Annotated in this window: 103 protein-coding genes and 1 tRNA gene (1 of these 104 only partly in view); 32 read left to right on the forward strand and 72 right to left on the reverse strand. The window is 58.3% G+C overall.

The window, feature by feature from the left end; translation table 11 throughout:
* From HZB23_03615 to HZB23_03675, 13 genes are all read right to left on the reverse strand, one after another.
* Nucleotides 1-317, reverse strand: the 5' end (the start) of a protein-coding gene (locus tag HZB23_03615; GenBank protein ID MBI5843739.1) for a N4-gp56 family major capsid protein. The gene continues 646 nt to the left of window position 1, outside the view; the window shows 317 of its 963 coding nt (coding positions 1-317); it begins with the start codon at nucleotides 315-317; its stop codon lies beyond the left edge, outside the window.
* A 15-nt stretch (nucleotides 318-332) separates the two neighbouring features.
* The gene (locus HZB23_03620; protein MBI5843740.1) at nucleotides 333-1256 is read right to left on the reverse strand and encodes a hypothetical protein; all 924 of its coding nucleotides are present in this window, start codon (nucleotides 1254-1256) and stop codon (nucleotides 333-335) included.
* 249 nt (nucleotides 1257-1505) lie between these two features.
* Nucleotides 1506-1811, reverse strand: coding sequence for a hypothetical protein (locus HZB23_03625; GenBank protein MBI5843741.1), 306 nt, complete (start codon nucleotides 1809-1811; stop codon nucleotides 1506-1508).
* Nucleotides 1783-2904, reverse strand: a complete 1122-nt coding sequence (locus HZB23_03630; protein MBI5843742.1) for a hypothetical protein — start codon at nucleotides 2902-2904, stop codon at nucleotides 1783-1785. Before HZB23_03630 ends, HZB23_03625 begins: the two co-directional genes overlap by 29 nt.
* Complete coding sequence (locus tag HZB23_03635) at nucleotides 2901-3611, reverse strand: hypothetical protein (GenBank protein MBI5843743.1); 711 nt, start codon at nucleotides 3609-3611, stop codon at nucleotides 2901-2903. Before HZB23_03635 ends, HZB23_03630 begins: the two co-directional genes overlap by 4 nt.
* Nucleotides 3608-3841 (reverse strand): hypothetical protein, encoded by a 234-nt coding sequence (locus tag HZB23_03640; GenBank protein ID MBI5843744.1) that lies wholly within the window; start codon nucleotides 3839-3841, stop codon nucleotides 3608-3610. The genes HZB23_03635 and HZB23_03640 overlap by 4 nt, the downstream gene beginning before the upstream one ends.
* Nucleotides 3838-5283, reverse strand: a complete 1446-nt coding sequence (locus HZB23_03645) for a hypothetical protein (GenBank protein MBI5843745.1) — start codon at nucleotides 5281-5283, stop codon at nucleotides 3838-3840. The genes HZB23_03640 and HZB23_03645 overlap by 4 nt, the downstream gene beginning before the upstream one ends.
* A 146-nt stretch (nucleotides 5284-5429) precedes the next feature.
* Nucleotides 5430-5861, reverse strand: a complete 432-nt coding sequence (locus HZB23_03650) for a hypothetical protein (protein ID MBI5843746.1) — start codon at nucleotides 5859-5861, stop codon at nucleotides 5430-5432.
* Nucleotides 5862-6144: 283 nt separating this feature from the next.
* Nucleotides 6145-6351 (reverse strand): type II toxin-antitoxin system HicA family toxin, encoded by a 207-nt coding sequence (locus tag HZB23_03655; GenBank protein MBI5843747.1) that lies wholly within the window; start codon nucleotides 6349-6351, stop codon nucleotides 6145-6147.
* Nucleotides 6344-6562: a type II toxin-antitoxin system HicB family antitoxin gene (locus HZB23_03660; GenBank protein ID MBI5843748.1), complete on the reverse strand. Its 219-nt coding sequence runs from the start codon at nucleotides 6560-6562 to the stop codon at nucleotides 6344-6346. Before HZB23_03660 ends, HZB23_03655 begins: the two co-directional genes overlap by 8 nt.
* A 336-nt stretch (nucleotides 6563-6898) precedes the next feature.
* Nucleotides 6899-7216, reverse strand: a complete 318-nt coding sequence (locus tag HZB23_03665; protein MBI5843749.1) for a hypothetical protein — start codon at nucleotides 7214-7216, stop codon at nucleotides 6899-6901.
* Nucleotides 7217-8403: 1187 nt separating this feature from the next.
* A complete protein-coding gene (locus HZB23_03670; GenBank protein MBI5843750.1) occupies nucleotides 8404-8979 on the reverse strand; it encodes a hypothetical protein in 576 nt (191 codons plus the stop codon).
* 554 nt (nucleotides 8980-9533) lie between these two features.
* Nucleotides 9534-9626 (reverse strand) — tRNA-Ser (locus HZB23_03675).
* 138 nt (nucleotides 9627-9764) lie between these two features.
* Here HZB23_03675 and HZB23_03680 point away from each other — a divergent pair.
* The 5 genes from HZB23_03680 to HZB23_03700 all read left to right on the forward strand — a co-directional run bounded on the left by HZB23_03680 (nucleotide 9765) and on the right by HZB23_03700 (nucleotide 14159).
* Complete coding sequence (locus HZB23_03680) at nucleotides 9765-10610, forward strand: class I SAM-dependent methyltransferase (GenBank protein MBI5843751.1); 846 nt, start codon at nucleotides 9765-9767, stop codon at nucleotides 10608-10610.
* A 278-nt stretch (nucleotides 10611-10888) separates the two neighbouring features.
* Nucleotides 10889-11731, forward strand: a complete 843-nt coding sequence (locus tag HZB23_03685; protein ID MBI5843752.1) for an MBL fold metallo-hydrolase — start codon at nucleotides 10889-10891, stop codon at nucleotides 11729-11731.
* Nucleotides 11732-11959: 228 nt separating this feature from the next.
* On the forward strand, nucleotides 11960-12442 hold the full coding sequence (locus tag HZB23_03690) for an adenosine-specific kinase (protein MBI5843753.1): 483 nt from the start codon (nucleotides 11960-11962) through the stop codon (nucleotides 12440-12442).
* 3 nt (nucleotides 12443-12445) lie between these two features.
* The gene (locus HZB23_03695) at nucleotides 12446-13180 is read left to right on the forward strand and encodes an NAD-dependent deacylase (GenBank protein MBI5843754.1); all 735 of its coding nucleotides are present in this window, start codon (nucleotides 12446-12448) and stop codon (nucleotides 13178-13180) included.
* Between the two features lies 1 nt (nucleotide 13181).
* Complete coding sequence (locus HZB23_03700) at nucleotides 13182-14159, forward strand: glycosyltransferase family 9 protein (GenBank protein ID MBI5843755.1); 978 nt, start codon at nucleotides 13182-13184, stop codon at nucleotides 14157-14159.
* A gap of 123 nt (nucleotides 14160-14282) precedes the next feature.
* On the opposite strand, the gene HZB23_03705 is transcribed toward HZB23_03700, so the two are convergent.
* Entirely contained in the window at nucleotides 14283-15071 is a 789-nt protein-coding gene (locus HZB23_03705; GenBank protein MBI5843756.1) for a glutamate racemase, read from the reverse strand.
* 258 nt (nucleotides 15072-15329) lie between these two features.
* Here HZB23_03705 and HZB23_03710 point away from each other — a divergent pair, with 258 nt between their 5' ends.
* From HZB23_03710 to amrS, 3 genes are read left to right on the forward strand one after another with little or no spacing between them, the layout of a single operon-like run.
* Nucleotides 15330-16085: an AAA family ATPase gene (locus HZB23_03710; GenBank protein MBI5843757.1), complete on the forward strand. Its 756-nt coding sequence runs from the start codon at nucleotides 15330-15332 to the stop codon at nucleotides 16083-16085.
* Nucleotides 16082-16933 carry a 50S ribosomal protein L11 methyltransferase gene (locus tag HZB23_03715; GenBank protein ID MBI5843758.1) on the forward strand — a complete coding sequence of 284 codons (852 nt, stop codon included), beginning with the start codon at nucleotides 16082-16084 and terminating at the stop codon, nucleotides 16931-16933. The genes HZB23_03710 and HZB23_03715 overlap by 4 nt, the downstream gene beginning before the upstream one ends.
* Nucleotides 16903-18039, forward strand: coding sequence for an AmmeMemoRadiSam system radical SAM enzyme (amrS, locus tag HZB23_03720; protein MBI5843759.1), 1137 nt, complete (start codon nucleotides 16903-16905; stop codon nucleotides 18037-18039). The genes HZB23_03715 and amrS overlap by 31 nt, the downstream gene beginning before the upstream one ends.
* A gap of 228 nt (nucleotides 18040-18267) precedes the next feature.
* Here the strand turns inward: amrS and thiD are convergent, their stop codons facing one another.
* The 10 genes from thiD to gatB all read right to left on the reverse strand — a co-directional run bounded on the left by thiD (nucleotide 18268) and on the right by gatB (nucleotide 33723).
* Nucleotides 18268-19107, reverse strand: coding sequence for a bifunctional hydroxymethylpyrimidine kinase/phosphomethylpyrimidine kinase (gene thiD, locus HZB23_03725; GenBank protein MBI5843760.1), 840 nt, complete (start codon nucleotides 19105-19107; stop codon nucleotides 18268-18270).
* Complete coding sequence (gene thiL, locus HZB23_03730) at nucleotides 19067-20086, reverse strand: thiamine-phosphate kinase (GenBank protein ID MBI5843761.1); 1020 nt, start codon at nucleotides 20084-20086, stop codon at nucleotides 19067-19069. Before thiL ends, thiD begins: the two co-directional genes overlap by 41 nt.
* Nucleotides 20087-20484: 398 nt before the next feature.
* Nucleotides 20485-21105 carry a DUF3786 domain-containing protein gene (locus tag HZB23_03735; protein MBI5843762.1) on the reverse strand — a complete coding sequence of 207 codons (621 nt, stop codon included), beginning with the start codon at nucleotides 21103-21105 and terminating at the stop codon, nucleotides 20485-20487.
* A gap of 69 nt (nucleotides 21106-21174) precedes the next feature.
* Nucleotides 21175-22056, reverse strand: a complete 882-nt coding sequence (locus HZB23_03740; GenBank protein ID MBI5843763.1) for a dihydropteroate synthase — start codon at nucleotides 22054-22056, stop codon at nucleotides 21175-21177.
* Nucleotides 22057-22328: 272 nt separating this feature from the next.
* Nucleotides 22329-23672: an acetyl-CoA decarbonylase/synthase complex subunit gamma gene (locus tag HZB23_03745; protein ID MBI5843764.1), complete on the reverse strand. Its 1344-nt coding sequence runs from the start codon at nucleotides 23670-23672 to the stop codon at nucleotides 22329-22331.
* 91 nt (nucleotides 23673-23763) lie between these two features.
* Entirely contained in the window at nucleotides 23764-25983 is a 2220-nt protein-coding gene (cdhC, locus tag HZB23_03750; protein MBI5843765.1) for a CO dehydrogenase/CO-methylating acetyl-CoA synthase complex subunit beta, read from the reverse strand.
* A 98-nt stretch (nucleotides 25984-26081) separates the two neighbouring features.
* A complete protein-coding gene (gene cooS, locus HZB23_03755; GenBank protein MBI5843766.1) occupies nucleotides 26082-28100 on the reverse strand; it encodes an anaerobic carbon-monoxide dehydrogenase catalytic subunit in 2019 nt (672 codons plus the stop codon).
* 97 nt (nucleotides 28101-28197) lie between these two features.
* Nucleotides 28198-29745, reverse strand: coding sequence for an acetyl-CoA decarbonylase/synthase complex subunit delta (locus tag HZB23_03760; GenBank protein ID MBI5843767.1), 1548 nt, complete (start codon nucleotides 29743-29745; stop codon nucleotides 28198-28200).
* A 382-nt stretch (nucleotides 29746-30127) separates the two neighbouring features.
* Entirely contained in the window at nucleotides 30128-32080 is a 1953-nt protein-coding gene (locus tag HZB23_03765; protein ID MBI5843768.1) for a DUF4445 domain-containing protein, read from the reverse strand.
* 209 nt (nucleotides 32081-32289) lie between these two features.
* Entirely contained in the window at nucleotides 32290-33723 is a 1434-nt protein-coding gene (gene gatB, locus HZB23_03770; protein MBI5843769.1) for an Asp-tRNA(Asn)/Glu-tRNA(Gln) amidotransferase subunit GatB, read from the reverse strand.
* 166 nt (nucleotides 33724-33889) lie between these two features.
* On the opposite strand from gatB, the gene HZB23_03775 reads away from it, so the two are divergent.
* From HZB23_03775 to HZB23_03785, 3 genes are all read left to right on the forward strand, one after another.
* Nucleotides 33890-34075 carry a DUF2065 domain-containing protein gene (locus tag HZB23_03775; GenBank protein MBI5843770.1) on the forward strand — a complete coding sequence of 62 codons (186 nt, stop codon included), beginning with the start codon at nucleotides 33890-33892 and terminating at the stop codon, nucleotides 34073-34075.
* Nucleotides 34076-34092: 17 nt separating this feature from the next.
* Complete coding sequence (gene queA / locus HZB23_03780) at nucleotides 34093-35151, forward strand: tRNA preQ1(34) S-adenosylmethionine ribosyltransferase-isomerase QueA (protein MBI5843771.1); 1059 nt, start codon at nucleotides 34093-34095, stop codon at nucleotides 35149-35151.
* Between the two features lie 182 nt (nucleotides 35152-35333).
* Complete coding sequence (locus HZB23_03785) at nucleotides 35334-36659, forward strand: ammonium transporter (protein MBI5843772.1); 1326 nt, start codon at nucleotides 35334-35336, stop codon at nucleotides 36657-36659.
* A gap of 225 nt (nucleotides 36660-36884) precedes the next feature.
* On the opposite strand, the gene HZB23_03790 is transcribed toward HZB23_03785, so the two are convergent.
* Nucleotides 36885-40193 carry a methylmalonyl-CoA mutase family protein gene (locus tag HZB23_03790; GenBank protein MBI5843773.1) on the reverse strand — a complete coding sequence of 1103 codons (3309 nt, stop codon included), beginning with the start codon at nucleotides 40191-40193 and terminating at the stop codon, nucleotides 36885-36887.
* Between the two features lie 376 nt (nucleotides 40194-40569).
* On the opposite strand from HZB23_03790, the gene HZB23_03795 reads away from it, so the two are divergent.
* Nucleotides 40570-40809: a type II toxin-antitoxin system prevent-host-death family antitoxin gene (locus tag HZB23_03795; protein MBI5843774.1), complete on the forward strand. Its 240-nt coding sequence runs from the start codon at nucleotides 40570-40572 to the stop codon at nucleotides 40807-40809.
* Nucleotides 40809-41249 (forward strand): type II toxin-antitoxin system VapC family toxin, encoded by a 441-nt coding sequence (locus HZB23_03800; protein MBI5843775.1) that lies wholly within the window; start codon nucleotides 40809-40811, stop codon nucleotides 41247-41249. The genes HZB23_03795 and HZB23_03800 overlap by 1 nt, the downstream gene beginning before the upstream one ends.
* 13 nt (nucleotides 41250-41262) lie before the next feature.
* Here the strand turns inward: HZB23_03800 and HZB23_03805 are convergent, their stop codons facing one another.
* From HZB23_03805 to HZB23_03870, 14 genes are all read right to left on the reverse strand, one after another.
* Nucleotides 41263-41901 carry a hypothetical protein gene (locus HZB23_03805; protein MBI5843776.1) on the reverse strand — a complete coding sequence of 213 codons (639 nt, stop codon included), beginning with the start codon at nucleotides 41899-41901 and terminating at the stop codon, nucleotides 41263-41265.
* A gap of 213 nt (nucleotides 41902-42114) precedes the next feature.
* A complete protein-coding gene (locus tag HZB23_03810; GenBank protein ID MBI5843777.1) occupies nucleotides 42115-43338 on the reverse strand; it encodes a saccharopine dehydrogenase NADP-binding domain-containing protein in 1224 nt (407 codons plus the stop codon).
* Nucleotides 43339-43454: 116 nt separating this feature from the next.
* Nucleotides 43455-44105, reverse strand: coding sequence for a TetR/AcrR family transcriptional regulator (locus HZB23_03815; protein ID MBI5843778.1), 651 nt, complete (start codon nucleotides 44103-44105; stop codon nucleotides 43455-43457).
* Nucleotides 44102-45283 (reverse strand): alpha/beta fold hydrolase, encoded by a 1182-nt coding sequence (locus HZB23_03820; protein ID MBI5843779.1) that lies wholly within the window; start codon nucleotides 45281-45283, stop codon nucleotides 44102-44104. The genes HZB23_03815 and HZB23_03820 overlap by 4 nt, the downstream gene beginning before the upstream one ends.
* 10 nt (nucleotides 45284-45293) lie before the next feature.
* Nucleotides 45294-46097: an enoyl-CoA hydratase/isomerase family protein gene (locus HZB23_03825; GenBank protein ID MBI5843780.1), complete on the reverse strand. Its 804-nt coding sequence runs from the start codon at nucleotides 46095-46097 to the stop codon at nucleotides 45294-45296.
* A gap of 61 nt (nucleotides 46098-46158) precedes the next feature.
* Nucleotides 46159-46818 carry a hypothetical protein gene (locus tag HZB23_03830; protein MBI5843781.1) on the reverse strand — a complete coding sequence of 220 codons (660 nt, stop codon included), beginning with the start codon at nucleotides 46816-46818 and terminating at the stop codon, nucleotides 46159-46161.
* A gap of 174 nt (nucleotides 46819-46992) precedes the next feature.
* On the reverse strand, nucleotides 46993-47904 hold the full coding sequence (locus HZB23_03835) for a DUF2156 domain-containing protein (protein MBI5843782.1): 912 nt from the start codon (nucleotides 47902-47904) through the stop codon (nucleotides 46993-46995).
* 247 nt (nucleotides 47905-48151) lie between these two features.
* Nucleotides 48152-48595 (reverse strand): GNAT family N-acetyltransferase, encoded by a 444-nt coding sequence (locus tag HZB23_03840; protein ID MBI5843783.1) that lies wholly within the window; start codon nucleotides 48593-48595, stop codon nucleotides 48152-48154.
* 237 nt (nucleotides 48596-48832) lie between these two features.
* Nucleotides 48833-49390, reverse strand: a complete 558-nt coding sequence (locus tag HZB23_03845) for a hypothetical protein (GenBank protein MBI5843784.1) — start codon at nucleotides 49388-49390, stop codon at nucleotides 48833-48835.
* Nucleotides 49391-49480: 90 nt separating this feature from the next.
* Nucleotides 49481-50830 (reverse strand): 2-hydroxyacyl-CoA dehydratase, encoded by a 1350-nt coding sequence (locus tag HZB23_03850; GenBank protein MBI5843785.1) that lies wholly within the window; start codon nucleotides 50828-50830, stop codon nucleotides 49481-49483.
* Nucleotides 50831-50950: 120 nt separating this feature from the next.
* Nucleotides 50951-51859 (reverse strand): LysM peptidoglycan-binding domain-containing protein, encoded by a 909-nt coding sequence (locus HZB23_03855; protein MBI5843786.1) that lies wholly within the window; start codon nucleotides 51857-51859, stop codon nucleotides 50951-50953.
* Between the two features lie 104 nt (nucleotides 51860-51963).
* Entirely contained in the window at nucleotides 51964-53739 is a 1776-nt protein-coding gene (locus HZB23_03860) for a DUF89 family protein (GenBank protein MBI5843787.1), read from the reverse strand.
* Between the two features lie 220 nt (nucleotides 53740-53959).
* On the reverse strand, nucleotides 53960-54868 hold the full coding sequence (locus HZB23_03865; GenBank protein ID MBI5843788.1) for a slipin family protein: 909 nt from the start codon (nucleotides 54866-54868) through the stop codon (nucleotides 53960-53962).
* Nucleotides 54869-55098: 230 nt separating this feature from the next.
* Nucleotides 55099-55929: an adenylate/guanylate cyclase domain-containing protein gene (locus tag HZB23_03870; GenBank protein MBI5843789.1), complete on the reverse strand. Its 831-nt coding sequence runs from the start codon at nucleotides 55927-55929 to the stop codon at nucleotides 55099-55101.
* A 175-nt stretch (nucleotides 55930-56104) separates the two neighbouring features.
* Here HZB23_03870 and selD point away from each other — a divergent pair, with 175 nt between their 5' ends.
* Nucleotides 56105-57154 carry a selenide, water dikinase SelD gene (selD, locus tag HZB23_03875; protein MBI5843790.1) on the forward strand — a complete coding sequence of 350 codons (1050 nt, stop codon included), beginning with the start codon at nucleotides 56105-56107 and terminating at the stop codon, nucleotides 57152-57154.
* A 162-nt stretch (nucleotides 57155-57316) separates the two neighbouring features.
* Here selD and rsmA read toward each other — a convergent pair whose 3' ends face one another.
* Nucleotides 57317-58225, reverse strand: coding sequence for a 16S rRNA (adenine(1518)-N(6)/adenine(1519)-N(6))-dimethyltransferase RsmA (gene rsmA / locus HZB23_03880; GenBank protein ID MBI5843791.1), 909 nt, complete (start codon nucleotides 58223-58225; stop codon nucleotides 57317-57319).
* Between the two features lie 232 nt (nucleotides 58226-58457).
* Here rsmA and HZB23_03885 point away from each other — a divergent pair, with 232 nt between their 5' ends.
* Together HZB23_03885 and HZB23_03890 are read left to right on the forward strand one after the other, a co-directional pair.
* Nucleotides 58458-58844: a hypothetical protein gene (locus HZB23_03885; protein MBI5843792.1), complete on the forward strand. Its 387-nt coding sequence runs from the start codon at nucleotides 58458-58460 to the stop codon at nucleotides 58842-58844.
* 248 nt (nucleotides 58845-59092) lie between these two features.
* Nucleotides 59093-62056 (forward strand): insulinase family protein, encoded by a 2964-nt coding sequence (locus HZB23_03890; protein ID MBI5843793.1) that lies wholly within the window; start codon nucleotides 59093-59095, stop codon nucleotides 62054-62056.
* A 293-nt stretch (nucleotides 62057-62349) separates the two neighbouring features.
* Here HZB23_03890 and HZB23_03895 read toward each other — a convergent pair whose 3' ends face one another.
* The 4 genes from HZB23_03895 to glgP all read right to left on the reverse strand — a co-directional run bounded on the left by HZB23_03895 (nucleotide 62350) and on the right by glgP (nucleotide 69309).
* Nucleotides 62350-64374 (reverse strand): alpha amylase C-terminal domain-containing protein, encoded by a 2025-nt coding sequence (locus HZB23_03895; protein MBI5843794.1) that lies wholly within the window; start codon nucleotides 64372-64374, stop codon nucleotides 62350-62352.
* 13 nt (nucleotides 64375-64387) lie between these two features.
* Nucleotides 64388-65902 (reverse strand): glycogen/starch synthase, encoded by a 1515-nt coding sequence (locus HZB23_03900; protein MBI5843795.1) that lies wholly within the window; start codon nucleotides 65900-65902, stop codon nucleotides 64388-64390.
* 124 nt (nucleotides 65903-66026) lie between these two features.
* A complete protein-coding gene (locus HZB23_03905; protein MBI5843796.1) occupies nucleotides 66027-66380 on the reverse strand; it encodes a DsrE family protein in 354 nt (117 codons plus the stop codon).
* 379 nt (nucleotides 66381-66759) lie between these two features.
* A complete protein-coding gene (gene glgP / locus HZB23_03910) occupies nucleotides 66760-69309 on the reverse strand; it encodes an alpha-glucan family phosphorylase (protein ID MBI5843797.1) in 2550 nt (849 codons plus the stop codon).
* 218 nt (nucleotides 69310-69527) lie between these two features.
* On the opposite strand from glgP, the gene HZB23_03915 reads away from it, so the two are divergent.
* The 3 genes from HZB23_03915 (at nucleotide 69528) to HZB23_03925 (ending at nucleotide 71779) form a co-directional block, all read left to right on the forward strand.
* Nucleotides 69528-70349 carry an MBL fold metallo-hydrolase gene (locus HZB23_03915; GenBank protein ID MBI5843798.1) on the forward strand — a complete coding sequence of 274 codons (822 nt, stop codon included), beginning with the start codon at nucleotides 69528-69530 and terminating at the stop codon, nucleotides 70347-70349.
* A gap of 196 nt (nucleotides 70350-70545) precedes the next feature.
* On the forward strand, nucleotides 70546-71502 hold the full coding sequence (locus tag HZB23_03920; protein MBI5843799.1) for an outer membrane beta-barrel protein: 957 nt from the start codon (nucleotides 70546-70548) through the stop codon (nucleotides 71500-71502).
* A gap of 97 nt (nucleotides 71503-71599) precedes the next feature.
* The gene (locus HZB23_03925; protein MBI5843800.1) at nucleotides 71600-71779 is read left to right on the forward strand and encodes a hypothetical protein; all 180 of its coding nucleotides are present in this window, start codon (nucleotides 71600-71602) and stop codon (nucleotides 71777-71779) included.
* A gap of 103 nt (nucleotides 71780-71882) precedes the next feature.
* On the opposite strand, the gene HZB23_03930 is transcribed toward HZB23_03925, so the two are convergent.
* From HZB23_03930 to HZB23_03975, 10 genes are all read right to left on the reverse strand, one after another.
* Entirely contained in the window at nucleotides 71883-72323 is a 441-nt protein-coding gene (locus tag HZB23_03930; GenBank protein MBI5843801.1) for a pyridoxamine 5'-phosphate oxidase family protein, read from the reverse strand.
* 50 nt (nucleotides 72324-72373) lie between these two features.
* Complete coding sequence (locus HZB23_03935; GenBank protein ID MBI5843802.1) at nucleotides 72374-73519, reverse strand: acyl-CoA/acyl-ACP dehydrogenase; 1146 nt, start codon at nucleotides 73517-73519, stop codon at nucleotides 72374-72376.
* Nucleotides 73520-73602: 83 nt separating this feature from the next.
* Nucleotides 73603-74559, reverse strand: coding sequence for an HD domain-containing protein (locus tag HZB23_03940; protein ID MBI5843803.1), 957 nt, complete (start codon nucleotides 74557-74559; stop codon nucleotides 73603-73605).
* Nucleotides 74560-74782: 223 nt separating this feature from the next.
* Nucleotides 74783-75727, reverse strand: a complete 945-nt coding sequence (locus HZB23_03945; GenBank protein MBI5843804.1) for a sulfite exporter TauE/SafE family protein — start codon at nucleotides 75725-75727, stop codon at nucleotides 74783-74785.
* Between the two features lie 143 nt (nucleotides 75728-75870).
* The gene (locus HZB23_03950; protein ID MBI5843805.1) at nucleotides 75871-77991 is read right to left on the reverse strand and encodes a glycosyltransferase; all 2121 of its coding nucleotides are present in this window, start codon (nucleotides 77989-77991) and stop codon (nucleotides 75871-75873) included.
* Nucleotides 77972-78898 carry a glycosyltransferase gene (locus tag HZB23_03955; GenBank protein MBI5843806.1) on the reverse strand — a complete coding sequence of 309 codons (927 nt, stop codon included), beginning with the start codon at nucleotides 78896-78898 and terminating at the stop codon, nucleotides 77972-77974. Before HZB23_03955 ends, HZB23_03950 begins: the two co-directional genes overlap by 20 nt.
* A complete protein-coding gene (locus HZB23_03960) occupies nucleotides 78895-80052 on the reverse strand; it encodes a glycosyltransferase family 4 protein (protein ID MBI5843807.1) in 1158 nt (385 codons plus the stop codon). The genes HZB23_03955 and HZB23_03960 overlap by 4 nt, the downstream gene beginning before the upstream one ends.
* A gap of 28 nt (nucleotides 80053-80080) precedes the next feature.
* Nucleotides 80081-81154, reverse strand: a complete 1074-nt coding sequence (locus HZB23_03965) for a glycosyltransferase family 4 protein (GenBank protein ID MBI5843808.1) — start codon at nucleotides 81152-81154, stop codon at nucleotides 80081-80083.
* A 20-nt stretch (nucleotides 81155-81174) separates the two neighbouring features.
* Nucleotides 81175-82299, reverse strand: coding sequence for a serine hydrolase (locus HZB23_03970; GenBank protein MBI5843809.1), 1125 nt, complete (start codon nucleotides 82297-82299; stop codon nucleotides 81175-81177).
* The gene (locus tag HZB23_03975; GenBank protein ID MBI5843810.1) at nucleotides 82296-83234 is read right to left on the reverse strand and encodes an LD-carboxypeptidase; all 939 of its coding nucleotides are present in this window, start codon (nucleotides 83232-83234) and stop codon (nucleotides 82296-82298) included. Before HZB23_03975 ends, HZB23_03970 begins: the two co-directional genes overlap by 4 nt.
* 252 nt (nucleotides 83235-83486) lie before the next feature.
* Between HZB23_03975 and HZB23_03980 the strand changes: the two genes are divergently transcribed.
* The 5 genes from HZB23_03980 (at nucleotide 83487) to HZB23_04000 (ending at nucleotide 87277) form a co-directional block, all read left to right on the forward strand.
* The gene (locus HZB23_03980) at nucleotides 83487-83990 is read left to right on the forward strand and encodes a DoxX family membrane protein (GenBank protein ID MBI5843811.1); all 504 of its coding nucleotides are present in this window, start codon (nucleotides 83487-83489) and stop codon (nucleotides 83988-83990) included.
* Nucleotides 83991-84017: 27 nt separating this feature from the next.
* Nucleotides 84018-84512 (forward strand): rhodanese-like domain-containing protein, encoded by a 495-nt coding sequence (locus tag HZB23_03985; protein MBI5843812.1) that lies wholly within the window; start codon nucleotides 84018-84020, stop codon nucleotides 84510-84512.
* A gap of 152 nt (nucleotides 84513-84664) precedes the next feature.
* On the forward strand, nucleotides 84665-85672 hold the full coding sequence (locus tag HZB23_03990) for a (Fe-S)-binding protein (protein ID MBI5843813.1): 1008 nt from the start codon (nucleotides 84665-84667) through the stop codon (nucleotides 85670-85672).
* A gap of 226 nt (nucleotides 85673-85898) precedes the next feature.
* Nucleotides 85899-86252, forward strand: coding sequence for a hypothetical protein (locus HZB23_03995; protein ID MBI5843814.1), 354 nt, complete (start codon nucleotides 85899-85901; stop codon nucleotides 86250-86252).
* On the forward strand, nucleotides 86252-87277 hold the full coding sequence (locus HZB23_04000; GenBank protein ID MBI5843815.1) for a 3-oxoacyl-ACP synthase III: 1026 nt from the start codon (nucleotides 86252-86254) through the stop codon (nucleotides 87275-87277). Before HZB23_03995 ends, HZB23_04000 begins: the two co-directional genes overlap by 1 nt.
* Nucleotides 87278-87327: 50 nt before the next feature.
* Here HZB23_04000 and HZB23_04005 read toward each other — a convergent pair whose 3' ends face one another.
* On the reverse strand, nucleotides 87328-88263 hold the full coding sequence (locus tag HZB23_04005; protein MBI5843816.1) for a HAMP domain-containing histidine kinase: 936 nt from the start codon (nucleotides 88261-88263) through the stop codon (nucleotides 87328-87330).
* A 251-nt stretch (nucleotides 88264-88514) separates the two neighbouring features.
* The gene (locus HZB23_04010; protein MBI5843817.1) at nucleotides 88515-88988 is read right to left on the reverse strand and encodes a hypothetical protein; all 474 of its coding nucleotides are present in this window, start codon (nucleotides 88986-88988) and stop codon (nucleotides 88515-88517) included.
* 521 nt (nucleotides 88989-89509) lie between these two features.
* Here HZB23_04010 and HZB23_04015 point away from each other — a divergent pair.
* From HZB23_04015 to HZB23_04040, 6 genes are all read left to right on the forward strand, one after another.
* The gene (locus tag HZB23_04015) at nucleotides 89510-89653 is read left to right on the forward strand and encodes a hypothetical protein (protein ID MBI5843818.1); all 144 of its coding nucleotides are present in this window, start codon (nucleotides 89510-89512) and stop codon (nucleotides 89651-89653) included.
* Between the two features lie 81 nt (nucleotides 89654-89734).
* Nucleotides 89735-89878 carry a hypothetical protein gene (locus tag HZB23_04020; protein ID MBI5843819.1) on the forward strand — a complete coding sequence of 48 codons (144 nt, stop codon included), beginning with the start codon at nucleotides 89735-89737 and terminating at the stop codon, nucleotides 89876-89878.
* Nucleotides 89879-89911: 33 nt separating this feature from the next.
* On the forward strand, nucleotides 89912-90127 hold the full coding sequence (locus HZB23_04025) for a hypothetical protein (GenBank protein MBI5843820.1): 216 nt from the start codon (nucleotides 89912-89914) through the stop codon (nucleotides 90125-90127).
* Nucleotides 90128-90321: 194 nt separating this feature from the next.
* Nucleotides 90322-90978, forward strand: coding sequence for a TetR family transcriptional regulator (locus HZB23_04030; protein MBI5843821.1), 657 nt, complete (start codon nucleotides 90322-90324; stop codon nucleotides 90976-90978).
* Between the two features lie 3 nt (nucleotides 90979-90981).
* Nucleotides 90982-92055 carry a hypothetical protein gene (locus tag HZB23_04035; protein MBI5843822.1) on the forward strand — a complete coding sequence of 358 codons (1074 nt, stop codon included), beginning with the start codon at nucleotides 90982-90984 and terminating at the stop codon, nucleotides 92053-92055.
* A 138-nt stretch (nucleotides 92056-92193) separates the two neighbouring features.
* On the forward strand, nucleotides 92194-92619 hold the full coding sequence (locus HZB23_04040) for a DUF4234 domain-containing protein (GenBank protein MBI5843823.1): 426 nt from the start codon (nucleotides 92194-92196) through the stop codon (nucleotides 92617-92619).
* 233 nt (nucleotides 92620-92852) lie between these two features.
* On the opposite strand, the gene HZB23_04045 is transcribed toward HZB23_04040, so the two are convergent.
* The 11 genes from HZB23_04045 to HZB23_04095 form a co-directional block, all read right to left on the reverse strand.
* Nucleotides 92853-93146 carry a hypothetical protein gene (locus HZB23_04045; GenBank protein MBI5843824.1) on the reverse strand — a complete coding sequence of 98 codons (294 nt, stop codon included), beginning with the start codon at nucleotides 93144-93146 and terminating at the stop codon, nucleotides 92853-92855.
* Between the two features lie 99 nt (nucleotides 93147-93245).
* Nucleotides 93246-93509, reverse strand: coding sequence for a Txe/YoeB family addiction module toxin (locus HZB23_04050; protein MBI5843825.1), 264 nt, complete (start codon nucleotides 93507-93509; stop codon nucleotides 93246-93248).
* On the reverse strand, nucleotides 93506-93748 hold the full coding sequence (locus tag HZB23_04055) for a type II toxin-antitoxin system Phd/YefM family antitoxin (protein MBI5843826.1): 243 nt from the start codon (nucleotides 93746-93748) through the stop codon (nucleotides 93506-93508). Before HZB23_04055 ends, HZB23_04050 begins: the two co-directional genes overlap by 4 nt.
* Before the next feature lie 117 nt (nucleotides 93749-93865).
* A complete protein-coding gene (locus HZB23_04060) occupies nucleotides 93866-94504 on the reverse strand; it encodes an MBL fold metallo-hydrolase (protein ID MBI5843827.1) in 639 nt (212 codons plus the stop codon).
* Between the two features lie 89 nt (nucleotides 94505-94593).
* On the reverse strand, nucleotides 94594-95604 hold the full coding sequence (locus HZB23_04065; GenBank protein ID MBI5843828.1) for a hypothetical protein: 1011 nt from the start codon (nucleotides 95602-95604) through the stop codon (nucleotides 94594-94596).
* Nucleotides 95605-95892: 288 nt separating this feature from the next.
* Nucleotides 95893-96621 (reverse strand): enoyl-CoA hydratase, encoded by a 729-nt coding sequence (locus HZB23_04070; GenBank protein ID MBI5843829.1) that lies wholly within the window; start codon nucleotides 96619-96621, stop codon nucleotides 95893-95895.
* Nucleotides 96622-96638: 17 nt separating this feature from the next.
* The gene (mnmA, locus tag HZB23_04075) at nucleotides 96639-97715 is read right to left on the reverse strand and encodes a tRNA 2-thiouridine(34) synthase MnmA (protein ID MBI5843830.1); all 1077 of its coding nucleotides are present in this window, start codon (nucleotides 97713-97715) and stop codon (nucleotides 96639-96641) included.
* Complete coding sequence (locus HZB23_04080) at nucleotides 97712-98146, reverse strand: 4Fe-4S dicluster domain-containing protein (protein ID MBI5843831.1); 435 nt, start codon at nucleotides 98144-98146, stop codon at nucleotides 97712-97714. The genes mnmA and HZB23_04080 overlap by 4 nt, the downstream gene beginning before the upstream one ends.
* Nucleotides 98147-98231: 85 nt before the next feature.
* Nucleotides 98232-98921: a tetratricopeptide repeat protein gene (locus tag HZB23_04085; GenBank protein ID MBI5843832.1), complete on the reverse strand. Its 690-nt coding sequence runs from the start codon at nucleotides 98919-98921 to the stop codon at nucleotides 98232-98234.
* 22 nt (nucleotides 98922-98943) lie between these two features.
* Nucleotides 98944-100266 carry a hypothetical protein gene (locus HZB23_04090; GenBank protein ID MBI5843833.1) on the reverse strand — a complete coding sequence of 441 codons (1323 nt, stop codon included), beginning with the start codon at nucleotides 100264-100266 and terminating at the stop codon, nucleotides 98944-98946.
* A 7-nt stretch (nucleotides 100267-100273) separates the two neighbouring features.
* The gene (locus tag HZB23_04095; protein MBI5843834.1) at nucleotides 100274-102481 is read right to left on the reverse strand and encodes a tetratricopeptide repeat protein; all 2208 of its coding nucleotides are present in this window, start codon (nucleotides 102479-102481) and stop codon (nucleotides 100274-100276) included.
* Nucleotides 102482-102608: 127 nt separating this feature from the next.
* Between HZB23_04095 and HZB23_04100 the strand changes: the two genes are divergently transcribed.
* Nucleotides 102609-105038: a cache domain-containing protein gene (locus HZB23_04100; GenBank protein ID MBI5843835.1), complete on the forward strand. Its 2430-nt coding sequence runs from the start codon at nucleotides 102609-102611 to the stop codon at nucleotides 105036-105038.
* Between the two features lie 66 nt (nucleotides 105039-105104).
* Here the strand turns inward: HZB23_04100 and HZB23_04105 are convergent, their stop codons facing one another.
* From HZB23_04105 to HZB23_04125, 5 genes are all read right to left on the reverse strand, one after another.
* Nucleotides 105105-105845: an rRNA pseudouridine synthase gene (locus HZB23_04105; GenBank protein MBI5843836.1), complete on the reverse strand. Its 741-nt coding sequence runs from the start codon at nucleotides 105843-105845 to the stop codon at nucleotides 105105-105107.
* Nucleotides 105846-106031: 186 nt separating this feature from the next.
* The gene (gene argJ / locus HZB23_04110; GenBank protein ID MBI5843837.1) at nucleotides 106032-107222 is read right to left on the reverse strand and encodes a bifunctional glutamate N-acetyltransferase/amino-acid acetyltransferase ArgJ; all 1191 of its coding nucleotides are present in this window, start codon (nucleotides 107220-107222) and stop codon (nucleotides 106032-106034) included.
* A gap of 193 nt (nucleotides 107223-107415) precedes the next feature.
* Complete coding sequence (gene secA / locus HZB23_04115) at nucleotides 107416-109941, reverse strand: preprotein translocase subunit SecA (GenBank protein MBI5843838.1); 2526 nt, start codon at nucleotides 109939-109941, stop codon at nucleotides 107416-107418.
* Between the two features lie 403 nt (nucleotides 109942-110344).
* The gene (locus tag HZB23_04120; protein MBI5843839.1) at nucleotides 110345-111319 is read right to left on the reverse strand and encodes a peptidoglycan DD-metalloendopeptidase family protein; all 975 of its coding nucleotides are present in this window, start codon (nucleotides 111317-111319) and stop codon (nucleotides 110345-110347) included.
* Between the two features lie 690 nt (nucleotides 111320-112009).
* Nucleotides 112010-113515 carry a B12-binding domain-containing radical SAM protein gene (locus HZB23_04125; GenBank protein ID MBI5843840.1) on the reverse strand — a complete coding sequence of 502 codons (1506 nt, stop codon included), beginning with the start codon at nucleotides 113513-113515 and terminating at the stop codon, nucleotides 112010-112012.
* Nucleotides 113516-113767: 252 nt separating this feature from the next.
* Between HZB23_04125 and guaB the strand changes: the two genes are divergently transcribed.
* On the forward strand, nucleotides 113768-115231 hold the full coding sequence (gene guaB, locus HZB23_04130; protein ID MBI5843841.1) for an IMP dehydrogenase: 1464 nt from the start codon (nucleotides 113768-113770) through the stop codon (nucleotides 115229-115231).
* The last annotated feature ends 112 nt before the right edge of the window (nucleotides 115232-115343 follow it).

Consider the following 115343-nt stretch of genomic DNA (forward strand, 5'->3'; position numbering starts at 1 on the left):
AGGTCCTGGGCAAGGCTGGTGAACTCCACGCCGCGCCCGAACTCCTTTATGGAGAGCGTGCGGGAGCCCATGACCAAAGTGTCAATGGGGATGCGCACATCTTCGGTAAGCTCGCCGTTGTTGGCGGGTACGGCCATGGCCTTGTAGTGAGGGATGGTGATGGACTCTCCCATTCCCTTGCCGTACTCGCTTACGTTTTTCGAAAACTGCGCGATGATGAACTCACCCGCCGCCACCTTCATCATTTTGGCGGAGAGCTTGTGATTCTTGTAAACGCCCGTCAGGGCGTCGTACGCCCAGGTGAAAACTTTCGCCATTGCTGCCCCCTTTCATCACAGGCGGCGGCGGGCGGCCTTTATGGCGTCGTTCAGCGTGAAGGGCTTTCCGTCGTCGGGCTCATCCGCCCCGGACGCTGGAAGGCCCATCCCACCCCGGCCCATCGGGCCGAACGATCGCCGCACAGGCCGCGCCTTTGCCGCCAAGTAGCTGTTGGTTTTTTCGATTGCCCAATCGGTCTGGGCGTCAATGGAAAGCGGCTTGCCGCCTTCGTCCGTGGCCGGAGCCGTGGCCGCAAAGCCGTAGAAGACCGGCATGTCCTCATCGGCAATTTTGCCCCGGCTTTTGGCGCGGGTCTCGATGTAGGCCCGGATTTCGCGCGGGTCCGCCTGCTGGCTCCCGGCGGGCTCGCTTTGCTCCGGCGCTTGTTCGGGCGGCTCCCGCCTTTCGGGCTGCGCGGGCGGAACATTCCTCGCAGCCGCGATCTTTCGATGGGCTTTCGCCCAAATGCGTGCGGCCTGCTCTTCGTGATCGGGCGCGTCTTCGGGAAGCGCGTTCACGGCCCGGACAGCCTCAAGGTAATACCCGGTTGCTTCGTCCTCATCCCTGGCCTCATCCACCTCACGCCGTGCCGATTCCTCGGCTGCCCTTTCCGCCGCCTCGCGTTCTTCCTTGAGGCGCTTGTTCTCCTGTTCGGCGCGGGTGGTGCGGGCCAGAAGCGACTTGTACCCGTTTTCGGCCTCGGCCTGGCTCTTGAACCGGAAACCGGCAGGCTCATCCTGCCTTGATTCGGGCGGATCGGCATGGCCAGGGTCGTCCCGTTCCGGGGCCTCGCCTTCCTCTCCGTCGTCGTCCTGTTCGATGGGGCCTGCGCCTGATTCGGCAGGATGCCCCACAATCACGCGCTGGTTTCTCATCACCTCGTCCAGGCTTGCGCCCGCCGTGCTTTCTTCCTCAACTTCAATTCCAGGTACGTCCATTTGTTTCTCCTTCGGCGTGGTCCGCTTTCGCGGGGCCTTTCGGTATCTCCCGGCGTTGTCCGCAGTGGCGGGGCCGGGAAAAGTGTGTTAAATCCTAAAAATTCGATGGGAGCCGCCTGATGGACATTCCTGGCCTCCCCGCCGCTTTTGTCTTATCTTGCGGCTCCCACCGAAACTTGATCCCCCGGCCCGATCCATTAAGGCAACGCGCCCGCTGGAAAAGGCTTGACCGAACCGAGGGAAATCGAATCATGATTTTTTCGGGAACCGCCTTCCGGCAAGTTCCAGGGCCGCGCTTTCCGCCTGACGCTCCTTCAGACCCAATTCATTCATGAGGGAAAGAAGGGCATTGGCCTCCGGGTCGGCCAAAACCAAAGCCGCCACGCGGGCATTGAACTTATCCTGCACAAGATTCAGAAAGACCCTGCCTTCGGGCGTTTCGGTGATGCCCTGGAAGGCGGCCTGCTCTGTAAGACGCCTGACGCGCTCCGCCTCTGCCTCCTCTGCGTTTCGTCCGCGCTTTTCCTCATTGGGCCTGCCCGTTACCGGGTCCACTTCCGTTCCCCTCAACGTTTCCCTCCATGGCTGCCGTTGCCTGAGCCGCAAGCGGCGCTAAAATGGACGCCAGTTGGGCGTCGTCAATTTCTTTCGCCGTTTCGGGCGAAACGAACACGTCCTCGTCCGAAAGGTTCGTCCTCACCTCGATGCTCTTCAAAACCTGTCCGGGCCTGATGAACGGCGCGAATCGCGGGTTGCCCGAAAGCGGGATCACGATCTCGGTTAAAGTCCGCAGGGTTTCGGCGTCCTTCATCAGGCTGCCCATGCCCGAAACGTGGAATGCCCCCGAAAGCTCCGGCAGATTTTCGGGCCTGCCGTCCGCGCCCTCGACCACACCGGCCTTTGCCAAAAATGCGTCACCCATCAGGTCGGCCAGATCGGCGTAGTCCGCGAAGGCGAGCAGGGTTTCGTATGCCGCAACGATGCAATGGCCCGCTCCTTCCTCGAAATTCTGGCCCACCATGCTGTAGGGGGCGATACTCTGGTCCAGGCTTTGGCTTGCCTCGCGGGCCGTAACCTCCTTGCGTAGGCCCGGAAGCCCGCGCACCACGTCCGGCACAAGGCTGCCTTCCTGAAAAAGCCCGTTGTAGAACTGCATGTTGGCGAGCACGGAGCCCGTCACGTCCGGGCGCTTGGTCACCCTTACCGCCTGCTGACCGTTCACGGTATCGCGGGTGATGATTTTCTTTCCCGGCCAGTCCTCCACGTCGGCGGGGTCGTCCAGGGCGTCAATGTTGACTTCCCGCGTCGGGTTCACCTGCCACTTCAAGGCGTCCTCGTGCAGGCACATGAGATTGTTCATGGACTCCCAGACGGAGGTGATGCCCTGCAAGAATCCGCGCCCGCCGTAGCGCAACAGATGAGGCAGGGGCGAAAACGACACGCCCGGCCAGCGGATGGTTGCGTATGGCGAGGACTCCACTTCCGAAATCAGCCGCCCGCCAGCGATGGAGTAGCAGGCGTTTTCAAGAAGCAGTTCGCCCCTGGGGCTCAAAACCTGCCCCCAGTATTCGTCAACCTGGACCATTTTGCGGAACGCGCTACGCTCCCAGACCTGATCCTTGCGCTGCCGTACAGCCTCTTCGCTCATGAAAGGGTCCAGGCTGTCGGCGGAACTCCGGCTCGTGTCCCAGGACGCCTCAACGTTGAAGTAACGGCCCCGCGCCTGCTCGCGGAGCAAAACAAAGTTGTCCACCCATTCCCGGCATCCGGGTCCCGCAAAATCTTCCAGGGCTCCACAAGCTCAAACGACAAGCCCTGGCGCGGGGTCCACACCGGGATCATCTCCATTGAGACCCCCACGGCGAGCGCCATCATGCAGGCGTCGGTGAAACGCAGCACGAACTTGGCCCTTGATGCCGACAAACTCCGGGTCATGAGGGGCCGCCAGAAGGCTTCGGCCCTGGTGTCGCTTTCATCCGCTATGCTCAAAAAATCCGGCGAGAAGGCTTTCCTAACCGTGCTTGCGCCGAAAAGCACGGTGTTGAAAGGCTTGGGGACCACCACCCGGCTTTGCCAGGACTCCTTGTCCTTGTAGAAAACCGGCTCTTCCTCCTGGAAAACCCGGTAAAGGTCGTGTTGGGCGCGCCGGATGTCCTCGTTTGCCTTTAAACTCGATGCGATCATGTCGGTGGCGAAGGCCACGAAATGCCGCTCGTTCTCCGCGCTGTAGGCGCTGGCCGCTTCCTCGCGTTCGGCAAGCTCCTTGGGATCGGCATTCAAAAGCCGTTCGCCGCGCGCCTTTATGTCGGCTACGAGTTTCGCGCCGGGCGGCAGTATGAAATCGTCTCCGCTCACAGTCCGGCCCCCGGCGAATTCGGGAAAATTGCGTCAAAGTTGGCGCGAAACGAGACGCTTCCGGCCTTCACCCGGCATGAATTGCACTGGCAGCCGTTTCGGCACTGATGCGCGTCGGGCTCCCCGTTGTGGCCGTTTGCCGGGTGGGTCTCGCCGCCGCACTCGGTGCACTTGTAAAACTCCGCGCCGTTTGGCCGCCTCATGGCCCACACGTTTTCGTATCGCTTCACTGCAAATATCCTCCGGATGTGTGCCGGGAATGGCCGTAGCTTTCGGCAAGGCTTTTGGCCCTCACGTTCCGGGCCGAAGTTTCGCTTTTCGTGGCCCGCTCGCGCCGGAACGGGAACACCTGGGCAACGAGGTACGAGAAGGCGTCGCCAACGTGGCTGTGCGCGTCCTTTTCAGGCTGTGTGCCTATGATGTTGCCGCTGTTATCCTTCTTGAAGTGCCAGCCGCCATTTAGCGCCCGGTGCAGCGGATACGCCGAACGCGACACCACCACCAGGGGGTTGCCGTCCGGCGCAAGGCGAAGAAGCGCACTTTTGAGAGGATTCAAACGCGCTGCGAGTTTGACCGGCCCCGGCTCGAACCGGGTTTTGAGCTTGTCTTCCAATAGCCGCGCCGTTGTGCGCTGAACGCTGGACTGGTCCGGGGTCCTCATGGAGGGGTCGCCAATGTCCCGCCAATCGCCGATTTTCGGCTTTCCGACCGCGCAATATTTGGGAGTCGAAAGAAGCGTCAGAAGGGGACCATCAATCATCTCCTCGATGGCGCAGCCGTCGCCGCAAAGAACATCGTGAACGATAAGGCGGCCCGGATTGATGTACTGCGATACTATGATGCAGGGGTGATGCCACGCGTCGTAGCCCCGCACTCCCAGGGCTCCCGGAACCACGGGCAGGATGGACTCGGTGAAGTGGATTTTGGCGTTGTACTCCGGCGTCACCGCGCAACCGCGATTCACCGGCGCTGCCCTGCCTTCCACGTAACGCGCAAATTTCCCCGGATCGTTGGCAAAGGCCACCTTGTTGGCGTCGCGGGCGTGCTGGTTTAAGTACTTGTTGTCCTTGTACGGAATCCTGAAGCAATCCTTCAGAATCCGCCCGCCGGTCTCAAGGTTTTCGATCATCACCGCCGGAGCCATGAACAAGTCCTCGGTCCAGTGGTTCTCGTCCGCCGGGTTCTGGGTTATCTGCACCCTCATGGCTGTCCCGGCCTGCCTTGCGGCGCGGGCCATGGCAAGGTCGAACACGTCACGGGGAAGGCCCGCGTTGGCCTTTTCCACGATGGGCGCGGGCTCTTCCAGCCAGATCATGGCGTACTGCGGGCCTTGGAGTTTCGAGAGTGAGGCCGGGTCGTCAATGCCGAAGAGGTCGCACTCAACGCGCGGCACGCAGTCAATGACCATGCGCTTGAAATCGTCGTGAAAATGCACGAACCTGCCGAACATCCTTTGCAGGTCCGGTACCGTCGAGAGTTTGAGGTTCTGGTGGGTGTCTCTTATGATGGCCGCGCGGATGGGCACCCAGCACCGGGCCGCGTGGCGCACGATAGCCACCCCGCCCGCGTAGGTTTTGCCCTCGCCCATGCTGCCCATCAACATCACCACCTGGGCGTCGGAGTGAACAAAAGCGCTTTGGATGGGGGAGAGGTCGAAGAAAAGGTCACCCATGCCTGCCTCCGGTGAGCATGGTGAAAACCTTGCGCTCGCCGCCGTTTTCATCCATCAGGCTGCGGGCTTCGTCGCTCTTGCTGTCCAAAATGAAAATCCGGCCCTTGCCGTCATCCTCCAGCATGGCGGCCTTGGTGAGCTTGAGGTCAATGATCTGCGTCCTCCTCGGTTTTGGGGTCTTTGGCGGCGTCCAGCATGACCCGCCACCGGGCCGCCTCGTTCTTGATCTTCACCGCAGCCTCAGCCAGCCGCGCATGCCTGTTCTCCACGGTCTCCCGGAACATCGCAAGGCAACTCGCCTCGATCTCCTCCAGGGCTTTTAAATCCGCTGGCACCACGGCGTTGACGTGCTCTGTGAAAATCTCCGTGGCGGCTTTCTTGATTTCGGGCTTTTTGGCTTCGATAAAGCGGGTGACGGCGGTGCGGGTGACGGAGCGGCCCTTGTGCTCATCCCGGCCAAGCATGAACTCGTTCAGGGCCTCCGCGATGGAGGACGGGGAGGTGATCCCCTGCTTCAGCAGTTCGAGAACCTTGGGAGCCAGCCCCCACTTCTCGATTTTCGTTTGCGTGTTCGCCATAAGCCCTGCCTCGTGTAAATTGGCGTGATGGGATTCTGGCGCGACATATACCACGGGTTTTAAAGTGGGAATTTTAGCTAAGGAAGGGGGTCCAAAAAACTGCCCAACTTTTACTAATATACCGATAAAACTTGGGAAGTCACTCCCCAACTTTTACCCGTATTCCGTTAATAGTTGGGGAGTTTTTTTCGAGAATTTTGATGATTTTTTCTTGACAGGCTTTTTATGACAGGTCGAATATCAAAAACACTGATATTGTAAATGGGGACAACCGGCGGTTTTTTTAAGGCTTGAAATCTTCCCTGGTCAGTCCGGCCTGCCGCACGATGGAAAAGAACGTTCCCGCCGGAATCTCCTTTTTGGGGTGTGGCACGATGACTATGCGGCTTTCTTTACGGAACTTGACGTGACTTCCCTTTTGGGAGACCTCCAAAAATCCGTGTGCAAGGAGCACGGCAATTATGCGCCGGGAAGAATAAAGTTCAGACATTTATGGAAATATCCCCGCACAGGGCGTCTTCCACAGGGCGGAAGAGGTTTGCCGCGCCATCTTCCTCGAAATAGAGTTCGAGCGCCTCGCGCAGATTTTCCACAGCTTCCTCCCTGGTGTCGCCGAAGCTGGAAACTTCCACGTTAAGACACTGGGAAACGAAATAATCCCCATCCCGGTAAACCACGTATCGAATATTTCTTTGAGACATTCGGAAACCCTCCTGTGTTTGCAGCTTGTCATAAAGATATCCTCTTGACGCCGGATTTTCAAGGCCATTTCCATTCGATCCAGATATCAAGCATAGAGAACTTTGAATATGCCGCCTTGACGCCGGGCCTATCCAACCCTCCACCCGCCCATGCCAGGGCGGAACTTCAACCCCGCGCCCCCCCAGGTCCTGGAGGATCGTCAGACAACAACCTGGAAACCTTCAAAAATCCCATGCGGGCCAATGATACCAGGGGGGGGGAGTCCCGGCCTCCCCGGTTTTCGGATTTTTGCTTTTCCATTTTGCTCACATTTTATGCTCAATATTCATGCTCATTCACAGCGCCTGGAAAATGTGCCGACATTCAAGGCCAGGAACAAGACCAAAGTTAATGATTATTATTAATGACACAATATATAAGCATCGGACAGGGCATTTCGGAAAACGGGAAAACTGCCCAACTTTTACATAAAAGTTGGGCAGTTGAGTTTTACGGAAAGGCGCGTCAATCAAGGCTTTCCAGGTTTTCGGCCAAAATCCGACTCCCGTTTCAGCCTGATTTTGGCCCCCGAACACAACATCTTGTGGGTCAAACTCCTGGCCGTGTTCGTTTTCAAGGCTTTCACGCCCCCAAAAAACCTGCCAGAATTCCAACAGGTTTGAGCCCCGACTCCCCCCTGTCCCAAGCTCAGAGCCCGCGAAGGAATCAGGCCGCCGTCGCCCTGGGCGCTTTCCTGGCCAAAAACACGCATCGAAACTGTCTCAAACCTCCACCCCCGCATGTTTTTCAGGCCAATCCGCGCAACCTTGGCCCCCAGGCACACCCGGCCCCATGCCGGGCGAGATCTCCGCCGCTTGACAGGGAATCGGAGGCGTGAGAGGAAAACCCCGGCCCCTGGCCGATCGTTCCAAGCTCCCCAAAATGCCGCTGACCGGTTTTGCCCGGTTTCTGACCGTTTTGTGACCGCGAAGATGCCCGGTTCCGTAGGCTCCGCCCGAAAATACCGGAAATCCCGGCACATCTTTTTTTTATATATAAATTTCCATCAAATGGGTTTTAAGCCGGTCTTTGCTGTTCGCTAAAATCTTTTTTGGTCAAAATCCGAAAGTTTTTTACGCGATAGTTGTGAAAAAAACCGGGATTCCCGGTCCGGCCCTACAGCCATGCGGTTCTTCGCGGTCCAAAACCGGTCAGAAACCGGGATTTTCCCCTTCCATTCCGGTCACCAGTCCGGGACCATCATCGGTAAGGGTAAGGGGAGGGATGCGGGAGAAAAGTCAAAAACGGCTGGAGAATGACCGAAAAAGGGTCAGGCAGGCAGGGCGAAGGAGGGAGCGCGAGGGGTGGTCAAACGAGGACGACGTCCTTCAAGGCGGCTTGCGGCCACGAGACCGCCCGTAGCGCCTTAGAACAGCCTAAAGGCAAGCGGATGAAGAAAAGCCATTTGATGACGGCCGCCGGGCGCGGCCACACGCCCTTCCTGGGTGCATCTGCTGGGTGCAGATGTGGGAGCAAAAGGGGAGAGGAGGCCGAGGGGCGTCTGCGAAGGATGTCCTTCTGGAAGGCTTGCGGCTGCAAGCGGCCAAGTGACCTCCCGTAGCAACCCAGAACGGCTTAAAAGCAATCGGAAGGAATTAATTTTAAAGGCACAACGTTAAGCTGAAGGTCGGAGCAGTGTGCAGGTTGTCAGGATGCAGATAGACAAGAAATAGATGGAATTGGCGTTACGAGAGCCTGAAATACGTTTTCCTCCAATTTTCTCTAAGCCTATAGTCGCTAAAAATGGAGGCGCTACTTCATAAGTTCAGAGCCAGCCCAGTTCAACAACTTATCAAAAGGCTTAGTTCCCTTTCGCCACTTCACGCCACAACTCAACATAACGTGGCAAATCTATAGTGACAACGCGCCTCCACTGGTAATGCGGATATATAATAAATAAACTTGGGACTAACGGCACCATTAAGTGAAAAGACGCCGCACCGCATTTCAAAATCACATAATCAAACAAAGACATTGACGAAAAGAAGATCGCCCAAAAGATTAATGGCACAGGATCATTCGATTCTTTTATTTCTATTATTCGTAATCGTCCTAAACGAGTCTCCCATCCATCAAACTTGTATTGCTCCTCAAAAAAAACTCTCCGATAAGCCCCTAACCGCATCATATCAATGCGTTGCGAAAGCATGAGGTAAAAGGATGGGATAATAAGCAGATTCGGTGTAAGCGCTGCATATGCGTGAATTATGGAGACGTTTACCCCTTCTTTACCGATAGCGAGCCCCCCAATAGCTGAAAGCAACGTAACGGCAACAGTCATGCTTGCAATAAGGATTTGTAAAATATGCTTGTCAATCTCAATGATTGCGTTGTCTATATGCTTTGATTCTTCCAACTGGCGAGTTACATTGTCCATTTTATTCTCCTATACTCATGTCAGTGATAATACAATCGGTATTTAGCTGCAATATTAAGCGTTTCCATAAAGAGAATTGGCAACTTTCTTTATAATTATAGAGAAGGACTAAAAATTTTTGGGGAAATGTTTTAGATTCGGGTATCAAAAATTGGATGAACTTATACATTTATTACTCGGGCCATAAAATATTTCCATTTTCCAATCGATCCAACATCGAAGGAACCACAAATTTTTGCTTCACAAGTTGGATAGCGATAGAAAAGGGAAAAGACTTATGCGCCACGTAATAATTGTTGGGCTCCAAAAGCGGAGAAATGAAGAAGATTCCGGCTTAACAACCTGAATCCCCTTGTTTTATCTGGTGATGGCTGAAGGAAAGCAACATTCAACAAGCTGATTTTGATTATAATTTTGACTCAGATAAACAATGAATGATTACAACTTCACTCATAACAAGATGTAATCATCCATCATTTCATGGCGTTGTAGGCATGTCATGCTTGCCTGTCAATTGCCTGTCGCCAATTTTGGAGCTAACTACTTGATTTTATTGGCGGAGAGGGTGGGATTTGAACCCACGATCCCGCTTCTGGCAGGATTCTGCTTTTCGAGAGCAGCGCCTTCAGCCGCTCGGCCACCTCTCCGGTATCCGCACATACATCCCGGACGGATAGGGCTCTTACCCCAAATACCACCGGCTTGTCAATGCACTTTACCGTACTTTCGGATGGGAAAGCCTCTTTACGCTTGTAAATTAACACCTTTTGGCGTAAACAGCCGCCATGGGTTACGTGTTCACACAAGAAGACGCCGAAAGCCTTTCGGCATGGTTCTCCAATCTGGAAAACCGCCGCGTGGCCGATCTCGAAACCGCCCTTCTGGAGCGGCTTTACGATTTCAGGCCAGGCGCGCGACTTCTGGACGTGGGCTGCGGAACCGGCTGGTTTCTGAAATATTTCCGCGACAAGGGCCTTTCGGTCACCGGGGTCGATCCCTCGATGGCCATGCTTGCCGCCGCCCGCGACCTTCTGGGGCCAGGGGCCGACCTTGAGAAGGCCTACGGCGAGGAGCTGCCCTTTGAGGACAACTCCTTTGACGTAGCAAGCCTCATCACCTGCCTGGAATTCGCCGACGATCCCGAAAAGGTGATCGCCGAAGCCACCCGCGTTGCGCGGGGCCACATAATCATAGGTTTTCTCAACCGCTACGCCGTAAAAAACATCGAGCGCCGCATCCGTTCATATCTTTCTCCCACGGTTTACAGCAGGGCGCGGTTTTTTTCCGTGTGGGAAATCAAAAGGTTCGTTACGGGCATTTTGGGGGATGTTCCCATGCAATGGGGGAGCGTCTGGCAACTGCCCCTGGCCCTAAGCCCCCGGACCCTGGTTTTCGAGCGCATGGCGGCTGTTCAGGCCCTGCCGTTCGGCGCATTCGCGGCGGTGGTGGTGGAATGCCGCCCAAGGTATCGTTTAAGGCCCCTTTTTCTGGACCGTTCGGAAAAAAAAGCCGAGAAGCTGGCCGGCAGCGAAGTCTTTTTCAAGGCCGCACCGGGCAAACCGGATGACGGGCGCTTTTCGGGAACGGGCCTCATCCGCAGATCATGCGGGGTGTCAGCGGCTGGCCGGTGAACGTCGCCCCAAGAATAAAACTTGCCGTCCCCCCTCGTTTTTTCGTATTGTTTCGGAAGCTGTGGAAGCCCTGTTTTTTTCAGAAATGCACCGGGGGGCTTTCCCTTTATTCCTGAAAATATCCCTAAGCCATATTACGGAGAGCAGGGTTAAATTCCATTTTTCGGACTCCCAAAAACGTTGGAGGAGCTGGCTTCCAGTATTTCTCCCCTCGGCCAGATTCCTTTAAAAACGGAAAAGAACCATGCTCCGCTTAATAACCTGCCCTGGAGGCGGCGATGCTCATCAAGTGCTGGGGTTCCCGTGGGTCGCTGGCGGTATCGGGCCCGGAGTTTCTGAAATACGGCGGAGACACCACCTGTCTTGAGATACGGTCCAAAAACGACGCGGTCATCATTGTTGACGCGGGCACCGGCATCAGGCGCCTGGGGAACCTCCTGGTGGCCGAGGGCAGGCGCGAGATGGACTTCATCTTCACCCACGCCCATTGGGATCATCTGATGGGCTTTCCCTTTTTCAAGCCCCTTTTCAACAGTAACGTAAAGGTTCGGATGCAGGGCTGCCCCTTTGCCAAGCAATACGTGGAGCACCTCATTTCCCGCGTCATGGCCCCGCCCAATTTTCCCATAAGGCCCTCAGACATAAAGGCCGAAATTCGTTACGAGCCGTCCTGCCCCACTGCGATAATCATAGATTCCATAACCGTAACCCCCATACCCATGAATCATCCCAACATGGGCAGCGGCTACCGATTTACCGAAGACGGCAAAAGCTTCGTGTTTCTTACCGATAACGAGCTCGATTACCACCATCCCGGAGGCCCGGCCTTTGACGAGTTCGCCCGCTTCGTGGAAGGGACGGATCTATTGATCCACGACGCAGAGTTCACGCCCGAAGAATACGAGGCCTACACAAGGGGATGGGGCCACAGCACCTACACCAGGGCGGTGGACCTGGCCCTTGCCGGAAACGTGGGAAGCCTTGGGCTTTTTCACCTGAACCAGGACAGGACGGACGACCAGCAGGACCGCATCGTCGAAAGGGCCATGGAGCTTTTGAGGGACAGGGGCTCGGACATTCAGTGCTGCGCGGTGGCCAGGGACCAGGAATTTATCCTGTAACCGCCTGTCTAAAAACGCGAATCGCTGTGTTGTGCATCAAAGCCAATTCCGTCACGTAAATAATCCGGGGTCCCCAAGAAATCGAAGATTTCTTGGGGTGGAATTACGCTTGGCTCTTATGGCTTCCCGCCAACCCTAGCGCTTCATCGCCCAAGTTCAAATTGATATCCAGGCTTCATTTCCAGCCTTTTTTTAAGGACTGAAAACATCCTTCAGTTGGAGGGAAATATGGAATTGACCGCCGTCAGGCTCGACATCCCCGAAGGGGCCAACATAATCGTGGGCCAGACCCACTTCATCAAAACCGTGGAAGACCTCTACGAAATCCTCGTGGGCGCGGTTCCCGGAATCGAGTTCGGTATTGCCTTTTGCGAGGCATCAGGCGACTGCCTCATACGCACGGACGGTAATTCCGACGAGCTGGTTTCCGCTGCGGTGCGAAACGCCGGGGCGGTGGCCGCCGGGCACAGCTTTTTCGTGGTGATGAAAAAGGCCTATCCCATAAACGTGTTGAACGCGGTGAAAGCCTGCCAGGAGGTCTGCTCCATCTACTGCGCCACGGCGAACCCGGTTGAGGTCATCGTGGCCAGGACTGAGCAGGGCGCGGGCATAATGGGCGTCATCGACGGCTCGTCCCCCAAAGGGATTGAGACGGAAAGCGACCAGGCGTGGCGCTTGGACCTTCTGCAAAAGATCGGTTACAAGAGGTAGACCATGCAGGAGGCCGTCAAACAGGCCGCGAAGCTCATCCGCGAGGCAAGGCTCGTGGTGGCCCTGACCGGCGCGGGAATCTCCGTGGAAAGCGGCATCCCGCCCTTTCGGGGCAAGGGCGGCCTGTGGGAAAAGATGGACCCCATGGAGTTCGCCCACATCGATTCGTTCCTTCGCAACCCGGCCAGGGTCTGGGACATCCTGGTGCGCGAGATGAAGGGCGTGGTGGACCGCGCCATGCCCAACGCCGGGCACATCAACCTCGCACGGCTGGAAGAGGCCGGGCGGCTTTCGGCAATAATAACCCAGAACGTGGACGGCCTGCACCAGAGGGCCGGAAGCACTGAGGTCATAGAGTTTCACGGCACCTTTGCCCTCCAGCGGTGCATGAGATGCGGGAAAACCATCCCCACCGAACAGGTGAGCCTTAACGTTCTTCCGCCTTTGTGCGAATGCGGCGGAATACTTCGGCCCGACTGCGTTTTTTTCGGCGAGGCGATTCCGGCGGACGCCCTGGACAGGAGCTACGATCTCAGCTCGGCCTGCGACGTCATGCTGGTCATCGGCACCTCGGCGGTGGTCATGCCAGCCGCCTCCATGCCGCGAGTGGCCAAGAAGGCCGGGGCCAAAATCATCGAGATCAACACCGACGTGACGCCGCTTTCCACAAGCCTCACGGACCTTCTGCTCAAGGGCTCGGCAGGTGAAGTGCTGGAGAAAATTTTGAAGGCCTTGTGAGATGGGCCGGGGCGTCTCAAATATCCTGGTCATCCACCAGGGCGCTCTTGGCGATCTCGTTCTCTCCTTTCCGGCGCTTTCCGCCCTTGCCGGGAAAACGGGCAGCTTTCTCGATCTCGTCTGCCTGCCCCAATGGGAAAAGGCGGCCCTTGCCGTAAAGGCCGCCCGCAGAACCATTTCATCCGAACAGCCTTTGATCACCGGCCTTTTCGCCGATCCGCCCGATTTAAAAAGCCTCTATTTTCTACGAAGCTATCAGCGCGTCATACTGTTCTCGTTTTCCGAAAGCCTGGAAAAAGCCTGCGCAACATCCGGCGTTCCAATCACGAGAATCGCCCCAAGGCCAGGCCCCGGCGTCACCATCCACGCTGCCCGCCACATATGGGAGGGGTTGACGGGAGCGGGCCTGTTGCCGGAGCCTCCCGTTGATTTCCCCGATTCGTGGATTCCCGCAGGAAAAGCCGGGCGTGAATCGGCGGCGACCGGTGGCCCGGTGCTGCTTCACCCCGGAGCCGGAAGCCCCCGCAAGCGCTGGCCCCTTGAAAGATTCGCGGAGCTTGCCGGGGGCTTGAGGAAAATGGGGATAGGCTCGCGGTATCTGATCGGCCCTGCGGAGGAGGGGCTTTTGCGGGAACTTGCAGGGCTTGGAGCGGAACCTGCGGACATCGTGCAATCGAAGGATATGGCCACCCTTCTCCACCACCTGAAAAACTGCCGCGCCCTTGTGGGGAACGACTCCGGGGTCTCTCATCTTTCGGCCTTCATGGGGATTCCCACCCTTGCCGTATTCGGGCCGAGCGACCCTTTACGGTGGAGGCCGGTTGGCCGGAGCGTGAAAGTTTTAAGGCCTGGTAATCTCACATGCGGGCCGTGCTTTGAATCGTGCGAGAAAAACTGCGACGCTCCCAAATGCCTTGCGGATACCGGCGTGGAGGACGTCCTGGGCGTTTTGGCCGGAATGTTGGCGGGGGTTATTTGAAGTGAATTGTAGGTTGGGTGGTTCTGCCCGTAGGGCAGGTTCACCCAACATCTTGGCGCGATTCCGCAATTGTTGGGTGAACCCGTGCCTTCGGCCCGGAACCACCCAACCTACCGGACTCCATCAAGCGCTGACGGCATGTGAAAGCGGCACGGAGCGATGCAGTATCATCTTGGCGATCTTGGAAAACTGGGGAGTGATGTCCGAAACGTAGGCTTGCAGTTTGCCGGAATTGCCAAGTTCCTTCCTCACATCCGGGTGCGCGGTCAGGTAATCCTTCATGGCCGCAACCACCGCTATTGACGAATCGATGATCCTCACCCTTTTTCCGATTTTTTCGTGGATGATGTCCTTTATCACCGGGTAATGGGTGCAGCCCAGGATCAGGGTGTCCACCTGCCGGGTTTTCAGGGGATGAAGGTAGTCCTTCACTATCATCCTGGTTTCCGGCTTGGTGAGCCAGCCTTCTTCAACCAGCGGAACCAGAAGCGGGCAGGGTTCGCTGAAAACCGAAAGACCGGGGCGGGCCTCCTTTATTTTTCTCTCGTAGATGCCGCTTCCTATGGTGCCCCTGGTGCCGATCACGCCGATACTCCTGGTTTTCGGGTGGCTGACTGCCATTTTTACCGCAGGGCTTACAACCTCGAAAATGGGTATGGGAAACTCGGCCCTTAGGCGCTCGGTGGCGAAAGACGATGCTGTGTTGCAGGCGATCACTATCATGGAAGCGCCGCGCTCAATGAGAAAGCGGGTGTTTTCCAGGGAGTAGCGCACGATGGTTTCGGGGCTTTTGGTGCCGTAGGGCGTGCGGGCCGTGTCGCCGAAGTAGAGGACGTCGCAGTCCGGGAATTCCCCTATGATGGCCGACGCCACCGTGAGCCCGCCTATGCCTGAGTCGAATATGCCGATCATAAGGTTTTGCGCATTTCGTAAAGGAGGAAATCCCCACGGGCCGCTTCGATATCCCGCACTGGTGAACTATCCGATGGATGCCCTAAAGTCAAGGGACGCCCTGGGCCTCCCATGAAAAGTGTTGACTGAAATGGCTCGCTGCAATAATTTTGAATCGATATCCGGGCCGATTGTTCCTGAATCACCAGCCCATAAAAAAGACACAATTTCAACAGGCGGATCGCGTTTGTGATTAGCCTGTCAGGAAGGAAAATTTAAGTGAATCAGTTCTCAATAGCCCTTGCCGGAAAAGGTGGCGTGGGCAAAACAACCCTTTGCGGGACCCTCGTGCGCTACCTTGTGGCAAAGGGCAAAAAGCCCGTGCTGGCAGTTGACGCAGACCCCAACTCCAACTTGAACGAGGTCCTGGGCCTCACGGTGGAAGTCACCCTTGGCGGGGCCAGGGAGGAAATGAAAAAGGGCAAGGTGCCGCCCGGAATGACCAAGGACGTTTTCATCGAGATGAAAATGGAAGAGGCCATAGCCGAGGCCGACGGCTACGACCTGGTGGTCATGGGCCAGCCCGAAGGAAGCGGCTGCTACTGCGCGGCCAACTCGCTCCTGTCACGGTTCCTGGAAAAACTCACCGAAAACTACGCTTATCTTGTCATCGACAACGAGGCCGGCATGGAGCACATCAGCCGCCTTGTGACCAAAAACGTGGACGTCCTGCTCATAGTGTCCGACCCGTCCCGAAGGGCCATTCAGGCGGCAGGGCGCATAGCCCGGCTCGCAAGCGAATTGAACATCGGGGCGCTCAAAACCCTTTTGGTGGTAAATCAGGTGAAGGGGCCTCTTTCGGATGCGGCCCTGGCGGTGATCAAGGAGGAGGGCCTGGAACTGGCCGGAACCGTGCCCGAAGACCCGCTCATCTACCAGTATGATTTTGAAGGCAGGCCCACCCTCACCCTGCCCGCCGAAAGCAAGGCAGTGCAGGCGGCCTTCGAGATTTTCGACAGGATCATCACAGGATGAGCGAAAAGGGGCGAAATATCGATTCCGGAGGCGATTGCCCGTACAAAGACCTTCACATCTATTACATCGAAGGCTGCCTGATGCCGGGCTCGGACGACCGGTTCGGCGACTCCTACCTTGGGGACTGGGAGGAGGAGGGAACCAGCTTCCTGTTTTTTTCCAGGCCGGAAGATGATATCATAAGCCGTCTGCTTTCGGATCAGCCGGGGCTTGTTTTGCACGATTCCTACCAGATGGCCTGGAAGGACTGGCAGGCCCGGTTTCCCGACATGGTCGAAATAGGCGGGTTCGCCTTTGCCGCTCCCTGGTTCGGGGGCGAAACCCCCCGGGGCAAAATTCGGCTCACACTGGACCCCGGCGTTGTTTTCGGAACCGGGACCCATCCCACCACGGCCCATTGCATAGAGGCCCTGGAAGAGGTTTTTGCGGGGGACCCGCCGGAAAAGGTGCTCGATCTCGGCTGCGGAACCGGAATCCTGGCCCTTGCCGCCAAAAGCCTTGGGGCCAAAACGGTGACCGCCGTGGACTTGAACCCCCTGGCCGCCCGCACCACTAAGGCCAATGTGGCCTTAAACGGCATGGAGGAATCGGTCGCGGTGGTTCACGGCAGAGCCGAAAACTGGGTGGACCGCCCCGCAGATCTCCTTATGGCCAACATCCACGCGGCGGTTTTGAAGGAACTCGTGTCGCATCCTGGTTTCGCCCGCAAAAAAACGGTGATACTGTCCGGCCTTTTGCGGAGCCAGGTGGGGGAGATAAGGGACGCGGTAAAGAGTCTTCCATTTAAAATAAAACGCGAATGGAGCTGCGACGGAACATGGTTTACACTCCTGTGCCAGAAGACTTGACCGACCCGGATAAGGGCCAGGGCCGAGACGAGGACGCTCCCGCCGGAGAGGAGAACCCAACCTACGAAGCCCCGCCCGAGAAAAAAGAGGGCTTCGAAGCGGTTCTCTACGAAAGGCTTCCGGGAGATTCGGTGCGATGCTTCCTATGCCGCCACGGCTGCACTATTCCGCCCGGAAAGCGCGGCATCTGCGGGGTGCGGGAAAACCGGGAGGGAATCCTCATCAGCCTCGTCTATGAAAGGTGCGTGGCGAAAAACATAGACCCCATAGAGAAAAAGCCGCTCTTTCACGTGCTTCCGGGCAGCCGTTCCTTTTCCATCGCCACCGTGGGCTGCAACTTCAAGTGCCGTTTCTGCCAGAACTCGGGAATCGCCCAGATGCCTTCGGATCAGAACGGGCTCATCGTGGGCGATTATTATCCGCCGGGCGACGTGGTCGCCGACGCCCTTGACGCAGGCTGCCAGAGCATCTCCTACACCTACACCGAGCCCACGGTCTATTTCGAATACGCCTACGCCACAGCCCGCATCGCAAAGGAAAAGGGGCTCAAGAACATATTCGTCACCAACGGCTTTCAGTCGCCCGAATGCATCAAGATGATAGCGCCCTTTCTGGACGCGGCCAACGTGGATCTCAAATCCTTCAACCGCAAGTTCTACACTGGCCTTGTGGGGGCACAGCTTGACGGCGTGCTTGAAAACCTGAAACTTTTCAGGAAGGAGGGCGTATTCCTGGAAATCACCACCCTCCTCATCCCCCGCGCCAACGACGACCCACGGGAAATAAAGGCCCTGGCCGAATTCATCGTAAGGGAACTGGGGCCGGACACGCCCTGGCACGTTTCCCGCTTCCACCCGACTTACAGGCTCATGGACAGGCCCCCCACCGACCCGTCCGCCCTTTTCATGGCCCGCAACATTGGCCGCGACGCGGGGCTTCGCTACGTTTACACCGGCAACATCCCCGGCCAGGGCGGCGAAAACACCCTGTGCCACAAGTGCAAGGCGCTTCTGATAGAAAGATCGGGTTTCACGGTGAGGCAAAACCGCATGAAGGACGGCGTCTGCCCGGACTGCTTTACCTCGGTGAGCGGGATATGGGATTGATGGGGTGGAGGCGGGGCATAAGCCCTAACCTAAGAGGATAGTGGTTTGGTTCGTCACCCCGGCGAAGGCCGGGGTCCAGAAAAACGAGGTGATATCCAAAAAATTACAGCTAAAAATGATGAAAAAGTGAGACTAAGATCATCGCATCCCCAAGAAAAGACTGGGCCCCGGCCTTCGCCGGGGTGACGGCTATGCAAGGTTAGCGCTGATGGAGAGGGGGGCCGAGGCTTAAAACCAGCCGGTATTTGCCTTCCTGTAAAGCTCCGCGAAATGATGGGTGGGGCCGTGGCCGTGGCCGATGCCCAGCGAATTTTTGATGGCGAAGGTTACGTACTCCTTGGCTCTTTCAACGGCTTCCGGCGCGGTCATGCCCCTGGCGAGGCAGGCGGCGATGGCGGCTGACAATGTGCATCCGGTTCCGTGGGTGTTTTGGGTGTTGATGCGCTCCGACTCAAAATTGTAAAAATTCTGCCCGTCGAAGAGAATGTCGCTGGCTTTTCCTTCTAGATGCCCGCCCTTCACCAGAACCCATTTTGGCCCCATGCCGAAAATCGCCCTGGCCGCCTCTTTCATGCTCTCGGTCCCCGTGACCGATTTTCCGGTCAATGCCGCTGCTTCCGGTATATTGGGCGTGACGGCGAAGGCAAGGGGCAGGAGGCGTTTAATCACGGCCTCTTTCGCCTCATCCGCCAGAAGCGGGGCCCCGCCCTTGGCAACCATCACCGGATCGACCACCGGAAAGGGCAGGGAAAAGCGGCTTATGCATTTCGCCACGGCATCCACTATGGCCGGGCTCGAAAGCATCCCGGTCTTTACCGCGTCCACGCCTATGTCGGTGGTCACCGCCTCCACCTGGAGCGCCACGAAGGCGGGCGAAAGCTCCTCCACCCCAAGGACTCCGCAGGTGTTCTGGGCCGTCACCGCTGTTATGGCGCTCATCCCGTAAACCCCAAGGGCCGCAAAGGTCTTGAGATCAGCCTGGATGCCCGCGCCGCCGCCCGAATCGGAGCCTGCAATGGTGAGGGCTTTAGGAATCCTTACGCCTGAAATGGTCCCATCCCCGGTCATTTTCCGCCGCCTTTATGATGCCGTGTGAATCGATCAGCCGTATTTCGTCCCTTTGCCCGGTTATCCTGCCTATGGCGCTTATGGGGGCAAGTGACGAGCCTGAAAATTTTTCCCGCAAAAGCTGAAATTCCGTCTCCGGCAGGGTGAAGCAGAGCTCGTAGTCCTCGCCGCCGTAAAGGGCCAGATTTACCGGGTCTTTTCCGAGCGCTTGGGCTGCCTGTACAAGCTCATGGCTTATGGGCAGCCTGTCAATAAAGATGTCCGCACCCCGGCCCGATTGCTCAAGGATATGCCCCAGATCGGCCACGAGCCCGTCAGAAACGTCTATAGAAGAGCTTACCATTCCGGATGCTGAAAGAAACCGGCCTTCCTCAACCCTCGGCGCTGGTGTCGCGTGGGCCGCCGCCAGCCGAAGGCGGATGTTTTCGTCAATTTTAAAATCAGGATTCTTCAAAAGAAGAAGCCCGGCAGCCGAATCCCCAAGGGTTCCTGTGACCGCCACGAGGTCGCCCTCCCTGGCTCCCCTGCGATACAGGGCCTTGCCCTTTTCGATGCGGCCAAGGCAGGTGATGTCGATGATGACGCCTTGGGGCGATTTCGCCATGTTGCCGCCGATGATGGCCGCCCCGTAACGTTGGGCCTCGAAGGCCATGCCCCGGCTGAGGCTTTCCATGAAGGCGACGGGGGTTTTCTCCGGAAGAGCGAGGCTCACCAGCAGAAAGGCCGGTATGGCCCCCATTGCCGCCACGTCGCTGATATTGACAGCCACGGCCTTCCTGCCCACGAGAAAGGGGTCGGAGTCGGAAAGGAAGTGGACTCCTTCCACTAGGCTGTCGCAGGTGGCCACCACGGAAAAGCCTTCGGGAAGGTCGAAGACGGCGCAGTCGTCGCCGCTGCCTTTAACCAGCCCCTCGCCCTTTTGGGGTAAGAGCGCCAGCATCCTCTTTATCAGCTCGAATTCCCCCGGATATTCCGTCATGAGGCTAATCCTTTACGATGGCCACCGTATAGGAAAAATTAGGCCGTCAAGGTAATTGCACGTTCTTTCAATCCTTCGTTTTTTAAACGCTCTGGTGGTCTCGACGAAAAATATGAAATGGCATTATTAGGGGGAGCAGGGGTTAGTTCCATTTTTCGAACTCCCAAAAACGTTGGAGGAGGAAGATTGTAGTATTTCTTCCCTCACCCAGAGTTCTCTAAAGAATGGAAAAGAACCATGCTCCGCTTAATAACATCGCCAACATAAACTGCGGCGATTTTGCGCAGCAAAAGCGACGTTTGATAAAAGGGGGCCTGGGGGAACTTGAGTTCCCCCAGCCGCCGGAGGCGCTTTTCATCTTTTGCTTTTCAAATGCGGTGGCCCTTATCCTTACGGCGTCACCTGGGCTTTAGGGCGGCCATGCGGTAGACTATCATCCCGGCAAGCCAGGCCATGTCTTCGGGCGAGATGATCCTGCCTACGCTGCGGTCGAAGAGGATGGAGGCTTCAGGCGGAAACTCCTCGTCCCCGGCGTAGAGGATGATCCGAACCGGAACCCTGGGAAAGGGCGAGAACTCGAAACAGGCGTCCCCGGGCCCGGCGAACGGAACCCCGCCCACCAGGGGGGCGATCTTTTTCAATGATTCCGGGTCTTCGCCGAAGATTTTTTTAAGGGGGTCTATGGCGCGCTTTGTGAAGGCCGAAGTGTAAAAGGACGCGCCGGGAATTTCCCGGTAAGCGGCCCAGTCTTCGGAAGGATCGGCCAAGGGGTCGCCCAGAAGATAGTGAAGGATCAGAACCTGTTCCTGGATGGGCGCGGGCTTTTCCGGCTCATCTGCATCGGTGAAGGTGAAATCCGGGGGCAAAGCGTGAAACACGCGGTTCAAAAAGGGGATCACCAGGACTCCGCCCTCCGTAACCTCGTAACCGCCGTCGCTTCCCAGGGCTGTGGCGTCCCTCTTGGACAGGGCCTCAACCGCGATTTTTTTCGCGTTTTCGTAATCGTCAACTCTTGCCAAAATTGCCCCCTTGAAACTACAAAGCCCCTTTCCCGGAGGAAAGGGGCTTTGCAACGGAAAGCCGCGCCTTTAAATTTCCAGCCAGGAGTCGGAATAAAGGGTGTGGCCCAAAATGACCTTGGCGGTCTTGACGTAGTCGCCAAGTTCCTTGGAAAGGCTGCCCATGTCGATGGCGTCACCGTCCATGACCTTATGGACGACTTCCACGATGTCCGGCCTTCTGCCCTTGGCCACGTCTGTGAGGACCGTGTCGCGGGGGTCGGAAATGACGGAATACATACCATTGCGCTCAAGCATGATCATGTAGGCGGTGTTGAGTATCGGGCGAAGATGTGAGGGAGGCCCGTTACTGATGTTGGAAAGCCCGCAGGTGGACTTGCAGCCCGGGGCGATGTCCTGGAGCATGGCGGTGAAATTCATGAGGCTCATGAGCTGGGGCTGCTGAATGTTCACCGGGGTCACGATGCCGTCCACCCAGATCTTCTCGTTGGCGATTCCGGCCTCGTTGGCGAAATAGAGAAGCTCGACAGCCAGGGCGGCCCGCTCGTTCTCGTCCCGGGGAAGACCCTGGGGGCCCCACATGAGGGCGATGAAATCGGCTCCGCTCTCGGCTGCCATGGGCACCATCTTTTCATAGCGCTCCGGGCGGCACATGATGGAGTTGATGAGGGGGGGCATCTTGCAGACCTTGAGCCCCGCAGCAATGGCGTCAATGTTGGAAGTGTCGAGGGCCAGGGGAACGTCGGGAACGACTTCCTGGACCATTTCCACCACCCAGGGCATAAGCTCGTGGCCGTCCTTCTTGGCCGGACCTAAGTTGATGTCGATGTAGTCCATTCCGGCTTCCTTCTGGAAAACGGCTTCGGCCTGGATGGGGCCTTTGTCGCGTTCCTTGAAGGCTTTGCCGATGACTTTGGAGATAACGTTGAGGCTTTCGCCGATCAGAATCATGTAAAATTCCTCCGTTTAATGTGATGAACCCGTAATAAGTCTCGTGCAACCCTATTCCGCCGAGTATATGCCTGCGACCGGGACTTGTTGCGAGTCTGTCACGAGTCCGTTAAAAAAGCCGCGTGAAAACGTGGGTCACGTCCCCTGTCGCGGGTTGAATATTTTTTCTTACCATCTGCGGGGCCGTGCCGCCAAGCTCTTTTGGACGGGCTTTGCAGACCGGAAACCGGTTTTCGCGTTTCGGCAAAAAACGGTTTCCGGCTTATGTCCTTCTATTTCCGTGCCTTCAAAAACGCAGGGATGTGGGCTGCTTCGCGGGGGCCGACGGTGATGGACCAGCCCGGAAGCTCCTCTTCCATGTCGCCTGCGATGGCGGCGGCATAGCCGGGGATGATGATCTGCTTGTGATTGACCTTGTCGGCTATGCCGCATTTTTTCACGAACGCGCCCACGTCGTCGCCGGAGAACTTTCCTGCGGCCCAGGCCGTCATGACGCTAAGGCCCTCGGAATCCTTGATGAGGAGCCATGCGGGCATCTTGGAGCCTTCCACTTCGCCGGAGACGATGAAGTAGGTGAGGGCGAAGTTGGTGGTGACCAGGACCGGGGAATTGGCGTCCGGGTTGTTGATCTCGTAGATGCCCTGGGTGACCGTCATGGGCCTCTGGGGATCGGTGAAGATGTTCAGGCGCTCAAGAAGCAGCGGGAAGATGTTTTCACCGGCAAAGTCGCTCATCACAACCACGGAGCCGTACTTGGCTACGAAGGTTGCGGCCACCAGGGTTTCCATGTCGAGGTTGGCGGCCATTTCGTTGGCGAAAACGATGGTGGGGAAGCCCAGAGCGCGGTTGCCCTGCTTGAGGGCGGCGCGGCGGATGCCCACCATGTCGGCGAAAAGGGCCTTCATTTCACGGGAGCCCGGATCGAGAATCAGGTCCTTTAAGCCCATTGCCGTGAATTTTTCGGTAAGGGCAATGAGGCCGTCGATGGAATCGCTCTTCACGCCCAGGGGCAGCCCGGTTTCCTTGGCCATCGCACCCATAGCATCTGCGTTTTTTGCAGTTGCGCCGAAAAGAACGGGCTTCTTGAATCCGCAGGCGAGAACGCCAGCCTTCATCACGTCCGGGTTTTCGGTCATGAGGATGACATTAAACTCGGAGGACTCGGCCACTGCCTTGGCCACCTTGGCGAAGGCGTCGGCATTGCCGTTGACGTCTTTCACCGCAACCAGTTCGGGCCTGAGGTTCAAACCCACGCGCTCGAACTGGAAGACGTTCCACAGCTTGAGCTTCTTTTCCAGGTCAGCCGGGGAGATATCGGAATTGATCTGTGCGGCCAATCCGGTGGGGTTGAAAAAGGTCTTCTCGTGGCGGGAAAGAACCGTCTCGCCGCCGATGGTGAGATTACGGACGCCTGCGCCGATCTTCACCGGGCGGATGGGGGGAGCGGACGCCTCGGCCAGCTGCTCCCGCGCCTCGGCTGAGACGTAGGGGCATTGGTCCAGTTCCGCCTTGCCGCTTGCCAGGTTCATGGCAAAGGCGAGGCAGGTGGGCACACCGCACTCCTTGCAGTTGGTCTTGGGCAGAAGTTTGAAAATCTGAATACCGGTCAAAGCCATTTTGGGGTTCTCCTTGTCTGTGGCGTCCCTCTCGGACGTCCCCGATTCCATAAGCGCGGGACGGCGTCAACCGCCCCGCGCGTGTTTTTCATCAACCGGCGATGATGGGATCCATGGAAAGGGCAGGGTGCCCGACCTTCTGGAGGAAGGCGTACACTTCGTCCTCGGTCACGCCCACGGTCTCATCGGCGATCATGTCGTAGAAGTTGGGAATACCCATTTCCTGGCCGCGCTTGATGAGGCGGTCCTTGATCTCTTCCTTGAATATTTTGGGCATCCACACCATGCGCTTCAGGCCGCCGTCGCCCGACACGAACTTACGCTGGGTGACGTTGTACTTGGAGTGTCCCACGAAGCCGGGGGAGGAAGCGCCGCCGCCCATGACGCCTGCCAGGGTGGTGAACTTCATGCCGCAGGGGGTTTCACCGGTGTAGTCGCGGTTGACGGTCATGATGCCGTTGCACATGGGCAGCATTGCGGCGATGGCCTCGCAGCAGCCGCATGTGGTCATGGGGTCTATGGTCATGGAGTAAAAATTGTACTTGCTGACAGCGCCGCGTGAGGCCTTGAACACGAAGTCGTTGACGCCCTTCCACTGGCCAAGTACCGGATCGAGGCACTCGCCCTTTTCGATGGGCTGGTTGGGGCCGGTGGGGTTGATTTCAAAGGAGGCCTTGCAGTCCATCCAGTTGTACGCGCCGCAGAGGCCGGTGCGCTCAGGGGAGACCGTGCACACGTGGTTGGGCGCGAAGCTCTGGCACAGGGTGCAGGAGTAGAAGGTTTCCACGCCCTCGTCGGTCATGGTCTCCACGCGCTCGTCACGCAGCCTGTATTCGGCGCGCGCGCGGGTGGTGAGCTTGTCCACGTCTTCCTTGTTGGTGTAGAAAGTCACCTGGACCTTGTCTGCGATCTTGGTGAATTCCTGATGGAACTTGGCGTGAAGAACCACGCCGATGTGCTTCAGGGAGAAGCCCTTTTCCACAGCCTGCTTGGACACGCGCACCCACGCGATGTCGCGCTGGCCTATGTGCATGACGCCCTGGATGTAGTTGGTGAGATGGTGGATCTGGCGCTCCAGGATGGGCTCGAAATCGGCCTGGAACTCGCGTCCGGCGATCTGGACGTAGATGCCAAGAGGATTGGAGGAGCCGACCTTGATGTCCGGGATGTCGGGTCCGACAACGATGACCTTGCCGTCTTCGATCTCGTTAAGCTCGGCCATTTTGACGAGCTCGGTGCACTGGGCCTTGCCGCCGCCGAACTGGCTGTGGAGGTCGTCCTTGCGTACGCGCTCGCCCTCGAAGGCCGGGCCGTAGGAAAGGGGAATGTCCACATGGGAGACCGTGACCTTCAAGCCCCGGACTTCGATGGACTTCTGGACCATTTCCTTGTGGGGAATGTTGGCCACGACGTGTTCGTAGGTGCAGATACCGGTGGGCAGAATCTCCGGGATGTCGGTGTCGGAAATGGTGGGGAAGCCCCAGTTGACGCAGCCCGCAGCCGCAGCGGCCCACTCGGCGTTCACGTCGCCAAGGGCGTTGACGAACGCGAATATGCGGTTCTTGTTGTACATAAGCATTTTCTTGTGGTCGCCGGGCTGGATGCCGCCGAAGGCCATTGCGGCGCGGTTGGCGAAGCCAAGGGCGAAGATGGCGCTGGAGATGTCCGGGCCAAAGGGAACGATACGGGTGTTCCAGCCGATCTGGATGCCTGCCTGGATGAGCTGCTCGGCTACGGTGGTGCCGTTCTGGTTGGCTGCCAGGAAGATGTAGAGGTTCTTCTTCTGGTAGTCTTCCACGATGAGCTTGGCGGTTTCCGGGTCCGGAGCCGCGCCCACGATGGCCGCGAAGCCGGGGGCGGAGCCGTCCACGAACTCAACGCCGCGCTTGCGGAAAACGGTGTCGTCCGCAGGGCCCAACCAGATTTTCCCGCCTTCCTCGTCGATCTCTTCGCTTCCCAGATTGTAGAAACCCGGGTCTTCCAGAATGCGGATGGCTTCCTGGATTTCAAAGGCGAAAAGGGCGGCCATGCCTGCGTCAAGCAGGGGGCCGAGGTAGGGCAGATGGTTCACGCGCTTGACGTGGGGCGGAAGGAGCTTCCGGGCGATTGCCAGAGGCCGCTTCATGTCTTCAAGGGTTTCGACCTTGATTCCCAGAAGGGAGTAAATCACCGGCAGGTAATAGGCCGTGTTGGGAAATTCCACCTTGGTGGATGCGTCGCGGCTGGCAAGGGACTTTTTGAGCGCGCCCTCTGCCTTGGAAACGATATTGTAAGCGCCCTGGATGGCGGCAAAAGCGACAAGCTTCGACATATTACGTCCTCCTTCGTTGAGGATTTTTTAGTGCAATGTGGTTTTCTGCAAATCCGCCAGCCGGAACCTTTTGTTCCGGCTGGCGAAAACGGACCAGTCTATGCCGCATCCAGCTTCTGCCGTGCAGCCATATCCATGAGAACGCGCTCGCGGCCCTTGTCAATGCCAAGCGCCTTGCGCTTCTTGTCTATGTGGGCGATCATCTTCCATGCGTGCTTGATGGGATCCGGCTCGAAATCCCACATGCCGCCGTAGAGTTTTTCGTGTCCGTTGAAGAGGTAATCCTGGAAAACAGGTGCGCCGCTGGTGGGGAATACGCCGCCGAAAACGGTATAGATACCCGATGCAACCACGTACTGTCCGATTGCAATGGCTTTTTCACTCATCCATTCCGGAGCGGAACCGCAGGCGGGCACCTCGGAGAGGTCTTTGCCCAGGCCGCCGGCCTTGACGACTTCGTTGGCGGCCAGAAGGATGCGGCTGTTGTCCACGCAGCTTCCCATGTGGAGAACCGGCGGGATGCCGACGGTTTCGCAGACTTCCGCGAGTCCGGGGCCGCAGAAGACCTGGGCGGTTTCAGGCGTGAGAAGCCCGGCCATTCCGCAGGCTATGCCGTTGCAGCCGGTGGTGAGAACGATGACGTCGTTCTTGATGAGTTCCTTGACCACCGTGAGATGGGCTTCATTGTGGCGGGTGCGCACGTTGTTGCAGCCGACCACCGCGCCGATGCCCCGGATGCGTCCGTTGATGATGTTGTCGTTTAACGTGTAGTAATTGCCACGGAAGCTGCCGCCCAGGTGATACTCGATGGATTCCACGGAAAAGCCCGCGATGAGCGGGTTCTTGTGGCCAGGGATGCAGACGTCTTCGCCGCGATTCAGGAAATTGTCGCAGGCGATCATGACGATTTTCTTGGCGTCGGAAATGGCGTGATGCTCGTCGAACTCGATGTGCAGAACGTTGTCCTGCTCCATCTTGGCGATGGGATGCGTGGTGATGACCTTGGTGTGGAAGCACTTGGCCACGTTGGCCAGGTTCTGGAACACGCACTGCACGTCGACCACCATGGCGTCACATGCGCCGGTTACAATGGCCAGTTCCTGCTGCAGGAAGGTGCCTGCAAGGGGAACGCCGTGGCGCTGGAGGATTTCGTTGGCGGTGCAGCAGATGCCGCCCAGCTGTATGCCCTTGGCGCCCTTGGACTTGGCGTAGTCAAGCATCTCCTGGCTCTGGGACACCTGGACGATGATTTCCGAGAGAACGGGCTCATGGCCGTGGATGATGATGTTGACATGATCCTTCTTCATGATGCCGAGGTTGGCCTCGCTCTGAAGAGGATAGGGGGTGCCGAAAAGGATGTCCTGAAGGTCGGTGGCCATCATGGAACCGCCCCAACCGTCGGCCAGGGCGCAGCGGGTGCCCTGCTTCATCAGGTTTTTGTAGTCCTGGTCAACACCGATGGCCGTCCGGTGCATGATCTCCACGATCTCGCGGTCGATGTTCCTTGGAAGAACGCCCAGCTTCTTCCACAGCTCGTAACGGGGCTGGGGCGCGCGCTTCAGATACATGAGTTCGCCGGAATCCTTGCCCCATTCCGCCACCGCGATTTCGCCGACTTCAAGGGCGATTTCGTCGATGTCGCGGTCCTTCACTTCGCCGTCCACCTCAACCGTTGTGGCTACGCCGAAATGCGGGGCCACTGCAAGGAGCTTGGTGGTGTCCTTGATGAAATAAGCGTCCGATTCCTTGCGGGCTGCGGTAAGAAAAACCTCGGCCACGTTGCGGCCATGATCCGAATGGGCGGCTGTGCCCGCCGCTATCATGCGGCAGAAGTTACGGGCCGCAACCGTATTCGGGGAGGCTCCGCAGATGCCCTTGCGATTATCTTCGCCCTCTATCTTGGTCAGCGGCAGGCGGCAGGGGCCCATGGAGCAGTTCTTGCAGCAGGTGCCCTGGTTGCCGATGTTGCAGGGCTTCAAGTTCTCGGCCCTGTCAAAGCAGGTTTCCACGCCGAGCTTCTGTGCGCGGGCAATCATTTCCTGGGTCGCCGGATCGATGCTTGCAGCAACGGGATCGGCCAACTTGGCCTTTTTTTCAACTTTCACGTCTTCTGCCATACGAGGTTCCTCCTCATGTTAAATCGGTGACGATCAACATCGTTATTTATAAGAAAAGGGCCGAAATATGCGTTCGGCCATTGGTCACCATGAAATGCTAACGCCTGTGCACCCGATCCAGGTTGTCAATGAGCTTGTCCAGGGCTGTTCTCTGGACAGCGGCAACCGTGGTTCCGGCTGATGCCGCCTTCTTGACGGAGCGCTCGGCTGCGCGCTTGTCGGCTTCGGCTGCGCGTGCGGCGCGGATGGCGTCTTCCTCGCTCTTGCGCTTGGCGACTTCAGCCGCCTTTGCGTCGGCCTCTGCCTTGGCTTTTGCGTCGGCCTCAGCCTTTGCCTTGGCTTCTATCGCAGCCTTGGCGTCGGCATCCGCTTTCGCCTTGGCGTCTGCTGCGGCCTTGGCTGCTGCTGCGGTGGCGGCCTGTGCTGCTGCTGCGGCTGCTGCTGAGGCTGCGGCATCAACAGCAGGAGCCGCCGGAGCGGCTGCGGGCGCTGCGGGAGCAGCCGGGGCCGCTGCGGGCTTGGCTGCAGCAGGTGCGGCTGCCGCTGCGGGCGCGGGTTTGGCTGCCGCAGGCGCTGCGGCCTTGGGGGCTTCCTTGACAACTTCGGCTGCGATGGTGAGATCGGGGGCCGGAGACAGGGCGGCCAAGTCAACGGTGAAGGCGCCGAGCTTCTTGGTGATTCCGGCAACGCCCGCCGCGCTTCCGCCGTCGATCATGAGTCCGATGTATGATTTCACCATGCGAACCGCTTCGGGGTGGCGCATGATGAGGATGTTGGAGCCAGCCAGAAGATACGTGACCGCCGCCACCGCTTCCATCAGAATGCCGCGCCGTTCAGGGTCGCCCAGGGTGGGGGCGTCGTCTGCGGTCTGCTTGGCTTCCTTGCACTTCCAGACTTCGTTTCCCACGTTGTTGATGAGGGGAAGCTGGAGCTTGTCGTCGCCCTGGATAAGGGCCGCCATGGTGAGCCGCTCCATGACCGAGTAGGTGTATTCCAGGCCGTAGCCAAGGCCGCCGGTGGTGGGGTCTATGACGACCTTGTCCATGGGCACGCCAAGGTTTTCCAGGAGAATGTTGACCTGCTTGGCAAGGTTGACGTCGATGGGGGAGGAGGAGATGACGCTCTGCTTGAAGGCCAGAGCCGCAGCGCCTATGCCCTTGTGGTTCTTTTCTTCCACGGGGCCGATGAGAAGGTCCATGCCCTGGCACTCTTCGCAGATCTTCTTCAAAACTTCCTCGTCCTTGGCGGCGTTGGCGCAGCCCCAGACGGCCAGGGGCACGTCGATGGCCGCTGCGACCTTTTTCACCGTGGCGACTGCGGAGGCTGCGTCGGCGTTTTTATCGTTGGGATCGATGCTCTTCAACTGGAGAATGATGAGGTCAGCGCCGTATTCCACGCATTTTTTCGCCCAGGCGGCCGGATCGGCCTTTACGTCCGCGAAAATCGCAGCAGGAGCTTCGGCCCAGTCGGTGGGGTCGATGTCCCACACTTCCATGGCCACAACGGGCTTGTTACCGATGCCGCCTTCGAAAAGGTAGAACGGATAACAGTTTTCCCCTCCTACTTTCACCGCCTTGGCGCCTTTGCCAAGAGTGACCTCTTTGATTTTTCCTGAGTAGGATTCCTTGAAAGCTTGAAACGCCATTTGCTCCTCCTTGGACGCGGTTGGTTGTTCCGTTGCCCTATTTAGAAGTCCGGCGGGTTCGCTCCCTGCCGGGGGTTTTTTTCCGGGTCCCGGCCTTGGAAAAAACCGGGACCGTTCATCCTGTAAATATATTCGATGCCCGAATGCGGCTGCATTTTGATGGGCGCATTAAATAAGCCGCAATATATTGTATTTTACGGGCTCATGAAAACAGTTCGCCACGCCCTGAAAAAGCCTGGAAAACCTTGGCCGCTATAGCAGATCAGGAGCTTTTGTCAATAGCAATCCAATAGAAAATGAGCGCACGTTCAGATATCCCAGGGCCTGCAAGGGGTGATCGGGCCTTAAAGAACCATACCCAAGCAGTGGGAAAGAGCTTCAGCTAAGAGCCGTGCCTGGCCCTCCGGGAGATTCGCTCCGCTACCCTGGGAAAAAGGTTGACATCGGTGTTGGGCAGAAAAAGGGCGGCCACGTAGTTGTCCATGTAGGAAGCGACCTCGGAAAGCTCCAGGCTCGTCATCTTGTGGGTCACCTCCACCACGTCGCGCCTTATGCGGTTGGTCAAAACGCTCATCTTGGCCCCAAGGAGCGAACCGTTACCCAGGTAGATGAACTTTTCCGGGTCGGTTTCGGGCAGAAGCCCTATGGTCATGGCGCTTTCAAGGTCCACATAGGAGCCGAAACCGCCCGCCAGGATTATCCGGTCAAGGTCCGAGACCGTGAGGCCCACCTCGCCCAGAAGGGTGGTGTAGCCCGCGAACATGGCCCCCTTGGCCCGGATGAGGTTATCTATGTCCGCTTCGGTGAGGACGATGTCCCGGTCGATCTGGGTGTCTTTCTGCCAGGCCACCACGTATTCCACCACTTCGTCGCGCACCCTTATGCGGTCGGTTTCAAGGTCGCGGTTGAATTTTCCGGCGTTGTCGATGAGCCCGGTGTTGAACATGGCGGCCAGCATTATGATGAGCCCGCTTCCGCAGATACCCTTGGGGCGGGTGTTGCCTATGGTGAGGTTCATTGGCTCCCAGGTGACCGGATCGATGGAGAAATCCTCGATGGCCCCGATGGTGGCCCTCATTCCGTGCTCCACGCCGCCGCCCTCGAAGGCCGGGCCTGCGGAACATGCCGCGCACATCATCCAGTCGCTGTTTCCCACAACGATTTCCGCGTTGGTGCCGATGTCTATGAACAAGGTGAGCTTGTCGCTGCGGTACATGCCGCTTCCCATGACCCCGGCCACGATGTCGCCGCCAACGTAGCTCGATACGCAGGGGTACATGAGGGCCGTCACGTGGGGGGGAAGATCGAGGCCCAGTTCCACGGCCTTGACGGCTGGGTAGAGCGTGGCCGCAGGAACATAGGGGGCGCGGCGGATTGCCTTGGGGTTCACCTTCATGAAAAGCTGTGTCATGGTGGTGTTGCCCGCAAGGGAGACAGTAGTGATCTCGTCGGGATCGATTCCGGCCCTGAGGATGATGCGCTTTATGATCTTGTTGATGGTGCCGACAACCACTTCGTTTATGCGGTCCAGCCCGCCTTCCTTTTCGGCATATATGATGCGGGTGATCACGTCCTCGCCGTAGCTAATCTGGCCGTTGAACTCCCCGTGCTCGGCAAGGACTTCGCCCGTGATGACGTCCACGAGCTGGCCGTAAACGGTGGTGGTGCCTATGTCGATGGCGATCACGTAGTGGGTTTTGGTGGTGTCGCCGGGGCTGACGTTGATTATGTGGGTCCGCCCGCATTCCATGCGAACGGGCCGGGCCAGGGACACCGTGACCTTGAAGTCGCTGTCCCTCAAGACCTGCGGGAGCTTCCTGATAACCGAAAGGTCCACCTTCATGCGGTGCTCGCCGTGGTTATGGCGCAGGTGGTTGATCACCCGGCTTGCGTCGCACACGTTGTCCTCGATGGACGGGGGGGAAAGTTCAAGGTATTTTTCCTCCACCGGCGGAACGAAAAGACCCTCCTCCTTCAACTGGTTCAAGTCCATCTGCTTGATTTTGGCCGTGCGCCGGGGGCTCTTGGCCTTGTTGAGAACCGCCGCGTCTAGTGAGGATTCCACCGGCACCCGGATCGCCACGTCGGCGTTCACGTTGCTCTGGCAGGCCAGCCGCCAGCCCTTGGCCCAGTCTTCGGGGCGGACCTTTTCCTTGCCCCCGCCCTCGATGGAGCCTTCTTCGACAAGTATCCGGCACTTGCCGCACACACCCTCGCCGCCGCACGACGCGTTTATGTGAACTCCGGCCTCCATGGCGGCCCGGATCACGCTGGTTCCGGCCTCAACCTCGATTTCCTGGTTGTGGGGCAGAAACTTGACTTTTACGGTGCTCATTGAACCTCCTATTAACAGGAGCGTAATTTGATTCCATTTTTCATGGGGGTAGTTGCCCAAGGTCGTCATTCCGACGTAGGCCGGAATCCAGTTCTTTGCTGTTGGCAGCTCTTTTCTGGACCCCGGCCTACGCCGGGGTGACGGAGGTTACCTCTCTGAGAAATGGAAATAAACCTTGCTCCCAGAAATAATAATCCCATGGACCGGGCTCAATTCTCCAGGCGCTTTTTCAGAAGCTCGTTCACCAACTGCGGGTTGGCCTTGCCCCTTGTTTTTTTCATGACGGCCCCCACGAAAAAGCCCATGAGCTTCACCTTGCCGCCCTTGTAGCCCTCCACCTCGGCGGGGCTTTCCGCCAACACCTCGTCCACGGCCTTTTCGATGACCGAGGTGTCCGAAACCTGCACCAGGCCCTTTTCCTTCACGATGACGTCCGGGGCCTTGCCGGTAGTTGCCATTTCCTCGAAAACCGTCTTGGCGATCTTTCCGGAAATGACGCCGGATTCAATGAGTTTCAGCATGGCGGCCAGGGATGCCGCGCTTATCGGGGACCCGGCGATTGAAAGGCCCTTTTCGTTGAGAAGGGCAGAAAGCCCGCCGGTAACCCAGTTGGCGGCCTGCTTGGGCTCGCAGTTGCCCTCGTTCACTACGGCCTCGAAATAATCGGCGATGTCGCGCTCGGTGGTCAGGACCCCGGCATCATAGTCGGAAAGGCCGTATTGGGACATGAACCGGGCCTTCTTGGCGTCCGGAAGCTCAGGCAGAAGCGCCTTCATCCCGTTTTCCCACTGCTGGAAAACCATGAGCGGTATAAGGTCCGGGTCCGGGAAATACCGGTAGTCGTGGGCCTCCTCCTTGCCCCGCATGGGAAGGGTTTTCCCGGCGTTGGCGTCCCATAGCCTGGTTTCCTGCACCACGCTTCCGCCGTCCTCGATGACCGCCGTCTGGCGGGCGACCTCGTACGCAATGGCCTTTTCCACGTTTTTGAAGGAGTTCATGTTTTTAAGCTCTGCTCGCGTTCCGAATTTCTCCTGGCCCACGGGCCTTATGCTGACGTTTGCGTCGCAGCGGAAGGAGCCTTCCTCCATGTTGCCGTCGCAGACGTCAAGGTACCGCAAGATTGCGTGGAGCTTCCTGAGGTAGGCCCCGGCCTCTTCGGCGGAGCGCATGTCCGGCTCGCTCACGATCTCCATCAAAGGCGTGCCGGTGCGGTTGTAGTCCACCCGGCTTACCGGGGAGTGCTCGTCGTGCACGAGCTTTCCTGCGTCCTCCTCCATGTGGATGCGGGTTATGCCGATGCGCTTTCCGCCTTTTGAAGTCTCGATCTCAAGCCAGCCGTGTTCGGCCAAAGGAAGCTCGTACATCGATATCTGGTAGTTTTTGGGAAGATCGGGGTAGAAGTAGTTTTTGCGGGCGAAGCGTGATTCCCGGTTCACCTTGCAGTTGGTGGCAAGGGCCGTGAGGATGGCGAAGTCCACCGCCTTTTTGTTGAGGACGGGAAGGCTGCCGGGCATTCCCAGGCACACCGGGCAGGTGTGGGTGTTGGGAGGCGCACCGAAAGCCGTGGAGCAGCCGCAGAATATCTTGGACCGGGTCTTAAGCTGGGCGTGGACCTCAAGGCCGATTACCGTTTCAAACTCCATGTCAGTAGCCTCTTTTCCGATTTCGTGAATTTTCACCCCTTGCGGGGAATTGCAATTAATAGGAACTTTACCCAATCTTGGCAAGGCTAATTTATAGATTAGTTTGACGTTGACCGCCAACGCTTCCCGCATTAAAACCGGCTCGACTTGCGAAATGGAGGCGTAAATGGATTTTGTGTTATGCGTTCTTGGTGCGGCCCTTGTTTTGGAGGGGCTGCCGTTTTTCCTTTTTCCGGGCAGGATGAAGGAGGCCCTTTTGGAGATGGCCAAAAACGAGGACAGGGCCCTTCGCACCCTGGGTTTCTGCATCCTGGTGACCGGCGCGGTCTTTCTGTGGTTCGGGGGGCGGTGAGCTTGGATATCGCCGACATCGAAATTTCCGCCTACCACTACGATCTTCCAGATGAACTCATAGCCCAGGTTCCCAGGCCCGACCGCGAAAGCTCCCGGCTTCTTACGCTGGACAAAAATTCCGGGGCGGTTTCACACTCGCGTTTTTCGGACGTGGCAAGCCTTCTTCGCCCCGGCGATTTGCTGGTGATGAACGACACCAGGGTCATCCGGGCCCGCCTTCTGGGAACCAAGGACACCGGCGGCTTCTGCGAGGCCATGATAATGGACTTTGCGGGAGGCATGGAGGAAGCGGGGCGAACCGGCTCATTCACCACGTCCTGCTTGTTGCGGTCCGCCAAGACCCCGAAAATCGGGCGACGCATTTTCTTCGACGGCGGACATTGTGCAGAAATTATTTCAGGAGCAGACGGCATCTACACCCTGGCCTTCTCCTTCGGAACCGAGGCTCTGGAAATTCTCGAAACCATAGGCCGGGTTCCGCTTCCGCCTTATATCAAAAGGAGTGCGGACGCATCCGCCTTTGACGATTCGGCCTCTTACCAGACGGTTTATGCCAAAGAAAACGGGGCCGTGGCCGCGCCCACGGCGGGGCTTCACTTTACAGGGGAGCTTCTGAAAAACCTGAATGCAGTGGGGGTTGAGACTGCCAGCGTAACCTTGCATGTGGGCTACGGCACCTTCGCGCCGGTGCGGGTGGACGACGTGCGCCTTCACAGGGTCCACGCCGAGCGCTACACCGTGCCGGAGCAAACGGCCAACGCCGTCAACCGGGCGAAAGGGGAGGGCCGCCGGGTCATCGCCGTGGGGACCACGTCCACCCGCACCCTGGAGTTTTGCGCCGATCCCTCTGGCCGCGTCAGCGCCGGAAGCGGCCTTTGTGACCTCTGCATCCTTCCCGGATACCGCTTCCGCGCCGTTGAGGGGCTAATCACCAACTTCCACCTTCCCCGCACGAGCCTCCTTTTCCTGGTGAGCGCCCTTGCCGGGCGCGAGCGTATTCTGGCCGCCTACCGTGAGGCGGTCCAACATCAATACCGCTTTTTCAGCTACGGGGATGCCATGTTTATTGTATAATTTTGTAGTTTCTCTTAACTTACACGACAATTTTGTAGTATAGGTTCTGCTAACAAAAATGTTCAATTTGTTGGCCCCACTCAAGTTTATCTTTTAAAATCAATGGGTTGACATAAATTCGTCAAGCGTCTATAGGGTTGCGAACCATTTTGCTGTAACCCGATAACCTTCAAGGAGACGCAATGACCAAGAAATCCGCAGTGTTATCCATTTTATCACTATACTTCGCTTTCCCGGCGCTGGCAGCCGCAGCGGACCCCCACGGCGTTGACACCGGCATAACCGCCTGGATGCTCACCTCCACCGCCCTGGTGCTTTTAATGGTGCCGGGGCTCGCCATGTTTTACGGCGGGCTTGTGCGGTCCAAGAACGTATTGGGAACCATGATGCACAGCATGATAGCAATTCCCGTGATCGGGGTCCTGTGGGTGGCGGTGGGCTATTCCCTGGCCTTCGGGGACAGCATCCTGGGCGGCTTCGTGGGCTGGAAGGGAGATTACTTCTTTTTGAGGGGAATTGACGACACCATCGTAAACGGCGTTCCCGAATACGTCATCGCCATGTTCCAGGGAAAATTCGCCATCATCACCCCGGCCCTCATCGCCGGAGCCCTGGCCGAGCGGGTCTATTTCAGGGGTTACATCCTCTTTATCGTCCTGTGGTTTCTCCTGGTCTACTGCCCCCTGTGCCACTGGATTTGGTCGCCTTCGGGCTGGCTTTTCAACTCTGGCGCGGCGGGCGTGATAGACCTTGCGGGCGGGCTGGTGATCCACGTGTCAGCCGGGTTTTCGGCCCTTGTGGTGGCGATCTTCCTGGGGCCGCGCAAGGGCTATCCCAAGACCCCCATGCTGCCCAACAACCTTGTCATGACCATAATGGGAGCCGGAATCCTGTGGGTGGGCTGGTTCGGCTTCAACGCAGGCTCCACGGTGCAGAGCGGCCTGGACACAGCCCGCGCCCTCACCATGACCCAGGTTTCCGCAGCCAGCGGCGCGTTTACGTGGGTCATCATCGAGGCCATCCATTACCGCAAGGCCACATCCCTTGGCCTTGTCTCAGGTATTCTTGCGGGGCTCGTGGCCATAACACCTGCGGCGGGCGTGGTTCAGCCCTGGGGGGCTCTCATCCTTGGCGCGCTTTCATCCTGCATCTGTTACGCCGCCCTTCAGTTGAAGGGCCGGTTCGGCTATGACGACAGCCTGGACTGCTTCGGCGTTCACGGCGTGGGAAGCGGCATGGGAGTCCTCCTGCTGGCCTTTTTCGTGCGGCCAAGCTGGATGACCAATGCCGCCTCCAAGGTCGCGGGCTGGAACGCCTTTTCACAGTTCGGCATCCAGGCGATGGGCTTTACCGTCACGGTGGCCCTTGCGGTGGCGGCCACGGCGGCCATCTGTTTCATCGTGCAGAAAACCGTCGGATTCAGAATAGACGAGGAAAGCGAAGTTGCGGGTCTCGATTACGCCCTTCACGGCGAAAGAGGTTATAGTATTAATAATGTTGAGGGTTAACTGACCTCTTGCGCTTCGCGCCCCGGCAACGAGTTGCCGGGGCCACCCGGAGACGGGCCAATCGCCAAGTGTTTTTCCCGACTACCTACGACGCAGGCTGATCAAAAACGATGAAATGCAAGGAACGCGAGCGGCGCGGGAAGGAATAGTACTTTTCGTACATGACGACCCGCGCCGCGATGCGTGACACAGCAGTTCGCGTTTTTGGACAGCCTGTCGGCCTGCCTACATGTTGCGTCTGTATCTTCCTCCCACGGAATACAGCGCCTCGGTGATCTGCCCCAGGCTCGCCACCCGCACGGTGTCCATAAGGATGTTGAACAGATTCTCGCCGGTGAGCGCCGCCTTCTGGAGCCGCGCCAGGGCCTCCGGGGCCTCGTTTTCGTGGGCCTTCTGGAAGGCGGCAAGGCGGGTGAGCTGGGAGTCCTTTTCCCGGTCGGTGGAGCGGGCCAGTTCTATGGTGCCCATGTCCTCCATGCCGCCCTTGTCGGGGTCGAGGAAGGTGTTGACTCCGATTATGGGAAGCTCGCCGGAGTGCTTGCGGGTTTCGTACAGGACCGATTCGTCCTGGATGCGGCCCCGCTGGTAGCCAAGCTCCATGGCCCCAAGAACGCCGCCGCGCGTGGTTATGCGGTCGAACTCCATCAGAACCGCCTCTTCCACGAGCCGGGTAAGCTCGTCCACAATGTAGCTTCCCTGGTTGGGATTCTCGTTCTTGGCAAGCCCCCATTCCCGGTTGATGATAAGCTGTATCGCAAGTGCCCGGCGAACGGATTCCGCCGTGGGGGTCGTTATGGCCTCGTCGAAGGCGTTGGTGTGAAGGCTGTTGCAGTTGTCATATATGGCGCAAAGGCCCTGCAGTGTGGTGCGGATGTCGTTGAACTGTATGTCCTGGCTGTGAAGGCTGCGGCCAGAAGTCTGAACGTGGTACTTGAGCATCTGGCTTCTTGGGCTTGCCTTGTAACGCTCCCTCATGGCGATGGCCCAGATGCGCCGGGCCACCCGGCCTATCACGGTGTATTCGGGGTCCATGCCGTTTGAAAAGAAAAAGGAGAAATTGGGCGCGAAGCTGTCTATTGGCATTCCCCGCGACAGATAATATTCAACATAGGTGAACCCGTTGGCCAGCGTCAAAGCCAACTGGGTTATGGGGTTGGCCCCGGCTTCTGCGATGTGGTAGCCGGAAATGGAGACCGAGTAGAAGTTCCGCACGTTGTTTTTTATGAAAAACTCCTGGATGTCGCCCATGATCTTCAAGGCGAACTCGGTGGAGAAGATGCAGGTGTTCTGGCCCTGGTCCTCCTTTAATATGTCGGCCTGGACAGTGCCGCGCACCGAAGAGAGCGCGGTGGCCTTGATTTTGGCGTATTCCTCCGCCGTTGGCTCCCGTCCGTTTTCGCTCCTGAATTTTTCCGCCTGCTGGTCGATGGCGGTGTTTAAAAACATGGCGAGCATTATTGGGGCCGGGCCGTTTATGGTCATGGAGACCGACGTTGACGGCGCGCAAAGGTCAAAGCCGCCGTAGAGCACCTTCACGTCTTCCACGGTGCAGACCGAGACGCCTGAGTTGCCGATTTTCCCGAAGATGTCGGGCCGCCGGTCGGGGTCGCGCCCGTAAAGGGTTACGGAATCGAAGGCCGTTGAAAGCCGGGTCGCCTCGGAATTTGCCGACAGCATCTTGAAACGCCTGTTGGTTCGGGCCGGGTCGCCTTCGCCCGCGAACATGCGGGTGGGGTCCTCGTCCATGCGCTTGAAGGGGAAAACACCTGCGGTGTACGGGAAGTAGCCCGCAAGGTTTTCCTCCCGCAGAAAGCGGTAGATTTCAGCCGGGTCCTCGCTTTGGGGCAGTGCCACCTTAGGAATGGCGGTGTGTGAAAGGCTCTGGGTTTTAAGGGGAACCCTGAATTCCTTGTTTCTTATGGTGTAGCAAAACTCGCGGCCCGAATAGTTTTTCTTGAGCGCGGGCCAGGACTCCAGAAGGCTTTCGGTTTCCGGCTCAATGGCCCCTCTCGCCTTTTGCGCCTCCATTTCAATATGGTAGCGGGCGTCCTTTTCGTTCCCAACCGCCTTGGCGGCCTCCTCAAGATGCCATGCCTTGCGCACCGCGTCCATCTGGCTTCGGGTCTCTTTGTGGTAGCCCCGCACGGTTTCGGCTATTTCGGAAAGATAGCGCACCCGCTCGCCCGGAATAATTAGCGTTTGGCTGGTGGAGACCTTTTCGGCTGGCCTTTGGCGGGGGGATGAAAGCGACAGCCCGCACTTTTCGTTGATGCGGTCCAAAAGGGCAAGGTAGAAGGCCGTTACGCCGTCGTCGTTGAATTTTGACGCCGATGTGCCGAAAACAGGCATGTCCTCCGGGAGCCTGTCCCAGGCCTCGCGGTTGCGCTGGACCTGCTTGGCCACCAGGCGCACCGCGTCCGGCCCGCCCTGCTTCTCGTACTTGTTCACCACCACAAGGTCCGCGTAATCCAGCATGTCGATTTTTTCAAGCTGGGTTGCGGCCCCGAATTCGCCGGTCATCACGTAAACCGGGATGTCCACCAAATCCACTATGGCGGTGTCGCCCTGGCCTATGCCTGCGGTTTCTGCGATTACGAGGTCAAAGCCCGCCGCCTTTAAAACCCTCACGGCCTCGGCGATCACGCTGGAAAGCTCGGTCTGGCTGTTGCGGGTCGCCAAAGAGCGCATGTAAACGCCCTTTTTGTCTATGGAATTCATGCGGATGCGGTCACCTAAAAGCGCGCCGCCTGTTTTGCGCCGGGAAGGGTCGGTGCAGACCACGGCCACTTTTATTTCCGGAAAATCGTGAACGAGCCGCAAAATCACTTCATCGGTAAGGGAGCTTTTGCCCGCGCCGCCGCTTCCGGTGATGCCCACCACGGGCACCTTTTTGGACTCCGCCGCCTGACGGATTTTTTCGCGCAGGCCGTCGGCCCCGGCCCCGAAATTTTCCAGGCAGGTGATGCACCGCGAAACCAGGGGGATGTTGTCCGGGCCAAGGCCAAAGATGTCCTCCACGGGCTTTTCCGCCACTAAAAAATCCATGCGCCTGACCATGTCGTTTATCATGCCTATAAGGCCCATACGCGCGCCGTCGCCGGGCGAGTAAATCTTTTCCACTCCGTAGGCTTCAAGCTCCCGTATTTCTGCTGGCACGATGACGCCGCCGCCGCCGCCGAAAACCCTTATGTGGCCCGCGCCGCGCTCCTTCAGAAGATCAACCAGGTAGCGGAAAAACTCCATGTGCCCGCCCTGGTAGGATGAAATGGCGATTCCCTGAACGTCCTCGTCGATGGCGGCGGCAACCACGTCGTCCACCGAGCGGTTGTGGCCCAGATGGATCACCTCCACGCCGCCCGACATGAGCATTCGGCGGATTATGTTGATGGAGGCGTCGTGGCCGTCGAAGAGGCTGGTTGCCGTAACCACCCGGACCGGGTTTTTGGGTGCGTAGACAACGTGGTCCTGTCCCGCGCTGTAATTTTCGTGTGCGCCCGGCCCGCAAACCGCCGGGGCGCTGTCCTGATCCGTCATTTGAAGCTCTCCCTTTAAAAAACGTGAAACGTGAAGGCCCGCCCCGCCCGGCCCCATAAAAGGAAACCCTTGAAGCCCCGGCCCCCGCCTTATCTTTTCCCAAGGCTTTGCTGACTTTTCAGTCGCCTGAAAAAAACCAGTGCCTATGCCTGTTTCGCTATCATTGACCGTATAGTCTGTCAACAGTTTGAGGCCAATTCACCGGCCCAAAACGATATATTTTTTCACGAAACGGGTGATTTTGCCACAAGAAAAAGACGAAATCCGCCAAGGACGGAAAAAGCGGGAGGTCGCCCTTGCCACCTGCAAAAACCGCTTGCCATTTTTTGTGCCAGGTATTAGACTGGTTTCAGACCGGTTTGACAGGAGGTGTCTTATGGAAAGCGTAGGGGCCTACGAGGCGAAAACTCATCTGGCGCAGCTTCTGGAACGTGTGGCCAGGGGTGAGAGGATAACCATCATGAAGCACGGCGTGCCCGTGGCTGTTTTGCAGTCGGCCGATTCCGTGAGGAAGACGCCGGTGGGTGAAGTCATAGACGAATTGAAGCGGTTCCGCCACGGACGACGCCTGGACGGGCTTTCCATCAGGGAAATGATAGAGGAAGGGAGGAACTGATGCCGGAGGGTTTCGTCATCGACGCTTCCGTTGTCATGTCGTGGTGTTTCGAGGATGAGGATGACGGCTATTCGACGGCGGTCCTCGAAAGCCTTGCGGAGGTGGAGGCTTTCGCCCCTTCGGTCTGGGCGCTTGAAGTGGGCAACGTCATTGTTGTGGCGGAAAGGAAAAAGCGCCTTGGCGAGGCTTCCTCGGTTCGCTTTCTCGCGCTTCTGGCGGAGCTTCCAATAAAGGTGGAAGAGGAGCCCCCAGGGCGGATGCTGAAGGAAATTCTGTCCCTGGCGCGGGCTCACAGGCTTTCCACCTACGACGCATCGTACCTGGACCTTGCCATGAGGCTTGGGCTTCCCCTTGCCACCCGTGACGAAGCGCTTATCAGCGCCGCACAATATTGCAGCGTTCCCATCTACGCCCCGGCGGGGGCATTATCTGATTTTTAAGACAGGTCCGAAATTACCGGGACAATCTATTGCCGAAATATTCACCGAAAATTGTTCTCAGCTTATCTTCTTCATATTCTTTCAGTATGTTACCAGAGGGGACTTCTATGACGTATCCCCGTAGTTTTCCCATTTCCGGGCAGCTTGAATGCGGCGGCACCTCGGCTGCCACAAGCAGTTTTTTGGAGCCTTCCAGCCATTTTAGCGCACCGAAATTCGGGTCTTCAGGCTCAATGCACACGAAATGTTTTTTAAACGCAGGAAAAGCCTTTTGAGTTACATCATAACTTTCAACTTTTTTTTCGCCGAGCAAATAGACCGTTACATGCCAGTCACCGACAGCGCCTCCGTAGCTTTCGGTTATAAAAAACGCAGATGAATCTGCGGACCACTGCATCTCGGCCAGCGTTTCGATTTCTGTATGACCAGTTACAGTCAAATTTTTTCCATCCATTCTGACGCCAAGAGTCACACCGCTTATAACTGCAACTTTCCTTTTATCCGGCGAGATCACCTCTATCCGCCTTGCCTTATGCGTTTCTCCATGAAGAAGAGCCGCCTCTTTCGCCCATTCGCCGCTTTCGCCTGCAAAACTGCGGCAAGTGGTCGATTGGATCAATAATAAGGTTATCAGAAAAAAAATTGCCCTCAATGCGATTTCTCCTTATAGGCGTAAAACGTGCCTTCAAGGATACCTATATAGCAAATGCCATACAAGCAGATTTTTTTTGATGCTGGGAGTTTCTTGCGGAAAATTGTGGACTTGGAAGCCATCGAGCAAAACAGCCCCGGCGACCGGAAACTTCCGGTCGCCGGGGCCTCGTTTTTTTACTGCCCACTGCCCGCTGGGGACTGCCGACTGCCTCTAAATGTCCAGGCTGCTCACATGCCCTGCCGCGTCAACCATCTGGACGATGATGCCGCCGAAGGATTTACCGCCTTCCTTTTTTTCGTCGAGCTTCATGATCTTGGGGATCACGTCCATGAAATCCAGCGGGTTGACGCAGGCTTCGGGCGGAAGGACGCCCTTTTCGGTGATCTTGCCGCGAGCCATGAGAATGGCACCGGCGGCCGCCGGGATGCCGGTCCCCTCGCCCAGGGCCTGGCTTTGGGACGCCATGTGGAAGCGGTACTCGCGGTATTCGCCGCCTTTTTTGCCCTTGGCCACCACCGAGCAGCAACCGCACTGGGTGGTGAACCCGGTCTTTTTGAGGATTTTTTCCCGCTCCCTGATGATGTAGGCCACCGTGAAGTCGTAGGGCGCAACCATTTTCCCGTTCACTTCTACGGGCACCTTGGAGTTCAAGCCTGCGCCGCAAAGATCGCGGGTGAGATCGTAATACTCGTTGGGAAGCACGGTGCCCTTGTTGGTGACCTGGTTCAGTTTTAGGTAGCGGGGGAGCGTCACCTGCTCCGGGTGGGGGTAGGGGTAAAGCGGTATGTTGTCGCCGATCACCGGAAAGTCGAAGGTCTGGCGAAGGGCCTTGCCGTCCTCCTCGAAATATTTCACGTAGGTGAGCTTGCCGTTCAAAAACATGGGGATGTCGATGGACATGCAGTGAAAACGGTGCTCCACCACGCCCGGCCCCTCGAAGGGCTCGCCGCCGTGGGCGTGGAAGATGTCTATGGAGTCCGTCTCGTCCAGGAGTTCCGCCGCCGCGAACTTGGCCAGAAGGTTGGTGGCGCCGGGGGAGCTTCCCATGCCTATGAGGGCGGTGATTCCGGCGTCCTTGGCCTTTTTGTCCCAGTCCAGGATTTCCAGGGTCACATCCACGTCGTCGCACACGTCAACGTAGGGGATTTTGCTCTCCAGGACCGCGCTCAAGACCGTTTTTACGCTCTTGTAAAAAGGCCCCACGCAGTTCACCACAACGTCCGAGCCCGCGATGACCCTTTTTACGCTGGCCACGTCCTCCGCATCCACCGGAACCGCCGAAATCTTCTCCGAGGCAGGCCCCTGCACTATTTCCTTCGCCCGGGCAAGGTTCCTGTCCCCCACCACGAGGGAGTCGAACTCGTCCAGGGCCGCAAGAGTGCGAACCACCACGCTGCCCACCGCGCCGCAACCGCCCAATACCGTTACTTTCATGTCATCCTCCTTTGGATTATGCGTTCAAGATAAATTTAACTTAGTTCAGGTTATGACGAATTGTCAACAATTATTTTTATCCATTATTTTTTAATCAGGACGGCACGTTCCCACGCTTATTTCAAGTCTTTGAAAAAATTGGATGAAAGCTCGGTGATGATGTCCGCGAAGGTGGATTTGGCGTCCGGGTCCACGTAGGAGATCACCCGGCTGTTGTGGAGGGAGACCATGCCGTGAAGGAGGCTCCAGGCCTGGATAACTGCGGTCCTGGCCTTGGCGTTATTGATCGGGCCTTCCATGCCTGCGGATGCTGCCAAGTTCCGGGCCGCGCCTGCGGCGAGCTCCGCCACCTGCATGGAGATTTCCAGCTCCCTGGCGGCAAGGCCTTCCAGGGGGGTGCCAAGGTAATCGTCGTGCTTGGGGGTGCGGCCCGTGAACATTATCTCGTAGTACACGGGGTTTTCGATGCCGAAACCGACGTAGGCGAAGGCCGCCGCCCGTCCCTGGGAAAGGGGGTCGCCTGATGAGCCGAGCGCGGTTTCCAGGCGCTCCTTCAATAAGGTGAAGCCCTGGATGACCAGATGGAGGTAGATTTCATCCTTGGAGGCGAAAAAGTTGTAGAGGTTGGGCGCACTCATGGAAAGGCGCTTGGCGAGCGCGCGCATGGTGAGGGCCGGGAAGCCGTCGTCGGCGATCAGGGCAAGGGCTGCCTCAAGAACCCGTGCTCGGATTTTTTCCAGGGCCTCGGGGGAGCGGGGGGGCTTCATCCGGCGTTTTCCGTCGAAAGGCTTTCGGTTCGCTCGATTATCCAAGCGCCGATAAGCGACAGGGCCAGGGGAATGTTTCCTATCTGGCAGTGGTCGGCGGCGTTTTCCGCGCTGGTGAAGACCCTGCCCGTGAGTGATCGGGCGTTCTTATAGGCCCGCATCTCCTTGTGGAAAAGGGATATCGGTATGAAATGGTCGCTGGTTCCGGCCAGAAGAAGAACGTCCTGGGTGACTTTTTCCGAAAACGGGCGGGTGTTGTAGCGTTTTGCCGCGTGGAACACGGCGGAAGGGCGGTCTATCCCGAAAACCCCCATGCCCCGGTCCATGCCCCAGGCGGTGAAGGAGTCGCGCGCGGCTTTTTTGAGGGCGATTTTATCCAGAAGCCCATCGGCGTGAAGGCCGGAGAGAAGCCTTATTCCGGTTCCGAGAAGGGGTCCGCGAGCCCCGGAAAGCACCCGGAAAAAGTCGTGGATCACGTCCCAGGCCACAACCCGTTTGATTCGCGGCGAAAAGGCCGCTGCCCTCATGGCCAGGTAGCCGCCCAGGGAGAGCCCCACCAGGGTGACGCCGTCGAGTTTGAAGTGGTCCAGAACCGCGTTCACCGGCCTTTCCCACTCGTGGGTCATGGGAATTTTCTGGAGCCCCAGAACCTCGCCCTGGCCGGGTCCCTCGAAGAGGATGACCTCAAAACCCGCCTTTCGCGCCACGTCCGCAGAGGGGTAGAGTTCCTCCTTGGCGGAATCGAAGCCGCCGTGCAGCACCAGCACCCCCCTTGAACCGGAGGCTGGGGCCGGGAGCCTCCACGCGGGAAGAAAGCCCTTTTCGTAGGGAACCCTGTGCTCGGAAACGAGCCCCTGGTCAAATTCATCCTTTGCGTAAATCCGGAAAAGCTCCATGGCCTTATTGAACGCGACCTCCTTTTCCGGGTCGGAAAAGGGCATGAAAAATTCGGCTGACCTGTAATATCCGCTGGCGTTCAAAAGCCGCCCTTGGGCCTCCGCCTTTTCCGCCATGAGCAGAAATTGCGTTTTCCAGTCGGAAAGGGTGGCTATGCGCCCCGCAGCCTCAGAGACATCCCCGAAATCCCCGCCGCCCATGAGGCACAGCCGGTTCATCTGGAAGTTGAAATTGGTGTCGGCATGAAAGCGCCGGGTGCCCGTGGAAAAGGTGAAATCCATGTTGAGCGCCTCATTTTCCCTGGTAGCGGGGTTCGCGTTTTTCCTTGAAGGCCCGTGGGCCTTCCTTTGCGTCCTCGCTCATGAAAACCGGGATGCCAAGCTCCACCTCCTTGGCCAGGGCTTCCTTAATACTCAGGTTCAGGCCCTTCAAAACGCTTTTCTTGATGGCGGAAACGGCCAGCGGCCCGTTTTTGGCGATCACCCCCGCCACCCTGAGGGCCTCGTCCATCACCTTGCCCTTTTCCACCACCCGGTTGACAAAGCCCATCGAAAGGGCCTCTTTTGCGTCCATCAACTCGCCGGTGAGCAAAAGCTCCATGGCCTTGGCGTAGGGAATCTGGCGGGGCAGGCGCACGGTGGAGCCCATCATGGGAAAGACCGCCCATTTCACTTCTTGGAGGCCGAACTTGGCGTCTTCGGAGGCTATGCGGATGTCCATGTTGTAGAGCATCTCCATGCCGCCGGCTATGGCGTAGCCGTTGATGGCCGCCACGATGGGCTTGTAAATGGAAAGCTCGCGCAGAAAGGCGTTCTGGAGGATGCCGGGGTTCTTGGCCACAGCGTGGTCGGCCTCGGTTTCGGGCTTACGGGCGCCTGTGATCAGCGGTATCAGCCGCGCCAGGTCCGCGCCGGTGCAGAAGGCCTGCTCGCCCGCGCCGGTGATAACCGCGCAGCGCATTTCCGGGTCGCTGCGGTAGTCCCGCCATGCCTCGTCCAGGGCCACTGCGGTTTCGGGATCTATGGAATTGCGGGCTTCGGGGCGGTTAAGCGTGATTATGGCCAAATGGTCTTTTTTTTCGTAGATGAGGGCCATGATTTGTCCGTTCGATATTGTCGGTCAGTAATATGGTGGCCCGGAGGCGCCGACTTTTGGGTCAGTGCCGGGTGGGGCCTTTTTTGGAGTGGTCGTGGGGTGTTTGCGGCGCGGGTTTCTGCTGGCGCTCCCTTACCTGGCGTACGAGGAATTCCGCCAGGGTGAGGCCCGCCTCCCTGGCCTGCTTTTTTTGGAGTTCAAGGTTGTAGACGGTTATCAATTCAGGCGGAACCGTGATTCCGAATTCCTTGAAAAAGGCGTCTTTCAGCTTTTTGAGGGTGGGCTCCGGTTCCGAGACAACGCTTCGCAAAAGTTCTATCTTGCTCTTGCCGTCAGCCACGCGCACGCCGGCCTTGATAAGGCTTTTCTTGCGCATTTCGGCCCGGAAAAAGGCGATGAGGGCCGCCGAAGGGCGTTCGCCCCGCTTTTCCTCGAAAAGTTTGGTGAGTTTTTCAACTGAAGGATCGGTTCCCGATACCACGGAGCGCACCAGATCAAGGGCGGATTCGCCCACCGTGCGGGAGAGCAGGTCGCGGCGCTCTTCCTTTTTTCTAAGCTCTTTTCTGAAGAAATCTATTAGGTTATCGTCCGCCCGCTGTCCGAACTCCTCCATGACGGTCTTGTGAAGGACCGCCACCGTGGGGTTGTCCTGGGATACCACGGACATTACCAGGGCGATCTTCATTTTTTCGATTACATCTGACGCATGTCTTTTCTGCATGGCGCAGTCCGGAAATGTGAGATTGGGCACATTTCGCATTATACGCAAAAAAATGTAAATGTCCAAACAAAACAGAAGGTCACAAAGGGGGAAAATAAAAAACAGGCGAAAAATCAATAAAAAACCCGGCATGGGGGGATGCCGGGCCAAAACCAACCGATTTTTATATGAAAATCATCTCAGGATGAGGTCGAATGAGGAAACGGTCCTTGCCGGGTGGTAGGAACGCTTTGCCTGGGCAAGACCCGGTTCGCCCATGTCGCTTTCCTTGTTTATGAAGGAAAAGTCCGAAAACAGGCGTTTTGCGCATTCCCTGTCAAAATACTGGTACAGGCCCTTTACCGAGGCGAAGGCCTTTTCAAAGTTCAAGGTTCCCATGTCGCCGGTGAGCCTTGAGGAGAGCCCGAAGGCGGAAACGGTTCCGTTGATGCGGAGGATCAGCCCGCGCCAGCCGGTGGAGTAAAGGTTGCGTATGGCGTTTTCGGCGGCGTTGCGCTCGCAGGAGATGTCGGAATCCATGATGCGGTTGCAGTCGCGCTCCGCGCACCATTCATCCAGAAAATTGAGGCAGTCGTCGGCGTCGTCCGGGGCCATCTCCGTTACCACGACCTCGTCGCCTAAGGAGTGGGCCTTCTCGAACTGCTTTATGAGGTTCCTCTTTTTATGGTAGCGGTCGCCAGCAAGTTCGGCCAGATCAGTCCGGTTGTAGACGTAGTCGCTGAAACCTGGCTGGGGCAGAATCTCGAAATGGCGGCCCACCTCGCCTGCCCCGTGACGGTTGATGTAATCCTCCGGCACGAACCAGTATTTTTCATGCCCGGCGTCTTTGGCCAACAGGGCCAGCTCGGCGGGGGAAAACTCCCTTTCGGGCGAGACGGGAAGGATCAGGTGGCGATCTCCGGGCGTTTTTTGGTACTCTGCGGCTATGATGAGCGAGTTGTCGATGATGGCCGCGTACGGGGCGTAAGCGCAAGTCTGCCACGCGATGATGGAGGGAAGGCTGTAGGTGCAAAGCTCGTATCTCTGGTTTTTGAAAAACGGCGCAAGGCGCTTGTAATCATCGGGTGTTACGGGAAAAAAATCCATTTATGAATGCCTGCCAATCTTGTTGTTGAATCAAAGGACCGGCTGTTAACAGCCTGTCTAAAAACGCGAATTGCTGTGTCGTGCTTCAAAGCCAATTCCGTCGTGTACGAACATTCTGCTTTAGCCCAAGAACTCTGCGATTTCTTGGGCAGGTCGCTTACTCATTGCCTTTTCGCGTTCCTGGCATTTCATCGCCAATATTAAGGCTGGTATCCAGGCTTTGCATACAGCCTTTTTAAACAGACTGTTAAGATCGCAACCTCATGGCGACTGCGCCCTGCATGGGGAAAAATCCCAGCCTGTCGTACAAAACTTCCGTGCCTCGCTCGGCCACAAGGGCTATCCAGCCGATGCCGTCTCCGGTCAGCCGGTCGAGGACGGCACTTATCAGCATGGACGCCACGCCGCGATGCCTCTGTGCGCCCGTTACCGTTACGTCCTGGATATAGGCGTCGCTGGCGCGATCCGAAATGGCGCGGGCCATGCCCACAATGCGCCCGTCAATGACTGCGGCTGCGAAGCAGTGGCTTCCGGCCACCAGCTTTTTTACGAGTCCCGCGCTGTCAGCGCCCGGCTCCCACCAGCCCGCTTCTATGTAGAGCGAGATGATCCCGCTCACTTCTTCGTCGGTGGGTTGTGCCAGAAAAACCACCCGAATTTCTTCCGGGCCTGGTGTCAAGTTTTGGTCCATTGTCAAACCTGTCAAGGGGTTGGCGAAAAAAAAGGCGGCGACCCTTTTACGTATGGGGTCGCCGTCATGGTCTATCTGGCGCAATACAAACCGTAAAAGGCCCCAAAACATTCTTATTGCACCGTCCAGGCGGGCTGAAAGAGATGAGCTGCAAGGAAGGCGAGCAGCGCGGGAAGGACGCGTACTAAAAGTACGCGACGCGCCGCCATGCGAAGGCTGACACTTAAGATCGCTCTTTCAGTCAGCCTGGAAGATTCCAAAAGGCCACTTTTCCTCCTTATCCGCCCTTGCGAAACCGGCGGTGGGGCCTTCCAGCAGAAAGCCTAAGGGCGTATGGCGGAAAGGGCCGTAAACGCCGATTCCGAGATAGATGCCCTCATCCACCTTGCGGACTTCATCTTCCATGCCCACCCATCCGCACAGTGAGTTGTAGACCACGTAGGTCAGGCGGAAGGACTTTTTGCCATCCCAGCGCGAGGGTGCGAGGTCCGTTTTCATGCGGAACTTGCGGACGATTTTCCCCTTGCGGAAAAACATGTTGTAGCCGTGGCCACGGTCATCCCCAACTGGGGTGAAGGCCTTTCCCAGCCAGAATCCGTTTCCTGGGTTGTTCAGAACCGCAAGGTTGAAGGCCCCGAAAAAAGGACAGCCCTGGTCCAGGAGGGTGGCCCGGTACTCGCCTTTCATCTCGGAAAAATCCGGGGCGGAAAGCGTCCCGAAAAAGCTGCGCAGTTCATCCGGGGTCCGGCTCTGAAGCATTCGGACCGTTGCGAAGTGCGAAGTGGCAAGGCTCATGGCTTCTCCTTTACAGAGGCGCAATTTCAATAACATGTTGATTGGAGTATCGATTGATTCTTTCACTGCCGACTGCCCACTGCCGACCGCCTACTTTCTTTTCGCCACCGTCTCCATGAAGCGCTCGACCTGATCCTTGACGTCGGAGGGCGGAACGATTCGGGGGTCGCACAGGTCGTAGTTGATGATGAGAAGCGGAATGCCTCGCTCCCTGCATTTTTCCCGGAAGATGCCATTCAGGGCCATGGTGTTCTTGCAGCCTATGTGCCCGGCCATCCAGATCATGTCCAGGTTGAAGCGCTCGTAGATGTGGAAGAGGTCGGAGAAGAAGTTGTCCGCCGGGCCCCTGGTGTGCCGGGCCATGGGGCCCTGCATGATTATCCGGGCCAGCCCCTTCAGCATGGTTTCCGGGTTTTTGGTGTCGATGTAAGGCTGGCGGTTGTAGGTCAGCATGTCCATTATGTTGGCCACGCCGAATTTTTCCTCGGCCCATACCCACAGGTCGGCGAAACTTAGGGTGGGCGGGTTCCACAGCACGGTGCGGTACTGCTCGTTGTCCAGCGCGCCCTTGCCGGTTTTGGCTATTGCCCTGGTTAGCTCAACGATCTTTTTGAACACCTCGGTGGATTTGGGCCTGCCCGGAAATGCGCACATGTAGAGAAGGTGCGAGAAATAAACCGGCTCGGCGACCATGGGCGCGGGCTTTTGGGCGATCAGGTCCCAAAGTTCGGCCTCAAGCTCGGCTGTCCGGTTTCTTTCCTCGCAGACCTCGCGCAGAAGGTCCCAGTCCATGCGGCCCGGGGTGTTGGCCTCAAGCCAGGCGATGAGGCGCTTCAACTCGTTAACGAAGTAGTCTTCCGCGCGGGTGTTGTAGAAGTTGTACGGGATGTCCAGGCGGAAGGTTGGGACCTCGTATTTTTTTTCGATGATGGAATAGCTGCTCATGCCGCCGTCGCAAGGCATGTTGGAGGCCACTATCACCTTGGGCGGCGGAAGCTCGTCCGAAAGGGCGAGGCCCAGGGTGACCTTGGGGAGGCTGCACGTGTCGGCGGGGATGCCGTAGTTTTCGGCGACGTCTATGTATGACTGGCCGAGAGGGGCGGATATGAGCGGAACCATGATGCCCAAAAGCTCCGCCATCCAGGGGGTCAGGCCCATGCCCAGGAAAAGTTCCGGCGGAACAAGGTCCTCGTGAAGGACCGATCGGTCGGGGAAGCGGAAGTGTTCGTCAACCGCGCCTATGAAGGTTTCGGCGGCGGCTGAGGTGAGATAGGCCACGGCCTCCCGGAAAAGGCCGTGGCGGTTTCTCGTGAAGCGATACGGAAGATCGTTGGGGTTGGCTGCGGCCTTCAGCCAGGCGAAGCGGTTGATGCGCCGCCGCATCTCCAACGGCCCGCGCGAAATCGCCACCCGGCCCATCATTGCCCAGTTTTTGAGCATGTAACGTCCGAGTATGGCGGCGTCGGAAAGTTTGCGCCTGTTTTCGATCCAGCCTGCATGAGCCATGAAGCCTCCGACTGTGAGGTTTACGGCTGGCCTTTTCCACTGTTGGCGAAAAAACTACTGCATGGGCCTTAAATACAATTTCTGGCCTATGTTCACCTGGTCGGTTTTAAGGCCGTTCAGACGCCTCAACTCCGCCTCGGAAATCCCGTACATGATGGACAGCCGGTAGAGGTTCTGGCCGGGCTCCACAACGTGGTAGCCGCTTTTGGGAATGGATTTTTTTGGCTTTTCGGCCTTGGCCTTTTCCGTATCTGATTTTTCAGCCTCTTTGGCCTCGGTCTTCTTTTTCGGCTTTTCCGCCTCAGCCTTTTCCTCTTCGGCCTTTTTGCGGGCGGCCTCCTTCTTTGCCTCGGCCTTTTTGCGGGCGGCCTCACGCTTCTTTTCAGCGTCGGCCTCGGCCTTTTTTCTTTCAGCCTCGGTGGGTTCCGCCTTGGCGCCGGACTGATCCTCGCCGCCCGAAGCGGGCTGGGTCACTTCAGGGGCCGGGCCGGTTTCAGTGGCAACGGGGGGCAGGAGGGCGGGAGCGGCGCTTTCCCTCTCCCTGACGGGCGCTCCGGCCTTCTGTGACAGGTCGGCCAGATTCTTTCTCAGGTCTTCCACCTTGGTGACCATCTTGACCCATTCCTCCTGGAACGCGGCCTGATCGGTATTCAAGCGGTCAACCACGTCCTGGCGGGTGCGTGCGTCGGTTTCAAGCTGTTCGATCCTGGCCTGGAGCTTCCTTACTTCCTCCATCTGCTCCGGGCCTATGCCGCCGCCTCCGCCGCCACCCCTTCCGAAAAAGACCAGGAAGGCCACCACAACCAGGGCCAGGACGCCTCCGCCTATCCAGAGCAGAAGGGATTTGCCCCCGTCCGAGGCGTATTCCTCGTCGTCGTCCCAGTCGTCGTTCCGGGCGGACATTTCATCGTTCTTGCTGCGTTCGTAGCTTCCCTCGTCCTCGTCGCTTCTGCGGTTATCCATTGTTGTTCCTGCCTTGTTTTCGGTTTGTCCGCCCCAGGGGGGCCTTATGGTGAATTTTACGTTTATCGCTTTTAACGCAGCGCGTCAATACGCCATCTGAAAATTTACAGGCCGCAAACATCCGCCAGCCGCTGATCGTACAGCTTGCCCACGCCGTATTCCGCCCGCCGCCCGAACTTTTCCAGGGGCGGACCTATGATCTGCATTTCCGGGTACTTGCGCACCACGTCCACGGCTATTTTCATCTCCTTGGTGCAACCCGTGGAGAAGGTCGCGTCCTTGCCCACCCATTCGGGCGGCACCTTGGTCTCCATGAGGTCGAAGGCCTCCACTATGTCGTCGTAGGTCTGGAAGCGCCAGATGTCTATGTAGCCGCTGCGCTGGACGATTTCCCACATGTACATGAGATCGTCCGCGTCCATGCCATGCTCAAAATATTCGGACGGGTTCACTATGAAGGTGTTGGCCGACTGCTCCCGAAGGCGCGAGACGAACAGCGTCATGATCTTCTTGGCGATTTCTATCTTGCCGGGAATGGAGCCTATTATCCCGGAATAGAAGACCACTGTCATGCCGTCGTCCTTGGCCTTTTTCATGGCGTTGATTATGTCAGCCGCCCTTTTTTCGAGGTCGCGCAGGGAAAACTTGATGACCGAAGGATGCCTGGGCTTGAACTCCACCGAAACCGAGCCGTCCTCGGCCCTTGCTATGGAGAGGATGTCCTGGGTGAACCCGAAATGGGTGTCGAAAAAGCGCCTTCGCTGGGCGTCCCCGCGCGCCACCACGAGATCGGCCTCTTTGAAGGCGCGGGCAAAGGTGGTGGTGACCATGAGAAGGTTCAAATCCTCCATGGTTCCGTCTGAAAGGGCCAGGATGTGCTGGTCCCGTTTAAGGAGGTCCACCAGGTCATTTTTGGCGAGGCTTTTGTCCGCGATGAAAAAGGCCCCGGAAAGCCAGGGGGAGAGGGACTCGTCATGGCGGGCGTCGTGAAAGTCCACCTTGGTGTAGAAGGGGCCGTCCTTGAATGCTATGACCACCTTGTGGCCAAGGCCCGCCAGGAACCGTATGATGTAAAGGTCTATGAGGGCTTCCCCGGCCTCGTCCATGAGCCACATGATTTTTAAGGGCTGGTCGAAATAGGCGCCCAGGGCCGAGCGTTCGGGGGCCAGAAGGCGGTCCAGGGCCTCGACCCCCGCGCCGGAAAGCGGGCGGCTCATTATGCCCTCATAGTCGGAAGCGGCGTAATGACGGGTGTCCTTTTCCCACAGGTCCTCGTGGGCCAGAAGGGAAAAGAGCCGTTTGAGCTGGACCTGGTTGGCCTTGAGGCGCAGTTCCCCGATGCTGGATGCGCTGCCGTCCGTGATGCCCGCCTCCACCCGGTTCAGGGCGGAAAGAAAGGCCTCGGACCCAAGGGCCGCCGCCGCCCGGCGGTTTCTGGCCGCCTTCTGGCACAGGCAGGGGTCTGTTATCTGGGTGCGGTCCAGGAAAATTTTCAAGAGCCGCTTTTCCAGGCGGGACGGAATCATGAGCCCGTCCGCCGTCTCGTGGCGGAACTTGGTGCGAAGGAGGGACTCCAGGAATTCCTGCTCGCTCGGCTCCTCGATCTGGCTTTCAACCAGGGTCAGGAGCCGGGTCAGCACCTTGTCGTAGCGCCTTGCCAGGAAGGCCGGGCGCTGGCGGGCCATTATCGCGCCGAACATGCGGTCAGAGCAGGGGTAATAGCGCTCCTTTTCCTCCGCCATCACGATGAAGCGTATTTTTTCCGGGCTCGCCACCTGATCCGGGTAGGATACGTAATCCAGGTGGTTTTCCAGAAAAAAGGACGTGTACCAGGCCTGCTGCACCGCGCTTGTCGAGTTGTCCGGGTCTTTATCCGCCACTTTCCGCCTCGTCTGGTTGGTTAAAATTGATATCTGGGGAGCTAATTGCAAAACCTCCCGAAATGGCAAATTAGGCGTAGGTTGGGCTGAGGCACGAAGCCCAACCTACGGCCATGACCAAAAAATATGGAACGAAATCCATTTGTTGGGCTTCGTGCCTCAGCCCAACCTACGATATGTTTTGCAATTACCTATAGGCTGTCAGAAATTGCGGGCTGCGTCATTCTTTGGGCTTCAGCACCGAGGAAAGGCTTTCGCCCAGTTTCCCGGCTGCGTCCGAAAGGTCGGACGGAAAAAGGATAACCGTGTTGGACGGCCCGGCCCCAAGGCCGTCGATGGTCTGGAGCGTGCGCAGCTTCATGGCTCCGGGAGTCCTGGCCATGATTTCCGCTGCTGCGGAAAGATTGGTGGCCGCTATCATGTCGCCCTCGGCCTTGGTGATGGTGGCCCGCTTTTCGCGTTCGGCGGAGGCCTGGCGGCTCATGATGCGCTTCAAGTCTTCGGGCATCTCCATGTCCTGCAAACGGATGGAATCCAGGTGCAGGCCCCACTCCTTTATTCTTTCCTCGACGGCTTCGGCGATTCTGTCCTGTATCTGCTGGCGCTCGGATAAAACATCGTCCAGGGACAGGCCGCCCAGGACGTCCCGGAGGCTCGCCTGCGCGTACTGGGCGATGGCGAAGGAGAAATCCTGAATTTTTATCACGGCCTTTTCGGCGTCCGCAACGTAGAAGAACAGAACCGCGTCTATTGCCGCAGGCACGTTGTCCTTGGTTATAACCTGCTGCTTGGGGATGTTGATGGTAAGGACCCTGAGATCGACGAATCGAACGTTGTCGATGAAGGGGATGATGAAGATGATGCCCGGCCCCTTCACGCTCTGGAATTCGCCCAGGCGTAGCACCACGCCGTGCTCCCACTGGGCCGCGACCCTTATGCCCGACACCACCACGCCCCAGAAGGCCGCAAATATCGCCCCGGCCACCACGGCGGTCGGGTCGCCCTTCAACAGGACGAACACCACAAGGGCCGCCGGAACCGTCACTGCGAAAAATATCAGACGCCTTAAAGCGCCGCCCAGAGACACGTGGCCTTCGCGGGGCTCAGCATAGACTTTTCTCGGCTCCATCGTGGTTTTCCCCATTTTTGCGGTTTGCGGCGAGAAATCGTTTAACAACTGAAAAATCAATTGTACAAGACCGGCTCCTTATAAATCCGTTGAAATGGGCTGATGCGAAGGCTGTCTAAAAACGATGAAATGCTAAGGTTGGCGAACGGCGCGGGGAGGAATAGTACTTTTCGTACATGACGACCCGCGCCGTGAAGCCTGACACAGCAGTTCGCGTTTTTAGACAGCCTTCAATTTAATGCCCAGTCTTTTTCTCCAGCCTGCCCGCTTTCAAGATAGCTTATCCAGTCCAGTATCACGGCAGGCTCGTCGCCCGCAGTCGGCCCGTCGTTGAAAAAGGGAAGCATAACGGGCCGGGCGGCTTCCACGCAGGCCAGGGCCGAGCGGGGCAGGGCTATTTCGCCGGGGCCCGCAAGGTCCTCCATCTTGGCGGCAAGGTTCACGGGCGCGCCTATCACCGTGGATTCCCGGTAACGGTCGTCGCCCACCTCGCAGACAAGAACGTCGCCGCAGTTTATGCCCACCCCTATCTGTACCGGCTCGAAACCGGCCAGGGAAAGCACCTTGTGAAGGGCCGCCGCAGCCTGCTGCATGTCTATGGCCGAGTGGACCGCCCTCACCACCTCGCTGCCGTCTGCCTTTTCCGCGTGGCCGAAAACCGCCATAATGCCGTCGCCAAGGAGCTTGTCCACCATGCCGTGGTGGCGGCCTATGATGATGCTTATCATCTCCGGCACGATGAGGTCCAAAAGGGTTACTATGCGCTCAGGCGGCATGGAGGCCGTGCGCCTGGTGAAGCCCCTTATGTCCGCGAACATTATGGCGAGGTTTTTTATCACCCCCCGCCGAATGTCCTCCTGGAAGGCCGCGTCCTTTTCGAGCTTTTTATAGGTGCGCTCCGCCACCCGGCCCCTTAGATAGTTCATGGGGCACAGGCTGCCTGCGGGCTTGCCGAAAACCGTGCAGGTTTTTTTCTCCTGCTCCCGGATCTTTTTGAGCCTTTCGTCGAACCGGGCCGCGAGCTTCTGGAAAAACAGGGTCGTGGGGCATTGATCTTTCATGGCGCAAGTCTTTCCGTTAGACGATTATTCCAAAAAATTCAAGACATACCGTCGTGTTTGCCGCCGCGCCCCTTGCCTTTGGCCCGCAAGTGGCGTAAGGAAATCAAAGGAAGCCGCCCGTTGACCAATCACGGGCCGTATGGGAGTGAAAACACCGTAAAATCCGCGTGACGACATGGCAGACGAAATCCGCTTGACTGCAAAGGTGAGAGCTTCGGGCTGAGCGGCAAAACTGGGTCCGGGCGACCTTTTGGAAGCGACTTCCGGCCTTCTCGGAGAGAGGCATCCCGACCTTCTGGTGGGAATGGATGCTTCAGACGACGCCGGGGTGTTCCGTATTTCAGCCGACCTGGCCCTTGTGCAGACCCTGGATTTTCTCACCCCCATCGTTGACGATCCCTTTGATTTCGGGCGCATCGCGGCGGCCAATTCCCTTTCGGACGTTTACGCCATGGGAGGCCGCCCGGTAACGGCCATGAACATAGTGTGCTTCCCGTCCGGCGAATTCCCGAACTCGGTTTTAAAGGCGACCCTGGCTGGCGGCCTTGAAAAAATCCACGAGGCCGGGGCTGTCTTGGTGGGCGGCCACAGCGTTACGGATTCCGAGTACAAGTACGGGCTTTCGGTAACGGGCCTGGTGCATCCCGAAAGGTTTCTTACCAACGGCAACGTCAGGCCCGGCCACGCCCTGGTGCTCACCAAGGCCATAGGAACCGGGGTCCTGGCCACCGCCGTCAAGGGCGGCCTTGCGGACGAAAAAACCATGCGCCTTCTGGTGGAAACAGCCTCCATGCTGAACAGGCGTGCTGCGGAAATCCTTCTGGAGCGCTTTCATCCAAGATCGCTCACCGATGTCACCGGCTTCGGCCTCGCTGGCCACATGCTTGAAATGGCAAGGGCCAGCGGTGTCGCCATCGAAATTTCGGCGGGTGCGGTTCCTCTCATTCCTTCCGCCCTCGATTTCGCCCGCATGGGCCTTCTGCCCGCAGGCTGCCACGTGACCCGCGAGTTCTGCAGGGCCTCCTGCGAGGTGTCGGAAGATATGGAACTCGCCCTTGCTGACCTCATGTTCGATCCGCAGACGTCGGGCGGGCTTCTGGCCGCTCTTCCGCCCTCCGAAGCCGCCGATTACGCGGCCATTCTTCAGGACAACGGCATTCCAGCCGCCGTGGTGGGCACGGCCACGGGGGGATACCCTGGCGGGCGGCTCGTCATCTCCCCTTAACAGCCTGTCTAAAAACGCGAATTGACAGTGCCCGCGCCTCAAAGCCAATTCCGTCACGTACCAGAAGTACGCGTGACTCTTGGCTTTTCGCGCGCCTTGCACTTCATCGCCAATATTCAGACTGGTAACCAGGCTTCGTATTCAGCCTTTTTCAACAGGCTGTTAAGAGCCATTTTCCTTATCACCCACGAGTCCTTCAATCTCCCCCACCGAGTCCGAAAGGGCGGCGAATTCCCCAAGGCTCAAGGTCTCGGCCCGCCTGGACGGATCGATTCCCGCGTTTTTGAGGGCGGTTTCGATGTGGCCGGACGAAAGGCCAAGGCTCGAACCGGCCAGGGAGTTTTTCAGGGTCTTTCTGCGCTGGCCGAAGGCCGCCTTCACGACGTCGAAAAAAAGCTCCTCGGATTTTGCGGGATAAGCGGGAGACGGGTTGAAGGAGATTTCCACCACCACCGAATCCACGGCGGGCCTTGGAATGAACTGGTCCCGGCCTATGGAGGCAATGGTTTTGATGGTGGCCGCGTACTGGGCCAGGACCGAAATCCTGCCGTATTCCCTGGAACCGGGCAAAGACGTTATCCGGTCGGCAAGCTCCTTCTGGAACATGAGAATGGCCCGCGTTACGCTTTTCCTGGCCTCCACTATCTTTACCAGTATGGGGGAGCTTAGGCAGTACGGAAGATTGCTCACCACCGTAAGCGGCCCGCCCGAAAGTGCCGCAATTTCGCCGAAATCGACGTTCAGCACGTCTTCGCGGATGATTCTTGCGTTTGTAAGCCCCGAAAGTTCGAGTTGCCTTGAAAGCACCTCGGCAAGTTTCCTGTCCCACTCCACCGCCACCACGCTTTTTGCCGCCCCTGCCAGGAGGAAGGTGAGGGCCCCAAGGCCGGGGCCTATTTCAAGGACCCGCTCGTCCGGTCCGATCTGCGCCCGCGAGACAATCATCCGGGCCGTGGAGGGGTCCTTCAGAAAATTCTGCCCCTTGTCCTTTTTGGGGGTGATGGAAAACTCCCGCATGAGGGCCGGGGCTGAAGGGCAGGGGGGATTTTTTTCGGCTAAGTCTTTTTCCATAGTGGTTTCATGATAGCAGAAACTGCGGCCTAAGGCAAAAGGACGATAACAGGGCGAGTCATGATTTACGCGCCTTTAAGTCCCCGGAATGGATTTTTGCTCAATTTATAGAAATTCTTGACTTTTTCATTTCTCATAAAGTAGTAATTCCGATTACGCAGTAATAACAGTCCTTACTATACTGTCAATCCGGGTTGTTTAAGGCAACCGGCGAGAAAAGGGGAAGACAATTATGAAAACCGGCAAGGGCATGAGCTTTGACGGAATGGTGAAATTCTTCCTTCACTACTACCGCATTCCCACCAGAAAAGACATAGAGAAGCTGATGGACCGCATTGACCAGCTTGAAAAGCTCATCAAGGTCAAGTGGAGCGACGGCGGCAAGATGAAGGGCTTTTCCCTGGGCGCGGGGCTTAGGGACGAGGGGCCGGACAGCGACGCGGCCTCGGCCTCCGACCTCGTCCTGTCGGTGGTCCGCAAGGCAGGCTCCGAAGGCGCGAGCTTCGCCATGATCAAGCAGGAGACGGGCTTTGCCGACAAGAAGCTGCGCAACATCATTTTCCGGCTGAACAAGCTGGAAAAGATCAGTCGCAAGGAACGGGGCACCTACGTAGCTTAGCCGCCCGTCTAAAAACGCGAATCGCTGTGTCGAGTTTCAAAGCAAGTTCCGCCACGTACTTTTAGTACGCTTGCTCACTTGCTTTTAACTCTCCTTGCGCTTCATCGTTTTTAGCCAGGCTCAAGTTCCGGTCAGTCCGGGTGGCTTTCAGGCCGATCCGGTTTTTTTCGCTTAAATGGCTGCCGCTGTTTTTTTCAGGGACTTTTTGAGATAGCCTTCCTCCCCAAATTCGAGACAAGATGACGCCCGTGACCCCACGGCCCAAATGGGCCGAAAACGAACGTATAGGCGGCTTTCGCGTAAAACGCACGGCCATTCTTCCGGCTCTTTCAAGCGTCTTTTACGAGCTTTTCCACGAGGCCACCGGCGCGCGCCACATCCACATAGAAAACGACAACCCTGAAAACACCTTTGCCGTGGCCTTCCGCACGGTGCCCAAGGACTCAACCGGGGTGGCCCACATCCTGGAGCACACCGCCCTGTGCGGCTCGCAGAAATACCCCGTCCGGGACCCCTTTTTCTCCATGATAAGGCGGAGCCTCCAGAGCTTCATGAACGCCTTCACCGCCCCCGACTGGACCATGTACCCCTTCTGCACGGCCAACACGAAAGATTACTACAATCTTTTGTCGGTCTATTGCGACGCGGCCTTTTTTCCGGCCTTGACCGAGCTTTCCTTCAAGCAGGAGGGCTGGCGCATAGAGCCCGGCGAGTCGGGAAAGCCCGTTTACAAGGGAGTGGTTTTAAACGAGATGAAGGGGGCCATGTCCTCGCCCGATCAGATAATAGGCCGCTCCATCATGGCCGAGCTTTTCCCGGATACCACATACGGGAAAAATTCCGGCGGCGAGCCCGCCGACATTCCATCGCTCACATACCAGGGCCTTCTGGATTTTCACCGGCTTCATTACCACCCGTCCAACGCCTGGTTTTACACCTTCGGAAACCTGCCCCTTGAAAGGCATCTAAGTTTTCTGGAAGAGGCCGTGCTGTCCAAATTCGGGCCGGGCGGGGCAGACACCACGGTAAAAAACCAGCCAAGGTTTTCCGCTCCCAAAACCGCGCGGGTTCCGTATCCCCTGGCCGACGGGGCCGGGTCGGAAAAAAAGGCCCAGTTCGCCCTTTCCTGGCTCGCCGCGCCCATCAGGGAGGCGGGTGAGGTTCTTGGCCTCACCATCCTGGAAAAGATTCTGCTTGGCCATCCGGCGAGCCCCTTAAGAAAGGCCCTCATGGAATCCGGCCTGGGAAGCGCCCTCTGCGACGCCACGGGCTACGACCCGGAGCTTTGCGACACCCTGTTTTCCTGTGGCTTGAAGGAGATGGACGAGGCCGACGCCCCCAAGGTGGAGGACCTCATCTTTTCCGCCCTCTCCGAACTCGCGGAAAAGGGCGTGCCGGTGGAGCTTGCTGAAACCGCAATCCACCAGTACGAGTTCGCCCGAAGGGAGCTTTCCAACTCGCCCTTTTCGTGGGGACTGAAGCTCTTCACCGGTTTTTGCGCACCCTGGCTTCACGGGGCCGACCCGCTGGCGCTTCTGAATTTTGATGAAGACCTTGAAAAGGTTCGGAAGGGTGCGGCTGACGGCGATTTTTTCCCCGGCATGATAAGGCGCTGGTTTCTCGACAACCCCCACCGGGTGGCGTTTACCCTTTATCCCGACACTCGACTTCTGCAAAAGCTGGAGGATGAGGAGGAGGAGCGCGTTTCGAGAGCGGTTGCGGCCTTCACCGACGCCGACCGGAAAAAGATGGAGGAGGACGCGAAAGCCCTGGCCGCCCTCCAGGAGGCCGAGGAGGACATCTCCTGCCTGCCCACCGTCACCATAAAGGACGTCGATCCAAAGGTTCTCGTCACCACAGCCGATCAGGCGCGCTCCCGCCAGGGGCTTTCGGTCTATCCTGCGGCCACCAACGGGGTTTTCTACTTCACCCTTGCGGCGCAGTTGAAAAACGTTCCCGCCGAGCTTTTACATCTGGTTCCGTTTTTTTGCTACGCCTTCACCCGCTGCGGAACCGAGAACCTTCACTACTCAGAGCTTTCGGGCAGGATTGCGGCCCTTACGGGCGGACTGGGTCTTTCGGTATCAAGCCACGTGAGGCAGGACCAAGCGGCCACGCCTCTTGAGCTAGCGGTAATGGACATGAAATGCCTTGGCCGCAACAGGCAAAAGGCCCTCGAGCTGGTGGACGAGCTGGTCCTGCGGGCAAACTTTGCGGATCACGCGCGACTCAGGGTCCTGGCCGCCGAGTACGCCGCCCATCTTCAGTCCGGTGTGGTCTCAGCCGGGCACCGCTACGCCATGAGCCTCTGCGCAAGGGGTACAGGAAGAAGCCGGGCGGTTTCCGAGACATGGTTCGGCGTCCATCAGGTCAAAAGAATGCGCGAGCTTGCCAAAGACCTCTCGGAAACGGCGGTGGCCGGGCTTTCCCGGAACTTGTCGGAAATCGGAAGGGGAATCTTTTTCGCCGACGCCCTAAGCGCCGGAGTGGTGGGGGACGAGCCCCTGTTGGCCGGGGCTGATGAATTCTTCCAGGGCCTTTTGGCCGGGCTTCCGGCCAGGGCGGACGGGGACGGTTCGAGGGACGCGGCTGGAAATTTCCCGGCCTTTCCGCCCGTAACGCGCGAGGGCTGGCACACCGGCACATCGGTCAATTTTTCCGCCCACTGCCTGAAAACCGTGCGCATGGAGCACCCGGACGCCCCTGTGCTTTCCGTTGCAGCCCACCTTCTAAAGGGACGGTTCCTGCACACGGAAATCCGGGAAAAGGGCGGGGCCTACGGGTCCTTCGCCGTGGCGAATTCCGAGGACGCGCTCTTTTTTCTGGCCTCCTACCGGGATCCCCACGTCGCCCGCACCCTTGGCGTTTTCCGAAGGGCCTACGATTATCTCATCAAGGGCGATTATTCAGACCAGGAAGTGAGCGAGGCGGTCTTGCAGGTGGCCGCAGAAACCGACCGGCCCCAGACAGGGGCCGAGGCCGCCCGGAGGGCCTTTTACAGGGGATTTATGGGCATATCGGACGAGCTTCGCCAGAAATACAAGGACGGGGTGCTGGCCGTTGACCGGAAAAAAATTCTGGAAGTGTCCGGGCGCTATTTTTCGTCGCCTTCGGAGCTTTCCCCGGTGGCGGTGGTGGGAAGCAAGGCCTCCCTTGAAGCCGCCAACAAGGAGATGCCCGACTCTCCCCTGGAGCTTTTTCCCATTGATTGACGATTCGCCGCATACCAAGTTGCGATCAAACCTGTAATTTTCCAGTTCGCACCAAATTAAAATTGAAGCAGACAGTTCGTCATTCCGGCGAAGGCCGGAATCCAGTCTTTTTCTGTTTGCTGCGTTTTCTGGACCCCGGCCTACGCCGGGGTGACGAAGTTTTGCGCACCAATCAATATTATTACTTTGATTGCGACTTGGTATCAGTAATTGTAGGTTGGGTGAACCTTGGCCGCAAGGCCAAGGTTCACCCAACATCCTGCTACCCAACCTACCAGAGGTTTCCCCGCCAATCACACGATTTTTTCCAGAACCACAGCCGTTCTGGCCGGAAGGTACAGAGAGAGGAAATGCCTGTGGATACGGTCGGTTATGGTGTGATGGGTTTGGTCGGGCTCGATGAGGCCGTGCCCGCCGAAGCGCTTGTCGTCGGTTGAAAGGACTTGGCGGTAGGAACCGGGGGAGGCGGGAATCCAGTAGTCTGTTCGGGAATTATCCGGGTGGAAGTTGAAGGCCAGGATCAGCCCGGCCCTCTCGAAGGCCAGAATTTTCGTCCCCTCGTCCAGGTGCAGGAGAAACGGCCACTCGCCGTCCGGGACGCCGGAGGTCTTGGCAAGCGCTATCATCTGGCGGTCAAAGGCGGCGAGAAATCCGTACAACAGGAGGGGGTCGTCCGCAAGGCTCCACTGGCGGCGGGCGTAGGCGTATGAAAAGCCGTTTCCGGCGCGGGGGAAATCGATCCACTCCGGGTGGCCGAACTCGTTTCCCATGAAATTGAGATACCCGTGCCCGGCGCAGAAAAGGGTGATTAGCCGGATCATCTTGTGAAGGGCTATTCCCCGCGACACCTTGAAGCTGCCCTGCCTCAGGACCGACATGTAATGGTACATCTCGCCGCCCACCAGACGGAAGATGAGGGTCTGGTCCCCCACCAGGGCCTGGTCGTGGCACTCGGCGTAGGAGATGGTCTTTTCGTCCTGGCGGCGGTTGGTGAGCTCGAACCAGATATGCCCCATGGGCCAGTCCTCGTCCGGCACGTCCTTCACGAGCTTTATCCAGTAGTCGGGTACGCCCATTGCGAAGCGGCAGTCGAAGCCGTATCCGCCGTTTTCAACAGGGACTGCGAGGCCCGGAAGCCCGGAAACGTCCTCGGCGATGGTGATGGCCTGCGGGTTCACCGAGTGTATCAGCTCGTTTGCAAGGGCCAGGTAGCAAAGGGCGTCCTCGTCCTCCTGGCCGTCGAAATACTGGGAGTAATCGAGAAAATCCACGCCAAGGCCGTGGTGAAGATAGGCCATGCTGGTGACTCCGTCGAAACGGAAGCCGTCCACGTTGAACTCGTCCAGCCAGTACCGGCAGTTGGAAAGCAGAAAGTGCAGGACCTGGGGTTTCGCGTAGTCAAAGCACATGGAGCCCCAGGCGGGGTGGACGCCGCGCGGCCCCTTGTGAAAGTACTGGACGGGGGTGCCGTCGAAAAGGGCCAGGCCCTCCACCACGTTGGGCACGGCGTGGGAATGCACCAGGTCCATCAAGACGTAAAGGCCCGCCCCGTGGGCGGTGTCCACGAGGTATTTGAAATCCTCGGGCGGGCCGAAGCGTGACGAGGGGGCGAAGAAGCTGCCCACCTGGTAGCCGAAGGAGGCGTAGTAAGGGTGCTCGGCCACGGCCATGAGCTGGATCGCGTTGTACCCTGCCTTCACTATCCGGGGGATTATCCTGTCGGCGAATTCCCTGTAGGTGCCGCAGCGGGGCTCCTCCTGGGCCATGCCCGCGTGGGCCTCGTAGACCAGAAAGGGGCTGGGGGCCTTTTCGGGCCTGGGGTGCATGAAAACGTATGGCTGGTCGGGCCGCCACACCTGGGCGTTTCCGATTTCGGTTTTTTCGTCGTACACCACGCGCCTTGCCCAGGCCGGGATGCGGTCGCCGCTTCCACCCGGAAACCTTACGTGAAGCCGGTAAAGGTCGCCGTGTTTCAAAGCGTTTTCGGGAAGCCTTATCTCCCACACGCCTTCCCTGTTGATGCGCCCAAGTGCGTAGGCCGCAAGGGGCTGCCAGCCTGAAAACTCCCCCACCAGAAAAACGGACATTGCGTTTTGCGCCCACTCCCGGAAGACCCAGCCACCGTCCCGAAAATGAAGCCCGAAAAACTCGTGGCCGGAAGCGAAATCGGAAAGAGACGTGTTTTCGGGCAGCAGCCGCTTTTCGGTTTCGATGAGCCTTTTTATGCGCCTTTCGATGACTCCGCCGTAGGGCGAGAGCAGGGGGTCGGCGGCAAGAAGCCGGGCAAGGCGCGATTTTACGGTTTCTGTCTGATCCATGAAGGACGGCTCGTCACTTTAGAAGTGGGCGCTTCAGCATCTTTTCGTAAAGATCGATGTAGCGGCTTGCCGTGGCCGCGTGATTGAACCTTTCGGCGCTTTCCACCATCACCCGGTGAATCTGGCGATGCTTCATGTCGGGCGGCAGGCTGTAGAATCGCATGGCCTCGTCCATGGCCCAATAAAGGCCCTGGGAGTCAAAGGTCTTGAAAACGAATCCGTTTCCGCTGTTGTTGGGCGCGTCCATGTGGCTTACCGTGTCGTGCAGGCCGCCGGTGTCGTGCACCACCGGAAGCGCCCCGTAGATGGAGCCGTACATCTGGGGCAGGCCGCATGGCTCGAAGCGCGAGGGCAGGAGCACGAAGTCCGCAGCCCCGTAGGCCAGGCGCGAGAGCTTTTCGTCGAAGTCGCACACCGCCACCCGGTTGTACAGGTTGTGGAAGGCCACGATGTTGCGGAAATGCTTCTGGTACTCGCCGTTGGCCACAAGCACTATCTGGAGGTTCCGTCCCCAGTGTGCGGAAACTATGCGGTAAAGTATTTCGGTCAGAAGCTGGGGGCCTTTTTGAACCGGGTCCAGGCGCGAGGGCCAGAAAAAGATCGGGGCCGCGTCGTCCCTTATGAGCCCCAGGGACTCCTGGAGATAGCGCTTGTTGTGGAGCTTTCCCAGGATGTGCCCGTCCGGGTTGTACTGGCGGGCAAGGGCGCTGTCGGAGGCGGGGTTGAAGGAGGCTTCCGGGGCGTTCAAAATTCCCACCGCGCAGTCCGCCGCAGCCTTGCTTGCCAGCTCGCGCCTAAGCGGTTCTTCAACGAATGCGTGCCTTCCCTCAACTATTTCGTTCAAAAAGGTCGGGCTTACTGTGTTCACGAAATGGGAGGCGAAAACGCCGCTCACAAGGAAATCCACCTTGTTTGCCTCGCGGGTTTCCTCGTAGTAGTGGGGCGTGCGTTCGTAAAAAAGGTGGTGCCAGAAGGAGGCCGCGTCGATGCCCCTATCCTCGATTTCTGCAAGGCTCGATTTCACCGTGTGGATGTTGTGGATTGTGAAAAGGCAGGGAATGCCCAGGTTGCGGCTGGCCGCCGGGATGAGGCCCGTCATCCAGTCGTTGGCGTGTATCAAATCCGGCTTTACGCTTGGGATGATGTGGTTGATGACCTCACGCTGAAAGGCAAGGGCCACCTTGATGTTTTCTGTGCTGTACGAGGAATAGACGCCCCGGCGGTAGAAGAAGGCGCGGTCTTCGGCCAGGTGTACCCGGTCTTCGGGCATGGAGCTTCTTATGGTGGAAAGCTCCCGGCGGATGAGGGCTCCGAAGTTGGCGGAAAACATGCTCCGGTAATCGGGAAGCGTGACGTGGACGTCGGCCCCCTGATCGAAAAGGGCCTTCACCAGGGCCGCAGAAACATCGGCAAGGCCCCCGGCCTTGGCCGTGAGGTAGTTGGCCATGTTGCCCATGCCTTCGGGCAGATAGGTCACCTCCGGGGTGACGATGAGTACGCGGGGCTTTTTCGCGCTTTTGGGGGCCATCGTATCCTTTCATGCAAAAGTGCTTCAAAAATTATGATTTGCGTTCGGAGGGGGTAACCTTAATCAATAAATATAAGATCGAATTTCCGGCTGTCACCCTCCGCTGGTGCGGCTTATAATACTTTCATATCGTTAGAATTTTTTTGCCGGATTTTATCCATTCGGTGAGGAAACCTCCTGTGTAGAACACCTCGACTCCCATTTTTTCCAGGTTTTCCCTGATTCCGAGATTGTCCGCGCACTGCCTGCAGGCTATGGTTTTCACCCCTGCGTTTATGAGGGTTTTGACATGCCCCCGGATTTCCTCGTCCCCGGCGGCCAGCCTTGCCGTCGCTCCCCATATCAAAAGGGTCACCTCGCCCCACCAGCCGTGTTTCAGGGAATTTTCCGCGTACATGAAAACCATGTTTATGGAGGTGTCCCTGTTGTCGTTTGTCCAAAGGATCAAAAGGTGGTCGTCGGTTTCGCTTTCGGCCATTTAATCTCCATTTTTTGCCACACCGCCTGGGCGATCACAAGCGATGAGCTTTGGAAATGTTAAATTCTAAGGCTGCTTAGGGGGCGCGCACGGGGCCTATGCAAGGAACCCATGTCCCGTCTTATTTCCTGCTCCCGGCCCCTGAGGGTGTGAAAGCGATGAGCTGCAAGGCGCGTGAGCTTCAACCTCAATCCACTTTTTGCCGCACCGCCTGGGCGATCACAAGCAGCCGACGGTAAATCTCAAAACCGGGCAACCCCTGAGGGTCTGAAAGCGATGAGCTGCAAGGCGCGCGAGCGAGCTGCGAGGGAGCGTACGCTTTTGTACGTGACCGAGCAGCGAGGCGACGCGCAACGCCGCAGGTCGCGCTTTCAGACCCTCAGGCCCAGGTGATGAGGTTTGGGGTGAATCTGAGTCTTTCATCCCCCGAAGGCATCACCCGCGCCGTGTATCCGTAACGCCCGGCGCTTTTGCACGAGACGGTGGTGGCGTATTCGTAGAGGCCCTCCGAGATGATGCAGCACACGGACATTGTCTGGGAGAAGCTCTTTATTATGTCATCGGTGGATTTCATCTCGCCCACGTAGAGGTGGACCTCCACCTCGTCCGGTTTGAGATCGCCCAGGAAAACCTCGGTGGTGACGGTGAAGGTGTCGCCCACCCGCATGAAGCCGGTGCGTTCCCTTTTGGGGGTTGCGATCCTTATGTCCTTCCACCGCTCCTCCAGGCGCATGTGCTGGGCCAGGAGTTTCCGGGCGTCCTCCGCGCCGTCGGCCATGAGGCGCATGTGCTGGGAGACTGCTGGAGCATAGAACAGTTTCTCGTAATTTTCCACCATGTGGTGGGCGGAGAACCTTGCCAGGGCCACTTTCATGGACTCCTTCATCATCTTCACCCAACGGGTGGGGGTGTCGTGTTCCCGGCGTTCGTAAAAGCAGGGGATCACCTCGTTTTCCAGGGTGTTGTACAGGGCATGGCTTTCGGTTCTGTCCTGGTAGGCCCCGTCTTCCAGCTCCTCCCCCTGGCCTATGGCCCAGCCCAGTTCCGGGGAATAGGCCTCGTCCCACCAGCCGTCCAGGACGCTCAGGTTGAGGCCGCCGTTAAGGGCGGCCTTCATGCCGCTGGTTCCGCAGGCCTCCAGGGGCCTCCTTGGGGTGTTGAGCCATACGTCCGCGCCCTGGACCAGGTATCGGGCCACGTTGATGTCGTAATCCTCTATGAAGACGATTCTGCGGCGCACCGCAGGGCGGCGTGCGAACCTCACTATCTGCTGGATGAGGCCCTTGCCGTCGTGGTCTTTAGGGTGGGCCTTTCCTGCGAAGATGAGCTGAACCGGGCGGTCGCGGTTGGTGATCAGCGCCTCCAGGCGCTCCGGGTCGCTTAACAGGAGGGTGGCCCGCTTGTAGGTGGCGAAACGCCGGGCGAAAACGATGGTCAGAACGTCCTGGTCCAGAACGTTGGTGGCGTCGTCCATCATGGCCTTGGGGGCGTTGCGGCGGGCGTACTGCCTGGTCATGAAGTCCCGGCAGGCGCGGATGAGGCGGCTGCGGCTCATTTCGTGGGCCCGCCAAAGCTCGCCGTCGTAGATGGCGTTCACCCTGTCCACGATGTTTTCGTCCGAGGGGCGGAGCGGCCAGTCCGGGCCAAGGTAGAGATCGAACAGAAGCGCGTTTTCCTGGCTCAGCCACGAGCTGGGATGGATCCCGTTGGTCACGTGGCCGATGGGTATTTCGGCCTCCGGGACCCCCGGCCAGGCGTGGCTCCACATGCGCCGGGCCACTCGCCCGTGGAGCTTTGAGACGCCGTTGCGGTGGGCGCTCATGCGAAGGGCCAGGATGAACATGGAGACGGGGCCGTCGGGACCGGAGCCCGCAGCCTGACCCCAGGAGAGTATTTCATCCGCCGAGGTTCTGAGGCTTTCCTCCATGGTGGCGAAAACCGGGCGGGCCATGTGGGCGTGGAATTCGTCGTGCCCTGCCTGGACCGGCGTATGGGTGGTGAAAACCGTGGTTCTGGGCACCACTTCGAGAGCCGTGGGAAGGTCGATGCCGCAGTAGCGGATGCACTGGGCGATGCGCTCCAGGCTTGCGAATGCCGAGTGGCCCTCGTTCATGTGGCACACCGCCGGTTGGATGCCCAGGGCCTCCAGGGCCCTCATGCCGCCCACGCCCAGCACCATCTCCTGGGCCATGCGGGTGTGGCCCTCGGCGGCGTAGAGCCTTCCCGTGATCGCCCTGATTTCGGGAGGATTCACCGGTATGTTGGTGTCTAAGAGCAGGAGGGGTATCCGGCCCACATCCACCCTCCACACCGCTGCCAGGGCTTCGCCGTGGGGAACGGGAACCCTGATGAGAAGTTCCTGGCCGTCGCCGGCCTTAAGGCGCGTCATGGGAAGGTGGTAGAGGTTGACGTCCGGGTATTCCTCCTGCTGCCAGCCTTCGTGGTTCAGGTACTGGTGAAAGTAGCCCTGGCGGAAAAGAAGGCCCACGCCCACCAGCGGCAGGCCGATGTCGGAGGCGGCTTTTAAGTGGTCACCGGCCAGAACCCCGAGCCCGCCCGCGAAAATGGGCAGGCTTTCGTGGATGCCGAATTCCATGGAAAAATATGCCACCGGATGCTGCCAGGTGATGAGGCTTCCGTTTCTGGAGCAGGGGGCCTTCACCTGGGCCTCGAAGCGGGCCTTGACCCTCTCCAGGTGATTCAAGAAGGTTTCGTCGCTTGCCACGGCCTCCAGGTTTTCCTGGTTCAAGAGAGTTGAAAAGGCCAAAGGGTTTTCCCCGGATTTGGCCCACATGGCGGGATTGACCCTGCGGTAGATTTCCTTGGCGTCGTGCTGCCAGCTCCACCACAGGTTGGCGGAAAGCTCCTCTATGAAGGCCATTTTGCGGGGGATGGACGGAAAAACCTGGAAAGCCTGGAAGTTTTTCATATTCTTATTCCGTGAGGAAGGGAGGGTGATTGGCGGATATCTTCTTTAAGTCTGCGCCGCATCCCAAATATGCCGGAAAACATCAGCATGAAGCAAGGGGGAAAGTGAAGGGCTTCATATTGAGGCCAAAAAGCCCGCCGGAAGCAGGTTGCAGGTTCTCCCCGGTGTCTTGACAGTACAGCGGCCCCTTTGATAAAAAGGGCAATCGGAGGCCTTTCATGAAAATCTGTTATTACGGCGTCAGGGGTTCGATTCCCACACCGGGCAGGGAAACCATCCGTTACGGAGGGAACACGCCCTGCGTGGCGGTTCGGTGCGACGGGGAGCTTTTCATCCTGGACGCCGGAACCGGCCTTAGGGTGCTTGGTGAGGAACTCATGGAAGGGCCTTTCGGAAGGGGCGGGGGCAGGGCGACCCTTCTGGTCACCCACACCCACTGGGACCACATCCAGGGCTTTCCCTTTTTCAGGCCGGCCTACGTTCCCGGCAACTCCTTCCAGATAGCGGGGATGCACCAGATCAACAAGGGCCTGGAAACCGCCATGCATCACCAGCAGCAGTACCAGAACTTTCCGGTGCTTTTGAACCAGATGCCGGCCAGAATCGTTTTCAACGCCCTTTCCGAGGACGCCGGGCTTAGCCTGGGCGACACCACCATCTCCACCACCGAGCTTAACCACCCCGGCGGGGCCTGCGCCTACCGGGTTGAATACAAGGGCCACGCGGTTGTCTACGCCACCGACACCGAGCACTACGCCTCCATCGACCTAAGGCTTTTAAACCTCTGCCTGGGGGCGGACCTCCTGATTTACGACACCACATATTCCCCTGCCGAGTACGCCGAGCACCGGGGCTGGGGCCACTCCACCTACGCGGAGGGAGTCAGGCTCGCAAGGGCCGCCGGGGTGAAGGCCCTTCACATGTTTCATCACCACCCGTCCCACACCGATGAAATGATGGAGGCCATGCTGGTTGAGGCCAGGGAGCTTTTCCCGAACATACACCTTGCACGTGAGGGATGGGAGCTTGATTTGGGATAGACGATTCAGATCGGGCTTATGTGACGGCCCCATAATAAAGGAACCCGGAATGACCCAGGCGAAGTTTTCCTCTCTCAAAAAGCACGGATTGACGGCTGCGGCCTGCTTTCTGTGCATGTGCATTTTTACGCAAAAGAATCTTTGGGCCTGAGCTTGCGACACCCCTGCCTCTCCGGTCGGAGAGTCGGCGTCTTCGGTGGAAGCGACCCGCTCGGAACGGGACCGCGACTTATGGCGGGAAATGCGCGGCATCCAGGAGGATGCGGGCCAGCCCGGCGAGCGCAACAGGGTTTTTACCGGCTCCCTTAGGGTCGGCCTGCAATACGACTCCAACGTCGGGCTGTTCCCGGACAACGAGGCTTTTATCGAGCCCCAAGACCTCAAAAGCACAGGGGAGGACGAGGCGGGCGTCATTCAGGCCCATGCCGGGTTCCAGCCCGAAACAAAGGGGGCGCTTGGGTTTCGAGGCGACTATTACCTTTATACCGACTTTCACAAGGATTTGAACGACTACAACATCTTAGACCAGATGGTCACCCTGGAGCCGCTTTTCCGGGTGGGCAAAACCCGGATTTCGGTTCCAGTAAGCTACAGTTACGTGATGGAGGACTACGCCAGGGAGTTGTCCGGGTTTTACGCCAAGCCCGCCGTCACCGTGGGGCTGGGCAAAAGTCACATGGCCCGGTTTTACGGAACGTATTCGGATGTCTCCTACGCCAGGGACGATTCAGATATTCTCCAGGAAGACCAGAGCGCCACGTCGTACGGCGGCGGCGCGGCTTATATCTTTTCCTTCCGGTCTAACGCGGCCTTTCTGAAACTGGACGGCGGTTTTCGGGCCAACGAGGCCAAAGGGGACAACTGGGATTACGATTCCCGGATGCTGGCGCTCTCGCTGCGGGTTCCCGTGGTTGAAAACCTCGTTTTTTATGGTTCAACGAGCCTGGATTTGAGGGATTTTTCAAACGTGCATTCCACGTACGATAAAAAGCGCGACGACACCCGCGTAACGGCCTATGCCGACCTGAACTACGAGCTGAAAAAGCGTTACGACCTCTTTGCCAGTTACACGCTTATTCATTCCGATTCGAATCTTCCTGCCTACGACTATGACCGCCACGTTGTGACCGTGGGGGTCGGGGTGCATTTTTAGCGGAAAAGGGCCGCGAGGCTTGGGGGATTTTCCCGGCGATTGCCTCATCGCCCTTTCGAGATGTTGCGAATTACCCAGGATGAAAGAAAGGTTCCGCATGGGATCGGACGAAGGCGTCTTAAAGGCAGCCAAGGAAATAACCATAAAGTTCATCGAGGTGGGGAGGCTTTCGCCGACCGCCTTCGGCGACACCTTCAAATCAATCTACACCGCCATAAAAGAGGCCGTGGAGGGCGAGCCCGAAGCCCCGCCGGAGGGGCAGGCCGAGGAAAAGTGAGCGCCGCCTGAAACCCCGAAAGTACCGCTCAGCGCCCCATCCCGGACAATGCGCGGGCATCTCGCCCGCGCATTGTCTTTTTCATATCATCGCCTTGAATTCATCAATCCCGTTCCCAGACCTCCGGCGGAACCGGCCCCACGCTCTGGTATTCGATGCTCTGCGGGATGATCTTAATCACGCAGTAGTTGGGATCATCCGGCCCTGAAAAAAACCTCATCAGGTGCTCATCCCAAAACGCGTGCCTGCTGGCCTTGTCGCAAAGAATCTCCGCCTTTCCCTCCACCTGTATGTAGGCTGCGGCTGTTTCCATGTCGGTCACGCCGGTGGTGAGGTGAACCTTCGGGTTGTTTTTGATGTGGGCCACCTTTCGGGAATCGGCATTGGACGGCATCCTGAAATCGAGGTTTTCGTCCGCCACGGGTGCCATGTAACGCGCCCAGGGCCGGTTGTCTTCGGTTACCGTGGCCAGAACCGCCACTGTGGGGTGGTCGCACATGGCGAGAATCTTCTTTTTGAGCGCTTCCTTTTGAGCCTTGTCCATCTTGTCCGCCTTTTATTTCGTGATTTCCAAAGCCTGCCCGCTGCCCGCTGTCAGCTGCTTCTCATCTTTCCCGCGTAAAGAAGGGGCTGGGCCACTATCACCTTCTGGAGGTCCAGGTTTCCCATCACGACGGGAACCGCCGCCGCAAGGGCGTAGATGCGGGCTATGTCGTAGTCCTGGCTTAGGGAGTAGGCCCCGTGGATTTCCATGGAAAGGTCGGCCACGCAGCGAATGGTTTCGGCGATTACTAGCTTCAAGGCCGCAGCGTCGGTGAAGATGTCGCCGCCCTTGTCGGCCCTGGCGCAGATGTAAAGAAAGTACGCGTTGGCGGCGGACAGCTTACTGGCCATGCGGGCCAGCTTGTCCTGGATCATGGCGAATTTCTGTCCGATGGGCTTTCCCCGGTGCGTGCGGGTGTTGGCGTAGGTGATGGCCAGATCGACGCCCCGGAAGCAGGCTCCAAGAAAGGTGGCGCAGAAGCCGATTTTCCCAAGGGACTCGGCCTTCAGAAGGATTTCGAAGCCCTGGTCCACCGTTCCAAGAAGGTGTTCGTCGGGCGCGAAATAGTTTTCCAGGAACAGATCGCCGTTATCGATGGCCATGTGCACGAAGGTCTCGCGGCCTCCAATCTTGTAGCCGGGCCGTTCGGTCTCGATATAAAACGCCGCCACTTTTTCGTCTTCGGTCTTGGCGAAAAGTATCATGTGATGGCAGGTGCCGGAGTGGGTGATGAAGCGCTTGGTGCCGTTCAAAATCCAGCCGCCCTCGGTCTTTTTGGCAACGGTGACAAGCTGCCTGGGGTCGCTTCCGGTGTCCGGCTCGGTGAAGGCGAGCCCGCCAATGGTTTCGAGGGACAGGAGGCCGGGCAGCACCTCCTTTTTAAGCTCCTCGTTTCCGTAGTGAAGGATGGGCCAGGCCAGGATGTAGTTTTCCAGTATCACGTTGGGGGGAATGGGGCAGGCGTAGCCCAGTTCCCTTATGGCCAGCATGAGGGACGAGAAGGTGGCGTCCACACCGCCGTATTCCCTGGGAAAGGGCAGGGCCAGGATGTCCAGGGCCTTGAAACGCTCCAAGAGCTGGCCCTTCATTTCGCCCTCGGCCTCTATCTCGCGGGCCTTGGGCAGGATTTCCTTTCGCGCGAAGGCCGAGACGGTCTTCGCCACCTCGTTTTCCTCAAAGGTAAGATCGAATTGCATGATTGTTTCCCGTGTGCTGTTGATCGAAAAAGGGCATGAGAACTTTCAGCGGGTTTCAGTCAGTCCGTTGGAAAGGCAGGCGTTCATTCGGTGAATTTGGTTCCTATAACGCTCCCCGCCCGGCGCAGCTCGCTGCGGTAGGCGTCGCCGTTTTTTGAAAGCAGGTCGGAAAGGTAGCGGACGTTCTTTTCGGCGTATTCGGCGTAAAGGTCGCGGTCAAGGGCGAAGCGCTCACGAAAATGGCTGCGCATGGCGGTGCAGAGGCCATCCAAGTGGCACTCCATCCTGTTCCTTATGAATTCGTAAAACCCCTTGGTTTTTTCCAGAAGGTCGAGCTCGGAGGAAAATTCATCCACCTCGCCCTCCACCAGTTCCCTGTAGAGAAGTACGAGTTTTTCCAGATAGTTGCGGCTGGCCATCTGGCCCAGAAGATCGGCTGTGCCTAAAATTTTTCCGGCCACCCTTGTTTCGGCGTCCTGGAATGCGATGGATGATGGGCAGGAGGAAAGCTCGGTGCACAGGATCATGGCCGCGCATTTTTCGGCGTCCGCCTCTGAAAAGCCAGCATTCAAAAGGTATGTCCGGGCGAAGTCTGCGCTTCTTTCAACGTGGATGCGGGTGTGTTTCGCGCCGGTGCCTTCGGTGTCGTGGGTTTCCTGGATGTAGCCGGTGTCGTGCATCAAAGCGGCTATGAGGCATAGAAGAACGTAACGGGAGTCCAGGGGGATGAGGTGGTGTTCTATGCTGACCCCGTGCAGAAGGCGGGCGGTTGCGAGAACCACGTCCAGGGTGTGGGCCAGATCGTGGTAAGGAGTGTTGCAGGAGCGGAACCCGGGGAAATCGCCCGAAAAAAGAGCAATCACGTCCTTATAAACCTTGTGGAACGCGGGCCAGTCAAAATCCGGGGCGGCCAGGTGAGCCACCCGGCGCAGCTCCGCAAGCAGTTTTTCGGGGTCTTCCACGTGCAGAATCCGGGTCACTTTACCCCGGTCGTTCCCGGTTTTCGAAAAGTCGCCTTTTACCGTGTCCTGCCTGGCCATTGGCGGCCACCCTTGGGAAAGAGCCAGCGACAACCTTGCGCCTCAAAAGCCTTCTGCAGTGCGGCCCGGTCATGGGGTATCCGGGATACGCCGCATATGCATGGTTATGTGGTGGAGATATTCGGCAAGCATAACCGAAAACCCAAGTGTCAGGCAAGGACTTTGTGATACGGGCTCCTCCTTCGGCAAAGGCTGGCGGGGCAGGCGCTTTTCATGGGAGCCGTCATCCCAAAAGGTATTTTGCCGCCACGAGGAGTATGAAAAAGGCCAGTATCCATTTTATGACGTTGGCGGGCAGGTACTTTTGCAGGCGCGCCCCGCAGTAGATTCCTCCCAGCCCGCCAATGCCGAACAGGAGCCCCAGGAGCAAGTCGGGCCGCACCGGAACGTAGGAGGGCGTGAACCATGGAAGCGCGAACTGGTAGAAGATCACCCCGAAAACCGAGGTTATGAAAGTGCCCGAAAGGGCCGCGCCAGCCACGGTGTAAACGGGAAGTTTGAACACCGCCACGAAAAACGGGGCGATTATGGCCCCTCCGCCTATGCCGTAAATTCCGCCGATTATGCCCACGAAGAATGACAGGGCGAAGATGCCCCAGGTGGAGAAGGTGAAGACCTCGCCGTAAAACTCGTAGGAAATGCTCGTTAAGGTGAAGGAAAGGGTTTTTATGCCTTCGAGCTTCTGGTCCTTGTCCGCCGAACGCCGTATTTCCGCGAATCGCTCGTTGAATTTGCGCTCGGCCTCTTTCGATTTTTCCCTGCCCTTTTTGGCGCGGGGAAGCATGTCCCAGGCCATGCGAAGGCCGATGTACAGGAGCACCAGCCCTACGAAAACCTTGAAGGTGGCGAAATCCTTGAAAGGCCCCACCCGCAGAAAGGCCCCTATCACCACGCCCGGCAGTGTTCCTATAACCACCACCCAGGTGAGGGGCCAGGCCATGCGGCCTTCCTTTATGTAGCGGTAGATTCCCGAAGGAATGGCCACCACGTTGTAGACAAGGTTGGTGGGGCTCACCGCCGGGGTGTCGAAGTGAAGCACGCTGGCCTGAAAAGGAAGAAGCAGGAAGGCCCCCGAAACGCCGCCCGTGGACGTGAAAAAGGAAATGACGAAGCTCACCACAGGCGGTACCCAGATAGGGACATCGACGCCGGAAACGGGAAAGTGCATGAAGCCTCCTTTATCATACGCAATCCGGTCAGGCCGCCTGGCATCGGAAATTCCGCAATAGATGTGCCTGACATCGGCATTTCCTATAATAAAGGTGGGGAACAAGGGCAATATGCTTTTAAAAGCCGGAAAAGAAAGCCCCTTCACGGGCCGGAGATTTTTTCCCTCAGCCTGAAGACCGCGCCAAGTATCCGGAAAAAAAGCCGACCCAGGGCCAGAAGGCGCGGGTTGTGGGCGACCTCTGCGGCCACGGTCCAGGCCGGGGACTCCTGAATCTGCCGGAACTGAGTGAGGGCCGCCGCCATCCGATGAGACTCGAAAAGGCTCATTCCCGGAAGGGCCGCGCCAGAAAGGCCGGAAAAGGGCGGGGGATCGTCTTGCAGAGACGCCACCTTTTTGGGGATCACGCCAACGGGTCTGCCAGAGCACAGGATGGAGCGGACGCAGCCGGAAAAGGTGAGGGGCGCTCCGGCAAGCTCCTTCCAGGCTGAAAATCGGATCATTCCGCCCCGGTATGGGTCAAAATTGTCCCCGATCGAGTAAACGAGCCCCTCCCCCAGGGGGCGCAGAACCCGGCCAGCCTCAGGCCCGCCATCGAGAAGAAAATGGCCGGTCACGGCGTCGAATCCGGGGTTTTTCTCCAGAAAGCCGGAAAGGGCCGTAAGAAAACCCGGTTGAAAGGCTGCGTCATGGCTGGCGAAGGCCGCGAAATCGGGTTCATGGGCAGCCAGGGCCGAACGGATTTCCGCAGAGTTGTCCTTTTTCAGATGAAGAACGAGGGGGGGAGGGCCGTCCCCGAATCCGGCTTTATCTTCGGTTGCCGGGCCTTCCCCGCCCGATACCACCAGGGCCAGATTGGGTCGAAAGCGCCCATCGGGCGAATTTTTCCCGGCCGCGCCCGTAATGGGCTTTTTTGGCCCAATATGGCCCACGCGCTCAAGGTGGGCCATATTGACCCTTTCCTGGACCTTCCGGCTCTCGTTGAAGACGCCTTCCGCGATCTGCGCCGTCCTTTCCGGCGAGCGGCTTACGGCCCTTTCAGTGGCCCGGGCAAGGCTTTCCGGGTCGGGCCGGAAAAGGATGTCCGAATGAAATTTTTCGGGAACCAGCTCCGGGATTCCGCCGGTGTTGGAGGCAAGAAGGCCACAGCCGCAGAACTGGGCCTCCATTACGCAGTTGGGGTGGTTGTCGGCCCTGTACGGGCAGATCACGAGGCATTCCGGGCCGAGCCGGGAAAGAAGCGCCACGGCGGCCTTCCGGGAAAGGTCCTGCCGGGTAATCTTCACCCTTCGCCCGATTTCCGCAAGCGCCCGGTTTTCGAAGGACATGTGGGGGTCGGCCTTGCCCAGAATGATGATTTCGCCGATTTTTTCAAGAATTTCCGGGGGCAGAAGAAGGAGGGCTATGGCGAAGATGTCGAAGCCCTTCATGCGGTCGGTGCGACCGTAAAAAACCAGGGTGGAAAAGGGCCTTGTCGAAAAATCCGGCGGGTTTCCGGGCAGGGTGAAGGGATAGCGCAGTATCCGGCTTTTTTCTGGCGCGATTCTGCAGCCTTTTTTCGCGTACAGATCCTGCAGGAAACGGGTGGGGAAGATCACCCGGTCGGCCCGCTCCAGGGCGGTTTTTTCAAGGGCCATGCGGCGAAGGTGGTCGCAATCGCCCTTAGGAATCCCGGAGGCGTTTTCCACGTAAACCTGGGTTCCGTGAGCGGTGATTTCGATTTCAAGGGCCTCCGGCAGGATTCCGGCCTCTTTCGCCTGGATTATGCGCGCGCCCACGCCGTCGCAGTCCTGGACCTCCACCGTTTCGAGGCCCGGATAAAGGGCCGTGGCCGCCAAAACCAGATAGAGGGCCAGCTCCTCCTGGGGCAGGGCGGTGAAGACGGGCTCCGGCAGAAACACGGCGGGCGTTATCCAGCGGTGTTTTTGAAGGAATTTGCCCGATGGAAAAAGCCCCGGGTTCCTGTTGTCCCGGCCAAGGTAGGCCACGGCGGGGGCTTCGCTTCCCAAAAGCCCGCAAAGCTCCGCGCAGTACGTTCCTATTCCTCCCGAATAGCCGAAATCCGCGTGTTCCCGCGTGACAAGAAGCCGCCTTGTCCCGGCCCCCGGAAGGCCGTGGGAGGAAAGCCAGGCCTCGTAGGAGGACTCGGACGGAAAGGACTCCCGCACGCGGGGAAGCGCCGTGTCGGCCAGGACCGTGGAATGAAGGGCCTCCATCCATTTTAAGGGCGGCTTCCCGGCTGGGTCAGCGGAATACGCATCCATATAGATACCCGGCGTAAAGAGATGTTTTGAGCAAAAAATAAAGTGCGTTGCGGCCTTTTTTGGGCGATTTCCCGGGGCGTCCCCTTTCCGCGCCCTCCTTTGGCTTAAAGCGGGCTGAAAGCCACGGGTTCCCCTTTACGGCAAGCCCGTGGCGGTTCATGAACCGGGCCATTCCCAGCCCCTGATAAAAGGCCCGGCGAAGCATGGAGGCGGGGTTCCAGAAGGAACGGGAAAAAGGGTGGACCACCGCCACGTCCGGGTCGTAAACCGCAGAAAAACCGGCCCTTGCGGCCCGGAAGGCAAGCTCGCTCTCCTCGGCCCCGTAGGGCGTTTTTCCGATGTGCCCCAGTTTTTCGTCAAAAGGCCCGATCTTGTCGAAAACCGCCTGCCTTACGGCGAAATTGGCCCCCACCGGCGATGAAAAGGGCGGATCATAGGCCCTGATTCCGGCGTTTAAGCCGTGGACAGGTGTGAAGGCCGCCACCGCCGGGGTAAACCAGGAAGGCGCCATGCCCTCGGTCCATTCGGCGCTTATCCTGCCACCCAAAATATCGGCTTCCGATTCCGAAAAGGCCCGGATCAGGTTTTTCAGCCAGTTTTTGGCGGGGATCACATCATCATCAAGAAAGGCAAGAATGTCGCCCCGTGCCGCGTTCAGGGCCGCGTTCAAGGCCTTCGACTTGCCGGGGGTTTCGATCCTGATGACTTTCACCGGAAACGCGCAGCCTTTTCCCGCTTCCTCGGCCTTTTGCGCGGTCCCATCCGATGATGCCGAATCCGCCACGATGACTTCGATGGCGGCCCCTTCCGAAAGGCCCTTAGCCTGTCGGGAAAGGTTTTCCAGGAGAGCTCCCACTGGCCCTTCCGCGTTTTGAGCGCAGATTATGACCGAGACCCCTGACTTCACGGGCAGAGCCTCCGGTAAAGGCCGACGTGGGCCGTCACCATTGAGGCCGAATCGAAGTGTTTTAACGGGCTTTTCAGGCTCCGGCCCAAAAGGGCCTTCACGATGCCGACGGCCAGGGCCTGGGGGGAGTCCGGGGGAACCAGCATGAAGGCCCCCGATATGACTTCCGGAATCGAGCCCGCGCATGTCGCCACAACGGGCACGCGGGCCGCGCAGGATTCGGCGCAGGTGAAGCCGAAGCCCTCGGTGAGGGAGGGCACGCACACCACGTCGCTTGCGGCCAGCAAGGATGGAAGAAGGCCCCTGTCCACGGGCGGGATGATGAAGGCGAGCCCCGGCGGCAGGGCGTCGGCCAGGGCCTTCACCCGTTTGAAGCCCGCCGGAGGGTCCGGCGAGAGAACCAGCAGTAGCCGGAAATCCGGCAGAGCTTCCCTCACCAGGGCCGCCGCCTTCACCAGCACGTGGACCCCCTTGGCGTGCCCGGGGCGTCCGAAATAAAGGGCCACCGGCGCGTCGTGCGGGATTTCAAGGGCCTCCCGAATCCTTCGGCGCGGGATTTTCGGAGGGGCCGAAAAAAGGGACCTGTCAACGCCCGGATAAACCAGCCTAAGGCGCGAAAGGCCGACCCCGCTTCGGGCGAGGGCCTTGAAGGTGGCGCGGGAGTTGGCCGGGTATGCGTCAAAGGGCAGAGCCAGCACCAGGGCTTCCAGAAAGCGGTAAAGGGACGAAAGGGCTGGGGAAAAGCCAAGGTCTTTCCAGGAGCGGCCCAGAACCTCGTGAACCAGGATAAGGGCGGGCTTTCTCCGCATCCGGGCCGCGAGCCAGGCTGGCAGGGCCGCGTTGTAGGTCATGGTGTGGATGACGTCCGCTTCGCGCGCGAGCTTAAGGCACAGTGGCAGGGCGAAAAAGGTGAACCAGTGGCGGTCGCCTTTTTTGGGGACCCGCACCCGGTGGATTTTGACGCCGTCCCTTTCCTCGTAAACGGGTGTTCCGGCAAGCCTCGCGGTCACTACCTCGCAGGAGTGCCCGGCTGCAACAAGGCCTGCGGCAAGGTCCCGGAACAGGGTCTCCCCGCCGCCCACGTGGGGGGGGTAGTATTCCAGGATGAAAAGTATCCGCAAGGGGCGGGCGTATGTGGGGTTTCTTCCTTCCATTTCGCGGGAAAGATTCCGATTTCCTTCCTTATGCCGGTTTTTTTTCAAGGCACGATTTAACCGCCTTCATCACCTTCAGGGCGAAATCGTCCCACCTGAGGCTTTCGGCCCTTTTCCGGCCCGCCGCTGCAAGGCGTTCGGAAAGGGCGGAATCGCACAGGATCGCGTTGATGGCCCGCGCCATGTCCAGAGGGTCTCTCGGATCGAAATACATGGCCGCCCCTCCCGTTGTCTCCACAAGGGCCGGTATCCTGGACACTGCCAGCGGCGTCCCTGCCTGCATGGCCTCCGCCGCAGCCAGCCCGAAGCCCTCGTAAAAGGAGGGAGCCACCGCAAGAGCAGCCCAGGAATAGAGGGCGTGGAGGCATTTCTCGGAAACCGTCTTGCGGAAAACCACTCCGGAATTTCCGGGCTTTTCGGCCACCCCCACCATCACCAGGGGGATTTTTACGCCGAAATCCCTTCTTAAAACGGCGTAGGCGGCAAGGAGGCCATCAGCGTTCTTGTGTGCGGCGGCTGAAGAAATGCACAGGATGAACCCGCCGGGCGGATTCCGTTCGTCTGAAAAAAACGGCAAGTGCTCCCCGGATTCCGGTGCGACCATCATCCTTTCGGGGGCGACTCCCAGATGCCTCACGGCCTCGGCCCGTGAAAACCGGGACGGGACAACGATTCTTTCCGCCCGCCTCGCCGAAAGGAGGAAGAGAGCCTTCAAGGCCGTCCGGTGAAGCGCCCCGTAACACGCCGATTCCGCCCAGGGAACGCAGTCGTGAAGAATCAGGACCTCTTGGCAGGGGGCGAAAAGGGCCGCCATGTTTCCGGGCGAGATAAGGACCTCTATTTTTTCGCGTTTAACCAGGACTGGCAGGACCGCCTGCTCGAAAAAGACCCTGGAAACCCGGTTTTCGGGGTTTAGGGGCAAAAAATGCTCGGAAAAATTGCCCGGCAGTTCGAAGGTCCCGGCGTTTCCGCGCCCGGAAAAAAGCACGAAATCGTGCCCTTTCGCGATCCTTCCCAGCGAGCTGACCAGGCATCTTATGGCGCGTTCTATGCCGCCGCCCTTAAAGGCCGGAAAAAAGGATGCGTTTAGCCCGATTTTCATAAATTTCCGAAACCGGCGGATCAGGCCGAAAGGCCCAGTTCCTCCATTATGGAGTCGTGGACCAGGGGCCTGAACGCCCTTATTTTTTCATTGGACCGGTCCGGGTGAACCCTATTCGAGAGAAGGACGGCGATGACGTTTTTTTCGATGTCGGCCCAGAAGCTGGTTCCGGTGAAGCCAAGGTGCCCCACGGTTAGGTCCGAAAAGAATCGCCCGGAACTGGACCCTGGCCGGGTGGGGGTGTCAAAGCCCAGAGTAAAGCCGCCCGGCCCCTCCTTGCGGGTAAAGAACTCCTCCACGGTGCGCCTTTTGAAAACGGTTTCGCTTTTTCCGTAACAGGCCGATAACATTTCCGCGCACAGCCGCCAGACCTCGGAAGCGGTGCCGAAAAGGCCGGAATGGGCCGCGACTCCGCCCGTCACCCAGGCGTTGTCGTCGTGGACCTCCCCCACCAGGAGCCGCCCCCGCCAGGGGCAGGCCTCGGTGGCGGCGAAGGAGCGGCCTTCCAGAATCTGTTCCCGCTTGCGCTTGAACGACGGGATCAGGCCGCTTTCAAGGGGGATGTAAAAAAGGTCGCTGATTCCCAGGGGCTCGCAGACGGCTTCATTCATGAGGCGGTCCAGGGACAGGCCAGCCGCGCGTTCCAGGACCTCCAGAAGGGCCATGTAGCCCAGATCGCTGTAAACCGTGCGGGTTCCGGGCTCGTATTCCAGTGGTTCCTCAACCAGGAGTTTAAGAAGTTTCCTTCTCCTGTGGGCCGCCGGGAGGAACTGGAGCTTTAAGTACCACTTCCTGTGAGCCGCGAAGCCCGACGCGTGGCCCAAGAGCTGGGCAACGGTGACGCCCGCCTTGTCCGGCCCGAAAACGCCCGGAAGAAGGTCGGAAAGGGTGGCGGAAAGGTCGAGGCGTCCGTCCTCTACCAGGGTCATTGCGCAGGCCGCCGTGGCCAGGGGCTTGGTGAGGGAGGCCAGGTCATAGAAGGTTCCCGTTTCGGCGGCCCCTTTCTCGTAGGGCCGGGCCAGGCCGAAGGCCTTTTGGTACAGGATTTCCCCGCTGGTCCCCACCAGGAGGACCGCAGACGGGAACACTCCCTTACTTACTGCGTCCTCCATCATGGCCCGTGTTTTCTCCATGCTGATTTTCAAGATGGCCCCCCGGTCTTCTGCCTGACGGTGGCTGGTGAGCCGTATTCGAGGACTCCCTTTTCTGTGTCGAGGACGGCTGAAATCCCCATGGGAAAGGCCCGGTTTCTCGGTCCGTGGCCGGAGTCGAAGCCCGCCAGCACGGGGATTCCGTCGCCCTCGAAGGCATCCCTTATCACCGCCATCACCCCGTTTTCCGCGCCGCAGCCGTCGAAGGTGCCCACAGCCACGCCGGAAAGGCCGTCCAGGGCTCCGGCAAGGCGCATGTGGGTCAGCATCCGGTCCACCCTGTAGGGGGCCTCCCGGCAGTCCTCGATAAAGAGGATGCACCCGGAAAGCCTGGGGGCGAAGGGGGTTCCGATGAGATGGGTGAGGATGGTGAGGTTGCCGCCGATGACTGCTCCCTCTGCTCGTCCCGGATGGAGAACCAGGGGCCTGGAGGGCGTTATGGAAAGGGGCGCTTCGGGGCTTAGGGCGCTTCTTATGGCCGAGATTTCGGCTTCCGGGTCGGCGCAGCAGGAAAGGGCGGTGAGGACCGGGCCATGGAAGGCGGCCACCCCGCAGTTTTGGGCAAGATGCACCAGAATAGCGGTCAGGTCCGAAAAGCCCATGAAAATCTTGGGGGTCGCCCGGATCAAATCCGGGTCCAGAAGGGTTAGTATGCGCATGGCCCCGTAGCCGCCGCGTACGCAGAACACGGCCTTGATGGAAGGGTCCTGCCAAAGGTTGAGGAAAAGCCCGGCCCGCTCGGCGTCGGTTCCGGCAAGGTAGCCGTTTCGCCTGAAAAGTCCCTCCGGGATTTCCACCCGATATCCGAGCCTTTGCAGCACGGCCAGGCCGCGTTCGTAAAGGCCGGGATCGAAGCAGGACGCGGGGGCGGCGATGCCTATGGCATCTCCGGGAAGAAGGGCTTCGGGTCGGATGATGGGTCGGTTCATGGTCTTTGGCGATTCGCTGTCATGTGGAGCGTTTGGGTCAGGCCTGCCGTAATTTACGCTAATTCTTCAGCATAACATGAAAAGCCCGATTTTTCCATTACAGATGGACGGTTCTTTTCTCTCCGGCTGATTTATGTCCATTAAGGCGAATTTGTCTATGGGCCGTCCGGGTTTTATAGGAATTATCAATTTGATTTATAGCTAATAGCCTTATATGCCTTGCCCGAAAATTACTTGGGAGTTAAACCGAAGATGAAAAACGGTGTGGCGTATGACGGCGCGGCAAGCACGGCTGAGGAGAACGGAAGCCCTGAGCGGCCCGGTGCGCTTTCGCTTTTTTTCTACCGGGCCTTAAGAATTGCCATAGGCGGGGTCTTTCTCTACGCAGGAAGCGGAAAAATCCTCGAACTCAAGGCCTTTTCGGTTTCCATCTGCTCCTACGGCCTTTTGCCGGACAGCCTGTGCATTTACGCCGCCGTCTTTTTCTGTCTGGTGGAAATAGCCGCTGGCGCGGGCCTCATGGCCGACCGCCGGGGCTCCTTGTCCGTCATAACCGGGCTTCTTGCCGTTTTCTCCATCGTCTTGTGGTTCGGAGTTTTGAACGACCTGAATGTTGACTGCGGGTGCTTTTCCGCAAGCGAACAGGCCGAACACCATGACCTTCGCATGGCCCTTTACCGGGACCTGATGATGATGGCCGGGGCCTTTTCCCTTTACGTATGGCGCAGTTTTTACAAGTTGCGCCGCATGATGTGAAAAATCAAACACTTGTAGGGAGGTAAAATGCTGAAAAAATCTCTTGCGCTTGGACTGTTGGGTCTTCTGGTGCTTACCCTCTGCGCCTGGGGCATGGGTGCCAAGGAATCCGAGGTCGAGGCCACGGCGATCAAGCTCACGGGCGAAACCATCAGGGGCGGTTACAGGCTGGTTTCAACCACCGAGCTTTCCAAGTGGGTGGAAGCAAAAAAGCCCATGCTCATCGTTGACACCATGCCATACGAGGACAGCTTCAAAAAGGAGCACATCCCGGGCGCGATCTGCTTTGAGCTTCCCATTCCGGAAATGAAGGACATGGATCAGGCCCTGAAGGAAAAATTCGAGAAGGCCCTGGGAGCCGATAAAAACCGCACCCTGGTCTTCTACTGCGGGTTCACCAAGTGCGGGCGCAGCCACAACGGTGCCATGTGGGCCAAAAAGCTGGGCTATACCGACGTGGTGCGGTGTCCGGGGGGCATAAAGGCGTGGAAGGAACAGGGGTTCAAGGCTGGAAAAGTGTAAGGCCGGGCCGGGTCTTGCATATTTTTATGATGTGTTATGACTGCGGGCGATTTGGCCGTTAGTGGCCCTTCGCCCGCCTTTTTTCATGATCCGGGCGAAAAATCACTTCCATGTAACCACCGGATATGAAACCAGAAAACCGGAATGCCTTAATGTCCGACAGCATCTTTGAAATAAGGTGCAACCGGTGCGGCAAATGCGTCACGGCCTGCGGGTTCCTTGCGGAAAACGGCCCGCCCGGAAGCATAGTCGCTGGGCCTGACGCCGCTGATATGGCCTTTTCCTGCATGGTGTGCGGGCTTTGCACCGAGCTTTGCCCGGAGGGGCTGGACCCTGCCTCGGTGTTTCTGGCTCTGCGGGCCGGGGTTTCCGAAAGGCCGCAGCATCTTTCAGGGCTTGCCCGCCACGAGGCCGTGGGGGCATCGTTTCCCTTTGTTCTTTACGCCCTCCCAAAAAACTGCGACACGGTGTTTTTCCCAGGCTGCTCCCTGGCCGGAACAAGGCCCGAAACCACCGAAGCATGTTTTCTGGCCCTTAAAAAACACCTGCCCGATATCGGAGTGGTGCTGGACTGCTGCATCCGCCCCTCCCACGACATGGGGCGGACGGCAGTTTTCGGAAGGCGGTTCACCGCCCTTTCCCTAAGGTTCGCCCAAAGGGGGATAAGGCGCGTTCTGACCGCCTGCCCCGGCTGCCAGGCCACCCTTGCAATGAACCCCGACCTTGACGTTTCCACGGTATATGAGTTCTTCGCCGGACACGGAGGGCCTTCGCCGGAAAAACTGACCGGGGAAATCTGCGTTCACGACCCCTGCGCGACCCGGAACAGCGAGGGCCTGCATGAAGCGGTAAGGCATCTTCTCTGCGGCATGGGAGCCGGGTTGTCGGAAATGGAAAATTTCCGGCAGACGTCCCTCTGCTGCGGAAAGGGCGTCGGGGCGGACAACCCGGATCAGGCCGGAACAATCGGGCTCCAGGCCGGGGGACGGCGGATATTCACATACTGTTCCTGCTGCGCAGAGGTCCTTGGCGCGGATCACGTGCTGGACCACCTTCTCAGGCCCAAGGGCGGCGGGCCTTTTCGCGTTTACCGCCATCCGCGAGCCTATGCCCGAAGGCTTTTGCTCAAGCGCCGCCTTTCCCGCATGATCGGGCGCTGATGGGGTCTTCAGGTTTCCCCCCCTGCAAGCCTTTCCCTGCCGTATGCGCTCGCCCCGCCTTCCAAAATGCTTTACTAATGGTGTATGCCGGGGTATAGTCAGGCCCATAGAAATCGATATCCCACAGGCGGCGACCCTTGGGGGGGAGGCGGCGGGCGACCGGCCGGCCCCGCCCTTTACAGCGAGCCATATCCAATCCGGGCCAAATTTTCCGGGGGTTTGATCCATGAAAAAAACCTACGATATCCTGCGCGTGGTTCTGCCCATCCTGGCCATTATTCTGGGCGGCATAAAGCTGGCGGGAATTCCCATAGAACAGGACACCTTTCTGACCATAGGCGCTCCGCTATGGGCCATGAGGGTTTTCGGGCTGGTCCAGGCCGCGTGCGGGGTGGCCATATTTTTTCCGGCCATCCAGGCTGCGGGCCTCTGGAGTTCCACTGCCCTTCTGGCTCTGGCGGCTATTTTAATGGCCGCAAACGGCATGCCCCGCGCCGCCGTCCCCCTGGCCGGAATCGCCACGCTTCTGGTTTTCGCCCGCGCACGCATGGCTGTCATTCGTAAGGACAAGGCCCCGTAATGCCCTTTCGCACCGCAATTCTCTCCGTCGCCGCAGTGCTTCCCGAAAACGTGGTTGAAAGCGCCGCCATAGAAGAACTGCTCTCGCCCGTCCTGGCCCGTCTCACCTACCCTAAGGGGATCATGGTGGGCCTTACCGGCATAAGGGAGAGGCGACTCTGGGACCCCGGCGTGACGCCCTCCGCAGCCGCCATCCTGGCTGGCCGGAAGGCGCTGGAAAAAAGCGGCCTTTCGCCGGACCGCCTGGGCTGCCTCGTCAGCACCTCGGTTTCCAAGGACTATCTGGAGCCTTCGGTGGCGAGCCTGGTCCACCACGGTCTTGGGCTTTCGCCCCATTGCGTCAATTTCGACGTTGGAAACGCATGCCTGGGTTTTCTGGACGGCATCAACACGGTATCCATGATGATAGAGACCGGGCGCATAAGAAGCGGCATGGTGGTGGCTGGGGAAAGCTCCCGCGAGCCCCTGGAGAACACCGTGAGGATGCTTCTTGAACCAGGAGTCACGGCCCAGGTCTTTCAGGACAATTTCGCCACCCTCACCCTGGGTTCCGGGGCTGCGGCCATGATTCTCACCAGGGAGGACCTGGCTTTTGGGCGGCCCGTGATAGAAGGATCGGTGAGCCTTGCGGCCACCGAGCACTGCCGCCTGTGCCTGGGGCACCGCGACCGCATGACCGCCGACGCGCCGATGGTGATGAAGCACGGGGTGAAGCTCGCCCACGACACCTGGAAAAAGGCCGAAAGCGCCATCGACGGGTGGGGTGACGGGAGCATCGACCTCTACGTGCCCCACCAGGTGAGCGCCAGAAACATGCTGGTCTTAACCCGCACCCTTGGGCTTACGGCGGACAAGGCGGCGCTCAATTTTCAGTATCTCGGAAACATCGGCCCGGCGGCCATACCCATAACCCTGGCCCTGTCCGAAGACGACGGACGATTTGCCCCCGGAATGAGGGCGGCGCTTCTGGGAATAGGCTCCGGCCTCAACTGCTCCATGATGAGCCTCTACTGGCCGGTGTCATGAAGGCGTAGGCCGCCTGCGCGCAGGGAAGATGCCTGGGGAAAAAGCGGATTTCAGGCGAAGGTTAAGACGTGTTCGTTTGCCGGGCCGGACAAGGGCAGATGTATGAAAAATGTGGTTCCGTCTTTTTTCGAGGTGGTGAAGTCGACCCGGCCCGAAAGGTAGCGCTCGGTTATGATTTTCATGCTGTAGGTGCCAAGGCCGCGCCCCGGCCCCTTGGTGGAAAAGGACCGCTTGAAAAGCTGAAGGCTCACGTCCTTTGGCATGTAGGCGCTGTTGTGGACCCAAAGTCTCACGTGGGCATCTTCCCGTTCGCAGCCCAGGGTTACGGTCTCCTTGGGCCTGGACGCCTCCAGGGCGTTTTTCAGCATGTTTCCCACCACCCGCTTGGCAAGAACCCGGTCCGTTATCCAGTGGGATTCCTTTGTGGAGTCGGCTATGCTGATGAGCCTTCCGTAGGCCGACCTGTGGGATGAGTACAGGTTGACGGTTTCGGAAAGAAGCTCGCGGCAAGAGACCTTTACCGGATGAACCACGAGTTCGCCGGTTTCCGCAAGGGTCAGTTCCCTGTGCCGCAGAATCTCCTCTATGAGCTGGTCCGAACTTACCCTTAAAAGTTCACGAAGCTCGTCGCTTTCCACGCTTCCGTCCGGAAACATCACAGAGAGGTTTTTTATGTTTCCCGCGATGTTCAATACATCGTGGAAAAAGGCCCTCTCAAGCGCGATGCGCCGCTTTTCATGGCTTATGTCCAAGGCTATGAACATGGTGAGCATCAAACTGCCCACCATAATGGGGCTGGTCCAGACCCTGAGGTCCAGGGCGTCCCAGTCGTTGCGGGCCACCCGGCATTCCTCGACAGCGTCAGCGCCCTTCTGGGCGGCGATTATCGCGTTGATGGCCCCGCACTTGCTGCAAAATTCGCTTGTGCCGCATCCTCCGCTGCAAACCTTTGCGTGAACGCAGTTGAAGGCGTCCCCCGGCTTCATGCCGATCACCTGACCCACCGTTTCAAAGCCCATGAGACTCAAAAAAGCGCGGTTGGCGAAGACTATCCGGCGCTTTTTGTCCAGGAGCAGAAGAATGTTGGGGCCCTGGTCGAACTGGGCGAGAAGCAGGGGTATCCTTGCTATCTCCTAGTATGCGGCAAAGGCTTCGGTACGGGGGATTTTTTGCGCGGGGGCGAATTTTGCGTCGCCGGAATAAGCCATCGGGGTCCCGTCCATTGGATTAATCCGTATCAGGACCAGGAATCCAGCCAGTATTCGAGAATTTTTTCCAGGGCTTCCTTGTCGAAGTTCACGTGCTCTTTCTTATAGGTGTTCTTCACAAGCTCCCAGCGGCTGGGCGCGCCCTCCTCCTCCACAAGGAAAAGCATCATCCGGTTGGTGTCGTGGCCCTTAAGATAAAGGTCTATCCGCCCGGAGTAACCCAAAACGTTTCTGGCCACCGGCTCCAGCACCACGGAGGGATAGACCGAAAGGTCCATCTCCATCACCTCGATGTCGTACTTGCCGATGTAATCCTCGATCAGGGTCTTGCTGCGAATGCCGATGCGGATGAAGCCCGACGCCAGAAGGTCCTCGAACCAGCTCGCCACCTCTTCATAGAGTTTTTTGACTTCCAGTATCCACTCGTCCCGGCGCTTGGTCCAGTCCACCTGCATGGTCTGCTTTTCGAGCCTGATTTTTTCCAGCTTGTCTTTCAGGGACATGTTGTTGGGCCTTTCGGTTATCGTTTTTCGCAGCTTTCCACAGTATAGCGGATGAACCGCGCCCTTGGCAAGATGAACTCGTCAAAACAGGCGGCTTTTCGTGTATTTTTTACAGTCGGGCCGGATTTCGGAGGCCGGTGAATTGTCAGGGAGCCCAGGCGACGAATTTTTCGACCCGGGCGGGTCACCCTGCCTCCCGAATCGGGCGGAAATCATGGCAAACGCTGAAATCAGCCTTGCTGGCGGCCTTGAATCCGTCCTTTGCGCGCGCGGCTTTCCGAAAAAGCCGGGTTAAAGATGCTTATAAATTAGGGCTCAATTTAAAAATATGCAATAATTACCTTTAATATTGAATTGTTAAAAAAGTGTTAAAAAAAATGCTTGACAAGCGGAAAAGACGTAATTATATATGTTCGTACAACTGTACGCGCAATTGTAAAAACGAATTGCGGTACAAACATAAAAACTGATGCGCAAAAGAGTGTCCCGGAACCTGACGAAAACCGACAAAGGAGGAAGCCATGAAAAGAACGAGCCAGAAAATAGGAATGGACAAGGTCGCCGGTCTGGACGTCATCACCCCGGATTTCCCCCTGTACGCCCTGGCCTACAGCCGCTTCGGCATGGCCCGGTTTTCCGGAAAAAAGAGCGGGGAAAAGAAGTAGGGTCATCCGTTCGGGTTTTTTGGCCTGTCGGCCACAAGCGTCAATAATCGGCAAAAGCCGCATTTCTTAAAGGAGGAAGCCATGAAAAGAACGAGCCAGAAGTTGGGAATGGAAAAGGTCGCCGGTCTGGATGTCATCACCCCGGATTTCCCCCTGTACGCCCTGGCCTACAGCCGCTTCGGCATGGCCCGGTTTTCCGCCAGAAAGAGCGGGGAAAAGAAGTAACGGCAAGCTGCCCGATTTTCGGGAATTTGCCTGATGAGCCTTTTGAACGGAAAAGCGCTCGATGTGAAGGAGGAAGCCATGAACATAACCGGACTTCGCACCATAACTGGAAAGTCGACGGGGCAGGACGTGATAACGCCCGGTTTTCCCCTTTACGCCCTGGCTTACAGCCGCTTCGGATACGCCCTGCTTTTGCTTGGCAGGCCAATCAGGCGGCAGTGCACGGAAAATCTTGTGAAAGCTCCTTGATCGGGCCTTGAGACGGGATTTTTCGCTTCAAGGTACAAAAAGCGTTTTTGCCTTTATACCTTCAACGGAATCTGGTATGAGACATGGACGGTAAGATTTCCATAAGAGCGGCGAGCGGAGAGAGCGGGCCTTTTTTGGCCAAAAATTTTCCCCTTCGCCATGAAACCGACGCAACTCATGCGGCAGGGGAATCCATGTCGTTTCGTGAAGTCCAGAAGGAACAAAAAGAAAAGACCAGCCAGGCTCTTATCGAGGCCGCGCTGGACCTCGCCGAGGAGCAGGGCTACGCCAGCCTGAGCCTCCGCTCGGTGGCCCGGAAGGCCGGCATCGCCCCCACCTCCTTTTACCGGCATTTCCGGGAAATGGACGAGCTTGGGCTTGCCATTGCGGAACAGGGGGCTCAGAAGCTCCTGGACTGGATGGACCGTTTCCGCCAGTCCCGCCGCGCAGCCCCGGTAAAACCCCCTAAGGACCCCTCAGGGCGTCCGGTACTGATTTCGTCTCTCGTGAAGCCCTTCGTGGAGACATTTTTAGACTGCCTGGATCAGAATTCCCTCCTGCTCCGGCTTTTTTTCCAGGAACGCACCGGAAGCGTACGCGCCATGCGGGCCTCCATATCAAAGGTCACCGATTCCCTGACCAACTCCCTAACCGACGAGCTTGTCCGCTTCGGCAGGGACTCCGGGGCCTGTTCGGGCCAGCAGTGCCGCCTTGCCGCAGAAACCCTCATGACCCTTGCCGTATCGTGCGGAATGGACGTCCTCACGGGAAAGAAGCGGGCCGAGGCCATGGAACGGGCCGTCAACATGTCGGAGCTGGTGCTTTTGGGCGTTTGGGAAAAGGGAGGGTAGGGCGTGGCTTCCAAGAAAACAAAGACCGAAAAGGCCGTGGCTGAGGTTAAAAAAGTCCCGGATCTGCTGGAAGCCCTTCTTGAGGAGGAAATTAAATACTTCCTGAAACTCGTTAAGGGGCCGGGTTTCAAAAAACTGGTAAAGGGCGAGGTTTACTCCATCTTTGAGGCCATGAGCAAGGTGACCCTTTCGGACGTGCTTTCGGCGGACCAGATCATGGGGATAATCCGCCGCATCGTCATCGGCTTCACCCCGGCGGGCGGTGTGCCCGAAATAGCGGGCGAAATGGCCCGCAAGGTTATTTCGTCCGAAATCAACGAATCCACCACCCTGGACGACATCTTCCCCCAGGCCATCTATGACCAGTTCGCCGAAAAGGCGGCCACCATGGACAACGTGCGCCGAAGGGTCATTCACAGGGCGGTTCACAACACCGCCTATTCCCGCATGGTCTGCGACGCCATCATCACGGTGGTCCAGGAATACGCCGTTTCGGACATCCCCATCGCAAGGAAGATTCCGGGTTTCAACCTGCTCATGGGCATAGGCAGGGGAACGGCCAAAATGGCTCTTCCGGGCCTTTGGAGCGCAATCGAGGACACCTTCCGCGATTTCATCGAAAAGCGCGTCGATTTCATTCTGGCCAGGAGCGAGAGTTTCCTCCTGAACTTCCTCAGCGAAGAGCGCATGATGGAGATTTCCGACGAGGCGTGGAGGGAAGCCTGCGGAAAGACCCTGGCCGAGCATTTCAGCGCCCTGTACCCGGCTGACCTGGACGAGCTCATTGTTGTGGGTTACGAGTTCTGGCTCAATTTCCGGGAAACCCCGTATTTCGAGACCCTTGTGGATGAGCTGGTGGCTTATTTCTTCGAAAAATACGGCGACCGGGAGGTTGACCTCCTGGTGGAGGACATAGGGGTCACCCGCGAGATGGTGGTTCAGGAAGTGGTGGAATTTGCCGCCCTCATCGTGAAAAAGGTGGTTTCCACCGGCCTTCTGGAAGAGCGCCTTCGCTTCCACCTCACGCCCTTCTTCCACGGCGAAAGGGCCGCGAAGGTATTGGCGGATCACAAATAGTGCACCGGTATTCCAATTAAATCAGTTTGATGCCTGTTTCTTAATCTGGCTGACGGAGATGCCGACATCCTGGAAAAGACTGCGACCAATGGGGACAAAGTTTCTCCTGAAGAGTATTCCATAAAGAAAACGCCGGTTTTGCTGGTGTTGTTCTTGGATTTGATTACATTGGGAATTTACGCGCCGGTTTGGTATCTGCTCCGAGCCGGGGCTTTAAATTTACAGGATACAAAGAAACAACTTAAAATTGGCCTGTTATGGCTATTCCTATCGCTTCAGTTTTTTGGAGTAATTTTAGATCTTGAACGGAACGTAATCCTAAATTCGTTTATACTGTTGACAACTCCTTTATTATCAGCCGAAAACGCCACAATAGCTTTTGTTTGTATTTTTTTTAGCACATTAATATTGAGCTTAGTTATACAAGTTGTAGTCGCGATGAGAGTAAGAGGCATGCTTATGGAAATGGAGGAGTGTCGTCTTGGACGTCCAGTATATTATTCGATAATGGCGGTATTCTTTTTTCATATTTGCTATCTTCAATATAAGATAAACAGATTGTAGGCAACATTGTTTCCTATTTTAAGTGCAAGTAACTGCCCGAAGGTGGAGTCGGTGGAACAACCTCCGGTAGGTTGGTTCCGGCCCGAAGGCCCGGGTTCACCCAACAATTACGGCGCAGCACGATGTCGGGTGATCCTGCCCTTCGTGCAGAACCACCCAACCGGGGGTTTCTCCTTCTTCTCTACTGCCTTGCAACAGTTACTTGCGTTTGAAATAGAGAACGATATAATTTGTCACGCCCCTTCTGATGTTTCATGCTCCGGCTTCTTCCTTTTTCCGAAGACCTCGCCGTATGAGCTCCACTCGATGTTTCCTGCGCGCAGTTTGGCCCTGACTTCTTCCAATGCCTGCCTGAAAGCAGGGTCGGCCAGAATTCCGTTCGACTCATTTTCTGCCGAGCGTCGTTTTAGTCCGAGCAGATATTGAGTGAACAGGTCGGCAACGGTCAGGCGGTTTTCTGCGGCAAAAGCCTTTGCAAATTCGGCGAGGTCTTTATCGAGGCTTATATTTACTCTGGTTTTTTGCATGACGAACCCCCATAATTGTTGTTCCCAATATACGCATAACAGGAACATTCGTCAATGCCAAACAGTGTCCGGTAGAAGGCGACAGGTTTTCCGTTCACCTTATTCGTAGTGGGTCCACATCCTTAGCACCTTGACGGTCTTTTCATCGGCAATCACTTGATAAACCAGTCGATGCTGCAGGTTTATCCTCCGGGAAAAAGCTCCGGCCAGGTCTCCCGACAGCTTTTCAAAGGGGGGCGGGTTCTGAAAGGGGTTTTCGGCGAGAATTTCCAAGAGCCTTTCGGCGTTTGGCTTAAGCCCGGCAGCCGACAGGTTTTTCGCGTCCTTTTGGGCCTGCCTGGTGAAAACGACTCGCCATTTCACCAGCCGGGATCCTCTGAGCATTCGCCGACGGGGGTGGCCAGGCCTTCCCTGATGGATTCCCTCATGCCGGGAATCGACAACAGATACAGGTTTTCCTGCACGGCCCGCCAGTCCTCTTCGGAAACCAGCACGGCATTGGCTCTTTTGCCGGTGATCACTATGGGTTCATGGCCCTGGGCGGCCTCGTCCATCAGGCGGTAGAGGTTTGCCCGGGCCTTGCTGGCCGTAATCGTCTGCATGGACTTTTTCTCCTTTCCCAACGACATCTTCCACAGTACGCGATATCGTACGTTTTGTCAATCCTATGTGCGCATTCCAACGGATACCTGGTCAGAAAGCCGACTTTCGGCGTGGCCTCAGGCCAGAAACGGATTCCCCTTTCTTTCCCTGCCTATGGTTGATGAAGGGGTTTCGCCGTAGTGATGGCCGGGCCAGACCACGGTGGAATCGTCAAGGATTAGAAGCCTCTTTTTTATGGACGCGGCAAGGGTTTTTTCGCTTCCGCCCGGAAGGTCGGTCCGTCCCACCCCGCCCACGAAAAGGGTGTCGCCGGTGAAAAGGTGGCGGCCCGAAAGAAGGCAGATGCTTCCGCCCGTGTGGCCGGGGGTGTGGATGACCTCAAGGAAATGTTCTCCTAGAGGAATCCTGTCGCCGTCCTCCAGAAGAAGGTCGGCAGGAGGCGAGCCGGTTCCGCCCAGAACTCTTGAAACGGCTTTGTTCCAGACTCTCGTAAGCCTTTTGGCCTCCAGCCTGTGGATCAGGAGCTTCGCGCCGGTGGCGGCTATTATGGCGGCGTTTCCCGCAGTGTGGTCGGTGTGGGCGTGGGTGTTTATGATGCCCATGAGGTCAAGGTCGGCCTCGCCCAGCCAGGCCAGTATGTTTCCGGTCTCGAATGCCGGGTCGATCAAGACGCATTCCCGCGTTTCCGGGTCCCACACCGCGTAGGCGAAAACCGCGAGCTTTCCCACCAGGAACTGCTTCACGTTAAGGCTCATTGCATTTTCTCCGCGCAAAAACGGGCGGCCCCGGCATTTCCTGGCCCGCCGGGGCCGCCCGTCAGAAAACGAAAGGGCGCGATCCTTCTTCAGACCGCAATGGGTATCCCGTGGTTTTTGTCATCCGTCAGTATTTCAAAGGCGGCGCGGTTTTGGGTGGTAAGCTCCACCGGCTCGGTCCTGCCCTTTTTCGTGATCCACAGCCTGCACGAGGCGATCTTGGAGTTCAAGCAGTTTTTGACGCCGCCCGGCGGGTTGTAATAGTTGAGACCCACGAAATCCTTTGGTTCGGCCTTGATGATCCCCGTGATTTCAACGTCCTTGGTTTTTGACGAGAAATTCCAGGTGAAGTAGTCGAAGGAGCCGTTGGCCTTGAGGCCCTGCCAGATGGAGTTTAGGGCGTAGGTCTTGCCCTCGTGCCGGAGCACCATGACGGTGATCTTGGGCGTCCAGACCGGCCCGAACTTGAGCCTCGCCGTGCCGATTTCAAGAAAGCTCTGGGGCGCGTTGTCGAAGCCCGCCACCTGGCCCCAGGCGTAAAGATCGGTGTGCTTGCTGCCCCAGTTGTGGTTCTGGCTTCCTATCCAGTCTTTCACCGCTATTTCCTTGCCGTTTACCGCAAGAATGCCGGAAAAGGAGGCGAAGGGCCTGCCCACAAGGGCCTTCGCCTTTGGAAAGCCGCCCTTGTAGAGGTTTAGGGGCAGAAGGAAAAGGGGCGGCTCGCTTCCGGTATAGCCAAGGTTCCACTCGATTATGTTTGCGCCTGCGGTGGCGCGGCCCCGGAGCTTTTCTGCGTTCAGCTTGGCCCCCGGCATGGTCACAAGGAACTCGTCCTTTGAAAAGGAGCACTGGCTGAGCTGATGCTCGTCCTTCACCGCCACGTGCTGGCCGGTCTCGCCGTTGAAATACATGCCCCATATCTCGCCCAGGGCTTTGTCAGGTGCGCCGTCCGGGGTGAAGATGGTGTAGCGGATCCAGAAGGCCAGGGGCCTTTTGGGGTGGTTGGCCCTTAGGAAATAAGACTCGTAATGGCCTTTGACCTGCCCCGGAGTGTAGCGCGCCAGGTTGGCCCCGGCAATGGCGGACTCTAATTCATCCATTTGGCTTGTCTCCCCGATGTCCCGGCGGTTCTTGGACGAGCTTCGACTTTAAAGCCCCCAAAGGGGCCTTCCGATTTAATAAATGTGGACCCACATTATAACGTAACTTAAGCCGATGCAAGGGGTTTGCCACACCTTAACAGCCTGTCTAAAAACGCGAATTGCTGTGTCGTGCTTCAAAGCCAATTCCGCCACGTACATTAAGTACGCTTGCTCATTGGCTTTTCGCACTCCTTGCACTTCATCGTTTTTAACCAGGCTTCGTATCCAGCCTTTTTCAACGGGCTATTAAGATTTCAGCATCCCCGCCTTTTTCAGAAATTCCATGAAACCGGCCTTTTCCAGGGCCATGGCCTCGCCGAAGGGGAGGGCCGCCCCCTTGCGGATGAGGTTCCTGACCACCCCGTTCATTTCAGCGTTGGTTGCGGCGATGTCCCGGCAGATTTCGAGAACACGGGGCAGAAGCGCCTCGCGGGGAACCACCTCGTTCACAAGGCCCGCCCGAAGGGCCGTTTGGGAGTCGATGAATTTGCACGTTAGCGACATCTGGCGGGCCATGCGAACCCCCACGGCCTGCCTCAGAAGCTGGGTCATGCCCCATCCCGGATGGATGCCTACCTTGGCGTGGCTGTCGCAAAAGGAGGCGTTTTCGGAGGCGATCAGAAAATCGCAGTTTAAGGCCAGCTCGAAGCCGCCCGTTATGGCGTGACCGTTCACGGCCCCCACAAGGGGCTTGGTGAGCCCGGCCACTAGGTCTAAAAGGTCCGTGCCGTCGCCCAGGGGGTCCATGAGGTTATCCGTGGAAAGCCGTGCAAGGTCCAAGCCCGAACAGAAGGAGTCGCCCGCGCCGGTGAGCACTATGGCCCGTACTGCGGGGTCGGCGTCGGCCTTTTTTAGAAGGGTGTAGAGGTTTTGAAGAAGGTCCTGGCTTATGGCGTTTCTGCGCTCCGGGCGGTTTAATGTGAGAACCGCCGTGGATTCGACAATCTCATAAAGCACGGTTGCGGGATTTTCCATGATGCTTCCTTTCGGATTCAATCGATGATTCCTCCGCCCAGAACGACGTCTCCGCTGTAAAAAACGGCTGTCTGGCCGGGGCTTAAGGCTTTTACGGGATGATCGAAATCAAGGCGCGCATTAGTTTCGCCCGTGGGGGTCAGAAGCGCTCCGCAGGGGCGGCTGCGGTAGCGGACCCTGGCCAAAACCCTTATGGGCGACAAAGGCGCGGGCTCTATCCAGTTGATGAGCGAAACAGTTGCGGAAAGGGCCGGAACCTCTTCCTCGTAACCCACCACGAGGCGGTTTTCGCCCGGTTCCAGGCGCAGCACGTAAAGGGGGCGGTCGGCGGCCACCCCCATGCCCCGGCGCTGGCCCACGGTATAGGAAAAAAGCCCGGAATGGGTTCCCAGAACCCTGCCTTTGGCGTCCGTTATGGGGCCGGGGCCGCCCGCCATGCCCCAGTCGGCCAGGATTTTCCGGTAATCGCCGCCTGGGGCGAAGCACACGTCCTGGCTTTCGGACCTGACGATTCCCGAAAGGCTGCGCGCACGGGCCATTTCGCGCACCTTATCCTTGGTGAGCCGGGCGAGGGGGAACAGGATATGTCCAAGGGCCTGTTTTTTCACCATGGCCAGAAAGTAGGACTGGTCCTTTGAGGCGTCCGCGCCCTTAACGAGGCTTGGGCGGCCTTGGGCATCCACGACGATTCCCGCGTAGTGGCCGGTGGCGAGGTGCGTCGCCCCCAGTTCCGTGACCTTTTCCAGGAGTGCGCCGAACTTGATATCCCGGTTGCAGGCAACGCAGGGGTTGGGAGTGCGGCCCCTTGCGTATTCCAGAACGAAAGGGCGCACAACGCTTTCGGTGAAGGCCTCCTTGAGGTCAAGGGCGTAAAGCTCGATCCCAAGGGTTTCTGCGGCCCTGCCAAGGGGGCCGTTGATGACGGAAGATGCTGTCTCGATTTCAGCGTCTTCGCCGATGTCGACGTCAGGCGGTTTTCCGCCCCTGGTGATGAAGTGGACCCCGAAAACCTCGTGGCCCTCGTCTTTAAGAATGGAGGCCGAAACCAGCGAGTCCACCCCTCCCGAAAGGGCGATGGCGACCCTGTGGCTCATTCGGAGTCGGAGTCGCCGTTTTCGGCGGGTCGAAGCTCCATGGCGTGGTAGGGGCACACGGAGACGCACATCTTGCAGACCGAGCATTTTTCCTGGTCAAAGATAACGCTCATCAAGGGCCGCTCGATGGACAGGGCCCCTGTGGGGCACACCGCCGTACAGGTGCCGCAGTGGACGCAGCGGTCGTCGTTTCTTCCTATCTGTTCGCCCGTGCTGGAAACCAGTATGCCCCGGTCCTTGAGGTAAAGAACCCCCTGGTCGAAGTTCTGGCGGCTTCCGGTTAGCTGGAGCACCATCTGGCCCTCCTTGCGGGGGGAGATGGAGGCGTTCAGAATCGTGAAGGTGAGATCGAAATTCTTGGCGAGGTTGCAGACAACCGGCTCCTGGACCGAATTTCTGGGAAACTTCAAGATGAGCATCTTGGAATACATGAGAACGAAACCTCCCGAAAGGGATGTGAGCCCGTTAAGCGGGCATGTCGGCCAGATCGAAACTTAAATGAGACGGCTTTGCCTGTCAAGGTCGCCTGTTCAATAACTTCAGGGCGATATCGAGGTTTTCCCGGGCCGCCTGGTTTTTGGGCTGCAATTGCGTGGCGCGCCTTAATTGTTCCACTGCGGCTTTTACCTCCCCCAGCCGCAGAAAGGCGTTTCCCAGGTTGTAGCGGGCCGCGAAAAAACCGGGGTCCAGTTCCAGGGCCCTTGCGTAGTGCGCAATGGCCCTGTCGTCCCGGCCAAGTTTGGAAAGGATGACTGCCAGCTTGAACTGGACGTCGGCAAAACCGTCCTTCATCGCCAGGGCACTTTCATAACATACGGCGGCGCCTTGAAGGTCCCCTTTTTTTGCAAGATAATCACCCAGGCCGGCCTGGGCCGCGAAAAACCGGGGCTCGATTTTTACGGCCTGGGCGTAGGTTTGTCCCGCTGCCTCTATCTGTCCGGTATCCATGTACGCCTTGCCCATGTTCACAAGGGCCATGAGGTTTTTGGGATCAAGGGCAACGGCCTTCCTGTATTCGCCTATGGCCTCCTCCTTTTTTCCCATCAGGGCCAGGACCACTCCCACGCCGTTCATTGCATCGGAGTCTTTTGGAGCAAGGGCCAGCGTTCTCTTGTACTCGGCAAGGGCCTGATCCAAAAGGCCCGAACGGGTCAGGGCGTTGGCCAGGTTGTGGGAAGCGTCCACGTAGCCAGGTTCGAGGGCCACTGCTGCGCGGTACTGGGCGATCTCACCCTTCGGGTCGCAGCTGGCGCGCAGGGCTGCTCCCAGATTGTTGCGCGCCCTGATGATGCGCGGCCAGGGCGAGAACCGCCGAGAGCGCCAGGAAGAGAGCCAGGAAAAGGGCCGACCGGGCTTCCGGCAGAAAGCGTTTCGCCTTCGATGCGAGCCCTTCCGCCGCCTTGTTACAGATGGCCGCCGCCCCCATTACCGTAAGGACCGAAAGGCCTGCCAGGGCAGGGTACATCCTGTGCTCGAAGGCGAGGTCCTTCAAGGGAAGAATCGACGAGGAAGGTGCCAGGACCACGAAGAACCAGGCCCCCCAGAACCCGGCGGGATTTTTCCGTTTAAGGCCCAACAGGGTCGCGGCCAGGGCCGGAATCCAGAACAGGGCGGCGGTTATTGACATCCAGGCCGGGGGAAGGCTCATGCCGTAATAGTCGAAGCAAAATCCACGGGGAATGAAAAAGAGTCTGACGTAATGCCAGACCACCACTGCCTGGATAGCCAGGTACTGAAAAGGCGTGAGGTTGGGCGCAAGGGGCGTCGCCGCCGCTGTTTTGCCCGTGGCCACAAGAAGGCCCAAAAAAAACAGGGCCAGCAGAAAGCCACCGTAGAGCATCCATGAGCTTTTGATGCTCCGGGCGAAAGAGCCGTGAACAAAGGTGCGGTCATAAAGGAGAATGACCAGGGGGGCGGCGGCTATGGTCTCCTTGGAGGCGGCCCCGGCGCACATGGCGGCTATTGCAAGAAGGTGCCAGCGAAGCGACCGGCCCGTTTCCCATCCCTTTATCGAAAGATGGAGCGATAGCAGAAGGAACAAGGCCGCAAGGCTTTCGCTTCTCTGGGTGACATAGGTGACGGCTGCGGTCTGCATGGGATGAAGGATGAATATGGCCGTTGCGGCCAGGGCCAGGAGGGTAAGGCTGTCCCGGCCCGTCTGTTCCGGGATTCCCTCCGGCTCCGTTACCTTTGGGCCGCCGTATGAAAGGGCCAGGGTGCGTCGGGCCAGAAGGAAGAACAAGAATCCAGCACACAGGTGGATGAGAAGGTTCATCAGCCGGTAGCCGCTTGGGGAAAGCCCGCCTGCGGCGTAGTTCAAGGCCAGGGTGAAATTGACCAGGGGGCGTCCGGCGTTCCCTATGCCGGGCTCGGCCCACAGGGCCTTCCAGGGCGGCGAGAGGCTCGTTATGGAGGGGTTGTCCTCAACGTTGTGCCGGTCATCGAAAACAAAGGGGCCGTCAAAGGCGCGTGCGTAGGCCAGCAGCGCCAGAACGGCCAGTATCAGAAAGCCTGTCTTTATGAGATTTTGGCCGGTTACCCACTTTTTCATGCCTATTTCACCTTTTGACATTCCCGGAGCCTGCTTCGGTAAGGGACGAATCCTTTTTGAGCTTTTTTTGAATCGATTCCATAATCTCCTTCAAGGCCGCGTCCTCCGGATTTTTTTGCAGGGCCGGGGCCAGTTCCTTCAGGGCCTCGTCCGCCCGCCCGGTTTCGGCCAGCACCACGGCAAGGTGAACCCTGGCCGACAAATGATTCGGGTCTATGGCCAGCGCCCGCCTGTGATGCAAAAGGGCGCTTTCGCTCCGTCCGGAAAGGCCCAGAGACATCCCCCAGAAATCCTCCGCGTCGGCGGAGCCGGGCAAAAGGCCGGCAGCCCTTTTGAAATGGGGTTCGGCCTTTTCGGGCAGGTCGGCTTCCAGAAAGGCACGGCCAGTGTTGAACGCCATCTGGGGGTTTTCCGGAAAACGGGCAAGCGCTTCCTGATGAAAGGCCAGCGCCTCCCTTTTTTGGCCCGCCGCGATGAGCGCCGCGCCGTAAAACACGTTGGCCTTCTCATGGCCGGGGTCCAGGCTCAGGGTCTGGCGGAAGGCTTCCAGGGCCTCTTCCTGCCTTCCGGCCCGGAACAGGGTATCGGCCAGGTTGAAGCGCATGGAGGCGTTTTCGGGAAGAAGGCCCACTGCGGCTGAAAGAGCGCCGAGCGCCTCGTCGAAGCGCCCGTTTTCCGCCAGCACCCTTCCTATGCCATTCAAGGCGTGGGGGTTTTTGGGGTCAATGGCAAGGAGCCGCACGTAATGGAACTCGGCCTTTGGCAGGTTCCCGGTTTCCAGATAGAGCGCGCCCAGGTTGTTGTGGGCGGAGCCAAGGCGCGGATTCAGTTTGAGCGCCCTTAGGTAGGCGGCCTCCGCTTCGCCGGGGCGCTTTTCCATGGCGAGGGCCGCTCCCAGCCCCACCCAGGCGGACGTGTTTCCGGGCGATTTTTCCGTGGTGTCCTTCCAGAACGAGACGTTCGATTCATACACCCTGTTTCTTTGATGGGAGCCGACGGCAAGAAAGGCGGTCCAGGCGGAAAGGGCAAGTATGGTGAGAATCATTGCGGCTGACGAGCCGGGCTTCCGGAAAATGGCGGAAAAGAGCCTTCGGGTTCCAAGGACAAGGGCCAGGGAAAGGGCCATGAGGGGAAGCAACATGCGGTGTTCGGCGCTGAGGCGGTTTAGGGGCGCCAGGGATGAAGAAGGCGCGAGGAAAAGGAAAAACCAGGCCGGAACAAGGGCCAAGGGTCGCCTTTTCACCAGGGCGGCCAGGGCGGCCAGGGCTCCGGCCCCCACCATGACGGCAGCCGGAAGGCTTATGGAAAGCGGGGGCAGAAGGTCGGCACGGTCGGCGCAAAGGCCCGTGGGAACGAGAAAAAGGCGCAGGTAGCGAAAAATCACCAGGCCCTGGGACACCGCGTACTGAAAGACCGTGAATTCGCTCTTTGCCGAGGCCCTGCCCCAGGCCCCGCTGGCGGCCACCAAAAGGGCCAGCGCGGCGAGCCCGGCGGCGAACCCGACCGCGAGCGTCCGGTATTGCCTGAAAAAGGCCGAAAGCCCCTTTTCCTGAAAGAGAACCATCCAAAGGGCCAGCACCATGAAGGGCGCGGCAACGGCAGTCTCCTTGGACCCAACGGCCAGCAGGAAGGAGGCGGAGGCCGCGATGTGCCAGGGCCGGGGCCTTGGCGAGCCGAACCCTTTTACGGACAGAAAGACAGTTGCCAGGCAGAAAAACGCGCAGAGGGTCTCCGGTCGATGAAAGGCCAGGGACACTGCGGACGTGGCCAGGGGGTGCGCGCTCCAGGAGATGGCGGCGAAAAAGGCCGGGATTTCCGGCTCCTGCAGCCAGGGTCGGGCTGTTTCTGGCCGCGCCTTTTCAAGTCCCCCCAAAAGATGCGCAACCAGGGCGAAAAGCAAAAGGGCGCTGGCCGCGTGAAACGACACGTCGAAAAGATGATAGGCAAGGGGCTTAAGGCCCGTCAGGGCGTGGTTTAGGGCAAGGCTCACGTTTGCGACCGGGCGTCCCGCAGTTCCCGAAGGAGGTTTGGCGAACATCATCCGGCCCGGCGGCCAGGGCTTTTTTATGGATTCGTTGGTGACGATGTCGGAATAGTCGTCAAAAACGAAGGGGGCCGTATAGACGCCGGAATAAACCAGGAATACCGTGGCCAGAATGGCGGCGGCCATTATGGAGCGGGTTACGGCTCTATGTCTGACAATGGGTTCCGGCACGTTGACGCCTTTTGATGTAAAATAATCATCTTGAACATTTGCGGGGTAAGGGGTATTATCCCACACTCTTCAGCCTTATCGCCACTGGTTTTCCGGGTATCTGCACCTTAGGCCGGGAAAAAGAGACATGTTTTCATCCCAGCTTTTCAGGCGGATATTCCGCCTTCTTCTTCTGCTTGTTTTGGGGTACGCCCTTGTCCTGTACCTGGTATCCGCCCCTTTCATAAGCCAGGCCGCATCGAGGCTTGAAACCCGTGCGGCCAGGAATGTGCTTAGCAACTTCGCCTCCCTGGTGGAATCCCAGCATTACGCCATAAAGGCCCACGAGGAGGCCCTTCTGGAGGCCCGGAAGGCCGAGCTTCGCAATCTTGCCCTGATTCAGGAAGGCGTCATCAAGCAATATCACGAAATGGCGCAAAAGGGCATCCTTACCGAAGACGCGGCCCAGAAAGCCTATCTTTCCTACGTCAGAAACGTCCGGTACGGCAACAACGATTATTTCTGGGTGTCCGATTACAGGTCCCTGATGTTGTCCCATCCCGACCAGGACATCCTGGGCCGCGATTTCTCCAGGGTAAAGGACGCCCATGGAAAGCCGGTGGTGCCGCCTCTGGTGGACATCGCCCGGAACACCTCCCAGGGCGGATATTACACCTATTTCTGGAGAAGGCTGGGCGAAACCGAGCCCGTGGAAAAGATATCCTTCGCCCTGGAATATCCTCCCTGGCAGTGGGTTCTGGGAACCGGAGTCTACGTGGACGACGTGAAACGCGAGGTCGAGTCGCGCAGGGCCACGCTCCTGGAAAATCTGGCCGGGCTCGTAAAAAGCATGGCCATAAACAATTCGGGCTACATAACCGTTTTCGATTCAAGGCGGAGCATGGTGATCGACCCTGAGCCGGAGGTCGGCAACGAGCAGACCCTGGAGCAGGTGAACCCGGTAACCGGAAACGTTCTGGCCGATGACCTCATGGCGGCGGCCAGGACCCCTGAGCAGCGCCTGGATTACAAGTGGGACCGGCCCTTCGACAAGGGCTCGTACACCCACGGGAAAGTGTCCTGGGTAAGGCATTTCGAGCCCCTGGACTGGTACATCGTAAACTCCGCCTACGTGGAGGACATGAGGGCCGGAGCCGTCGCCCTCACCAACCGCATCCTGTGGATGACCGCGCTGCTTGTGCTCCTGTCAGTCATCGCCTCCACCCTCTTCATCAGAAGGTTTCTTTCACCCCTTCGCCGCCTGTGGGAAACCGCGCGCCGGGTGGAGGAAGGCGACCTTTCGGCCCAGGCCATGGTGGAGGGGGAGGACGAGCTGGCCATGCTGGCCTCCACCTTCAACAGCATGGTGAGGCGTCTCAAGGAAAACATCGAAAAGCTCGATGAAAACGTCCGCTGCCGCACCTTTGAGCTGGACGAGAAAAACGCGGTGCTCAAGGATGAGGTGGAGCGGCGCGGCACCACCGAAGACGAGCTTAAAAGGGCGAACGAGAAGCTCACCCAGTGGATCACCGAGCTTGAGCAGCGCAACAGGGAAATGGGGGTTTTGAACGAGTTTTCGGACATGCTCCTTGCCTGCCATTTTCCCGAAGAGGCTTTTGCCGTGGCCAGCGAGGCGGCGGCCAGCCTTTTTCCCGAAAGCAGTGGGGCCCTGTTTCTTTTCAACGACGAAAAGACGGTTCTGGCCCCCATGTCGGTCTGGGGAAAGCACGGCTCATCCATGGACATGTTCGGGCGCGAGGAATGCTGGGCCATCCGACGGGGAAAGATTCAGATGGCGGAAAACGTCATGGAGAGCCTGGGCGGAACCCACGTGTTGCAGCAGCCGGGGTACGGGTCCCTGTGCGCCCCCCTGGTGGGCCAGGGCGAGGTTTTGGGCATTTTCCACGTACTTTTCCCCACGCCGGACCAGGAACTTGCCCCGGGGCAGAAAATCCGCATGGCCCAGAGCCGCCTGAGCCTTGCCACGGCGGTGGCCGACCACCTTTCCCTGTCCCTGATCAATTTGAGGCTCAGGGAGCGCCTTCAGGACCTTTCGGTGCGCGATCCGTTAACCGGGCTTTTCAACCGCAGGTACATGGAGGAGTCTCTGTTGCGGGAATTATCCGACGCAGCCAGGACCGGAAACCCCGTGGGTGTGGTGATGATGGATGTGGACCATTTCAAGAACTACAACGATTCCTTCGGCCACGAGGCGGGGGACAGGCTTTTGAAGGCTCTGGGGGACATTCTCGTCCAGGGCGTGCGGGGCGGCGACGTGGCCTGCCGTTACGGCGGGGAGGAGTTTCTGCTAATACTTCCGGGCGCCACCCTGGACGCCACCCGCGAGCGGGCCGACGCCCTCCGGGTCACGGCCTTCGAGCAGCTTGCAAAGGCGAGCCCCGATCCCTCCAAGTCCGTCACCATCTCGGCCGGGGTGGCGGTTTATCCCGAACACGGCGAAGAACCCCAGGAGCTTATAAACGCCGCAGACAGCGCCATGTACAGGGCCAAGTCCCTTGGGCGCAACCGGGTGGAGGCCGCCGATGAAACATCCGCCAGCGCCCCCGTCTTTCAATGAAGCCAGGCCCGTTGAAGGGCCTCCGGGCGGTTGACCCGTTTCCGGCTCACTACCGGCATCATCGATTTATGGGGCTTGGGGGGGCGGGGCGGTTTTTCTGGGGGATGCGGCGGATTTCCTGAGGGCCCTGTTTTCATCCTCGGTCAGATAGCGCCAGCGGCCTTCGGGAAGCTCCCCCAGCGCCACCGGCCCGACCCTTAGCCTGTGAAGGCTCGTGACCTCATTTTCCACGCTTTGAACCATCCGCCTTATCTGCCTGTTGCGGCCTTCCTTCAAAATTATGACGAACTCCTTGTCCGAAACCCTCTCGATGTAGGCGGGCCGGGTCTTTTTCCCGTCCAGCACGACGCCATGGGCCAGCCGTTCCAGGTCGCGGTCGGGCGCTGGCCTTCGCACCCGCACCCGGTATTCCTTTTCGTGGTCAAAGGACGGGTGGGAAAGGGCCAGGTGAAGCTGGCCGTCGTCGGTGAGAAGAACCAGGCCCGTGGAGTCCTTGTCCAGGCGGCCTATTGGGTAAACCCTCCGGTCGATTTCAATGAGATCGAGCACTATTTTATCCCCGGGATGGCGGCAGCTCGTGACGTAGCCCTTGGGCTTGTGAAGTGCTATGGTCACGTGGCTTCTGGGTTCCTCCAGGGGGGTTCCGTCAAAGAGCACGGCATCCGTTTCCGGGTCCACCGAGCTTCCCATAATCCTCACCTTTTGGCCGTTTACGGAAACCCGTCCCGCCAGGATGTATTCCTCGGCCCTGCGGCGGGAGCACACGCCGCAGACGGCCAGGAACTTGTGAAGACGCATGGTGGGCATTTTATTCGGGGCCTTTTAGACTATTTGGCGGCTAATCGTAACTCCATTAAACAGCGGGCGTAAATCCTGGATAAAAACGATGAAATGCCAGGAAGAGTGAAGCGGGCGGGAAGGAATAGTACTTTTCGTACATGACGACCCGCCCGCTTTGCTCTGACGCCGCAGTTCGCGTTTTTATCCAGGATTTTACGATCTGTAGTCGGCGTTTATGCGTACATAGTCAAAGGTGAGGTCGCAGGTGTAAACCAGGGATTTTCCTGGTCCCATGTTGAGGTTCACCGTGATGTCGAATTCGTCCTTTTTCATTACGGCGGTTGCGGCCTTCTCGGCTTCCTCGCCGCACCACAGGCCGTTTTTCACCAGTTGGGCCTCGTCGAAGCTGACGTCCATCCGGTCAGGGTCAAGGGGCACACCGGCCCGCCCGGCTGCGGCCACTATCCGGCCCCAGTTGGCGTCAGCCCCGAAAACGGCGGTTTTCACGAGCTGGGAATGGGCGATGGTGTCGGCCACCTTGCGGGCCGCCTCGTCGGATTCCGCCCCGACAACCTTCACGGCAAAGAGTTTGGTGGCCCCTTCGCCGTCTCCCGCCATCATTTTGGCAAGGGCCAGGGTCACCTGGTTCACGGCTTCCTGGAACTCGTCGACGCATTCGGAAACATCAATTCCCGAAACGCCGTTGGCGAGAAGCAGCACAGTGTCGTTGGTGGAGGTGTCGCCATCCACCGTGATGCAGTTGAAGGACTGGTCAATGGCCTTTTTCAGAACGTCCTGGAGCTGCGCCTGGGAGGCCTTGATGTCAGTCATTACAAAGCACAGCATGGTGGCCATGTCGGGCCTTATCATGCCCGCGCCCTTGGCCACGCCGGTCACGGTGAATTCCCCGCCTTTAACCTTTACCCTGCGCGCAGCTGTTTTCGGGGCCTTGTCCGTGGTCATGATGGCCCTGGAAAAGGCGTCAAGGCCCATAGGATCAAGATTTTTGACAAGACCCGGAAAGGCCTCGCCCACTTTTTCGACGGGCAGGGCCTTTCCGATTACTCCGGTTGACGCCACCATCACCTGTGTTTCGGGGATGTGAAGCGCAACGGAAGCAAGGCGCACGGTTTGGAGCGCGGCCCTCATGCCTTCCTCACCCGCAGAACAGTTGGCGCAGCCGGAATTGGCCACTATGGCCCGGCAGACGCCGCTTTTAAGGTGCAACTGATCCAGCACCACAGGAGCGGCTTTCACGAGGTTTCTGGTGAAAACCCCGGCCACGGCGGCCTCGGTTTCGGAGAAGATCAGCCCCAGGTCATCCGCCCCTGTCTTCTTGAGGCCCGCCGCCACCGATGCGGCCTTGAAACCGGGACAGGCAAGTTCAATATCTGTATGGCTCATGGCCGATTAACCTTTCCGATAATTCCTGTTCCGGCCGGAATGACAGACCGGATAAAAACGATGAGCCGCAAGGCGCGCGAGCGAGCGGCGAGGGAGCGTACGCTTTTGTACGTGACCGAGCCGGGAGGCGATGCGCAACACAGCGGATCGCGTTTTTGGACGGTCTGTCCGATTCGCGTTTTTGGACAGGCTTCTAAGCGCCGCAGCATTTCTTGTACTTCTTCCCACTCCCGCAGGGGCAGGGGTCGTTTCGTCCCACCTTGGCGGCGGATCGCTGCTGGGGTTTCCTGCTTTCACCGGAAGAGCCGTGGGAAAAGGACACCTGCCTTTCCCTTGGCCGCTCGACGGGAAGCTCGGCCTCCTGTGCGGCCTCGGCGGGCATGGCCCGGAAGAGCATGGCCACGGTATCCTGCTTTATGCGGGATATGAGGTCCATGAACATCTCGTAGCCTTCCTTCTTGTACTCTATGAGCGGGTTCTGCTGGGCGTAGCCCCGAAGCCCTATTCCCTCTTTCAGGTGATCCATGGAAAGAAGGTGGTCCTTCCAGAGGTTGTCCACCACCTGAAGCATTATGTATTCCTCAACCCGCCGCATCCAGTCCGAGCCGAAGGCCTGTTCCTTTTCCGCGTAGAGACTCGTGGTTTCCTCTTCCAATACGGCCAGGAGCCTGTTGGCGTTCATCTCGGCCCTTGCCTTGTCGTCCACGTTGAGCCTTATGCCGAACTGGGAGAAGACTTCCTCGCCTAAGCTCGCCCAGTTCCATTCCTCCGGCAGGGTGCGGTCATCGGCATAGGTCTGGACAATGATTTCGGCCCGTTCGGAGATCATCTCAAGGACCGATTCCCTAAGCTCCCCGCCGGAGAGTATTTCCCGGCGCTGGCGGTAGATCACCTCCCGCTGCTGGTTCATCACGTCGTCGTATTCGATGAGCTGCTTGCGTATGTCGAAGTTGTGGGCTTCAACCTTGCGCTGAGCGCCCTCTATGGCCCTGCTCACCATTCCGTGCTCTATGGGCTCGCCCTCCTGAAGCCCAAGGCGGCCCATTATGCCGCCTATGCGCTCGCCCCCGAAGATGCGCAGAAGGTCGTCTTCCAGTGAAAGATAGAACCGGCTGCTTCCAGGGTCGCCCTGGCGGCCCGAACGGCCCCGCAACTGGTTGTCTATGCGTCGGCTCTCGTGGCGCTCGGTGCCCAGGATGTGCAGGCCCCCAAGCCCCACCACGCCCTCGCCCAGGACGATGTCCGTTCCGCGCCCGGCCATGTTGGTGGAGATGGTGACCTGCCCCTTCTGGCCCGCGCCCGCCACGATTTCGGCTTCCTTTTCGTGTTGCTTGGCGTTCAGCACCGTGTGGGGAACCCCCTTGCGGGAGAGCATGAGGCTCACCTTCTCGGAGTTGTCTATGGAGATGGTGCCCACCAGGACCGGCTGGCCCCGCTTGTGGAGATCGATGATCTCCTCCACCACAGCCGCGTATTTTTCCTTCTGGGTGCGGAAGATCATGTCCGGGTGGTCGATTCGCACCATGGGCTGGTTGGTGGGGATCACCATGACGTCCAGGTTGTAGATTTTCTTGAATTCGGCGGCCTCGGTGTCGGCGGTTCCGGTCATGCCCGCAAGTTTTTCATACATGCGGAAATAGTTCTGGAACGTGATGGAGGCCAGCGTCTGGTTTTCGTTTTCTATTTTCACGTGCTCCTTGGCCTCCAGCGCCTGGTGGAGCCCCTCGCTGTAGCGCCTGCCCGGCATGGTGCGGCCCGTGAACTCGTCGACTATTATGACTTCGCCGTCCTTTACGATGTAGTCGACGTCCCGCCTGAAAAGGGTGTGGGCCTTCAAGGCCTGATTGACGTGATGGAGAATCTCTATGTTGCGGGCGTCGAAAAGGTTTTCCACCGAAAGCATTTTTTCCGCCTTGGCCACGCCGTCCTCGGTGAGGTTCACCGAGCGGGCCTTTTCGTCCATGACGTAGTCGGCTTCCTTTTTCAGCATGGGAATGATTAAGTCCACCTTGTAGTAAAGCTCGGTGGATTTTTCCGCAGGCCCGGAAATTATTAGGGGCGTCCTGGCCTCGTCGATGAGGATGGAGTCCACCTCGTCCACTATGGCGAAATGGTGGTCGCGCTGCACGAACTCGCCCCTGGTGTACTTCATGTTGTCGCGCAGATAGTCGAAACCGTACTCGTTGTTGGTTCCGTAGGTAATGTCACAGTTGTAGGCCGCCCGGCGTTCCTCATCGTCCAGGCCGTGAACGATGGTGCCCACGGTGAGGCCCAGGAAGCGGTATATCTGGCCCATCCACCCGGTGTCGCGTTTTGCCAGGTAATCGTTCACCGTGACCACGTGAACGCCCCGTCCCGAAAGGGCGTTGAGGTAGGCGGGCAGGGTGGCCACCAGGGTCTTGCCCTCGCCGGTTTTCATTTCCGCGATCTTGCCCTCGTGCAGCACCACGCCGCCTATGATCTGAACGTCGAAATGGCGCATGTTGAGGACCCGGCGGGAAGCCTCCCTCACCACCGCGAAGGCGTCCGGCAGGATGTCCTCCAGGGTTTCGCCCTTTGAAAGACGCTCCTTAAGGATCTGTGTCTGGGCGGCGAGCCTTTCGTCGTCCATGTTTTTGTATTTTTGCTCAAGCTCGTTGACAGCATCGACGACAGGCCCGATGCGCCTGATTTCACGGTCGTTTTTGGTACCGAAGATTTTTTTCAGAAACTCTTGAATGGACACCGGGAAAACTCCTTGGCAAGATGAGGCATGGCCGGGGTATGAAAAAACATGGAAAGATAGCAGGAAGGATGCGCGGGGCGCAAGAAAAATCCCCCGGCCCAATAATAAGGCAGCGGGGGATACCTTTCAAGTGCGCCCGTATAAAAACGCGAATCGCTGTGTCACACATCAAAGCCAAGTTCGGTCACGTACGAACATCCTGATTTAGCCCAAGAACTCTGCGATTTCTTGGGCGGGTACGCTCCCTCGCCACTCGCTCGCGAGCCGTGTTCATCGTTTTTATCCAGGCTCAACACGTGCAGTTTTCAAGGCAATTATGAAATTGACTGCAAAACCTCGCGTTGGGAGGTTCCTGGTCGAATGGCCAGTGTTCACCTCACAAAAACGGATTACCGGTTCAGGCGGCCCTCATGTATTTTTCGGGATTGACGGGGTTGCCGTTAAGGCGGACCTCGTAGTGGAGATGGGGGCCGGTGCTTTGTCCGGTGCTGCCCACAAGGCCGATTATGTCCCCCTTTTTGACCGTGGAGCCCTCCCTGACCAGGATGGCGGAAAGGTGGCCGTAGAGGGTTTCGGTGCTTTTCCCGTGATCCATCATGATGGCGTTGCCGTATCCGCTCTTGCGGCCCGCGAAGCTGACCACTCCGGCGGCGGGTGCCGCAACGGGGGTGCCGGTGGGGGCGCTGATGTCGATGCCCTTGTGGAGTTCCCAACCGCTGGAAAAGGGGGAGACGCGGTAACCGAAGACCGAGGAAATCTCGCCGTTGACGGGCGACATGGAGGGCACCGTGTTGTTTAGTTCGCGCTGCTGGTCCTCAAGCCTTTTCAGGAGTGCGCCGAACTGGGCCTCCTGCTCAAGGGAAACCGAGGCGAGTTCGCCCGCCATCTGGTTCACGTCCTTGAATCCGCCGCTTTCGCTAACGTTCAGGGAGAGCCTGGAGGGGAAATCACGGGTTGAGCCGCCGCCCACGCCAAGGCCCTTTTTGTTGACAACCCTGCGGTCGATGTCGGTTATGATTCGGATTTTCTTCTCGAACTCCTTGAGATCGGCCAGGTTGTCGCGCACCTCGTTCAACTGCCGGGCGACGAATTCCATCTGCTCCCTCTGGTCGACCAACTCCTTTTGCTGGGAAAGGATGGTGCTTTTCTGGCCTTTTAGAGCCTCCTTCTGGTTTGCCAGAAGCTCCTGCATGGCGCGGGCCTGTTCCTTGGCGTCCTTAAGCCTTGAATACTCGTGGACAAGGTAGCCTGTGGACACCGCCGCGACCAGAAGAAAAACCGCGACAGCGGCCAGAATCTTGGGGGAGAGGGATAAACGACGGGGATAAGGCGACTTTCCGTGGAACAGATAGAGCGTGAACTTTGAGTCCATTACGCGCTCCTTTCGTAAACCTTAACCTCAGGCGGCTACGTCCCGAAAACGGTTTCCCCCGGTTGAAAAAAAACATGGATCATTTAAGTGGGGGGAAATTCTGCGCAGCGGATAACGAGCGAATTGTCTCTTTCCGCCGGCTTTCGGGAAGCGGGAAAAATCTCTCCGGACTTTCATTCCGGAGGTTTTTTCCTTCCGGGCCGCTGCCTTGCAACAACGCGTAGCCTGGATCGATTCTGAGGTTTTATGCTGTGGCGACGGAACGGAAGATTGATTTAGGGTCGTGGCCATCCCGGCAAAAAAACCCGGCAGGATGGTCCGAAAGCGCCGCCAGTTAAAATCAAAAAGACCCTATGGGGTGTAACCTCCTTATTTTGTTGTCTAAAAAGCATCAACAGTGTGTCTGGCCCAAAAGCATGGCTCACGGGTGCTGTTCCGTCAGCCAAATTTACCGGTTTGATACCATCGGCATTTCTGCTTGTCAAGGCGAAAAAAAGGGTGGCCCCGCGCCTGGCGCGGAACCACCCCAAGGCTCTCCTTTTGTTTCGGCTTTTGCTTTTCCTATTCGTCACCGCGTCCAGGCGTTCTGAAAGCGATGAAATGCAAGGAAGCGTGGGCGGGCCGGGGAGGATGCGTACTAAATGTACGTGACGACCCGGCCCGCCCGCGCTGACACAGCAGTTCGCGCTTTCAGGACGCCTGAACCATGCGGCGGGTGATGGTGTGAAGGTGATGGCCTACTATGGAGAACTTCACCGCCTCCCCGAACACCCCGAAATTCTTCATGTTGCGCCCGATGAACTTTAAGTACGAGAGCCCGTAGGGGGTGAAGGGCTGGCGGGCCAGGGAGCGCACCAGCATGAGAATTTCCGCCGCCCTTATCTGTCTTGGCGGCAGGGACTTGGTGTCGATGTTATCCAGAATCTTGTTGCAGCGCTCGAAGTAGTTGGAGAGGTTCACGTCGTAGATGGTGTTCAAGACCTTGCAGTAGCCGTCGCGGAGTTTTACGGCATCCTGGCGGGTGACGAAGTTGGCCGCCTCGCAGCTCGTGTTGTTGCCGTCCGAGGCCGAGAGAAGCCTTCCCTCGCTCTTTAGCCTGTTGAAAAGATCGGTTCCGGGAAGGGCGGTGAGAAGCCCCACCATGGCGCGGGCTATGCCGGTTTCCTGGATGAATTTTATCTGGCGTTCGGCTATGTCTTCGGTGTCCGAGTCAAAGCCTAAAATGAACCCGGCCATGACCTCTATGCCGTAGGACTGGATTTTTTTTATCGCAGAGGGCATGTCGCATTTTAAGTTCTGGGTCTTGCCGGTTTCCGCGAGGCCCTCCGCCGATGGAGTTTCTATGCCGATGAAGACCTCGTTGAAGGCCGCGTCCCGCATGGCCGCAAGAAGCGCGTCGTCCTCTGCCAGGTTTATGCTGGCCTCGGTGAAAAAGCGGAAGGGGTGGCGGTGAATTTTCTGCCATTCGATCATGGCGGGCAGAAGCTCGTCCTTCACCCGGCCCTTGTTGCCTATGAAATTGTCGTCCACCATGAAAACCGCGCCGCGCCATCCCAGGCTGTAGAGCTTTTCCATTTCGAGCAGCATGGAGTGGGCGGATTTTAAGCGCGGCCTGTTGCCGTAAACCTTCCAGATGTCGCAGAACTCGCAGTGAAAGGGGCAGCCCCGCGAATACTGTATGGACATGGATGCGTACTTGTTCATTTTCAGAAGCTCGAACCGGGGTATGCGCACCGTGGCCATATCGGGCTTTGTTTCCGCCCTGTAGTCGGTTTTGGCCTCGCCTTTTTCAAGGTCCCTGAAAAACACAGGAAGGATTTCCTCGGCCTCGCCCAGAATGAAGTGGTCGACCCCCGTGATCTCTTCACGGCTTCCGCTGGGATAGGGGCCGCCCGCCACCACGGTTTTTCCGGCGGCTTTGGCGCGGGCCACCACCTTTTTGAAGGAGTCCTTCTGAACTATCATGGCCGAGACGAAAACCATGTCGGCCCAGGAAAGGAGCTTGTCCGAAAGTTTTTCGATATTTTCGTCCACGAGGCGGACGTCGTAAGTGTCGGGAATGTAGGATGCGATGGTGACAAGGCCCAGGGGCGGCATGGCGCTTTTTTTGTGGATGAAGGAAAGGGCGTACTTGAAGCTCCAGTAGGTTTCGCGGGGGGCTTCGGGATAGACGAGGAGAATGCGACGGGGTTTCATGGGCGTTGTCCTTCATTTTGGAGGTATTGCGGAAAAAACACACCAGATTGTTCACCGCCCGGTTTATTATAATTTATACCCAAAAATTTTTTTGTACAGCCTATCTGCCTGTTTTTACATTTGTTTTACACGCCGGAAATATTGGAACACGGTTAAAAAACTTAAGGGATTGCCTTCAAAGGCCATATTTGGTATCTGATTTCTTTTGACCGCGAGAGCTTTTATCTGAACAACACACCCCCGGAGGCCCCCATGAATCCTATTATACCGGCGGAAGCCTTTTCATTTGACGATGTGCTTATCCTGCCGGCCTATTCCGACGTCGTCCCGAAGGACGTTGAAGTGAAAACCCGCCTTTCCCGCGAAATCGCCTTGAACATCCCCATCGTGTCGGCGGCCATGGACACCGTCACCGAAAGCCAGACCTGCATAAGCTTGGCAAGGGAAGGGGGCCTGGGCTTCATCCACAGGAACATGAGCATAGCGAACCAGATACTGGAGCTGGACAAGGTCAAAAAGTCCGAGAGCGGCATGATAGTGGACCCGGTCACCATTGACCCGGACCAGACCGTGGAAGAGGTGCTGGCCCTCATGGAGCGCTACCGCATATCGGGTGTTCCGGTGACCAGGGGCGAGAAGCTCGTGGGCATAGTGACCAACCGGGACCTTCGTTTCGAGACCAGGATGGACAAGCGGGTCTCGGAGATCATGACCAAGGACAAGCTGGTCACGGTGCCCGAAGGCACCACACTTGAAAGCGCCAAGGAGCTTCTGCACGAGCACCGCATAGAAAAACTGCTGGTGGTGAACGCGAAGGGCGGCCTTGTGGGTCTCATCACCATAAAGGACATCGAAAAGATCAAAAAATACCCCAACTCCTGCAAGGACGCCCGTGGACGCCTTCGGGCCGGGGCTGCGGTGGGCGTGGGGCCGGACATGGAGGAGCGCGCGGCGGCCCTGGTGGCGGCGGACGTGGACATCCTTCTCATCGACACATCCCACGGGCACACCAAAAACGTGCTGGACGCGGTGCGCACCTTAAAGGCGAATCATCCCGGCATGGAGGTCATCGCCGGAAACGTAGCCACCGGGGATGGCGCGGAAGCCCTCATCAGGGCGGGGGTGGCGGGAGTCAAGGTGGGCATCGGGCCCGGCTCCATCTGCACCACCCGCATAGTGGCTGGGGCGGGCGTCCCCCAGGTCACCGCCATCATGAACTGCCGGGAGGCCTGCGACAGCCACGGGGTGCCCCTTATAGCGGACGGCGGAATCAAGTATTCGGGCGACGTCACCAAGGCCATCGGCGCGGGCGCGAACTGCGTTATGATAGGCGGCCTCTTTGCCGGAACCGAGGAAAGCCCCGGCGAGATGATCATCTTTCAGGGCCGCTCCTACAAGGTCTATCGCGGCATGGGCTCCCTGGAGGCCATGAAGCAGGGCAGCCGGGACCGCTACCACCAACAGGACACGGCGGAGGAGGACAAGCTGGTGCCCGAAGGCATAGTGGGCCGGGTTCCCTATCGGGGAAGCCTTACCGGCAACATCCACCAGCTTGTGGGCGGCCTGAAATCCGGCATGGGCTACGCAGGCTGCCGCACCATAGACGAGCTTCGGGAAAGGGCGCGCTTCATTAAGATCACGGCGTCGGGCCTGAAGGAGAGCCATGTGCACGATGTCATCATCACCAAAGAAGCTCCGAACTACCGCTTAGAATAGGGAAGGTCGTCTACAAGCGCGAATTGCTGTGTCAAACTTCGCCGGGCGCGGTGCGCACGTATACTCGATACGCTTACGCCCGCGCCCGGCTCGTTTTCCTTGCACTTCATCG

The organism is Deltaproteobacteria bacterium, from assembly GCA_016235345.1.
In the GTDB taxonomy this organism is placed as follows: Bacteria; Desulfobacterota; Desulfobacteria; order Desulfobacterales; family Desulfatibacillaceae; genus JACRLG01.

Bases quoted from the DNA above. Each gene is read 5' to 3' on its own strand.
- HZB23_03620 (MBI5843740.1), bottom strand. From the start codon at position 1,256: ATGGACGTACCTGGAATTGAAGTTGAGGAAGAAAGCACGGCGGGCGCA.
- HZB23_03630 (MBI5843742.1), bottom strand. From the start codon at position 2,904: ATGAGCGAAGAGGCTGTACGGCAGCGCAAGGATCAGGTCTGGGAGCGT.
- HZB23_03645 (MBI5843745.1), bottom strand. From the start codon at position 5,283: ATGGGTGACCTTTTCTTCGACCTCTCCCCCATCCAAAGCGCTTTTGTT.
- HZB23_03650 (MBI5843746.1), bottom strand. From the start codon at position 5,861: ATGGCGAACACGCAAACGAAAATCGAGAAGTGGGGGCTGGCTCCCAAG.
- HZB23_03655 (MBI5843747.1), bottom strand. From the start codon at position 6,351: ATGTCTGAACTTTATTCTTCCCGGCGCATAATTGCCGTGCTCCTTGCA.
- HZB23_03660 (MBI5843748.1), bottom strand. From the start codon at position 6,562: ATGTCTCAAAGAAATATTCGATACGTGGTTTACCGGGATGGGGATTAT.
- HZB23_03670 (MBI5843750.1), bottom strand. From the start codon at position 8,979: ATGGACAATGTAACTCGCCAGTTGGAAGAATCAAAGCATATAGACAAC.
- HZB23_03680 (MBI5843751.1), top strand. From the start codon at position 9,765: ATGGGTTACGTGTTCACACAAGAAGACGCCGAAAGCCTTTCGGCATGG.
- HZB23_03685 (MBI5843752.1), top strand. From the start codon at position 10,889: ATGCTCATCAAGTGCTGGGGTTCCCGTGGGTCGCTGGCGGTATCGGGC.
- HZB23_03690 (MBI5843753.1), top strand. From the start codon at position 11,960: ATGGAATTGACCGCCGTCAGGCTCGACATCCCCGAAGGGGCCAACATA.
- HZB23_03695 (MBI5843754.1), top strand. From the start codon at position 12,446: ATGCAGGAGGCCGTCAAACAGGCCGCGAAGCTCATCCGCGAGGCAAGG.
- HZB23_03700 (MBI5843755.1), top strand. From the start codon at position 13,182: ATGGGCCGGGGCGTCTCAAATATCCTGGTCATCCACCAGGGCGCTCTT.
- HZB23_03705 (MBI5843756.1), bottom strand. From the start codon at position 15,071: ATGATCGGCATATTCGACTCAGGCATAGGCGGGCTCACGGTGGCGTCG.
- HZB23_03715 (MBI5843758.1), top strand. From the start codon at position 16,082: ATGAGCGAAAAGGGGCGAAATATCGATTCCGGAGGCGATTGCCCGTAC.
- amrS (MBI5843759.1), top strand. From the start codon at position 16,903: ATGGTTTACACTCCTGTGCCAGAAGACTTGACCGACCCGGATAAGGGC.
- thiD (MBI5843760.1), bottom strand. From the start codon at position 19,107: ATGACCGGGGATGGGACCATTTCAGGCGTAAGGATTCCTAAAGCCCTC.
- thiL (MBI5843761.1), bottom strand. From the start codon at position 20,086: ATGACGGAATATCCGGGGGAATTCGAGCTGATAAAGAGGATGCTGGCG.
- HZB23_03740 (MBI5843763.1), bottom strand. From the start codon at position 22,056: ATGATTCTGATCGGCGAAAGCCTCAACGTTATCTCCAAAGTCATCGGC.
- HZB23_03745 (MBI5843764.1), bottom strand. From the start codon at position 23,672: ATGGCTTTGACCGGTATTCAGATTTTCAAACTTCTGCCCAAGACCAAC.
- cdhC (MBI5843765.1), bottom strand. From the start codon at position 25,983: ATGTCGAAGCTTGTCGCTTTTGCCGCCATCCAGGGCGCTTACAATATC.
- cooS (MBI5843766.1), bottom strand. From the start codon at position 28,100: ATGGCAGAAGACGTGAAAGTTGAAAAAAAGGCCAAGTTGGCCGATCCC.
- HZB23_03760 (MBI5843767.1), bottom strand. From the start codon at position 29,745: ATGGCGTTTCAAGCTTTCAAGGAATCCTACTCAGGAAAAATCAAAGAG.
- HZB23_03765 (MBI5843768.1), bottom strand. From the start codon at position 32,080: ATGAGCACCGTAAAAGTCAAGTTTCTGCCCCACAACCAGGAAATCGAG.
- gatB (MBI5843769.1), bottom strand. From the start codon at position 33,723: ATGGAGTTTGAAACGGTAATCGGCCTTGAGGTCCACGCCCAGCTTAAG.
- HZB23_03775 (MBI5843770.1), top strand. From the start codon at position 33,890: ATGGATTTTGTGTTATGCGTTCTTGGTGCGGCCCTTGTTTTGGAGGGG.
- HZB23_03785 (MBI5843772.1), top strand. From the start codon at position 35,334: ATGACCAAGAAATCCGCAGTGTTATCCATTTTATCACTATACTTCGCT.
- HZB23_03790 (MBI5843773.1), bottom strand. From the start codon at position 40,193: ATGACGGATCAGGACAGCGCCCCGGCGGTTTGCGGGCCGGGCGCACAC.
- HZB23_03795 (MBI5843774.1), top strand. From the start codon at position 40,570: ATGGAAAGCGTAGGGGCCTACGAGGCGAAAACTCATCTGGCGCAGCTT.
- HZB23_03800 (MBI5843775.1), top strand. From the start codon at position 40,809: ATGCCGGAGGGTTTCGTCATCGACGCTTCCGTTGTCATGTCGTGGTGT.
- HZB23_03810 (MBI5843777.1), bottom strand. From the start codon at position 43,338: ATGAAAGTAACGGTATTGGGCGGTTGCGGCGCGGTGGGCAGCGTGGTG.
- HZB23_03815 (MBI5843778.1), bottom strand. From the start codon at position 44,105: ATGAAGCCCCCCCGCTCCCCCGAGGCCCTGGAAAAAATCCGAGCACGG.
- HZB23_03820 (MBI5843779.1), bottom strand. From the start codon at position 45,283: ATGGATTTCACCTTTTCCACGGGCACCCGGCGCTTTCATGCCGACACC.
- HZB23_03825 (MBI5843780.1), bottom strand. From the start codon at position 46,097: ATGGCCCTCATCTACGAAAAAAAAGACCATTTGGCCATAATCACGCTT.
- HZB23_03830 (MBI5843781.1), bottom strand. From the start codon at position 46,818: ATGCAGAAAAGACATGCGTCAGATGTAATCGAAAAAATGAAGATCGCC.
- HZB23_03835 (MBI5843782.1), bottom strand. From the start codon at position 47,904: ATGGATTTTTTTCCCGTAACACCCGATGATTACAAGCGCCTTGCGCCG.
- HZB23_03840 (MBI5843783.1), bottom strand. From the start codon at position 48,595: ATGGACCAAAACTTGACACCAGGCCCGGAAGAAATTCGGGTGGTTTTT.
- HZB23_03845 (MBI5843784.1), bottom strand. From the start codon at position 49,390: ATGAGCCTTGCCACTTCGCACTTCGCAACGGTCCGAATGCTTCAGAGC.
- HZB23_03850 (MBI5843785.1), bottom strand. From the start codon at position 50,830: ATGCTCAAAAACTGGGCAATGATGGGCCGGGTGGCGATTTCGCGCGGG.
- HZB23_03855 (MBI5843786.1), bottom strand. From the start codon at position 51,859: ATGGATAACCGCAGAAGCGACGAGGACGAGGGAAGCTACGAACGCAGC.
- HZB23_03865 (MBI5843788.1), bottom strand. From the start codon at position 54,868: ATGGAGCCGAGAAAAGTCTATGCTGAGCCCCGCGAAGGCCACGTGTCT.
- HZB23_03870 (MBI5843789.1), bottom strand. From the start codon at position 55,929: ATGAAAGATCAATGCCCCACGACCCTGTTTTTCCAGAAGCTCGCGGCC.
- rsmA (MBI5843791.1), bottom strand. From the start codon at position 58,225: ATGGAAAAAGACTTAGCCGAAAAAAATCCCCCCTGCCCTTCAGCCCCG.
- HZB23_03885 (MBI5843792.1), top strand. From the start codon at position 58,458: ATGAAAACCGGCAAGGGCATGAGCTTTGACGGAATGGTGAAATTCTTC.
- HZB23_03895 (MBI5843794.1), bottom strand. From the start codon at position 64,374: ATGGATCAGACAGAAACCGTAAAATCGCGCCTTGCCCGGCTTCTTGCC.
- HZB23_03900 (MBI5843795.1), bottom strand. From the start codon at position 65,902: ATGGCCCCCAAAAGCGCGAAAAAGCCCCGCGTACTCATCGTCACCCCG.
- HZB23_03905 (MBI5843796.1), bottom strand. From the start codon at position 66,380: ATGGCCGAAAGCGAAACCGACGACCACCTTTTGATCCTTTGGACAAAC.
- glgP (MBI5843797.1), bottom strand. From the start codon at position 69,309: ATGAAAAACTTCCAGGCTTTCCAGGTTTTTCCGTCCATCCCCCGCAAA.
- HZB23_03915 (MBI5843798.1), top strand. From the start codon at position 69,528: ATGAAAATCTGTTATTACGGCGTCAGGGGTTCGATTCCCACACCGGGC.
- HZB23_03925 (MBI5843800.1), top strand. From the start codon at position 71,600: ATGGGATCGGACGAAGGCGTCTTAAAGGCAGCCAAGGAAATAACCATA.
- HZB23_03930 (MBI5843801.1), bottom strand. From the start codon at position 72,323: ATGGACAAGGCTCAAAAGGAAGCGCTCAAAAAGAAGATTCTCGCCATG.
- HZB23_03935 (MBI5843802.1), bottom strand. From the start codon at position 73,519: ATGCAATTCGATCTTACCTTTGAGGAAAACGAGGTGGCGAAGACCGTC.
- HZB23_03940 (MBI5843803.1), bottom strand. From the start codon at position 74,559: ATGGCCAGGCAGGACACGGTAAAAGGCGACTTTTCGAAAACCGGGAAC.
- HZB23_03945 (MBI5843804.1), bottom strand. From the start codon at position 75,727: ATGCACTTTCCCGTTTCCGGCGTCGATGTCCCTATCTGGGTACCGCCT.
- HZB23_03950 (MBI5843805.1), bottom strand. From the start codon at position 77,991: ATGGATGCGTATTCCGCTGACCCAGCCGGGAAGCCGCCCTTAAAATGG.
- HZB23_03960 (MBI5843807.1), bottom strand. From the start codon at position 80,052: ATGGAAGGAAGAAACCCCACATACGCCCGCCCCTTGCGGATACTTTTC.
- HZB23_03965 (MBI5843808.1), bottom strand. From the start codon at position 81,154: ATGAAAATCGGGCTAAACGCATCCTTTTTTCCGGCCTTTAAGGGCGGC.
- HZB23_03975 (MBI5843810.1), bottom strand. From the start codon at position 83,234: ATGAACCGACCCATCATCCGACCCGAAGCCCTTCTTCCCGGAGATGCC.
- HZB23_03980 (MBI5843811.1), top strand. From the start codon at position 83,487: ATGAAAAACGGTGTGGCGTATGACGGCGCGGCAAGCACGGCTGAGGAG.
- HZB23_03985 (MBI5843812.1), top strand. From the start codon at position 84,018: ATGCTGAAAAAATCTCTTGCGCTTGGACTGTTGGGTCTTCTGGTGCTT.
- HZB23_03990 (MBI5843813.1), top strand. From the start codon at position 84,665: ATGTCCGACAGCATCTTTGAAATAAGGTGCAACCGGTGCGGCAAATGC.
- HZB23_03995 (MBI5843814.1), top strand. From the start codon at position 85,899: ATGAAAAAAACCTACGATATCCTGCGCGTGGTTCTGCCCATCCTGGCC.
- HZB23_04000 (MBI5843815.1), top strand. From the start codon at position 86,252: ATGCCCTTTCGCACCGCAATTCTCTCCGTCGCCGCAGTGCTTCCCGAA.
- HZB23_04005 (MBI5843816.1), bottom strand. From the start codon at position 88,263: ATGAAGCCGGGGGACGCCTTCAACTGCGTTCACGCAAAGGTTTGCAGC.
- HZB23_04010 (MBI5843817.1), bottom strand. From the start codon at position 88,988: ATGTCCCTGAAAGACAAGCTGGAAAAAATCAGGCTCGAAAAGCAGACC.
- HZB23_04015 (MBI5843818.1), top strand. From the start codon at position 89,510: ATGAAAAGAACGAGCCAGAAAATAGGAATGGACAAGGTCGCCGGTCTG.
- HZB23_04020 (MBI5843819.1), top strand. From the start codon at position 89,735: ATGAAAAGAACGAGCCAGAAGTTGGGAATGGAAAAGGTCGCCGGTCTG.
- HZB23_04025 (MBI5843820.1), top strand. From the start codon at position 89,912: ATGAGCCTTTTGAACGGAAAAGCGCTCGATGTGAAGGAGGAAGCCATG.
- HZB23_04030 (MBI5843821.1), top strand. From the start codon at position 90,322: ATGTCGTTTCGTGAAGTCCAGAAGGAACAAAAAGAAAAGACCAGCCAG.
- HZB23_04045 (MBI5843824.1), bottom strand. From the start codon at position 93,146: ATGCAAAAAACCAGAGTAAATATAAGCCTCGATAAAGACCTCGCCGAA.
- HZB23_04055 (MBI5843826.1), bottom strand. From the start codon at position 93,748: ATGCAGACGATTACGGCCAGCAAGGCCCGGGCAAACCTCTACCGCCTG.
- HZB23_04060 (MBI5843827.1), bottom strand. From the start codon at position 94,504: ATGAGCCTTAACGTGAAGCAGTTCCTGGTGGGAAAGCTCGCGGTTTTC.
- HZB23_04065 (MBI5843828.1), bottom strand. From the start codon at position 95,604: ATGGATGAATTAGAGTCCGCCATTGCCGGGGCCAACCTGGCGCGCTAC.
- HZB23_04070 (MBI5843829.1), bottom strand. From the start codon at position 96,621: ATGGAAAATCCCGCAACCGTGCTTTATGAGATTGTCGAATCCACGGCG.
- mnmA (MBI5843830.1), bottom strand. From the start codon at position 97,715: ATGAGCCACAGGGTCGCCATCGCCCTTTCGGGAGGGGTGGACTCGCTG.
- HZB23_04080 (MBI5843831.1), bottom strand. From the start codon at position 98,146: ATGTATTCCAAGATGCTCATCTTGAAGTTTCCCAGAAATTCGGTCCAG.
- HZB23_04090 (MBI5843833.1), bottom strand. From the start codon at position 100,266: ATGAAAAAGTGGGTAACCGGCCAAAATCTCATAAAGACAGGCTTTCTG.
- HZB23_04100 (MBI5843835.1), top strand. From the start codon at position 102,609: ATGTTTTCATCCCAGCTTTTCAGGCGGATATTCCGCCTTCTTCTTCTG.
- HZB23_04105 (MBI5843836.1), bottom strand. From the start codon at position 105,845: ATGCCCACCATGCGTCTTCACAAGTTCCTGGCCGTCTGCGGCGTGTGC.
- argJ (MBI5843837.1), bottom strand. From the start codon at position 107,222: ATGAGCCATACAGATATTGAACTTGCCTGTCCCGGTTTCAAGGCCGCA.
- HZB23_04120 (MBI5843839.1), bottom strand. From the start codon at position 111,319: ATGGACTCAAAGTTCACGCTCTATCTGTTCCACGGAAAGTCGCCTTAT.
- HZB23_04125 (MBI5843840.1), bottom strand. From the start codon at position 113,515: ATGAAACCCCGTCGCATTCTCCTCGTCTATCCCGAAGCCCCCCGCGAA.
- guaB (MBI5843841.1), top strand. From the start codon at position 113,768: ATGAATCCTATTATACCGGCGGAAGCCTTTTCATTTGACGATGTGCTT.